The organism is Levilactobacillus fuyuanensis (assembly GCF_003946395.1).
Taxonomy (GTDB): Bacteria; Bacillota; Bacilli; order Lactobacillales; family Lactobacillaceae; genus Levilactobacillus; species Levilactobacillus fuyuanensis.
Map to the genome: position 1 here is coordinate 1 of NZ_RHNZ01000003.1, position 115,343 is coordinate 115,343.

Here is a 115,343-nt window from a genome sequence, read left to right on the forward strand (position 1 = left end):
TGCTAACTATCATAAGGGAGAGGCTTTCCCTTTTCAATTGCTTATTTTTCTATTTACACATAATTATTTAAACACTCAAAACGCTCTTTAAATACGGCTGTTTATTTATCGTACAGATGTTAGCCTCTGGGTTCTTTACTGATTTACTCACAACGCTCTTACCCGCCACTAATGGTCAGTTTATGCCGACCCTGGCCAAGGTAATTGTTGATTTCGTACTCTTTATGATCAGTTATCAAATCCAACGTGACTTCATTTTTAAAGAAGGTCCTCAACATGTCTAATCGCCGCCGGGCACTCTATTTCTTGGCAATTCTCCTCTCCGTTATTTATTTGTTATGGCGAATATTCTTCACTATCCCTTGGCATGCAAATTTATTTACGCTCATTTTTGCTCTCTTGCTGGTCCTTAGTGAAATCCTATCAAATATGACTGGATTTATCTTAATCTTCTTTAGAATGCTTTCCACCAAGAAAAAATGGCGACTAGAAATGCCAGACTATAGCACAACACAGCCCCTACCCGATGTGGATATTATTATCGTGACACACAATGAAGAAGTAGATTTATTGCGAAAAACCGTGAACGCCGCGACCTACATTGACTATCCAGATAAGAGTAAAGTTCACGTTGTTATTGCAGATGATGGTAATCGACCCGAGGTTAAAGCCCTAGCCGCACACTACCACATCGGTTACTCGGGAATGGAAGGTAATAAACAAGCAAAGTCTGGAAACATCAATCACACTTTAGAAAAACTGGACTCACCACTATTTGTCATTTTCGACACGGACATGATTCCTTTTTCCGGTTTCCTGCGAAATACGGTACCGCTATTTACCGAAAACTTCCAACAGCTCATCGATGATCCCGATCATACAGAACCGCTGGGCTTTGTGCAGACACCGCAAAGCTTTTACAACGCCGACATCTTTCAGTTCAATCTCTTCTCAGAAAAAATCATTCCCAATGAACAAGATTTCTTCTCCAGAGACATTAACGTGCTGAATGGCGGAAATAAACGCGCCTTATTTACCGGTTCTAATGCGGTATTCTTACGCAAAGCCGTTGATGAAGTCGGTGGCTTTCCAACCGATACCATCACCGAAGATTTTGAGTTGGGAACAATGTTGAACATGGCGGGTTATATCAGTCTAGCGACCAAAGTTCCGCAGTCCAGTGGCATGACACCTATTGATATGAAAGGGGTCATTAAGCAACGAACGCGGTGGGCCCGTGGCGTTATGCAAAGCTGCCGTAACCTGCATATTTTCACCAACCCACACCTGTCACTAATGAACCGAATCATTTTAATTAACACCTACTTTTACTGGTGGGCCTTCTTTCGCCGAATGATTTATATGATTGCCCCAATTCTATACGCCCTATTTAAAATTCAAGTCGTCAACGCAAACTTTTGGATTCTAATGGTGGTGTGGGCGCCGGGATACTTTCTCCTACACTACGTTATGGGAGATACTTCTGGGATGGGCGACACTGCCAAGATTCGTAATGAACGTTGGGGGGAAGTCCAGGAAACATTCTTCGCACCCTATCTGTTCATCCCTGTTATCCTCGAGACTCTGGGACTCAAAGCTAAAAAGTTTAAGGTAACCTCTAAGAATGTCACTTACTCACTCAAGGATAAGCTGTACATCTTGCCATACCTCATTCTGTGGACCATCACCGTAGTTTCGATCATCAAATTCAATTATGGCAAATACGGTTCTGAAATTTTGGTAGGGAGTGTCATCACTTTCTGGCTATTAATGCATTTCATCAACTTAAGCATGTGTCTATTTATTTCAATGGGGCGTCCAGTCTACCGAAAGAACGAGCGCTTTATCCGTCAAGTTCCCGGTAGCGTTCAAGGAAACGACGGTAAATGGCATTCGATGACCACTGAGGATGTTTCTGAAGGTGGCGTGGCTTTCACCACTACCGAAGATTCTGTTGACGACATTGCGGAGGGTGATGACCTCAAACTGACCGTTAAACATCAAGACTTCGATGTACAACTACACGGCAAGGTTGCCCGTATTAGCAACCGCAACGATACATCTATCTACAGTCTACAGGTCCATGTTGCGCCAGATGAGAATCGTGATCACTACCTACAGTTGATTTACGATGGTGCTAATAAGACATTACCAAGTGTCCAAGATACTTGGGTCACACCATTTGATGAGCTTTATATGAACTTGATTGTGCGCGCACGTACTTATGAACGAAAACTAAGTCGGCGCTTTAATCGATTTTAAAAGGAGTCGCTATCATGAGCGCTTGGATTGGATTACTTGTCTACGTATTAGGATTATTGGGATACAACGGCACACTGCGGCGTCTAGGGGTCAGTCCCTACTTGGCTTGGATTACGGCCATGCTCGTTCAAATCCTAATGCTGTACGTTTTTGCTATGGTTGGCATGCTTAACTTGGGCATCCAAATCGTCACCTATTTCGGGATAGCTTTGTTGGTCCTATGGTTCTTATTAAGTTTCTGGCATAAGGGCCAACTGAAGTTTGAAGGAATTCACCTCTTTGACTTCTGGATGATTGGTTTAGGTTTGGCTATGGGGCAAACGCTACTGAAGAGCCCCCTCGTCCACTACGATAATTTTTCCCACTGGGCCGTCATGGTCAAGTTCATGACATTTACTGGCCATCTTCCTGGGGCAACGGATAAATTAATTTCGTTCACCTCGTATCCGCCTGCTACCGCTCTATATATCACGCAATTTGTCCATTGGACTGGGTTTAGCGATGGCACGATGTTAGTCGCCCAATTTATCCTGATCTGGGCTGCTGGTTACGCCATCTTCGCCGGGCTTCGTGACCGTTCGCGTGCCCTAACTGGTTTTATCCTCTGCTTTACATTAGCCATTTCATTTGTCTTCAATGTCGCCATTCGACTAAATAACTTGTTAGTGGATTACGTGTTACCAATTATTGCTGTCGCAGGATTGATTGGCATTTTCGCTTACAGGAAAAAACCAGCGTTACTTTGCATGCACACCGCCATTTTTATTGGGGCGCTCATGTTGGTTAAAAATTCAGCGACTTTCTTTGTTGTCATGATTGGTGTGTACTTCCTGTATACGCTGATTGCCAACGGGCATGGTCATTGGTACCGTCGACTAGCCATGATTCCACTGCAATTTGCGGGAACCATCGGCGTTGGCATCATGCCCTTTCTGTGGTGGGAATGGCACGTTAAACATACGTTTACACTCTCTAAACATCAAATTAGTACCCAGGCCTACTCCAAACAGTTGAATGGCGAAAGTCATCAAGAATTACTTAAAATTGCTCACAAATTTATCGGGCAGATTTTAAGTACCAACTCCCTTTCAACTAAAGGCATTATCCTCATTAACGTCGTGTTAATTGGCATGTGGATTTATATTCGGTTGCGCGCGCATCGCCGGAATAATCTTTTCGGCATGGCGTTTCTTTTGGATATCGTGTTCATTGCCTATTACGGTAGTCTGTTTGGCATGTATATTCTCTCAATGCCTTACGCGGAAGCAATTGTTTTGGATGGTTTTGAACGCTACATGGGAAGTATGGTCATCCTCAACTTGCTCATCGGTTCAGTTCCCCTCGTGCGTGCGCTGGATCGCATACAGTTCGAGCAGAACTTTCAAAAGCGAAACACACAGTCCTTTAAGAGTGCAGCCACCAAAAATGCTTACCAAATCTCTACACTGGTTGTCGGATTTTTCGCTATCACAATGATGTATTCAGAAATTACGGGAACTAATTTTACAAATAAAATGAATCACAACACCTTGCCACTTCAAATGAGTCGTATTGCTAAACCGTGGACCCATTTGAATCACAAAAAGGTCCTAATCGTGGACCCGGAAAAAGTTGACGTCGACGACTACTATGCTGGGTATGTTGGGCGCTACTACTTCTTTACTGATCAGGCAGTCGGTCAAGAAAACTTCATGATGACCCCCAAGGCTTTCAAAGTCGCTGTGGAACACTTTGACTATGTTGCGATACCCGAAACCCACCGAACCTTCACCGTTCTCACTGAAAAAGTCTATCACCAGCATGTAGTGACGGGATTCTTTAAAGTGACGAATCACGGACTAGAACGCATTCATTAATTTACCAAAATGGAGGGACCCTCTTGGCATTCATTGGATTTATTTTCTTCGCTTTGGCTTTGATCGGCTACAGTAGTACGATGCGTTGGCTTCACGTTAATCCTTATTTAACGTGGATTACCGGTATCTTAGTACAAATTTTGTTGCTGTATATCTTTGCCATGCTGGGATGGCTCAGACCTGGCATCTGGATTGTAACCAGCTTGGGTGTTGGCCTATTGCTAGTCAGACTAATTTTAGGTTACTACGGAAAAGTTGCCTTTCATTATGAAGGCTTACACCTCTTTGATGCCTGGATGATTTTTCTAGGCTTCGTGATGGCACTGGTCCTTTTGCGCAGCCCCTTAATTCATTACGACAATTTTTCACATTGGGCAACGATCGTTAAGTTTATGACCTACACCGGGCATTTACCTGGTGCCAGTGATACCATCATTTCTTTTACATCCTATCCCCCTGCAACTGCCCTTTTTATTACGCAATTTGTTACTTTTACAGGATTCGCCTCTGGCACCATGTTGGTCGCTCAATTCATCTTGATTTGGGCCGCTAGTTACGCCATCTTTGCGACCTTACGCGATCGAACACGTGGCCTAAACTCGATGTTGTTATGCCTGACAATTGCCATTTCTTACGTTTTCAATATCAACATTCGGTTAAATAATTTATTAGTCGATTACGTTCTGGCTATCCTCACAATGGCTGCGTTAGTTGGTATATTCATCTATCAACAGCACCCGCGTATGCAGATGGCGCACGTCGCCCTGTTTAGTGGAACACTATTGTTAGTAAAGAATTCGGCGGCATTCTTTGTCGCAATCATCGCCACGTACTACCTGTACATGCTGATCCAACGGTCTTCAACCGCCCATTGGTTCAAGCGCACCGTAAGTACCCTAGGCATTTGGCTTGGGACACTGCTAGTCGGTGCCTTACCCTTCATCGTGTGGGAAATTCATGTCAAAATGACATTTATTACTTCCAAACACGAAATTAGTGCGCAAGCATACTCCAGCCAATTGTCCCATGATGGCTTACAAGGCTTCATTAGCATTGGCCAACAATTCCTCAAACAAATTTTTAACTTAGGGTCCCTATCTACTCAAGGGTTTTTACTCCTAAATATCCTACTGATCAGTAGTTGGGCAATTATTAAATATGCTTGCCATCACCCCAATAACTTATTCAAGCTCCTAGGCTGGTTAGATCTGATTTCACTTCTCTATTACTTCAGTCTACTCGGCATGTATGTTCTATCTATGCCTTACGACGAAGCGATTACCCTAGATGGTTTTGAACGATACATGTCAACAATCGTGGTGCTTAATCTATTTATCGGGGCTATCGTTTTAGTTCGCGTCATTGATGAAACTTTCTATGAGCAGAATTTTGTTGAACGTAGTCCCCGTAATTTCCAATCCATTTGGACCAAGAACGGGTATCAACTGGCCTCATTCTTAGTTATGTTTTTTTCCGTTATCATGATGTACTCCGAAATCAATGGTACCAACTTCACAAATAATTATAATCGGCACACCCTCCCGGTAATGTTAACGAAAATAGCGCGTCCCTGGACCAAACTAAATAACACTAAAATACTGATAGTCGATCCGCAAAAAGTTGAAGTAACCACCTACTATACTGGCTACTTAGCCAACTACTACTTTTTCACCAACAACGCTACCGGTCAGGCCACCTTTAGTAAAAACCGGATAGCCTTCCGCAAAGGCTTAGCCCAGTATGATTATGTCGCCGTTCCAGAATACGACAAAACCTTCACACGCGGGATGAAGAAGAGCTATCACCAACACATTCGTACAGGCTTCTACCGGGTCGCCAATGGTCATCTGTTCCGGGTACCCCTAGCCAAGACAAAATGATTGGCGAACTAAATTGTACAGTAAAGGCCCGGCATGCCGGGCCTTTACTGTACAGAAATAAAAATAAGTCGCGTCCTACCCTAACTAAACTATGCGTCCCAAACACTATCCGAGATCCGCTTGACTAGCTTCAACTTGGCCCACTGCTGGTCCTCCGTCAACTGATTTCCTTCCTCAGTCGAGGCAAAGCCACACTGCGTGGAGAGCGCCAGGTTGGCTAATGGCACTTGTTTGGCGGCGTCCGCGATCCGCGCCTTCACGACAGCCTCATCCTCTAGCTCAGGGAACTTAGACGTGATCAATCCCAAGACTAACCGCTTACCAGCATCGCCATTCCAGATTTTCTTCAATGGCGCAAAGCTTCCGGCTCGATCGCTGTCGTATTCCAGAAACAGCCCGTCATAGTGCAGTGCACCCAGGTAGTCCGCCACGTCATCGTAACCGCCAGAGAACAGGTAAGTCGACTTAAAGTTCCCCCGGCAAATGTGCGTGGTGACCGTCAGATCATCGGGTAACCCTGCCAGCAAGCTGTTGATGACATGAACGGCATCCTCGGCCAGACCAACGTACTTTTGGTGGGCGGTGGCATCGTCAGCCGTCTCATTGAGCTTACTGATCAGAAAGGCCCACGTCGTATCGTCCAGCTGTAAGTACCGGCAACCTAAGTCATAGAAATGCAGAATCGTTTCATGATAAGCCTTGGCCAGGTCATCTAAGTAAGCGTCCCAGGTTTCATAGAATTGGTGCCAGTTGTCACTCCGGTTGTCCCGGAATAACATCGTTGGTGACGGGATGGTCTGCTTCACGACCACACCATCTGGCACCAAACTCTGTAAGTATGTAAAGCTCTCAAAGAAGGGATGGTCCGGGTTAAAGGCAATCTTGCCGACCAAATCCGCATTGTCTGTCCGCGTCTTGCTCCCATGGAATTTATAACTTTGCTGATAGTCGTAGTGTCCCACACCCGCCAGACCCCAGAGAAAGTCCAGATGCCACCAACTGCGGTTGAATTCGCCATCGGTGACCGCCTTCAGGCCGAGGTTGACCTGCTCAGCCACGACACGCTTCGTTTCAGTCCGCTGAACCGTCTTCAATTCGTCCGCCGTAATCTCACCAGCCGCAAATTTTGCCCGAGCGTCCTTCAAGTTCGCTGGCCGTAAGAGACTACCTACAACGTCATACCGGTAAGGAAATGCTTTTAAAGTCGTTGTCGTCATGATAAATTCCTCCTATATTTTGTGATCTGTCATGGGACATAAAAAACGCATGCGTCCCCGAACTAATTGCTTAGCTCAAGGGACGAATGCGTCGTTTTACCACCCTAGTTTACGAGGCCTTCACAGCCCTTGCCTCAACGGTACCTATTGATACCCGGAAAGTTAACGGTTCCTACCGATCAAGTAGCGTGAACCGCTTGATAGCTATCAGGAGCTCATCTTCACGGCTAGTCGTTGACCCATTCTCACCTACCGGGCTCACTGAACAACGACGTCACCACTACTCTTCTCCTAGCTTTTATGACAAATCGATTAGAAATTAATGGTAGTTTAGTCCTCTCAGCGACCACTGTCAAGCAACTTTTTAGGAAAGCACCACGACTTTACCAAAACTATGGTGACTTGCCAAATATTCATGAGCCGCTCGCATGTCGCTCAGTAGAAAGGTTTTAACGGGTGTGACATCAATATCATGGCTGGCGATTAACTGCAAGAGATCTTGAATCCGCGTCACCTGCACATCCCCAGAATAAAATGACGTCAGGTAACAGTCATTGGGAATTCTCATAATCGGATCGAAATCCGTCAGCGTCCATTGCCCACCTAACTGTCCGGTCGAACTCACAATCCCCCCGGAATTCAGGTGAGTTAGGGAATCGGCAACCGTTGCGGGTCCAATCAGATCCAACACGCGATCAAATTTCGCCGAAGTCAGCAATTGACCATCGCGTTCTTCAACGACCGCATCAAAACCGGCCGCCTTCAGCTGATCCGTCTTACCAAGTTGACGGGTAGTTGCCGTCACGGTCACGTCCGCCATCGCGTGCGCTAACTTGGCTGTCGCAACACCGACACCACTGGTTCCGCCACGAACTAACAGCTGATCACCGGCCCGCAATCGCAACCCAAGCAGCGCCCCGTAAGCCGTGTAGTATGTCTCGGGCACCGCTGCCAACGAGGCCCACGGCAACTCAGTGGTTACCGGGAAGATCTGTGCGTTGGGAACGAGCACGTACTCCGCATAACTCCCATCGTAGGCCCGCCCCATTTCACCCATAAAGGTGATCACCGTCTGCCCCACGGATAGCCGTGTTTCTTCAGTCGATTCGGCGACCGTGCCGACTGCCTCAATTCCTAGGATTCGTGGAAACGCGACGCTGGGTGACTTCCCCTCACGCGTAAAGACCTCCGAATGGTTGACCCCACGACCCTTGACTTGAATCAACGACCAGCCTGGCTTGACCTTGGGCGTGGGAACCGTCACATTTTCCAATACCGCCGGTTCTCCCGGATGACGCACGATAACTGCTTGCATCCTGCTAACTTCCCTTCGATTAATCTAATAACCCATGACTCTTCAAATATTCCCGGGCCACCGTTGCTGCCTTCTCGTGCTTAACGGTCACCTTATAGTTCATCTTCTGCATATCGGTCGTCGACACCTTGCCAGCCAGTTTATTCAGCGTGGTCCGTAATTCAGGATGGTCCGTCAACAACTTTTCAGTCATCAGTGGCGCCCCCTGATAGGGTGGGAAGAATCCCTTGTCATCCTTCAGCACAACTAAATGATACTCCTGAATTTCGGGGTCGGTCGTATAGCCATCGACCAGGTTGACCTTGCCGTTCGCAATCGCCTTGTAACGAATTGACGGCTCCATGGTCTTAGCACTCGCAAACTTCAGGCCATAAGTCTTGCTCAGCCCAGGATAGCCATCCTTGAGTTGATAAAAGTCCGGATCAAAACCTGCGTGGATCTGGCCTTCAACTGCCGTCAAATCGGAAATCGTCTTTAACTTATATTTCTTGGCAAATTGCTTGGTGACCGCCAAATCGTATCCGTTTTGATACTGCATTGGCTTCAGGTAAGCCATCTGATCCTGCGACTTCAGGGCACGCTTGGCGACCTGATAAGTCGTCTGAGGATTATGACTCGCCGACTTCTGCCCAGTGACCAGCGATTCCAGCACCGTCCCCGTAAACTCGGGATAAATATCAATGGAACCCGACTTCAACGCCTTGAATAAGAAGGAAGTTCCCCCAAAGTTGGCCTTGGTCGTCACCTGCATATTCGGATGGTCGTGCTCAATTAGATCCTTATACATGTTGATCAGGATCTCCGGTTCGCTCCCCATCTTCCCGGCAATGGTAATGTCGGTCGTCGGACTGGCAATCTTACGGTAGCCCGCAAAGCCTCCAATCAAGACGATCAAGGTAAGTACCACGAGGCCGGCCTTCTTAAACGACAGCTTACCCAGCCAATCGATACCAGCACCAAAGACCAGCGCCAGAATGGCTGACAGGACGGCCCCGATGATCAGGAGAGCATTGTTGTTGGTTTCGATTCCCAACAGGATGTATGTCCCCAGCCCACCGGCACCGATCAAGGCGGCCAGCGTGGCGGTCCCAATGATCAGGACCATCGCGATTCGAATCCCCGAAACAATCATGGGCATCGCCAAGGGTAACTCAATTCGAAATAACTTCATCCGGCGGGACAGGCCAAATGCCGTCGCGGCTTCTTCTAGGTTGGGATCAATCGTCGTCAGTCCAGCATAAGTATTTTGAAAGATCGGCATCACCGCGTAAATCACCAACGCAATGATTGAGGGTACGGTCCCAATCCCCACAATGGGAATGAGAATCCCTAACAGTGCCAGACTGGGAATCGTCTGGAGGACACTGGTAATCTGCAGCATCACGTTGGCCGAACGCTTGTGGTTCATCAGCAGGATCGCCAACGGAATGGCAATCACCGCCGCAATCAACAGCGAAATCAGGGACAGGCCAATGTGTTGCCCAATGGAGCGGACAATGTCGTCACCCTGCGTCTTTAAAATATGAATAATCGCTTGCAACTTAGTCCGCCTCCTTCGCTGCTAAATAGTCCAACAGGTCCGGCGTGCTGAGTGCACGTGGCCCCTGCGGTGTCGTCACAACCACCGGCGTTGCCTGTTTCAAGGCTGCCGCTAATTCACTGATTGGCGCGTCGGCGGCCAAGGTTGCGGTGGCCGTCGTTGCCTGGCCATAACCCGCATCCAGTAGCGTCTGAATCGTTGCGGGTTGTGGCGTGTATTCGTTTTGGAAAAAGCCGCGCACAAAATCATTGGCCGGATGCTGCATGATTTCCTCGCCCGTCCCAATCTGTTGAATATGGCCCAACCGCATCACTGCGATGTGCTGCCCGAGGCGCAAGGCTTCGTGCATGTCATGGGTTACAAAAATAAAGGTCATGTCGAGCTCGCGATGTAGACGCAAGACCAGGTCCTGCAACTGTTTCCGCGAGATTGGGTCCAGCGCGCTAAACGGCTCGTCCATCAACACGACTTTAGGCTTGATGGCTAACGCCCGAATAATACCAACTCGTTGCTGTTCTCCACCAGATAGTTCGCTAGGCATCCGCGTCGCATACTGGTCCGGGTCGAGATCGACCTGAGACAACAGATGCCGGGCCCGCGCAATCCGGTCCTTACGTGGCCACCCCAGAGACTCCGCCTGAATGGCAATATTTTCCTGAATGTTTAGATTGGGAAAGAGGGCAATGTTTTGCAGCACGTAGCCCATCTGTAACCGCAATTGTTTTAAGTCATAATCAATAATCCGTTTATCATCAAAGTAGATGTTGCCATCGGTCGGTTCGATCAGCCGGTTCAGCATCTTGAGGGTGGTCGTCTTTCCACTCCCACTCGGTCCCACCAGCACGAAGAAATCCTGGGTCGGAATCGTTAAATTTAACTTGTCCAACGCCAGGTTGTTCTCATACTGCTTGCTCACATTTTTAAATTCTATCATGCTGTCCTCCATGCCCTGCTTTGTTAGTGGTTAAAAATTATCGCCTGCGGCTGCCAGGGATTCTGCCTGCTGTGGGGACCGCCTACAGCCAAAGTGCGGGCTTCCGGCTCGGTTTGAAACCTCGCAAAGTTCATGCGAGTTTCCAAACGCATCCCGCGGTGTAAGGCCGGGAAGGTTCATCCCGGTCTAACACCGCCGTCACGGCCGGCGCCATCCCTGGCCTCCTCCGGCTAAGCTAGTTTTTAAACACAACCACCAATCAGAATTTCAATTCTCTTTAAAATCATCGTCTGATTCCAACACTCAAATTTCACTAATGTCCAACTAGCTTTCCCGCCAAATCAAAAGCTCGCCCATGCCAGTCCTAGCCATCACCCATTCAGGCGATGTTTTGACCGGCACCAAGCAAGCCCTATAGTGCCTAATTATACTAATCTTCTTAAAATTACCTAGGAAAACGCCTCACGAATTTCGCGATACAGTAGAGTCTACTTTACAGCTTTTTGACGCGACTGTTAATATTAGAAATAAAGAGTTTTGTCCCAAAATACTTATAAAGTAAGGTGTTGTCCTGTGCTCGATCAAACTGACGCTCAAATCTTAAAGGAACTGACGAAAAATTGCCGTATCAAGGTGAACCATCTCGCCCAACGCGTACATTTAACCGCGCCGGCCGTGACTGCGCGCATCAACCGTCTCGAGGATACCGGCGTCATCAAACGGTACACCATTGAGGTCGATACCGAAAAATTAGGCTACGATCGGCAGATTTTTATCCGGGCAGCGATGAAGGACGCCCAGCAACGCACTGAATACAGTGACCTAATCAAGCGTCATCGCAACGCTATTCGCCACCACTACCGTGTGACCGGCGACATGCCGTACCTTATCGAAGGTGCCTTTCATTCACGCACAGAGCTCAACGACTTCCTGTTAGAACTAGGAGAAGTCGCAACCTACAAGGTCATCGGCGTCATCGACCAGTTGATCTAGTCGTTGTCCACGATGACCTGGCCCATGTCCCGACTCGCCATCACGTAGTCGTGAGCATCGCGAATATCGGCGAGCGTGAAGACCTTGGCAATCGGAATTTCTAAATGGTGCTTGGCAATCAGACTAAACATTTCGTCCACCAAGTCTTGTTGCACATTGGTCGAATCGAAGAACGTCAGATACTTATCCGACAGCGTGAATGGACTGAATTCCTTAGCGACCCATTCGCCCGCCAGCAAACCGATCAACGTGACCACGCCGCCCTTGCTGAGGTGCGCAATCGAATCGGCCATCGTGACCGTCCCGACCATGTCGATGATACCGTCGTACGTTTCTGTCGTTACCAACGAATTGTCACGATCGAGGATAGCCTTGTCGGCACCATTCTTGACCAACTCTGGCAACATCTCTTCACGTCTACTCGTGGCCGTCACGGTCAGGCCCATCACCTTGGCCAGCTTAATAGCCGATAACCCCACGGCACTCGTCCCACCGCGTACCAGTAACGACTGGCCAGCTTTGAGCGACAGTGATTTGAGGGATCCCAGTGCCGTGTAGAAGTTTTCGGGATACTGTGCCAGCGTTACCCAGTCACCAGCATAGTCGACGGGGAACAGGTTGGTATCGTCGATCAGTGCGTATTCCTCATAGCTGCCGTCGACTTCGCGTCCCAGGCCACCCATCATGGTGATGACCTTTTGCCCCACTTTAAATTTGCCGTCCGCAGCCGCCTCGTGAATTTCACCCACGGCTTCAACACCGATTACTCGAGGAAACTTCACGTCGGGTGACCCACCGGCACGGGTCAACACTTCGTAGCGGTGCACGCCAAAGGCATGAATCCGCATGACCGATTGCGTCTTCGTGGCCTTTTGGATGGGCCGTTCAACAATATTCATGACGCTGGTATCCCCTGGTTCGTTAATGACAACTGCTCGCATAATTAATTACTCCATTCTATTTTTGAGTTTGCTTATTCAATGAGTTTAGTATAAGGTGTACCGTAACGTTACAGTCAAGCAAACGAACTGGAGATGTCCCATGTTAACCATTCAGAAATTCGCCAAGCTAGCCGGTACGACTCGTCGGACGCTGATTTTCTACGATGAAAAAGATTTATTCAAGCCGAAGGAAGTCGCCACCAATGGCTACCGCTACTACGACTATGATCAGCTTTATGAAGCCACCTTTATCTTAGAATTGCGCCAGTTAGGCCTCTCGATTTCAGAAATCAAGACGCTAAATTCTGCAGTGGACTCGCACACGTTAAACGAGAACCTCAAGGACGTTCTGGCAAAGATCAATACCCAGATGGATAATTTAAATATTCTACGGGCAACGCTCAATACCCGCTTCAATCAGCCGGCCGAAGTCACGGACAGTGTTCGCAACCAGCCGTTCGTCGAGACGGCCCCGGCCGCTCTGTTCTGTCGTTCACGACAGTCCGTGGCCTGTACCGAAGAAGAAATCGCCGAAATCTACGCAGACTTCTACGAGCGTCTTGGCAAGCTCAAGCTGGTCAACAAGCAGGACTCCGGCTTCCGCACGCAATTGCCGAATAGCGATGCTAACCGCTACCCTGACGCCTCTTTCTGTATTCTGAAGGCCGTCACGGCAACGACGGATACCGGTGACCTGCCCCGTTTGGAAAAACCAGCCGGCGACTACGTCTCAATCAACACCACTAACGATACTAAACATATCTGCATTGGTCTGCGAATTCTAGCCGAATATATCGCCAAAAACCATATTCAGATTAACGACCACCTGTGGCAAATGAACCTGGACGAAAACTTCACGAGCAAGGGTGCCTCCAATCTGGTGCGGTTACAGTATCAGATTCAAGCGCAATAATAGTTCGCCTGCGGCTGCCAGGGATTCTGCCTGCTGTGGGGACCGCCTGCAGCCAAAGGACGGGCTTCCGGCTCGGTTTGAAGCCTCGCAAAGTTCATGCGAGTTTCCAAACACGTCCCACGCTGTAAGTACGGGAAAAATTCATCCCGGTCTAACACCGCCGTCACAGCCGGCGCCATCCCTGGCCTCCTCCGGCTAAACTAACTTTTACTATTAACACTAACTAGATACTTTAGCTCATCCTTGCGCCAACTATGCCGTGAAACTATCATTAACATATACCCATCTGTAATATTCAAAATAGCTTACCTCTCTAGAGTCTGGGACAAAACCCCAGGCTCTTTTTCTACGCCACTTTATATAGTCGAGACGTGCGCCAGAAGACAGCCAGTTCCGCTTAAACCTGATAACCAAACAATCCAGGCCCGGGATTATTCGGTTATCAGCCTTAATACTCGCTGGCTAATCGCCTTTTGTCCCACTCTGTTTACTATCAATTCCCCCAGACAGTCGCGTGTTTCTTGACCACCCCTGCAAAAAGTGCTGTAATCAAGTTAGTTATCACCCTAATTTCGTTAAAACCGGGTGGCCATATTTAAAATGAGGTGGAAGAACATGGATGAAGTTGTTCAAGCGCTGAGCGATATTGTGAAGATGAATACCGTTAATGGTGCTGAGAAGCAAGTAGCAGATTACATTGCTACACTCCTGGCAAAGCATAATATTGAAAGTAAATTAGTTGAATACGCTCCTGGACGGGCTAGCTTAGTTGCCGAAATTGGTGACGGTAACGGTCCCGTTGTCGGATTCGATGGTCACGCCGACGTCGTTGCCTTAGGTGACGCGGACAAGTGGAAGGTCGACGCCCTCTCCGCCACCATCAAGGATAACCTGATGATTGGCCGGGGAACTTCCGACATGAAGTCTGGCTTGATGGCCGGGGTCTGGGCCATGATTCATTTACAAGACAGTAAGGTACCCTTACACGGAACGTTGCGCTTGATGGCCACGGTCGGTGAAGAATACGGCCAATACGGGGCCAAACAACTCGCCGAAACCGGTTACGCCAAGGATCTCGATACGCTGATCGTCGGTGAACCTAGCGGAGTCGCCAAGCAACTATTGATGCAAAAACAAATTCAATACATGTTGCAGGCCGACCAAGCCGCCGCGCAGAAGTTATCCGACGCCAACCACACCGGTGAACAACACTTCATCGAGCTGGCCCACAAGGGGTCCCTGACCTACACGGTACACTCTAACGGGGTCGCTGCACACAGTTCCATGCCTGAAATTGGCAAAAACGCCATCACACCCTTGATGGCTTTCTACCAAAAGGAAGAGGAATACTTCGCTTCCATCAAGAATTACCGCAACCCAGTTCTGGGACCGGTAACCCCCGTCGTCACGATGGTTCGTGGTGGGGAACAGATCAACACGGTGCCTGCCAGCGCTGACTTGTCCGTTAAGATTCGGACGATTCCAGAATTGCCTAACGCTGACATGACGGTCGCTATCAAGGAAATCATTGCCGACTTAAACGCCGCCGGTGCCGACCTGACCTTGGATATTCTGAGTGACTTGCGGCCCATGCACACCATGGAAGACGCGCAATTAGTCACGGTTGCCCGTGAAGTTGGGGAAGACAATTTGGACCAGAAGTTGCCATTGATTGGTGTCCCCGGTGGCACCGACGCCTCATCCTTCCTGGCCGCCAACCCTGATATTGACGTGGTCATCTTTGGACCGGGTAACATCACGGCGCACCAGGTTAACGAATACGTCGACTTGGACATGTACCACCGCTTCATCACGATTTACGAGCAAATGGTCACTAAGTTATTGAAATAAGCATTTTCTGTAAGACTGCATCAACTCGTTTTAAAAGAGCTGGATGCAGTCTTTTTTGTTACCTTGAACGCACACTACCACCTTCGGCTGCCAGAATTCCGCCTGCTATGGGGACCGGAGAAAGCCTGAGGAACTGTCTTTCTCCTCGGTTTGAAGCCTCGCAAACCCCGCGAAGCTCCAAACACGTCCCACGGTGTAAATTGGCAAGACCAGCCAATTAACGCCGTCGACACAGCTGGCTCCATTCTGGCTTCCTACGGCTACAATACAGTATTCAGTCTACAACCAGTTCCAATCTAATTATTTCCTCAAAAACTATTTCTCCCTCTACTTACTACTAATGTAATTTTTGCTGAATCTGTCTCACAAATCTGGTTGATGCATTCATTATGAATCACGCACATCCAACAAATGCTGATACAACAACTGATATTAATTGTTAGTTCAACTAACTTATCGCACCAACCTGACAGGTAAACCATATCGTTATTCTGCCAATGGCTTATGGTCAACAGTTGCCGTAGCTGGCGGAGGTCGGAGATGGAGACAGCCGTGACAATGATGTTAGTCCGGGCGATTGCTCTTCCCCGGAGTTACATCATGGGACGCGTTTGGAAACTCACATGTACTTCGTGAGGTTTCAAACCGAGTCGGAAGCCCGTCCTTCGGCTACAGACGTTCCCCACAGCAGACGGAATCTCCGACAGCCGTAAGCGACAACTCTTGACCATAATTCCATATACAAAATGGCGCCCGGGCTTTAGGCCTGGACGCCATTTCGTGGCTTTGATGAAACTTGGTTAATCTGTTAGCGATAAAATCGTTGCATATCAGCTTTCTGTGGTAGGGTGATTCGTCTGTGATCTCCCAAATTGATTGACAGCTTGACCTGCACACCTAACGACTGAATGCCGTCCAGCTTCGGTTAGACTGGCATCCCCGGTGAGCGAGTTTGGTTTTGGATACTTGAGCGTAAGTGACTCACTTGCTTGAACAACACTGTCCCGAAAAGCACAGCTCCAATCGGATATCCCGGTTCTGGCGGCTTCCGAAACGTGCTACCCAAGGCAGGTTCCTGCGCTTAGCAACCTAAGTGACTCACTTGCTTGAACAACACTGTTCCGAAAAGCACAGCTCCAATCGGATATCCCAATCCTGGCGGCTTCCGAAACGTGCTCGGTTGGGCTGACCCCTCCGCTTAACCCGGATAAGCACCGGCTCGGCTCCGCCAAGCTGGCACTTATCCACGTTAATGCTCAGGGTCAAGCGCCCGCCCTCGCACTCTTATCATTGTGGTGCGTCCTCCAGCGTCCAGGTAATGCTCCCGGAATAATTTCCAGGTGTCGTCCCCGAATCTACTGCAAGTAGAACACCGGACTTCTTTTCCCAATGCGCTGCGACGTTGAATTTACCGTCGAGGTTGGCATCGGTCATCGTGTGCGTCAGCACTGGCGTTGGGTTGGCGCCAATCGGCGTTACCCCACGCTTGCTGACATACACGGGACCGCCGCCTAGCTTGACACCGGTTTCGCTAACGAACGGCGATGCCTGTGCCATCAGCGTCCATTGAGATCCCGTCCCGCGGGTATCCTGAACCACCAATTGCCAATCACCATCCCGGTGCACCAACTGATTTTTATCCGTCAGTGTACTGTTCTGAAAACTTTCATTTGGCGAAATATAACTAAACTTTAATTCACCAGTCACCGTGATGGTCACGGTAACCAGATTGGACTTATCACCATCCGCCGTGACGGCCTTGAGCGTCAAGGTATTCTTCCCCTGACGTAGCATCTCATTGGTCACCGGCAGGGTAAACGTCCCGTCGGCGTTGAGTGCCACATCTGGTAATTTTGCCTTGTTCAAGGTCGCCACGAGTTTGGCAATCGGTCCGTTGGTGGTATTAGTCGCCATATCGACTCTCCCAGCCACGGTGGTCCCCTCTTGTGCCTTCAAGTTTACCGTCTGCCCACTGGTAACGGTCAAGTTCAAATCGACGCTCGGATTAATCGTGAACGCCGGCGTCTCAACCGTTCTAATCAAGGCGTTAGACGAGAAAGTACTTGATGTGCGTGCCACCTTTGTTGTCTTGGACACCGGTGCCACCCGCCCAGTCAGGCTGATGGTTGCGGAGGGGTATGCGCTATCCATCGCGTAACCCAACTCGGTAAGCAACTGGTTGTCCTTGATGTTGCTGACGTCCAAGGTTTCAGGAACACGGTCACCACTATAGGTGATCTTGGCTTCCTCGAAATTAATGGACTCGGGAAGTTTCAAATTAGCGATAATGCTCGACCAGGGTTGCCGGCCAGAACGATAGTCCAAGTGGTAGTCGAGACGAACTTGGTCGTTAGCGACCGTCGTCCCACGATCCTGAATCTCCCGTTCACGCGTCAGATCGGTCAAGGTCGTTCTTGTATCTGCCTTGACGTTTCCCGGCGTGTCTTCGAAGACGACTAGGTTGTTACTCCACCTGGACCCCGTGGCGCCGGTAATTCCCCAGCGGACCCGATTCGAGCCAGTGGGATCAATGACCTTCTGATTCAGCCGAACCGTTCGACTGACTCCCGGCTGTCGTTCCCCAGTTTGTGGATTCTTGTCATTGAACGTGTAGGTCATCGTTTCCGCCAAATCATTCCAATGAATGGTGACGTGATGCCACTGCCCGTTCGCCAAGAACCCTGGATTCTTAGAGTTGGTAATCAGTCCGTTGTGTTGGAGGGAATAGTAATAATTGGTTTTCGTAATGCCCCACGTGCCAGGATCCACGTACTGATGATACGTCGTGGCTAGACCTGGATACGATGACGCGATGTGGGCCGTTGGGTAGCCGACATCGAACGAATTTCCCTGACCGGCAGCGTGTCCACCGGTTTGGTTGTTAAAGGCCGTATCGAATTCTACTGCCCAACTATTCTGAATTGCCGTATTCGCAATTCCCGCACTGGCACTTTGGACGGGGTTCTTATCGATTCCAAAGACACCCAGCGTTTCCCCAATCACGCCGAATCGGCCAAATTTGGGACTCGCGTCAATGCCATTCGAATCATTCTGTAAAACGAAAGCCATGCCATCGGCCGCTTTCGTTCCCTTGTCACCAAAGTACATCCACATTGAGACTGTTTCGTCCTCTTTTAAATTAAAGTAGTTATCGTTCGTCGACCAAACTGCGCCAAATTGATTTGAGCCGTTAGTCAGGCGTGCTGCTTGCGTATTCGGAGCGGCCGGATTCGTTGTATCAACCACAGCAGCAGAGCTCATGCTAGCTGTCCCTAAGGTCATAATAGCATCCGTCTTGTCCAATAGAATTCCTTGCGGCGCCGTTGCCAGCGCATTCGAGTAATCACTATCGGCATGGGCCGTTAGCCCATTGCTTAGGGTCACTGCTAGTAGAATCAAGCCGGCGCTCAACCACCGTTTGTGCAACGTAATTCCTCCTTACTTCGTGTCGGGTGTGTGTCGGTTGCGATAGATGAGATAGCCAATGATGGCTAACAGGATGATGATCAAGAGTACCAGTAACAGGTACAACAGGTAATTTGGTTGGGTCGGGGTCAAAGCGTGCCGGTTCAGTCGCTTGATGGTTGGGCCGTTGATCGCGAAGTTGCGGACGAACCGCCACTGTTGATCGCCGGATTTTGCCGTCAAATACAACGTATAATTACCGGCAACTAAGGCCTCGTTGCCCCAAGGAATCCCGAAGTTGAAGTTACTGTTCGGTGCCATCCCCATCTGTCCTTGCTTCTGCGACAGTAGGGTCTGGTTACTCCCCGCCTTGGTCACCCGGGCGTTGACGGATAATTTCTGAAGAATTCCGGGTTGAAAATTCTGGAGATTAGCCGTCACGTAATTCCGGGCGTTGATCTGCGCAGTGGCCACCCGATCTAACCGGAGGTCGGGCTTCACGGTCGCCCCTTCTTGCAGGGACAAGCCAATAGCATACGCAAAGGCGTTCTTAATCATGATTTGACCGTCAGACTTTGCGTTCTCAGGATTCAATTGGGCCACATAAATGCCACCCAAAATAATGCCACGAATCTTCTTGGCGGGCATCGTATAGCTCAGACTGACCTGCTTTTGTCCGTTTGCCGGAATGGTCACCGTTTGGGTGGCATCCTTGGTAAAGATATCGGCAGTGCCGACCTTCAGGGACGAATCCCGCTTCGGGTTGGACTGACTATAATCGATGACCCCGTTATTATTAGTGACTGCCTGATTCACGCTGATGCGGAATTTTTGGGTCCGGTTACTGGTGTTGGCGACCACAACTTGTAGCTGTTGCGTTTGACCCGGCTTGACCCGTAAATCAAAGTACGACACCTTTTTCGTAATCTGATTCGCCGGTAATACCGGTCGGACCGTGTAACCCACGTTGTTCTCCGCCGTCTTAGCGGCGCGCGCCGTGGGCAAACTCCAAACCATCGCAATTAACGCGAGACTGACTGCCAATAAGATCTTCCATCCACGTTTCATCACATGCGCCCCCCTCATCACACAATGACGCCCCAACGACACAAATCAACGACTAACTCATTGTGGCGTATCGTTCAGCTGCCAGGTCATCGTTGACGTGTAAGTCCCACCAAGTTGCCCTGATGGTACCGCCAATGAAATTTCAGCCAAACCGTAGTTAGCATCCCAGATGCCCAAACCACCTTTAGCAACAGCGTTGTAGACAACCGCATTGGTGCCAGTACCGTCAAGCTTAAACGCTGAAGCCGTTGGTGCCGTGGAAGGGTTGCCCGTGTTGGCAGCCGCGATGTCAGGTTCACCCAATGAAAGGACGGCGCCCTTCAGAGTGTCCCCAGCAGCGTCCGTAAACGGCGTATTCTTCACTTGAACGTTCCAGCCACTTGGTAGCCCAGGGTTGGAAACTTCAACTGGATTGTCCGCCGTCGTTGCGTTATACGTCATATCAAGCTTGCCGTTTGGGGTGGCGTTGGCGCCGAACCCGATATTAGGTGCCGAGTCCAGTGCAATTGTTGCGTTGGGACTCGTATCGAATTCAGCCGTGGTCGTAGTCGTCTGTGAGGTTGGCCCACTACTACTGCTATCACTAGCGCTACTGGACGTATCGGTCGTTGCCGCAAAGGCAGGCACCGCACCGATTCCCAGTGCTAAGGCTGCGACACCACTTAGCAGTGCAGCCTTCTTCATTAACTTTCGAGTCATGTTACTCACTCCTCATATTTGCTAAATTTATACCTCCCGATTACCCGTTTTAGCAAACATGGATGGCCCCGGTAATGGCTAAGCCACCCGTGACGTTACAGACTAAATTATTCCGTGCTGGCCACCTTGTTCACCAGCCGTCTGTCCGAAGCCGTGTCTTACTTGTCTCTACATGCTTGATTCACTAGATGATGATACCCGGTGGTAAATAAAAAGGCCAGCTTTTCGCTGACCTTTCGTAACTAGTCATTTAGTGATGGAAATCGTCCACCGTTAATCCCCTTAAATCATTAATCCACTGGGTAGTTTCTTGATCCGTACCCGAGGTTACCTGGAAACCTAGCGGCGTGAATAACGCTGCTACGGCGGCCCATTGAAGCTTGCTATCAACTAAAAAACTACCTGCCAATTGCCGGCGCTGTTTGACGGTCACGGGGACCGCGCTGACCGTTAATAAGTTCACCGCCAATTGGTCGGCCAAAAGCTGTTGCCATGCCGGTTCACTGAGGGGTGAAATGACCTGGCGCGGTGTTGCCAACGGCACGACTGGCCCTTCACGTAAGAGCAACTTTTGCCAGCGCATCGCCTGTCCGGCCAACACGCCGTAGAACTGCCACGGCACTTGATTGCCGATCCGCTGAAGCGTTGTCGCCGTTAGGGTTGCGACGTCCCACTGAACCTGGTCTTCACCTTGCGCCAGCGCCGTTTGAAGCCATTCGCTAAAGAAGCGTTGTATGGTGGCGTCGACGATTGGGGACAACTTGCTCCCCTGCACCAAGTGATACCGACCAAGCAAGAAGTCCTCGACCTGGTCCCAGCCAATGGTGCGACTGGCTTGTTGCTGTTTACGTCGCCGAATTTGCCGCAACTGTTTGAGACGACTCGACTTACCATAATTCCCTGGACGACTCATATTTTGCCCCTTTTCCTTCGTATTTTGAGTGTAAATTTTGTTGAATTCGCTTAAAATAGCACCAAAAATCGATGCAGATTTGGACGCTCTACCAATGAAAACTGACTGTTCATTTTGGGTAAGCATCCGACTGACCCTAGAATTGATTGAAACGTGCTAAAAGTATTATAGTCATTTTCATCTAAAAATAGCCAGCTAATCCAACACAAATTGTGTCATGACTAGCTGACTATTGATGATTTACGATTATTAAGAGCGAAGCCCCCGGCGATGACAGACAATTACCTGACTAACGACTACCCCGCCGGAGGAGGACAGGATGGCGCCGGCCGTGACGATGACCTTAGCTGGCGTTTTAGGCCAGGTTAGGTCATGGGACGAGCTTGAAGACGGCTGAATTTTGACGGCTTCAAGTCGAGGTTCAAGACCGCCCTTTGGCTTGGACCGGTCCCCACAGCAGGCAGAATTCTGGCAGCCGCAAGCGACAATCGTTAGCCAGTTACAGGGTCTTTTCTTCCTTTTCGCGCGGCTGGTACTTTCTGAAGTAGATGAGGGTCATGATGGCCAAGAAGACGACCCCAACCAGGATCGATACCCGCGTCTCAGGATTCAGGAACATAAAGATCAGCGTAATCGCCAGGAAGACCAGCGTCACGTAGTTCGACCATGGCGCGAATGGCATCTTGAACGGATGAGTGGCCATTTCTTTTGGATTCTGTTTGCGGAATTCAATTTCACTGATCAGAATCACGAACCACGGTACCATACCGGGCAGGACACTGGAGCTGTAAACCATGACGAAGATCTGGCTGGCATCCTTGAAGAACATCGGTAAGACCACGTTCAACACGACCCCGATACCAATCCCGATAGAAATCGCGATAACGGCGTATACGGGCACCCCATGACGATTCAGCAGCGTCACTTTTCGTGGTAACTGTTTCTTTTCTGCCAGGGTAAAGGCCATCCGACTGGCACTGTAGATTCCAGAGTTCGACCCGGACAGTGCGGCCGTGATCACCACGAAGTTGATGATTGAGGCAGCAGCGGTAATCCCGATCTTAGCAAACGTCTGCACGAATGGTGACCCAATCTGATTCAGCTGGTCCCATGGGTAGATGCTGACGATAACGAAGATGGCCCCCACGTAAAAAATCAGAATCCGGGCAACGGTCGACCGAATCGCCGTCACCAGCGTGTGTTGGGGATTCTCGGCTTCACCGGCCGTGACCCCGATTAACTCAATTCCTTGATACGACGCCAGCACAATAGCTAACGCGAAGATAAACCCTTTGGCACCACCGGTGAAGAACCCACCGTGCGTCCACAGGTTACTGATTCCGACGGCGTGACCGCCATTCCCAAACCCGAAGAGAATGACCCCCAGGCCGGCAATAATCATCAAGACAATCGTGACAACTTTGATCAGGGCAAACCAGAATTCTAGCTCCCCGAACATCTTAACCGAAATCAGGTTGGCAATACATAGGAAGGTAATCGCCACCAACCCAGGAATCCAGTCCGGCAAGTTCGGCCACCAGAAACGGAAGTAGCCGCCCAACGCAATCATTTCACTCATCCCCACGACGATGAATTGGAAGATATTACTCCAAGCCGTGAGATACCCAAAGACGGGGTGCATGTATTCGGAAGCAAATGTCGCAAAGGACCCGGTTGTGGGGTGAACGTAGAGCATTTCCCCTAAGGCCCGCATAATTAAGTATAGAAAAACACCAGAAATAATATAGGCGATGAGGACGGAAGGTCCCGTCCACTTGATTGTGGAACCAGACCCCATAAATAATCCAACGCCGATCGTCCCGCCCAACGCAATCATCTGCATTTGGCGTGCGCTTAGTCTTCTTTGCAATCTAATTCCTTCTTTCTATCCCCTATTAAAAGGATTATTCGTTTTAAAGATTAAAAGTATATGAGAATATGCTACCTGGTTCTGGGCAATTAAGCAACTGCTTTTTAAATAACCGGGTGAATATTCATAAATGCCAACCCCAATTATGCCGCAACAGCGGCGTTTATTCAAACTCAGTGCATAAAAAAAGAAGCCACCGCCGGCACTAGACCGGTAACGGCTTCCGTTAAAATTATTTTTTTCGCATAAACATTTCGTTAGGCTCGGTTCGTTTGGTGACTAACGGTTGCCGCCAGCCCAGCCTAGATAAGCTTTTCGTAAACGAAGCAGACATCGTCGGGATGGTAAACGCCGTCGATCTGGCCGACCTTTTTGAAGCCAAACTTTTCGATCAGGTGTTGCATCTTCAAGTTGTCCCGGTGGGTATCGATCCGGATACTCTGAGCTTCCGGATGATGTTCATCGATGTAGTCGAACAAATCCCGGAACAGTTGGGATGCGTAGCCCTTGCCCTGATGATGGGAGAAGATAGCGACCCGGTGAACCGTCACGTACTTCGTCGCGTCGGAAAGCCATTCCCCCTTCATCGTATCGTAGGCGTGGTCTGGCGCTTCAATCACGGCAGCGACCCCTAACGTTTCGTGGTCATCACTGTTGTAGATAACGGCCCGGCCATCCTCAATGTCGCCTTCGATAACAGCGCGGTTGGGATAGTTGTTCTGCCATTGGTCGATACCGGCATCGGCAAGTTGCTTCTTACCATCTTCAATAATGTCACAAACTAAGTCAATTTCTTCTGCTTTTGCTTTACGTAAATACATTCTGGTTTCACCTCGTTAAATTTTCCGATTAATCTTCAAAACTCTTTAAGACGCGTTGGGCGAGTTGGTCAACCCGGGCCAAATCGTCGGCGTCTGGATCTTGGTCAATTTTGACGGAATCCGCCACCTGTTCACCGTTGCTAGAATTCAACTGAATCGTTAAATAATCCACGGCCCGACCAAAATGCAGGTGCTTTTTAGAGCTAGAGCCTAAAACGGCAAACTTCGTCCGATTCAGGTCGACTTCTTTCAAATCCTCAAAGAAGTCTTGGGCCTCATCCGGCAATTCACCATCATGATAGGTATAACTGATCACGATAACGGCGTCGGCTTTCGGCAACTCGAAGGCATCCGCCTGTGAGATCTCCGTAATCACCGTTTGAGCTCTGGACGCCAACTGGGCTTGTAAATGGCCAGCGAGTGCGCGATTACGACCAGACATACTGGCAAAAATGATTTGAATACTTGGGGTCATAGTTGTGTGGGTTCTCCTTAATCGTCAGCATTGGATTGTGGCGCGTCTGGTAATCAGGTCAGCGGTTAGGTCACGCCAACCGATGGATCAACGGCCAAATGATGTTGCGACCCCACCACATTGGCGGCAAGGGTCGCTATAGACTGCTGAGTATTATAGACCTTTTTTCACCGATTCCCTAGCAAAAAGCAACGACTCTCAGAAAATTGTAATTTGGCTTCGCTTACATAAGGATAGTGCTAAAAAGGCATTATGGCGGGCTTATAATCTAGTAAATTAAGCTAAGAACTATGCTCAAGTATCCATTTGAAGCAAAACTAAGTAATTCTTAAAGCAAAAAATAATACTTACGGTTTTTTATAAATATTATAATTAATTAACACTAAGCATATTGCATGACTTTTTTCTTATTTCGGCGTATCATCAACTTCATCTAGAAGAAAAGGAGTAACCTAAATTGCCAAAAAAACAGATAACCGATGAAAATGGAAAAAAATTTACAGTTGTTGAACAGCTTCCCTGGTATAAACGAAAGGTGGTCTGGATTTCAATAGCAGGCGCGCTAATTCTAATTTTCACACTAATCAATGTATACTCAACACACACAACTGGAGAAGCTAGCAATCAAGATTCATCTGCAACTGCTAGCTCCACCTCATCTTCAGACGAAAGCCAAGCATCCTCTAGCGCTAAGGAACAAGATAGCAAATCTTCAATAACCACTGGTAAGCTTTCCGATGACACTACTTATACGTTAGTCGATAGCAAAAAATATTTACCAAAGATTACCGATACCTCATGGAAATCAGGTAGCCTCTCAATTAAAAATGTCTACATAACCAAAACTAAGCCATTCAAGTACAGTGATGGCGGAGGTAGTAAGACCATTAATGGCATGGTAGTATTATCTTACTCATACAAATCTGGTGAAGATGTGCAACTTTTTGACAGTCAATCAAAGTTAAGTACAAGTGATGGGCAGCAAGTCGATATAGATTCTTTCGACAGTAAGAACATTAGTGATATTGATAAAGGTGTGACCAAGCAAGGGGAAGCAGTATTTCTGCTCGAAAACATGTCAGACGTCAAGAAAATTAACAATATTCGATGGCGTTTCGATGCATCACCGCAAAATGATGATGATGACGATATTCTCCACTCATTTGATTTCCAAATTCCTTTAAAATCATAAAGCTTTAAAGGCAATGACAGGAAGGGAAACGCAATTAATTTTTGCGTTTCCTTTTTTATATAATAGACAATGCAGATTTCAAATGCTAATTTAGTAAACCAGACCATTTAACTCGGCCCTATCAAAGTCGACGGACACTCCCGGAACATCAAAACCACTCAGTTGGCGGAATTCCCGTCGATACTGCTGGTAGCCTGGTAGATCCGACGTAAAGGTCGCTGGCGTGATTTTTGGTAGCAGCTGGGCCACTTGGCTCTGTGTCGCCGCCGAAAGTTCCCACGTATCCGGTCGCAACCGCCCCAAGTCGTCAACCTGCCGCTGCCGACCATAGACCATGTCGCGGAACAACCGATCTTGGTGTTCCACGGTTGTTTCATGCGTGCCACTGACCTGTTCCGCCTGCAACAACGCCAAACAGTACCGCGAGAATCCGGGAATAACGGCCGATGCCTTGGTCGTAGCCGACCGGTTCACGCTAATCAGAGCTTCACCACCATTTGGAGATAGCAACGCCTGTAATCGCCGGGCACTGGCCTCGGCTGCCCGCTTCGCCTGCCCCAACGTGCCATCGTGATAAATAACCGCAGTCGCCACGGGCCCCTCATAGGAGAACAGAATCGTTTTACAATTAGGCGCGAGAACGCCGGCCGCTTTGAGGGCTCGCACCCACAGCTCCCAGTCCTCGCCACCCATAACGTGGGTCGTCGCCGCAACCTCTTCCGGGGTCGCGGGCGCTAGTGTTTGCGTTACTAATTTTTCATGTTCCAAATCCACTGAATAATCGGTGACCGGCGCCCCAATTGGCTTGATTACTGAACGCCAGACCTCATCGGGATCTTCTGGATTGACGCGTTTGGGTGCCGCAACCGAATACACCAATAGGTCGATTGGCCCATCCAAGCGTTGCCGAATATAGTCGATTACGAGTTGTTTCGTACTACTCAGAAAGGCATTGGCATTAAAATTCTGCGCAACGAGTCCAGCCCGTTCCGCAGCCTGCTTGAAGTATACCTGGTTCCACCAGCCAGCTGCCCCGAGGAAGTCGCCTTGTGGCGGCCGCGCATACCCAACCGAAATAGTGGTAGCACCTTGTCCAAATGCCGCCGTTAATCGACTCCCCAATCCATAGCTGGCCGAGCCGCCAAGAATCAACGCCCGTTTGGCCCCGACATAGGTTCCCCGTTGCCGGACGGTTTCAATCTGTTGGGCCATCATGCGTTTCAAACCATGTGGATTGACTGCGCGGGCAACGTTGCCCGTGATTTTTTCCGATAACTGCATGCTGTTCACCGAGCTTTCTATTTTTTCTCTAATTTATCACTTTTTAATTGGAAGCGATACCTTCATTTTCACCGCAACGTTTGCCGCTAATCGCCCGTCAGACCGGCGAAAAATACTAGTTGCGCAGACCAACTAACTTACGGTATGATGGTTGAGCTGCTCATCAGAGTTCAGCGGAAATCAGGCATAAGTAAAGGGGAATTTTCAATATGTTTAAGAGTAAACTCGCAAAATCTATTATTGCTTTAGTCGCAGTGGTCATCGTTGCCATTGCCATTCCAGCCGCTGTCGGCAACAACAACGTCGAAGCTTCCGGCGACTACACGTTCAACGGCAAGACTTACAAGTCTGAAGACGCCAAGAACGCCGCCGTTCGCAAGTGGAACAACAGCCGCCTTACCGACACGCAAAAGAAGCTGGTCCAAGCTGCCAACGACGAAGCCGCTGCCTCAACTGGCTTCACTAGCAGTATCTACAAGGCACGTTAATAACTATTTAATTAAGTTAAGATGAACGATTGAAGGCGTTAGTTCGACATGAGCTAGTGCCTTTTTAATGTGGTCTTTTCATCATCACCTTATCTAAAAATAACCGGTACGCTTCCAATAAACCTCACTTTTAAGATTGCCGACCAATCTTGTTCCAATATTACTGACTTTTTGCAAAAACGACACTCTACGGTGCATAGTTACCAATAAATACATTACTAGCAATACAAATTAAGTAACATAATTCTATAAATTTTAAGAATGATCTCTTAATTATCTCGTTGCTTACAACCCTGTCACATAGAAAAAAGCATTTACATATCCAACCAGTTAAGTGTTAAAATTATACCGTAATAAAATAGTTACTCATTAGGAGGTATTCGTATGAAAACTGTCCTACATAGATTAACAATTGCTGGACTAGCACTAATTTTATTTACCGGTGTAACGGTTCCTACCGTTGTTCAAGCCGATAGTTCCACTGATACAACGATTTCCAGTTCCACTGACGATGTCAAAGCCACTGTTGGCATCGTTGACCTACCTTACAGCGTCATTCAGGAAAGTGATGGCTCAATTAGCCATGAGCCATGGTACCCTGGTTCGCAAACACTCACAACGGAACAAATGAACAGTGGTACTAATTTTACAAATGATTTTCCAAATAAGTATCCTGGTATCACTAGTGCGCCAGTGGACGCTGGAACTATAGCTTCCCTAACTTTCACCCCCATTACCCTTACCTCCAACAAAAAGCTTGTTGATTATCTGATTAACTCAAATTTTTTCGCTGATAGTTCGATAGATGCCCAAACCGCAACAACAGAATTTTCAGATTACACTGCCCTCATTGCTTGGATTTTTAAAGTATCAGCAGAGTATAAGATAGGTACTCCCTTTCCAACCATTAAAGCGGACTACGAGACAAATATGCAGGATAAGGCAATGAATGCCACTAAATTCATGCAACTTAATGCAACGGATAATTTATATGACGGTTTCTTTGATACACTAGCGCACTTCCAAGAACTTCTGGATGATCTACCTGACATGAAAACATCCTACCACGTTAACCCCAGCTATACCGATTCACAATTGGCAACATTAAATCCCGATGCTAGTGCAGACCTAGCAAGGAAGGCCTTAAACACCCCGTTATCTCAACTCGTTACGAAAAATGGTGATACTTATGAAACTAATGGGCTACTCGTTGCCCTTAGAGATACCCCGGCGTTCTATTCCTTTAAGCCCGAAACCGACACAACTACAACGCCTAGCGTAACCAGCCACCCCGTCACCATCCACTACGTTGATGACCAAGGAAACACACTGAAGCCAGACAAAACTTTAACTGGCTCACTCGGCGATTCTTATAAGGCGGAGCCCCTAACCATCAACGGTTACAAATTAATCAAGACGACCGGTCAGGAATCCGGTACATTTACAAGTTCTGATCAGACTATCACCTATACTTACGGTAAAATGGCGGCCGACACAGTGTTTAAAAACAGTGTCATCTATGCTACTAAGAAAATTAGCCTCTACTCATCCCCAACCTTCACAAACAGTGCCCGAAAGACCTGGTACGCTAACAAGTCGCGGATGAACCGGCCAATGTTCAAGGTCACTGGTACCGCAATTTCCCAAAATGGCGTTAAGCGCTATAAAGTCCAGGACCTCAACGGTAAAGGTACAACTGGCTACGTAACAGCTAACGCCAATTATGTTGCACCACTTTACTACGCGACTAAGCAAAACAAGATTACTGTGATTAACCCCAAAGGTCTGAATGCCTATGCCAATAAAGCTCTGACCGGCAAGCGGACCAACTACAAGCAAGGCCAGGTTCTCAAGGTGACAAAAATTGTTAACTATGACCTCACTACTCGTTTTGTGCTAAGTAATGGTAAATACATCTCTGCCAATAAGAAGTTGGTCACCGCTGGTAAGGTAGTGATGCCTAAGCGTGTTCAAGCCAAGACGGCCATCAACCGCTACGACACAGCTAACTTAACCAAGAAGAACAAGCACATCGCTAAGGGTACCGCGCTCAAAGTTACCGGCTGGGCCTACTCCAATGCCAACAATTTCCGTAAAGGCGACATACTCCGTTACAAAGTCGCTGGCGGCTACATAACCGCAAATTCAAAGTTCATTAATGACATAAATTAATTTATAAAATTGTGATTAAAGCAAGTCAGGGCGCCGTTGTCCTGGCTTTTTTTGATTATTATAGGCAAGATTTTCCTCCCATTTCATGATAGACTAATACCATCTAAATAAGCAAAAGACGAGGTGAAACCATGATGACACTCATTCAACGACTCACCCTAATTAGCCTATCGCTAATCTTGATTGGTGGGGGCCTAATGCCTACCATCGTTCAAGCCGCCACTCGCCAACCAACTGAGACTGCACCCACTCGTTCCAATAGTCAACAGACCTACACCTTCGATTCCGCCGAACTCCCGTATAATTTCATTACGGATGCCCAAGGAAAGACTAGCAAAATGTTCTGGTTTCCCAACGCCACCGCTCATGAATTTACGACAGCGGAAATCACTGGATCAGATTTTGCCCAAAAACTGACCGGTAATCATCAGGTCGACATCAACGCTTCCAATGTAGCCAATGCCATGAACAACTTAGCCGTGTCCGGCCTCACCATCGACCCTAACGAACCGCTAGCCCAATACTTATTTGATAAAAATATCGTTCCAACTGCCACCAACCTCGAGGATTTTTCCAAGGCCTATAAAGCTTCAGCTTATATGTATGCTTGGATCTATCAGGCCGCTGCGGATAAAGTGATAAACAAGGTTGACTTCAACACCGCCAAGGCACACTATGAAACGACCTTAAAGAAAAAGCTCGTGTCCCTTAGTAACCTGATAGGCCCAGAAATGCTCAACGCTTTGAACACCATATTTTCCGACGAAACCCAGTATGATGACAATTTTGCTGGTCTCTTGTTTCTCGCGACTGCTAATTATTTAACAACGCCTCCGGAAGAGTTGGTGAACTTAGACCCTTCCGCGTCAGAAGCAAAAGCAGGTCAACTCATCAAAGAACCAATTAAAGCATTCATTCACACAAGTAATGGCAAAGTCATGGCCGATGGTGTATTGACATCCTATGCGGTGCTGATTCCGATTACCTATGCGTTCAAGAATCCGAGTGCCCCGGGACCAGGCCCCACTCCGCCCCCCAATCCCAATAGTCAGCCTGTTACTATTCACTACCTCGATGAACGGGAAAAGGTCCTCAAGCCGGCTAAGACTCTGATCGGTGCCCTCGGCGACCACTACCAGACCGCCCCTCTCACCATTCCCGGCTACCACTTGGTGAAGACAATTGGTCAGGAGACCGGTATTTTTACAACTAGCCAACAATCCGTCACCTACACGTATGCTAAAAATACCGTGGCGCCAGTCATTAAAAACAGTGTCATCTACGCAACTAAAGGATTAAACCTATATGCCAAACCAACTCTTACTCGGTCCGCAAAGCAAGCACACTATGCCAAGAAGTCACGGATGAACCGACCAATGTTTAAAGTCATTGGCTTCGCGACCTCCAAAAACGGTGTTAAACGCTATCGGGTAAAGGATCTCAATGGTCGCAGGGTGACTGGCTACATCACCACTAGAACCGATTACGTTGCACCCGTCTACTACGCTGGCAAACCAAAACAGCTTATGGTCATCAATCCCCAAGGTCTGAACGGTTACGCAAAGAAGAACTTAACCGGTAAACGTGTTCACTACCGGCAGGGACAAGTCCTTCGCGTCAAACAGATTGTCAGTCACAACCTAACCACTCGTTTTATCCTCAGCAACGGTCAATACGTTTCTGGCAATAAGAAGCTGGTCATTGCTGGCAAACACGCGCTGCCTAAGCGTATACGCACAAAAACGGCCATCAACCGCTACGGTACGGCGAACTTATCCAAGAAGAACAAGCATATCGCTAAGGGTACCATACTCAAAGTTACCGGCTGGGCTTACTCCAATGCCAATAATTTCCGTAAAGGCGACACACTCCGTTACAAGGTCGCTGGCGGCTACATCACCGCCAATTCACGATTCATTCAGGCGATAAAATAACTGCAAAAAAGGACCTGAGGAAAAATTCCTCAGGTCCTTTTGCTAAATACTCTTATTTCGTAAATTCCGAATCCGCCAGCAACTGCCGTACTTCATCGGTCGTATGGGTCTCCATCATTGCATTCCGCAAGCTAGCGGCGTTGGGTTCACTCCGCACGTAAATCTTGAAGAACCGCTTGAGGGAGGCAAACCGCGATGTATCGAACCGTTGCTCGAATTCATCGTAGAGATCGAGTTGGTAATCCAACAGCCCGAGTAGTTCCTTGACGTCATGGTGTTGCGGCGTCTGCTCAAAGGCGAACGGACTCGTGAAGATGCCACGACCAATCATGATGCCGTCTACACCAGGATGTGCCTTGGCTAAAGCCACGCCATCTTGGTAGTTTTCAATATCCCCATTTAATTGTAGCAAGGTATGTGGGGCTACCTCATCACGCAACTTCACGATGTCATCGATCAGTTCGTAATGGGCAGGCACCCGACTCATTTCCTTCTTCGTCCGCAGGTGAATCGTCAGTAACGGAATGTCCTGTTTGAACAGGAAGGTCAGCCAGTCGCGCCATTCATCCAGGCGACTGTAGCCCAACCGCGTCTTCACACTCACGGGCAAACCGGCCGTCTTGGCACCGGCAATCACAGCCGCCGCGCTATCGAAGTTACGAATCAGGTCACTCCCTCCGTGATTCTTGATGACAGTTGAATCCGGGCAACCCATATTGATATCGATGGCCTCGTAACCCCGTTCCTTCACGTTCTCTGCCGCGCGGGCAAAGGCTTCCCCATCGTTGCCCCACAACTGGGCAACCGGCATGTGGGCCTCTTCAGGCGCCACGTAGAGCCGGCCAGCAACGGTGAATTTAGCCTTGGGATGGGTCACACTGATGGCATTGGTGAATTCCGTAAAGAAAACGTCGGGTGCGGCTGCCCGTGCCACGACGCGCCGAAAGATGGCGTTCGTGACAGCTTCCATTGGCGCCAAACTGAAGAAGGGCCGGTCTTCGGCCTTGGCGTGATCCGCGATGTTTTGCCAGTAAGATGATGAATCAGACACGATAAAATCTCCTCTAGTACTTGTATTTGATGTTTAATCCGGTATAAAGCAGTCATTACATTCTACCACGTTTCGCCCCAGAAGCCAGAAAAAAGAGTGGGACAAAAAGTGGTTAGCCGGTGAGCATTAAGGCTGATAACCGAATAATCCTGGTTTTGGATTGTTTGGTTATCAGTTTTAAGCGGAACCGGCTGCCTTTTGGCGCACGTTTCGACCATATAAAATGGCACAACAAAAGAGTCTGGGGATTTGTCCCAGACTCTTCCATACGCTGCTTAATCTGTTTGATTTGAGACCCGCACATCGCCGTCACCCGCCGTTAATTGGTACTGCGACTTGGCTTCCCGCCGCAGCCAGTAACCGCTGTGTCGGTGTCTGCCGAGGACTGTGATATCGCTCATGTCGGCATCCTGTGAGAAGACTTTAGCGCCCGCCGACTTGGCGATATCCGCGTGAATATCCCCATCATTCGTGCTTACCTTAAGTTTCCGCGTGATTCGGTTACCTTGGAGGTTGACGTCCCCATCGTTCGAATCGATACGGCCACCGCCCAGCCGACTGGTCGACACCCGCACGTCGCCGTCGGTCGAGGTAAACTGATTATCGTTTGCTGTTAACTGACTATTCGAGATCCCCATATCCCCGTCATCGGCGTTGACCCGCAGCTGCTGGGCCCGCACATGGTCCGCGTAAATATCGCCATCGGTTGAATTGACCGTGACGTTCCGATCAACCCGCAATGCGTAGAGGTTGACGTCATCCGTGTTTTCAATGGCCACTTGCTTGGCCTGCAATTGGCGCAGTGAAAGACTGCCGCTGCCCTTCTTCACGACAATACTGTCTAACTTTTTATCTCGCGGCACGGTGATCAGCACGCCGCCGTTAGTCGTCGACCGATCCGATAAGCTAAAGATCGAGACGTTTAGATGCCGCGCTGAATTGCCACCCTTGATGGTCAGCGTCCCCTTATCCACACTGGCCTTAGGCAAGCTGGCATCCCCATCCATGTAGCTGACAGTCACGCGGTTGGTATCGCCATCCTTAATGGTAACCGGCGCCTTCGAATCCACCACGATCCGCTGATAATCACCCGGATGATAGCTGCGTTTGACTTCCTGAATCGTTTTAAATCCCCGCGTTGACTTATTCCAAACGACAGCCTTGTCGCCATGATTCATCCAGCCAATACCGAACAAGACGGCCCCCAAGACCATCAAAGTTATCCCAATCTTTAAGCTCCGTTTCATAGCTTACGCCCCCGTTCTGCTCGACTCCGTGGAATGAAGCGACGATAGATTGCCTTTGCCGCCCATGACAGTGCCCAAACCACTTTACTCCCGAACCATTTCAAGATTAACCACCCGATGATGCAGGCGCCCAGAGAAAATAACCCGATCCCCAGGTAAAAGAGTCCCGTCCATGGCGTCTGCCAGATGACGAAGAGTCCCGCAACAATGCCCACTACTCCGAGGGCCATCACACTAAACACAATTGCGATTACAGCGACGACCAGGCTCCCCAGCACGGCCACCATCGCAAATAATAAAGCTGCCACCACAATCAAGATGGGAATCGTGACTGGCGTCGACAACAGTGCCAGCACAATCAGCCAGACCGTCCGCACGTTATTCTTAGTCGCCTGCACGCTAGACCGTGACTGTCCCGTTGACGCATTTTCCTTAGTCTCGCGTTCACTCATCCGAATCGAGTAATCCGCTAAGACCTTGCGCGCCAACGACCGAGGTGTCCCCAACTCGTCGACGGCCTGCTGATACGTTTCGATTCCGGCATCCAGTAAGTATTCGCGGTAATATTCCACCACGTCTTGTTGCTCCGCCGTTGTCAGCTGACCCAACAACTTTTCAATGGCCTGAATGTAATCATTCATGCGTGTTTCCCTCCAATAACTGTGAAATTGCCTGGCTAAAGTCCAGCCAGTCCCCTTGAATTTCTGCTAAACGCTCTCGACCACTGTCCGTCAACCGGTAGTACCGGCGATTTCGCCCCTGGAAGGGTTCGTCGTAGGTGTCCAGCCAGCCATTTTTCTTCAGCCGCCGCAACACGGGATACAGGGTCGATTCCGAGATTGGCAAGAGTTGCCGTACTTCTTGCGTCAGCGTGTATCCGTAGTGGTCCTGCTGCGTCAGCAAGCCCAGCACGCTACCGTCGAGAAGCTCGGTCGGTACCTGAATGGCCATATGCTTTCCTCCTCACAATATTATACGCGATATAATATGAATTCATCAATAGTATACGAAACTCCGTGGTGCCTGTCAATGTTTCCTGCTAGTTATTTTATAAATAATGACCTGCCCGGCAAGACTGTTATCATCTAGCCGACAACGACTCATTATTAATGAATTCGCCGTAGTTATTAATCTGCTAATAGCCAGCCCCATTGACAACGACCTGCTTACTCGGCATACTAGTCCAAATAAGGTAAGGAGACGATCAGATATGACCAATCATCAAGCATTGTTAATTATCGACTACACCAATGATTTCGTGGCGGATAAGGGTGCCTTGACCTGCGGCGAGCCCGGGCAAAAACTGGCCCCGGCAATCGTTACGTTGGCAGATCAGATGCATCAGGCCGGCGACTGGGTCCTTCTACCTACAGACGTCCACACGCCTAACGACCCCTACCATCCTGAGACCAAGCTTTTCCCACCCCACAACGTTCGTAACACTTGGGGCCGCGAACTCTTCGGTCCGGTCAAGGATTGGTTTGATCAACATATCGCGGACGATAATGTCTGGCTGTTCGACAAGACCCGCTACAGCGCTTTTGCCGGAACCGATCTCGACCTGCGACTACGCGAACGCCACGTGGACACCCTCCATTTAACCGGCGTCTGCACGGACATTTGCGTGCTCCACACGGCAGTTGATGCCTACAATCTGGGCTATCAGTTGGTGATTCACCGCAATGCCGTGGCCAGCTTCAATCAGGTCGGTCACGACTGGGCGTTGAGCCACTTTGAGACGGCGCTGGGCGCGACGATTGTGGATTAATAATCATTAACGACAAGGCTGTATTCTCTCTCCAAAGAGTGGATATAGTCTTTTATGACGTTACGACAAAGTTTTAACACCCTTCAACAATTGTCTTTTTTAAGCTAAAGCATGAAAAAATCTCAATGTTAGCAGGTATCATTGCTTACATTTAGTTACTGAATCGTGAAAGCACAATATTATTCCCGCTTTATTTTAAAAATAGCAATTCTTCTTTGCAGTCCTGAATCCCTTATAAAATAAGGCTTTAGCACCATACACAATTTCATTCATTACAAAACAATCTAATTTAAAATTTTTTTCATATGATTAAAATCTATGTTTTATATATATAATGTCGTCCCTCAAAACAGTTTTGATGTATAATCAAGACTGTGACAAACATACATATAGGAGGAACCACAATGGTTAAAATTAGTCTAAGCAAAAGACTACTCCGCAATGGGGCAGCCCTACTCGCTATCATTACGGTTGGTAGTACCGTCAACATCCCGCTGACAGCACCCGCATCAGTTACCGCCAACGCCGCAACGAAAGCGGTTCCAGAGCAAACCAGTAAGTCCTGGAAGTCATATAAGCACGAAATCCACTTTGTTAAGAAGGGCTACAAGGTCTATCAAAACAAGTGGCACGCCGTCTCATCTTCAAACAAGCTTTTCCACAAGGCTTACAAAGCAAATGGCAAGTACAAGTTGAGTAATGGTCGGACTTACTACCGGCTCTACAACTCAAAGAAGACTTACTTAGGCTACGTTAACGCTCATGCTGTAGCCACTAGCACGGCAAGCAAGGTTTTGAAGGTTCCTTATGTCAGTCAATACAAACCCGTCTTTGCGCCTTGGGGCTGTGCCTCAGCTGCGATGACCATGTTACTTCGCTACCGTGGTGTGAAAGTTAACTTACGTTACGCACAAGATCATTTACCAATGGTTCCAACCAAGGGTGGTCAAAAGGGTAATGTTTACACAGGTGTCGGCTTCGGCCACGTCATTACCGCTGCCGCATTAACCAAGTACTCTCACCACTGGACGAAGCGAACCGCAAACATTTCCAAGGCCAACGCCAACACCATCAAGATGTACGTTCAAGGTGGCTACCCTGTCTTGTTCTACGGTTACTCTTCTTACCAAAAGAACGGTGATAAGAAGCGGAATCATTGCAAGGTTATCGTTGGTTACAAGAATGGTAAATTCAAGGTTAACGATCCCCTTTACTACAGTTCAACTGCTAAGGCTGGTACCGGTGGTAAGAACATGAAGTACGACCACGGTGCTATTAGCTGGGAAACTGTTTCTCACTTCAACAAGGAATACGGTAAGCAAGCTATCACAATCTATTAATTAGGTGTGATTAACTGAAAACAGTCTATTAGCCGCTATACATCAGATGACTGATGCGTAGCGGCTTTTTTGTGCTGCCATTTTCTTCCTTAACTGTAGTGTCGCGACTTTTCTACTCATTCAAAGATTATCTCTCTAATTTCACGTTGCCGAAACGTGCTCCACAAGGCAGGCCCCTGCGCTTAACCCCAATAAGGAAAAATCCAGGCCCAGGATTTTGCCCTTATTGACGTTAATGCTCAGGACCTAACCGCCTTGTTCCGCACTCTTTTACCAATCTAAGAATTTCTTACCTAACACTTATCGTAGCACCGTAGTTTCTCCTGAGGATTACTTGTAAACTAAGCTCTGTTGAATGGCATTGGCCATCAGTTTGGTACTCCCCTCACCAAACACAAACAATTCAGATTCTCCTCCCCCTTTGTTTTGAAAGCACCACTCCTCCTCTAAATGCGAAATATCCTGGCCAGTTTCCCCGCTGACCAGGATATTTCATTTCACTAACCTAAATTATTGTGAACTTACTGCTGCTTCATCCGCCCCAGTACCTCCACACAATAATTAGTCTTCCCGCAAACTGGACAGGTCAGCTTCCGCGTCTTGGGTGTATGCCCCGACCAGAAGGCCTCCTTAAACTGCGGCCGGAACTGGCTGGAACAGGCCGGACAGATATAATCGACCGCCCTGAAGTAATGACGGACGGTCAGTGCCGCGAAAATCACAGCTATCACCATCGCTGCCCCAAAGATCCACCAGTTACCGACGACAATGCTGTAAACCAGAGCAGCTACTTCAATCGCATCCATCACCAATCCACTAACTACCATGTTCACGTGAATCCGACGTAATCCCTTCTTGTTTGCCATAATTAAGTCCATGTCTTCAATCGATTTGATGGGCACCGTGGCAAAGTCAGCGAGTCCGGCACGTACCTGCATGACCGTCTTTAGCTTCTCGGCATTTGCTGCTTGTTCGTCTCGCAATCGTTGTTCCTGCTGATCCAACACGAGTCCTAACACGCGAGATGCCTGGTCACTGTCTATGATTTCCTGAATAGCCGCCAAGGACAGGTCCATTCCCTTAAGCAAAAGAATCAGCTTTAATCGTTGCAGATCCGCCGCGGTATACAGACGCCGACCCCCTTCACTGATTTCGGTTGGTCGCAGGAGCCCACGTTTGTCGTAATATTGCAAGGTTCGCACCGACACGTGAGCCTGCTTGGCCAGTTCACCCGTTGTAAATTTAGACATGGCTTTCACCTCCTACCTTAGGTATACCCGATGACGTGGCGTAACGTGCAAGGGCCAAACGTCTCATTTTAGAATTAACCGTTTATTTCCCGGGGAATATTTCAAAATCGTCGTATTTCCCGGGTTATTATTCTCCATTATACCGTAACCAAGGCCATAGTCAGATTGCTACTGGCTAGTGAAATTCCGTTCACAAAGTTCACTGTTGTCCATCGTCACACGCCCCTGCTATTCCAGGCAATTATCGTGATTTCCGTCTAAACCAACAGTTTGAATTCACAAGATGATCACATTTTCTTCCCTGAAGTCTCAATCTTTGGTAATATGCCTGTTTTATACCAGTGATATATTAGATGTGTTACATATAAGGGGCGAACTGATCTTACGGATCAGTGGCCCCTTTTTTGCATATTTTACGAAGGAGATGTTTCACTTGCACTTTAAATACCCCCGACTAACTGCCTTTGCAGCCACATTCCTAGTCATTCTGATAGTTGGCATCGCCGGCTGCTCAGCGACTAAGAGTAGATCAAACTACGCCATCAAGAACAACCAGGTTGCGTTGAGTGATTCGCAGATCAAGAAGAATCTGGATACGAAGATCATCACTACCCGCCAAGACTCGCAAAAAACCGCAACTGCTAAATACAAGGCCGCCGCGGAGAGTTCTAAATACACGTTGGCCAGTCCCTACGTGAAGGTCAATCCATATGGTACTTCGCCGCTGTCCGCCCTGGTCACGTTTAAGACTAGCAACGCTGTGAAAGTCACCTACACCGTCGTCGGTAAGACCGACAAGACGTCGATCACCAACACGGTCAAGGGTGGCTACACTACCAGCCATCAGGTTCCAGTAGTTGGCCTTTACGCGGACACCACCAATACCGTGAAGATCACCGCCACGACAAAGGCTGGGAAAATCCAGACCAAGACGTTAAAACTAAAAACCAGTGCGCTCCCTAAATATATTAAGAATGCGACGATTACCACTAAGAATGTCGACAAAACCAAGATGGCTATTGGCAAGAATAAGCTGACCGTCATCAACCGGACGACCAAGCAGCCCTTCGCCATCGACGCGGACGGCGCTGTGCGGTGGTACGATACCAACTATTCCCAACACACCATCGAACAGTGGTCTAACGGCCACATCATGATTCTTTCCAAGAAGAATCAGAACTCCGACGTTTATAACGACTTGATTGAAACCGACTATCTCGGGAGAGTTTACAAGGAATACGGCTTTGCCAACAAGACCAGTAGTACCGATGGCGGCGTCGAAACGACCGTCATCCACCATGACTTGGTCGAGCTGCCCAACCACAACTTTTTAGCCACCGTTTCCGATGGATCGAAGTATAAGGAAGACACCTTGATTGAGGTTTCCCACAAGACCGGGAAGATCGTTAAGGTCATCGACTTGAAAAAGATTCTGCCGAAGTCCATGTGGGCCAACTACAAGAAGGGTTCCGATGGCAAGATCGACTGGTTGCATAACAACGCCGTCGACTACAATAAGAATGACAAATCCATCGTGCTCTCCAGTCGGAATCAAGATTTAATCATGAAGCTCGATTACAAGACGGGCCATATTAAATGGCTGTACAGTGGCAAGAAGAAGTCCAGTTGGCCTAAGGCTTACCGGAAGTACGTTCTGACTCCCACCAAAGGGACGATTACGACTGGTGGCCAACACGGGTTATACCTCCTGAATAATGGTGGCAAGAACTCGGCCAACAGCGAAAACTTCATGTTGTACGACAACAACATTAACGTGACGAACGGAAACAAGCGTACTTCTGGCAAGTACTCGCAAGCCGTTCAGTACCACGTCAACGCCAAGAAGATGACCATCACCTCGACCTGGTCCTACGGCAAGACGTTGGGTAAGACCAACTTTACCAGTGTGATTGGCTACGCCGAAAAGGAAAATAATGGCAACGTCCTGATTGACTTCGGTTACAAGGCCGGTGGCCAACAGAGTAATATCATCGAAGTCACGAAGAGTGGTGAACAGGTCTTCAATGCCACAATGAAGAACGCCTCATCCAAGGCTTACGCTTATCGGGCTTACCGCGTGCAATTCTACAACAGCGCTTACGCTTTCGATGCAACAAAGTAAGGGTTAGAATACCGTCTCGTGCTGCTAGTGATGCCGGCGGTTGTGAAAAAGCAGTCTTGCATTTTAACTTGAAACTGGCTGAATGGGACAAGTACTTTGCTTCAACGATAGTTATATTAAAAAATGCGGTTCCCTAATGGAATCGCATTTTTACATTGTTAAGAAACGACGATGATGGTGACATCAATTTAAGCCGGAGGAGGCCAGGGATACAGGTAGCTGTGTCGGCAATGTTTGGAAGCTTGCCTGAATTTGGCGAGGTTTCAAACCGAGTCGTAAGCCCGTACTTCGGCTGGAGACGGTCCCCATAGCAACCGGAATCCTTGGCAGCCACAAGGCGAAGCGCCTTTATTCCCAATTAATGTTTCCATCGGCGGCGGTTCTGCTGGTACAGCCAAACTAGTAGCGCAACAACCAGCACTGCCGGCAAGAGCACCGCGTAAGCCGCCATAAACGATGTGAAGGCGGCTACCAGCAATGCGCCACCGATGAAGCTCACCATGAGGGCACCGGTATCCAACGCCTTGGCACGAGCATCACGATTGCGATAGCGCAATCCATCGTACAGAGACTCCGAAATATTCCGCACATTGCCGGTCATCATGAGCGGCGTAAACGGTGCTCCCTTGATTTGCCGAAATTCCTGCAGTTCCGCCGCGGCCGCTAATGATAATAATGCCGCTAGCACCATACTCGGCAGATGATTATTTAATAATAGTACAATCATTAATAATACCAGCATATAACTCAACACGCTCATTTGGGAACTCACACGAGATTTTTCTAGAAAATGCTGAAGCATCCGCACAATGACCGTTCCCACAACGAATGCGAGGAGTGATGTCAGGTAGCGGCCCACTACGGCCAGTTGGAAGTGCCCCAGGCTAATACCCAATAGAATCAGGTTCCCCGTCTGGAGACCAGCAAAAACGGCGCCGTGTTCCAGATAGGAATAGGCGTCTAGCGCCCCCGCAACCATGGTTAAGCCACAGCCGAACAGCAATTGTTCGTGGGCGGGAAATGTTATTTGTCTCAATTCAACTCACCTCTCTGAACTTTCTGCGTTCAAATAGTGTAGCTGAAATTATTTGATTTTTGATTAAGACCCACAAAAAGCCACAGCAACACTCCGCTCGGTTGTTGCTGTGGCTTACTTTAACGCGTTATTTAAAAGTCTTTAAAGAATCCGTGATCAGCTGAATAAAGGCCGGACGGTCAATATCCAACAGCACGTCCGTATTCTTTGGCTTGCCGGTCAATTCGTAGTAATCACAAACCGTTTCGCCACGAACCAGTTCGCCCTGCGTTTCAACATCCACGTTCATCAGCTCACTCTTAAACATTTCTGGATGAAGGAGCCAAGCAATCGTGCACGGATCGTGGAGCGGTGCCCCCTTGAATCCCCATTTAGGATTCTCATGGTAGACCTCAAAGAAGTTCAGCAGGCCCTGAAAGGCATGAGCCACGGGATTATTGATCTCCCCAATGGCGGCAATTTCAGGTTTGAGGATCTGGGCCTTATGCGTCACGTTCAACGGTGCCATAGTTAGCGGAATCCCAGCATTAAGGACAATTTTGGCCGCCTCGGGGTCGACGTAGATATTGAATTCAACGGAAGGTGTCCAGTTGCCAAGACCCATCGCACCACCCATGAAGACAATCCGTTCGATCTTTTGCTTGAGTTCCGGATAGACCCGTAGGAATAGGGCAATGTTAGTCATCGGCCCCGTCACCACCAGTGTCACGGAATCACTACTCTCCCGCAAGGTCTTGGCAATCAGTTCGATAGCGGTCATATCCTGCACGGCAAAGTCGGGATCGGGCAGATCAGCCCCATCCAACCCAGACTTGCCATGGACGTTCCCGGCCGTTTCCAGTGGCTGCATCAACGGTGTCCGATTACCACCAGCAACGGGAATCTCCTGATGGTGCATCAGCGTCAATAGCCGCATAGCGTTGTTTAAGGTCTTCTCCGGCGTCTGGTTGCCGGCAGAGGCAGTTACCGCCAACAGATCAATCTCGGGGCTTGCCAGCGCCAGCATCATGGCTAACGCGTCGTCGTGACCGGGGTCACAGTCCATAATTATTTTTTTCATAAGGAAATCGCTCCTATCTGTTCATTTCGATTAATTTCCATTCTATGCTAAGATGATTGCGCTTACAAGTTTCTGTAAAAAACAAAAAAGTTCCGTCGAACTTAATCGACGAAACTCCTGTAAACCTCTGATTGGGCTAGCTGGATTCGAACCAGCGCATGACAGGATCAAAACCTGTTGCCTTACCACTTGGCTATAGCCCAATGAATTGGATAAATTACTTACCCCAACAGAGAATAATTCTATCATCTTACCCTAGGTAAATGCAACCCTTTTTTTCGAGATTTTTGTCCAATAAGCAGAAATAGTTGACGACACCCCCATGAAACCGCTACGATAAACTATAAAATACTTGATAATGACAGCCATCAATAGGGTGACTGATCTCGCGGCTGTCTAATTATCGTTTTTGTGCTTTGATAATACAATTATTAATAATAAAGAAGTGAACTGTATGTCAACTAATATCACAATCAAAGACGTCGCCAAACAGGCCGGGGTATCGGAAGCCACCGTTTCGCGGGCACTCAATGATAGCCCTCAGGTCAAACGCGATACCCGCCAAAAAATCCAAAATATTGCCCGTAACCTCGGCTATCGGCCCAACGGCCTTGCCCGTAGTATTCGGGTCCAAAAGAGCCACACGTTGGGAATGATCATCCCCGATATTCTAAATGGTTTCTTCACACAGCTCAGCCGAGCCATTGAAGACACGGCTAGTCAAGCCGGCTACGATGTCCTTATCGTTAACACCGATGAACACCTCAATAAGGAAGCCAAAGCTATTAATCTGATGCTTGAGAAGCAGGTCGATGGTCTCATTATTACCAGCGCTGGTAACAGCACCGACTACCCGAAGATGCTGGGCAACACGCCCGCCGTCTTCGTGGATCGGATGCCCCCCGCCGATGTCGTCTCGCAGTATGACCGCGTGCTCGTGGACAACGCACAGGGCACCCAGGCCATCATTAACTGCCTGATTAGCCGCGGTGCTCAGCGCATCGGCATCATTAACAGTTCCGTCTCCGCAACTGCCAGAGAGCGACTACAGGGATACCATCAGGCATTGGCAGAAGCCGGACTACCCACCGACCCTGCCATTGAAGCCACAGCGCGAACCGATGGCAGTAACGTGCCCCAGATGACCCGCCAACTCCTGGTCAACCAGAAGTGTGACGCGCTCTTTGCGGCGGACAATACCATCATGACTGGCGTACTGACCAAACTTCCTGATCTTCAGCTCCCTGCCTTTCAGCTCGGCGCCTTCGATGACAACGACTGGTTTGACTTTCTCCCCCAGCCCATCGTCACGGCCAAGCAACCCATTTCTGAATTGGGCCGCATCGCCGTTGAGCGAGTTCTCGCCAGAGCAGCCGACCATCAGCTCCCAACGCAAGAATTCCGGCTACCAGCTGAGATTATTCCGCGGTCGGATAATGCCCGGTAACCTTGCCAAATCAGGCTTATAGCGGATCACACATTCCCACAACCATTGTGTGTTACCACCCATCTCTGCTAGGTTTCCGATTGAAACTCAGGTATACTCAAGACATCAAGCAATCACTATATTTCTGAATAATCCAAGCAAAAATCCTCGCCGTTATCGACGAGGATTTCTTAGTCACTGATTGTGTTTACCCAAGCTATAGGTCAAAAATTGTCGCCTACGGTTGCCAGGGATTCTGCCGCTGTGGGGACCGCCTGCAGCCAAAGAACGGGCTTTCAGCTCGGTTTGAAACCTCTCCAAAAGCCGGCGAGTTTCCAAACACGTCCCACGCTGTAAGACCGGGAAAAACCATCGCCCGGTCTAACACCGTTGCCACGGCTGGCGCCATCCCTGGCCCCCTCCGGCTTAGCTAATTTTTCACCTGAGCATTAGCTAAATGAATCGTTTCATTCATTGCCTAATTTTAGAGTATAACGAACATTTTTCTTAACTTCTGTCGTTAACCCCATTTTGGAATCTTATATCATTAACTGTATACCATCTAATATGCTACTCTCATGATTAGTCAACTATCTTTCAGGAATGTAGCCGGCCGTGACAATGGCTTTAGCTGGCGTCTTTCAGCCAGGTTAGACCATGGGACGAGCTTGGCGCCTTACCGTAATTTGGTAAGGCGTCAAGTCGAGGCGAGAGACCGCTTCACAGGCTCTCGCCGGTCCCCACAGCAGACGGAATTTCTGACAGCCGCAGGCGACACTTTATAGTTTATTTATCGTTAATCTAAGATCTGGCAGAACTCGATGGTTTCCTGGTTAGGACCCAGAATGTTAAAGAACCGAATGCCATGATCCCAGAACGATGGAATCGACTGGACTTCATCGTTGACGAGGGTCAAGCCCTGTTCCTTAGCTGCAGCAAACGCCTGATCGACATCCGTCGTGTTCAACGAAATGTGATTGATGGCGCCGGCTGTCGGATTAGTCGGGTCGCCTTCCCAGGTTTCAATCGTCAAATTTCCGAGTCGCATGAAGGCACAACGGTTCTCGCCGTTAGGAAAGAGCCCGGCCTGCGTGAAGCCCAGAGACTTGTAGAAAGCAATGGTGGCATCCAAATCAATTGACGGAATTCCCACGTGCTGAATCCCAGTAATATACGAACTAACTGACATATCTAACGCTCCTTTGAAGTTTCCCGTGACCGCTACTTACCAACATCGACCTGTTGGTGCTTCAGCTTCGGGAAGATTACCCGATCGGCAATCCCCGTAATTCCGCCTTGTGCAAGGAAGGCGAAGACCGTTCCCAGACCAAAGTTCACGAATGAGTGGGTGATCAACAAGGCAATGATGGCCATAATGGTCGGCGGAATGTACGATGCCCACATCGCTCTGGCCGCGTTCCCCTTGAAGTAACGGAACCGCAGAATCTGCATCAAATCATCGGCGGGATGTAAAACCAAGTTGACCCGCTGATAGATCGAGATGGCAATGGCGATCAATGCCACCCCTAGGAAGTTCAGGGCAATGTAGCCGGCAACCATCCCGGCACTATGCGCAACGGGGAGTCCCGCAAACATGGAAGTTTTCCCGTTGAAGAAGTCCGCAAAGACCTGAATCAACGCGGAAAATGGCACCATGAAGGCCATATTTCCAGCAATGCGTTTCCAGTCCCAATGATGAATCAAGACGGCGTTTAGCGCGGCGGTCAGGAACCCTAGGATCAGGAATGCCCAGAAGAGATTCCAGTGAAAGGCCGCCCCTAGATTAGCCTCGGCAGCTGACCAGTAAGCCGCTCCCAAAAATGACGGGTGAATCTTGGCGCTGGTGACTAACGTGAGGACGTTCCCGGCCGAGTTAATCACGATCGACAGGGCGAAGAAGGCTAACGACTTTGACATCGAAAGGGTTCGACCACTGTCGACGTCACGACTCTGCGCGCCATCGTTGAATTGACTTACTGCTTCAGCTCTCATAATTATCCCTTACCTTTACTGGTTGTTGCCAACCTTGACGACTGCCTTGCTGACACCCTTGATTTTACCGTTAAGGACATCTTCGACTTGTTCCAAACTAACTTCGTGACTGATCAGGGAATCGACATCCACTTCGCCACTGGCCATTAAGGCAATGGCATCTTCAAAGGCGTATGGGTTGATGAAGGCCCCTTGGATCTTCAATTGCTTTTGGTAAACTTCGTACGTGTTCATGGAGAAGGTTTGATCTGGCTTGCCGACCCCAAACATCAGGACTTGGGCACCCTTTCTGGTAGCGGCAACAGCTTGTTCCTGCGTCTGTGGTAACCCAACGGCTTCGATAACAACATCGTAGTCGGCAGGAATGCTGTCACGCTTGGTGTTGTAAGTGTTGGTAACGCCAAATTTTTCCTTGTTGAAGGCTAATTTTTCATCAATGATTCCGGCAAAGTCTACTTGGTGAACACCGTAAGCTTGCAATAACTGAACGAATAACTGGCCCATGAACCCATCACCGATGACTAAGGCCTTTTGATAAGGCTTAACGTCGATCAGGCTCATCCCGTGAACGGCACAGGACAGTGGTTCCGTCGTTGCGGCGTCCTTTAAGGAAACGCTTTCAGGAATCGGGTAAACAACGGATGCTGGTGCGGTGAAGGATTCCTCCAGGCCACCATCACGGGTAACCCCGACGGCTGACAGATTATCACAGAGTTCTGGGCGATCCGTCCGGCAATACTTACACTGGCCACAGTAGATGTTAGGGTCAACGGTGACTCGGTCACCAACCTTGACGTTGGTGACGTCGCTACCAACAGCGGCGACAATCCCGGAGTTTTCGTGTCCCAAGACGATTGGTGGCACGGCATTGGCAGAGCCAGGAAGACCCGCATACAGCGCACGGTCGGTCCCACAAATACCAGCGTAAGCGGTGTTGACCAAGACCTCATTCGATTTAACTTCTGGCTTCTTCAAATCTTGAATTTCCATTTGTTTCGTTCCAGTTAAGACTAAGGCTTTCATAATTGAAATCTCCCTTTCTATTTTTTGTATTCTTTAAGTGCGAGGGCAAAATCACCCAACGTTGCAGAACCATTATTTTTAACCGCCGGCATCACGATGTAATCCTCGAGTTTGCCAACGTCGACGTAATCATTTAATAATTTGGCAAATTCGGCGCGAACCTTGACCAAGAAGCCTTCGCTAACGACACCGCCACCGAAAACAATCTTGTCGGGCCGAAGCATCAGCGTTTCCTGCAAGGCGGCTTGGGCCACGTAGTACGCGAGGATATCCCAGACGTGATCCGTCAACGGCACGTCCTTGCCAGGTTTTCCCAGCCGCGCATCGAAGGTTGGGCCACTGACCAAGCCTTCCAAGCAATCGCCATGAAACGGGCAAATACCTGGGAAATCCAAATCATCAGGGTGGCGCTTCAAGCGGACGTGCCCCATTTCAGGATGGCCAAGACTCCCAATGAAGTTACCGTTGACGATAGCCCCGGCTCCCACGCCAGTCCCAATGGTGAAGTAGACCAACGAGTTAATTTTCTCATTGAAGAGCGTCGACATGATGTATTCGCCATAAGCCGAGCCATTCACATCGGTCGTCCAGAACATGGGGATGTCGAGGTCTTGTTTGAGCCGGCCCACGAAGTCCGTATCGGCCCAACCCTTCTTAGGCGTATTTGTAATGTACCCGTACTTCGGTGAATTATGCCGGAGCTCAATAGGACCAAACGACGAAATTGCGATGGCCTTAACATCCGGGAACTGCTTGAAGTAGGCGATAGTTTTACTTAACGTTTCTTCAGGGGTCGTCGTCGGAATCCGCACCTTGTCCAGTACCCGGTAATCTTCATTACCGACGGCACACACGAATTTCGTTCCCCCAGCTTCAATACTGCCTAGTTGCATAAATATTGCCTCCATCTTTCGTCGGGGGTCATCACCCACGACACATAATTAATAGGCTATGAATCACTAGCCCATTCACCTTTAAAGCGCTTTCAGTATAACATCAGAAATACCCTGAATAAGCCCCTTTCACCAACCTAAAATTTTCAGAAAGCCCAAATGCAGCACGCTGTGGCCCGGATGTAATCGATTACATTTTTCGTACATCTCGAGCCACATTCCTATAAACGATGGTGAATAGAAAATAGTACGGACTTGCTTGCAGGCCACGTATAGGCAATGAAACCGTTTTCGCGGCTTTGTTTTTTGCCGACATCGTTGAAGGTAATTAATCATCTAGGACCAGTTACTGCCATGGCTGAAGATCAGTTCAGCCGGAGGAGGCTAGGGTGGCGCCAGCTGTGACGACGGTGTTAGGTCGGGCGCTTGCTTCTCCCCGGCCTTACAGCGTGGGGCGTGTTTGGAAACTCGCACGATCCTGGCGAGGTTTCAAACCGAGCCGGAAGCCCGGTCTTTGGCTGAAGGCGGTCCCCATAGCAGGCAGAACCCTAGCAGCCGCAGGCGACATTTCTCAGTCATGACGCAAAAAATCCTCGCCGCAATCGACGAGGATTCTCTGTCTCTAATGCAATTCTCTTAAATGCTCTAGCCGGATGTTAATTAATCCAGAATCTGGCAAAATTCAATCGTTTCGTGGTTCGGGCCGAGGATGTTAAAGAAACGAATCCCGTTGCTCCAGAACGTTGGAATAGATTGGATTTCATCGTTGACCAGATCTAACCCTTGTTCCTTAGCGGCAGCGAAGGCTTGATCGATGTTGGTCGTGTTCAATGAAATATGATTGATGGCGCCGGCTTGGGGATTGGTTGGATCGCCCTCCCAGGTTTCAATCGTCAGGTTGCCTAATCGCATGAAGGCACACCGGTTGTCGCCGTTAGGGAATAACCCGGCTTGTTCGAATCCGATGGACTTGTAAAAGGCAATCGTCTTGTCTAAATCACTTGATGGAATCCCGACATGTTGGATGCCGGTAATGAAATCTTGTACTGCCATAAGTTAATTTGCTCCTTTAATCGTCAATTTTACCTACGTCAACTGCTTGGTGTTTCAGCTTTGGGAAGATCGTCTTGTCGGCAATCCCCGTAATCCCACCTTGGGCCAGGAAGGCAAAGACCGTTCCCAGACCAAAGTTTACAAATGTATGGGTGATGATTACCGCAATGATGGCCATGATGGTCGGTGGAATGTAGGAAGCCCACATCGCTTTGGCGGCGTTCCCCTTAAAGTAGCGGAACCGCAGAATCTGCATCAAGTCATCGGCTGGATGGAGTACCAAGTTGACCCGTTGATAGATGGAAATAGCAACGGCAATGAAGGCGACCCCTAAGAAGTTCAGCCCAATATAAAGGATGACCATCCCCATGCTGCGTGCCTCCGGTAGGCCGGCAAACAAGCCCGGATACTTTCCAGTGAAGAAGTCTTCAAACACTTGGATCAACGCGGAGAATGGCACCATGAAGACCATGTTTCCGGCAATTCGTTTCCAATCCCAGTGGTGAATCAAGATGGCATTTAGCACCGCCGTCAAGAAACCCATGACCAGAAACGCCCAGAATAGATTCCAGTGAAACGCGGTCCCCAAGTTGGCTTCGGCCGCTGACCAATAGGCCGCCCCTAAGAAGGACGGGTGAATCTTGGCGCTAGTAACCAGCGTTAGCACGTTCCCAGCCGAGTTGATCACTAGTGATAATGCGAAGTAGGCAATGGCTTTCCCCATCGAGATTGTCCGCCCATTACTGGTGACATCCATTGTTTCAGCCCCTTCGTTCAAATCAGTTGCTGCTTCAACTTTCACAATTATCCCTTACCTTTACTAGTCGCTGACTTTAACAACAGCCTTGCTGACACCGGCAACCTTGCCGTTCAGAACGTCTTCAACTTGTTCCAAGCTAACTTCGTGGCTGATCAAGGATTCAACATCCAATTGGCCGCTAGCTAACAGTGCAATAGCGTCTTCGAAGGCGTATGGGTTGATGAAGGCCCCTTGGATCTTCAATTGCTTTTGGTAAACTTCATAAGTGTTCATGGAGAAGGTTTGATCTGGCTTCCCAACACCAAACATCAAGACTTGCGCACCCTTCTTGGTTGCTTCAACGGCTTCTTCTTGGGTTTGTGGTAAACCAACGGCTTCGATAACCACGTCGTAGTCGGCAGGAATGCTGTCGTGCTTCGTGTTGTAAGTGTTGGTAACGCCAAACTTTTCCTTGTTGAAGGCTAACTTCTTGTCGTTTAAGCCGGCAAAGTCCACTTGGTGAACACCGTAAGCTTGTAATAATTGAACAAATAATTGCCCCATGAAACCATCACCGATGACCAAAGCCTTTTGATATGGCGTTAAGTCCAATAATTTCACCCCGTGGACTGCGCAAGAGATTGGTTCTGTCGTAGCAGCAGCCTTCAATGAAACACTGTCAGGCAGTGGGTAAACAACGGATGCTGGTGCAGTGAATGACTTTTCCAAGCCACCATCGCGGGTAACCCCAACGGCTGACAAGTTGTCACACAGTTCTGGACGGTCAGTCCGGCAGTATTCGCATTCGCCACAGTAGATGTTAGGGTCAACGGTCACACGGTCGCCAACCTTGACGTTGGTAACTTCGCTACCGATAGCAGCAACGACACCGGAGTTTTCATGACCTAAGACGATTGGTGGTACAGCATCGGCTGAACCAGGAAGACCAGCGTACAATGCGCGGTCGGTCCCACAGATACCAGCGTAGGCGGTGTTGACCAGTACTTCATTAGGTTTTACTTCTGGGGTAGGTAAATCTTGGATCTCCATTTTTTTCGTTCCAGTTAAGACTAAGGCTTTCATAAGGTAATTCTTCCTCTCTTATTTGTTGTATTCTTTGAGTGCTAAGGCAAAGTCGCCTAGCGTAGCTGAGCCATTTTCCTTGACGGACGGCATCACAATGTAATCTTCAATGTTGCCCACATCAACGTAACCGTTGAGGAGCTTCGTGAATTCGGCGCGAACCTTAACCAGGAAGGCTTCGCTAACAACGCCACCGCCAAAGATGATCTTGTCGGGACGTAACATCAACGTTTCCTGTAAGGCTGCCTGAGCCACGTAGTAAGCCATGATATCCCAGACGTGATCGGTCATCGGGACTTCATGGCCGTGCTTACCGATCCGGGCTTCAAACGTTGGCCCACTGACCAAGCCTTCCAGGCAATCGCCATGGAATGGGCAGATGCCTTTGAAGTCAAGGTCATCAGGGTGCCGCTTCAAGCGGACGTGACCCATTTCGGGGTGGCCCATCGAGCCGACAAACTTACCGTTCACGATAGCTCCAGCACCAACGCCGGTTCCAATCGTGAAGTAGACCAGTGAGTTGATCTTTTCATTGAACAGCGTGGAAACCACATACTCACCGTAAGCAGACCCGTTCACATCAGTCGTCCAGGCCATTGGCACGTCCAAGTCCTGCTTAAGCCGACCTAAGAAGTCGGTATTGGACCAGTGGGCCTTAGGTGTGTCCGTCACGTACCCATATTTGGGGGCGTTACGCCGGAGTTCGATGGGACCAAATGAAGAAATCCCGATAGCTTTTAAATCTGGGTACTGTTTAAAGTAAGCGATACATTGACTTAACGTTTCTTCTGGAGTGGTGGTGGGAATAATCACCCGGTTGTCCGTGCGATAGTCTTCGTTACCGATTGCACAAACAAACTTTGTTCCACCAGCTTCAATACTTCCGAGTTGCATAGTCGCTACCTCCATGTGTGGCTGCGGGGTCGTGACCCACAGCGCCTAATTACTAAGTGATGAATGACCGTACAGCCATTTTTAAATCGTTTTCAGTATAGCATCGCGATCAGCCCTTTTAAGGCCTTTTTTTGCCCGGTAATTTTCAGAAAATACCGAAAAAGTGAAGAATGACGCAAATGTAATCAATTTCATTTTTTAGTGAAATAGGTCACTTAATCACCAAATCGGCCACTCAGTGAAAGGGTTTACCTACTATTTTCATACAACCGGTTGCCTCAAATCATCATCCGTGCTAAGCTATTGCTACCGAATCAATCATATATTCTGTTCTCTAGGGTTCCGCTGCACGTGCAGGCCTGGTCCGAGAGGGAACCTACGGGTGGTCCCGTAGACACGGAAGGGAAAAAGCCTGGGAGATGTCGTCGTTAAGACAACATTTCTCAGGCTTTTTTCACGTCTATTTAGGAGGAACAATCATGCTAAAACACTGGTCACGCATCGTTTACGGCGCGATCTTCGAGGTTGGCTGGGTCGTGGGCTTCAAGCACGCCGCCACTCTCTGGGAATGGGGGTTGACCGCCCTCGCCGTCTATCTGAGTTTCTACTTTCTGATCAAGGCTGGTGAAGTATTGCCGGCTGGCACGGCCTACGCAGTCTTCGTGGGATTGGGCACGCTCGGCACCACGGTCACGGGAATCTTGGCTTTCGGAGAACCGGTCAGTCCGGCCAAGGTTGCTCTTATTTTCCTACTACTCATTGGCATTGGCGGGCTCCAGGTAGTTACCGCTAGAGAGGAGCACTGACATGGCATGGATTTTTTTAATCATCGCGGGCCTCTGTGAAATGCTCGGCGTGACCTTTATGAACTGGGCGCTGCAACGCCGCACCTGGCCGCTTTGGCTGGCAATGGTGGTGGGCTATGGTCTCAGTTTTGGCTTTCTCGACCTTGCCCTGCAGACGTTGCCGATGGGCACGGCTTATGCCATCTGGACGGGAATCGGTGCGGCCGGTGGTGTCCTGACGGGGATGCTTTTCTTCGGCGAATCCCGGAACTGGCGCAAGCTGATCTGGGTCGGCGTTATCCTAATTGCCGTGATGGGCCTCAAGCTAATCAGTTAGTGGCAGTACCAGATTGTACCAAGTTTCCCCAGCATGGGTGGAAGCAGAAACGCCCTCGTTGACGTATCCGTTAGCTTCATAGAATGGCACCAATCGTTTGAGGCAGGTCAGTGTGATGGCCCGGCGGCGTTGCTGACGCGCCACGGTGGCGAGTGCCGTCAGTAACTGACTGGCAATGCCGGACCCGCGATGGTCGGGACTAACGGCGAGACTCAACACGGTCTGGTACGCATCCCCAGCCGCATTGGGCGTGGATTTTTCGAAGAGTGCATCGGTCAAATAGCGCTGATCAAAGGCTGGCCCGACCACGTAGCCAACGACCGTCGCCCCCTGCTTGGCAACGAGAAAGGTATCGGGAATCAAAGCGATTCGTTCGGCCATACTGACAGAAGTTGCCGCCTCGGCTGGTGAAAATCCGGCGTGCTCGATGATCATGATTTGATCTAGATCTGCGGCTTGCACAGGATTAATGGTAAGGGACATATGTTGAAAACCTCCTGAATTTCTATCTGCGCTTAGTATATGCGTGATTGGCCATTGGCTCAACTCAGTTGACTACGGCTGCCAGAATTCCGCCTGCTGTGGGGACCGCCTGCAACCGAAAAACTGGCTTTCGGCTCGGCCAGCTACATTCTGGCCGCCTCCGGCTAAGATTGGTGGAACCTTTACCGAAGTTGCGCCAATCGGACTGTGTTGGCTTTTCTAATGCCAAAGCTATCATAATTAAACCTAAAAAATGTCATCCTAAAATTGGATGACATTTTTAAACTCTCTATTTAATGATGAAATTGCTAGCTGCTAAACCTCTACAAATCCAACTAATGTCAGCGTAGCCGGAGGCAGCCGGGGGTGTAGCCAGCCGTGACAATGCCGTTAGTGCGGGCGTTCGATTCTTCCCGTACTTACGGCATGGGACGACCTTGAAGACTCACGGATTTAGTGAGGCTTCAAGTCGAGGTGAAATACCGCTTCACAGGATTTCACCGGTCCCCACAGCAGGCGGAATCCTGGCAGCCGCAGGCGACCCCATTACCCACAATTGTTAGCTAGCGGCTCTTGCTAGCTAACCTTTACTAAAGAAATCAGTTCACCGTTAACGCTGACGCCGTAAGTTGGAATCGGCCCGCTGATAACCGTCACATCCAGGTTATCCGCCGTCAGGTCAATCTCCAAGACACTCTCGGCAATCTTCATCCGATAGGTTAACCGACTCAATTCCGTTGGCAAGTGGTTGGCGAAGTGAACGACCTCGTCCTGCACGTAGAAACCGGAGAATCCGGCAACCAGTGCCAACCAACTTCCGCCAAGGTTAGCCAAATGCAGGCCATCCGCAGTGTTCTTTTGCAGGTTGACCAGGTCCATCCGCGCCGTATCCATGAAGTACCGGTAGGCCTTTTCAGAATCGCCCATCCGTGCCGCTAAGATACTGAAGATCGACCGCGACAATGAAGAATCGTGGGTCGTCACCCCTTCGTAGTAGCGGTATTCGCGCTTCAGTTGGTCCGCCGACAAGTCCTCTGGGAACAGGTAGTCCGCCAGCAGCGTATCGGCCTGCTTGGCCACCTGGTAGCGATAGATGGTCAGTGGGTGGTAGTGCAATAACAGTGGAAAATTATCCGGTGTGGACTTCTCCGCTGGCCAGCGAGGCTTATCCAGGAAGCTGTCGTCCTGCTCGTTAATTTCCAGTTCCTCGCTATATGGCAGGTAAACGTGATCAGCTAAGTTTTGATAAACATCCAAATCCGTCTCGCTCATGCCAAACTTCGATAACAATTGTGGCGAGCGTTTCATCATCTGATGGGCCAATTCAACGACTAATTCAAAGTTATGCTTTGCCAATCGGTTGGTGTAGTAATTATTGTTGACTAACGCGGTATATTCGTCGGGACCCGTAACCGTGTGGAATTCAAAGCGACAGTCATCCCCGACTTGTCGCCAGGACCCGAAGTTTTCCCAGAAGCGTGCCGTCTCCAGCACCATTTCAAACCCACACTGGATGACGAAGTCTAAGTCCCGTGTGATTTCAAAGTACTTGCCGACCGCATAGGCAATATCGGCGTCGATATGGTACTGCGCCGTGCCCGCTGGGAAGTAGGCCGAGGCCTCTTCACCGTTGATTGTCCGCCAAGCAAACAGCGCCCCTTGGTCAACGCCCAAGGCCCGTGCGCGGTCCCGTGCTTTTGGCAACGTTTGGTAGCGATAGACCAGTAACTGCCGGGCCATCTGTTGATTGGTGTAGGTGAAGTATGGCAGCATATACATCTCGGTATCCCAGAAGTAGTGCCCCTCATATCCGGCACCACTCAACCCCTTGGCGGAAATGTTAGTCCGGCCATCACGCCCAGCCGCTTGATTCAATTGGAAGATATTATAGTGAATCGCGAGATCCAACTCATCGTTGCCACCGACGCTCACTTCACTTCTGGTCCACACGCCTTGCCAAAATGTCCGACTGTCATCCGTCAGCGACGCTAGTGAGCTCGCCATAAACATGGCGGCGGGATCAATCGTATTATGCTTGCCCACCGTTCCTACGTACACCGCGTATTCCAGGCTGTGTGGTTGCTCATCGCTCAAGTCGAGTGGCTGTTGCAGCAGTTGCCCATGAGGGAGTAAGATCCCCAGATACATGGTCACCGCCTGCTTCGTCAACCGGGTCTTCACGTGGTAGCGTTGCAGGTCCTGCGTCACGAATTCCGTTTCACAAATGGGCAGGCCCGCCATCCGAGTCTTCCGGGGGTCGGCCGACATGATGGCTTCGGCTTCGGCAGGCACTGCGATTGATTTACTGACCAGCAACCCACCGGCATAGTTGCCCGCCGTGAAGGTATATTGTGCACTCCACATGCTGGTCTGTTCCTGGCCGATTACTGACTTCACACCCATCATGATGGTCTCACCCTGGTCGGTACTGATCTGATAGTGCTCCATCAACTCCCCAGTCCCGAGGTCGAGATCAGCGGCCGTCCGCTTACTATGGGTGAATTGGTGTCCAGAACTCGTCGACACGTGAATATGCCGCAGATCTGGCAGGTTCAAAATCGTCTGATGTTGTTTGGCGTAGCCGATACCTGCCTCCCCATAAGTAATGGGGGCGGTTTCATAAAAACCGTTGATTAAAGTTCCCGCAATCGGATTTCCACTGATAGGATCGTTGGCCCGGACGCCAAAGTGCCCGTTACCCAGCGAAAATACCGTCTCTAAATATTCCGGTTGCTGGTCCGAAACGTCGCGTAAAGTTAAATGATAATCGCGTAAAGCCACAATAATCTCCCCCAATTAAATTCTAGACTCAGATTAATTTTGCTGCGGAACGTAGAGCGTCTTGGACTGCCGGCACGTTCCCCGTAAAGTTCAGGAATGCGTGGCTGATCCCGCCATAACGCAGGTAGTTGGCATCACCATTGGCCCGGCCAGCCTGATCGATGAAGGCTTCACCTTGCAGGCGGAATGGGTCGTACTCACCCACCAGTAGCGTGGTCTTCTTGAACGTCTGTGGATCAGCTAAGATCGGCGATAGCAGTGGTGCCGTCAGATCCAATGGCTGACCTGCCACGTAATAACCACTCATGATCTCATCGAGCTGCTCAAACAACTGGTAGCTTCTGTGTAAAGCATCCCGCTGTTCGGGAACGATGTCAATACTATCATCATTCCACAGTTGCCCACCCAGGTCGGAGCCCTGAATCACGGTCGGGTAGAAGAGCAGATGTGAGTCAATTGTGCAGATGCCCATGGACTTGCAGAGTTGACTAACGCCTAAGGCAATCGAGCCCCCGGCGGAGTCCCCGCCCAGTGAAATATGGTGGTAGTCCTTAGTCATGGCGGCAACTACAGCCAAACCATCGAGAATGCCGGCCGGATAAGGTTGTTCTGGTGCCAACGCGTAATCCACGTTGTAGACCACGCAGTTCGCCTGTTCCGCCACGTATTTCAGCGCCAGTAAAACATCTTCTGGCGTCCCACCATAGTAGGCCCCACCGTGGAAATAAATCAAGGCTTTGTCTGCAGTTAGGTGATCCATCCGCGCAATCCGAATGACCCGGACCCGCCGATTCATGGCCACAATCTGTTGCATCTCAATCTTCATGTCAACACTGGTCAAATCCTTCTGACCGGTCGTTTCGGTCCCTTGCCGCAGGCTGAATAGGTCGGTCGGCAACTGCGGGTTCTCTTCGATCTCGGCTACCGTTTCCCATACCAATGGCTCGTAAGTGTGGGCTGGATCTCGCTCCTTGATCCACTTGGTGACCCCGTCTTCTACACCGGTTGCCCGCATCTTTGCCAGTCGTTTTAGCTCGTCCGCATACCCCAAGGACTGCTTCGTTGTCGTATCATTCAACATGTCGATTACCCCTCTCGTTAGCTACGTTATTGCTGAAGCCAAAATTTCGTGAGGTTCCACCTTGCCGCCAACCAATTCAGGTGACGGGGGAACCAACCCGCGACGTCTGGCCGAATAAAGTGCTCCCCAAAGGCCAGGTCACGAGGATCAAAACTTCTTGGAAATGCCGTCACTGCCCGGGCAAGACTCAAGCCATGCGGGCCGTGCGGATAAATAATCTCGGTGACGGGCACGTGCTGCTCACGCAACGCCGTCACGTAATGCTGGGTGTTGGTAACTGGCACGAGCTCATCTTCACGTGTGGCCCAGATGAAAGTCGCCGGATTCTGTGGCGTTACCAGCAGATCGGCCTCGTGTTGCGACCAGTCGGCCGTGATTTCTTGTAACTCAGCCTCACTAGCCGGCCAGCCTAACCGTAACCCAATCACCGGGTAGGCCAACATCAAGGCACTGACTGCCAAATCGTCTGAATCAGCAGCCACCGCTACCCCCAGCGTCGGCCACAAGTCGGCGTACAGTGCTGCCAGATGCCCACCGGCCGAAAATCCCGCCAGGAGAATCTTATCGGCATCAATCCCATAAGTCGCGGCGTTCCGGTGAAAGTCACCGACGACATTTGCCAGTTGATACAGCGCCGTGGGCAATACCGGTGGCTCGTCGCGCAGACGATACGCCACCACGGCGACCGCAAATCCCTGTGCCAGGTACTGCAACGCCATGATCTCATTCTCCCTATCCGAGTAGAATTGATAGCCCCCACCCGGTAGAAGAATGACCAAGGGCCGCCGCGGCTGATTGTGAAAGTCAGCAATGGCGGCCGGTTGGTAGTACGTGACGGTCACCGGGTAGGCGGTGCCGCACGTTAGTTTACGCGTTTTCATTAGCTTTATCGTTTGCGACTTCCTTATCCTTGATGGCTTTGGCAGAAGTGATTTCGTCTTCATCCAACTTGTAGAAGATGTACAGGATACCAATGATAATCACAGCCAAGATAATCGGCAACCAGATGAAGCTGGTACTAATCGCCGTGACCGCTTTGGCACCTTGCACCTTAGCAGTCGCTTGGAAACCACCCCAGGAAAGTAACCAACCGGAGACCAATCCACCAAAGCCCATCCCCAACTTAGCCCCAACCATTGGGACTGAAGATAAGATGCCGGGTTCATCGATACGGAGTTCGGAACGTGAGTATTCCACTGTGTCGGCAATCATGACGAAGGAGATGGAGAACGCTGCCCCCATGGCAACCAACGCGATAACGTTTCCGGCAAATAACATTGGGATACTGTTGAAGTGCATGATGGCTTCACCAATACCGAAGGTGACCAACGATAGAATCATAACGTTTCTGTGTTTCATGAATTTACTTAAGAATGGTACCGAAACGTTCCCGATAACTGCGACAATTACCAAACCGTTGAAGGCCCCAACTAAATCTGCCCGCCGGTAAACGTAGGTCAGGTAGTAGACGGCCGTTTGCATCCGGATTACCCAGAAGGTCTGTAACAGAATGAAGCTGATACTCAGGGCAACCCATGGCTTGTTCTTAACGGCACCTTTTAAGGATTCCTTCACGGACAGATGCCCCTTGATTTCCGGTGCGTTCGTGGTGTCCTCAACAATGTCATCTTTTTCGCGTAAGTTTGCGAAGGAACTCAGGAAGAGAACAATGATGGCTAACCCAATGAAGATCCCCCAGATCATCCATCCCTTTTCAGCGTTCTTACCCCCTAATTTCGCAACCATTGGCAGAGAAATCGCCCCGATAACGGCCGTCCCGATGTTAGTCATCACCATCCGGGCACTGGCTAAGTTCGTCCGTTCGTCGGGATCCTTGGTTAAACTTGGCAGGATCGCCGTGATTGGCGTGTTGGCCCCAGAATAAACTAAACTAAACAGCGTGTAGACCACGGAGATCCAGGCCAGTTGGAAGGCCTTATTTCCACCAAACGATGGGTTAAAGAACAGCAGCATGGTCAAGATCCCCAGTGGAATCCCGAACCATAAGAAGTATGGCCGTGCTTTCCCATATTTCGAATGGGTGTGGTCAATCAAAAATCCATACACAACACCATCAAAGGCATCAATGATCCGAACAACGAAGAACAAAGTCCCCACAAATGCTGGCGAAATCCCCATAACCGTCGTGTAGTAGAACAGCAGGTAGAGCCCAACAATTTGCCAAATCAGGTTTCCGGCCATATCGGTGGCCCCATAGAAGAATCTCTGTTTCCATAATTGCACTTTACTCATGATGAAACCCTCCCCCATAGAATTTATGTGCTTGACTTGTAACCGCTTACATGTATAGCATACCGGTCTATTCGTCTGCTGGTAATCCAGCTTTTTGGCTAAGAGCTTACCTTTTCTAACCAACTCGTCCCCCAAAGTAGATTCGTTGGGTAAAATTGACAAACAAACCTAGTTACCGCCACTATCATAACCGATTTTAGGGGATGAAGAGTGGTTGAAGGCCTTCATTAGTTTTCCTTGCTAACTCACTGGTTCAGCCCTTAAATACTACTAGGGAATTGGCCAAAGTATGCCCGCCTGCGGCTGCCAGGATTCCGCCTGCTGTGGGGACCGGTGAAATCCTGAGGATCGGTATTTCACCTCGACTTGAAACCTCGCTGAGAATCACGAGTTTCCAAGCTCGTCCCATGCTGTAAACCCGGGAAGGACCTAGCGCCCGGGCTAACGGCATCGTCACGGCCGGCTCCATCCTGGCCTCCTCCGGCTACGAAACATTTCTGACTCTATCATGTGATGGAGCTGAACCCGTGAGTTTCTGCAATCACGTCGCGTTAAACCTGATCTACGGTGGCGCTGTCCCAACCAATCTAATACATCGCTTCAAATATTCAAAAGGTTCCACCTTGCCATTAACTCTCGGCAAAATAGAACCTATCTGTATCTCTTCTACAAAGTGAACAATTTGACTGAACTCGGGCATGCAATGACGCTAAATTCTGGTCCCGCCAGCCACAATCTATAGCCCTTAGCTATTGCGTTGAAGACTGTCGCGCTCCACCAGCTTGATTGGCGTAATCTTCTGGGGTAATTCTCCCGGTGCGCAGAGTTGTTGGACGCCCGCGACACCCATCTCGTAGAAATTCTGCGAGATGCTGGACAGTGCCGGTTGCACCAATTCACAGATCTCCGTGCCGTCAATTGCGAGGATCGAGAGGTCGGTCGGTACGCGGTAGCCCAGGTTACGGGCCGCATTGAGTACACCCACTGCCGCCATGTCACTGCCGCCGATAATGGCGGTCAGTCCCGAGTCGGCACCGTACGCTTGCATGGCCGTTTGACCCGCGTCGTAGCTATAGTTGCCGAGCTGAATCCACTTGGGCTGAATCGTAATCCCAGCCTCCTGCATGGCCTGCCGGTAACCGGCCACACGTTGACGTCCGGTGTGAAAATCACTATCAACACCGGCGAGACCGATATTTTGGTGACCCAATTTCAGTAGCGTCTGGGTGGCTTGATACCCCACCTGCCAGTCATCCGAAGTGATGTAGGGCACCTGAATCTCATCGAAGGAAATCGATAGGAAACAGAAAGGAATCCGTGAATTTTGGAGCAGTGCCAAATTTTCTGCCGCTAGATCGACTGACAATAGAAGAATCGAGCGGACCGGCCGTTCAATCACCGTCGTCAACGCCCGGCGCTGTTGCTCCGAATCGTCGTCCCCAGCGTATAAAATAATCACGTTCAGATCATGGCGATGGGCCTCGGCCTGAATGCCCTCAATGATGGGACTGGCGAAGTTGGTCTTCGTTGAATTCACGATTGCTGCCACCACATTACTCTGCTGCGTGACGAGCTCTGCCGCTGCCGTATTCTTCTGGTAGCCGAGCTCTGCAGCAGCTGCCCGTACCTTTTCTCCGGTGGGTTCACTAAAGAATCCCGTCTTATTGGCGAGCACCCGTGAAACTGTTCCGGGCGAGACCCCCGCTAGCTTCGCAATGTCCTTGATTGTTGCAGCCATCCCGGCCACCTCACTTTCACCGTTTTTCTTGTTAAGTCCCATTTTACCGTTAATGGTCTGAAATAACAAAGTCATTTGCCGCCAAAATGACTATTTTTACACAAACGTTTGCTTTTATTGTTTAGAGGCATTGCAAACGTTTGTGTAAAGTGCTAAGATTCATTTTGAAAGCGGTTACTTTAATCACTTGAAAATTGTGAGCATCTGCTATTATTCCATTTATTTAGGAGGAATTATTATGTCTCAAAACGCAGCCTTAGAACGCGAGCAAGCTGTCCCGGATAAGCCGGTCAGCGATAACTCACTCCCCAAACTACCCTTGAAGACGATTTTCGCCATGACTTTCGGTTTCTTCGGAGTCAACATGGCCTTTTCGCTTCAGTCATCTCAGATGGGCCGGATCTTCCAGACCATCGGTGCCGATCCAACCAAACTAGGCTTCTTCTTCCTGTTACCCCCATTAGCCGGGATGATCGTTCAACCGTTGATTGGGAAATACTCCGATGTCACCTGGAACCGCTTTGGTCGGCGGATGCCTTACTTGATTATCGGGGCACCTATCGCAGCGCTGGTCATGATTCTCTTGCCAAATGCCGGGTCGTTTGGCTTCGGTTACGCCTCGCTTGCCGCCCTGTTATTTGGGGCCATCGCCATTCTCTTCATGGACCTGTCCTCTAACGTCTGCATGCAACCGTTCAAGATGATTATTGGCGATATGGTCAACGAAGACCAAAAGGACCTCGCGTGGTCTTGGCAACAATCCTACTCCAATTTGGGTGGGGTATTAGCCACGATCTTCCCCTTCCTGTTAACCTGGTTCGGGGTGTCTAACGTTGCTGCTAAAGGGACCGTGCCCTTATCCGTGCGATTAGCCTTCTACATTGGTGCTGGCATCTTACTTCTGACTTCCATTTACACGATTGTTTCCGTCAAAGAATACGATCCTGAAACTTACAACCGTTACCACCACGTCAAGGCGGAAACGAAGCAGGAGACCGCCAGCCTCTGGCATTTAGTCAAGACAGCCCCCCGCGCCTTCTGGGAAATTTCCTTCGTCCAACTCTTCGACTGGTTTGCCATTCAATACCTGTGGACTTACGGGACCGGTGCCATTGCCGATAACGTTTGGCACACCGCTAACGCCGCTTCCGCTGGCTACCAAGCAGCCGGCAACTGGTTCGGGATTCTCTCCTGCATTCAGTCATTGGCCGCCGTTGTCTGGGGCTTCGCCGTTCTCTCGCACACCAAGCCTAGCCAACGGAAATTCTGGTTCCGCGTCAGCCTGGTTCTCGGTGGTGCTGGGATGATCTGGATCTACTTCATTCACTCACAGTGGCTATTGATCCTGCCATTCTGCCTGATTGGGATCTGCTACCTGACGATGCAGACGCAAGCGATGTCCCTCTTCACCGAATCCCTCAACGGTCAAAATGAAGGTGCCTACCTGGGCCTCTTCAACTGTGGGATTTGCCTACCACAAATCATCGCATCCATCGCCAGTTTCGCCATCTTCCCTGCTATCGGCAAGTCCATGCCCGGCATGTTAGTCATCGCCGGAATCGCCTTGTTATTAGGGGCCGTATCCGTCAGCGTCATTCATCCCAAATTATCCGCAAATTCAGCTAATTAATTTTTAACGGTTAAGCATTGGACTTTGTCGCCTGCGGATGGCTGCTTCCCTGGCCTCCTTCGGCTAAGCTAATTTTTAACCTAAATTATTAACTGAATAGCGAGATCATTAGACTCATACACGACATCTGACTGATAACTTTGGAATTAACAAGTAAGCTTTAACACTTAAATCACTCATCTAAAATTCAGGAGGTTTTATTTATGGCAACAACACAATGGTGGAAAAACGCCGTCGTTTATCAAGTTTACCCACGTAGTTTTCAAGACAGCAATAATGATGGTATCGGCGATCTGCCCGGCCTCACCCAACGCTTACCTTATATTAAGAAGTTGGGCGCCGATGTGATCTGGCTCAATCCAATTTACAAATCCCCCGACAAGGACAACGGCTACGATATCAGCGACTACCGCCACATTCAGGATGCTTACGGCACCATGGCCGAGTTCGACCACATGCTGGCATCCGCACACCAACAGGGGTTAAAGATCCTGATGGACTTGGTCGTCAACCACACCTCGGACAAACACGATTGGTTCCAACAAAGCCGTCAATCCAAGGACAACCCGTACGCCGACTACTACATCTGGCGCGACCCGGTCGATGGCCACGAACCGAACAACTGGGGTTCCTACTTCAGCGGCTCAGCTTGGACCTTTGAACCCAAGCGCCAACAGTATTACCTACACCTCTTTGCACCGGGCCAACCCGACCTCAACTGGGAAAATCCTAAGGTCCGCCAAGAAGTCTACAGCCTCATGAAGTTCTGGCTGGACAAGGGCGTCGATGGCTTCCGAATGGACGTCATCAACCTGATCTCCAAGCCAGCCGGCTTGCCCGACGCGCCGCAAGCACCGGGCGCCCTGTACGGTAACGTGGAACCAATCGTTGCCGACGGACCTAAGCTCAACGACTACCTTAAGGAAATGAATGAACAAGTCCTGTCCCACTACGATGTGATGACAGTGGGTGAAATGCCAAGTTCAACGCCGGAAGACGCGATCAACTACACCGGTTTTGATGCCCACGAACTCAACATGGTCTTTCAATTCCAGCACGTTTCGTTGGCGCCAAATCCTGACAAACGACTGGGCAAGTGGAATGATGCGCCAGTCAAGCTGACCGAATTAAAGGCCGCCCTCTCCCGGTGGCAAAAGGCCTTGGATGGTCGCGGCTGGAACAGTCTTTACTGGAACAATCACGATCAACCCCGGACGATTTCACGCTTCGGTAACGACGCTCCGGAATATCGCGAACTCTCGGCTAAAATGTTGGGAACAACGCTACACATGCTCCAAGGAACGCCCTACGTTTACGAAGGTGAGGAGCTTGGAGAAACCAACGTCCACTACACGCGTCTCGACCAATACGAAGACCTGGAAAGTATCAACGCCTACCACCAACTCGTCGAACAGGAAAAAGCCGTTGACGGACCAACCATGCTGAAGTATTTGGCCAACATGTCTCGCGACAATGCCCGGACGCCAATGCAATGGGACGACTCAACCAATGCTGGCTTCTCTCAGTCCAAACCATGGTTCGCTTTAAATCCAAACTACACCAAGATTAATGCCGCGGCCGAAGTGGGCCAACCGGACTCCGTCTTCAGCTACTATCAACGACTGATTGCCTTGCGCCACAACAACGCACTCATCGTTCACGGCTCTTACGAAGAGATCGACCCAGACGACGACCAAGTCTTTGCTTACCACCGGCACTACCAGGGCCAGACGCTCTTGGTCATCAGTAACTTTACCGACCAGACCGTCACCAGAGACTACCACCAAGACCAAGCGGACCAGAAGTTAATCGGCAACTACGCCGATGACCTGGGAGCCACGCTACGGCCTTACGAAACTAAGGTTTACCGATTCAATTAACTGATTCTTCTTCGTGGACGTGACTGCGAGCCCGTTCACGCTGAGATCTAACACTGATGACACACGTCTTGCGTTGAGCCGTCACAAAAAGCACCGTCTCACCCGGGTAATTCCCTGGATGAGGCGGTGCTTTTACGATGCTTTAGATGCTATTTCTCTCTGCCAATCGGCATGACTTCCATACGCTCTGGATTGTGTGCCAATTCATTTTTATAATCGTAGTTTTGCCAATCCAATGAATCAAAAATATTTTTCTTCTTCAATTGATAAAGTACAGATTCATCAACTAATTGTGTCACTTTATATTTTGCATTAATACTAAAAGTGCTTCTTTTGACAGCCTCCCCTATTCTTCGCAAAATATTAACCTCCATAATTCAAAACCAGCTAGCTCCTACAGACAAAGCTTATTTTTCCAAATACTGCGCCAGCCACTCCACGTAATGGCTCTCGCGCTCAATCGCGTGGTCCAGAATCAGATAGTGCCCATAGGCCTGATCAATTGCCTTCTGATTGGGAAAGACTGTCTCCTGGCGCTGCTGCAAGTGGTGCAACTGCGACTGATGGAGTTGGTACTGTTCCCGCAACATTGGTTGAATTCGCGGATCGTTAGCCGTCTTGATGAAGTAGAGTTTCAGAATAAATTCGTCCTTGCTGGGCGTCAGCTCCGGCGAGGGTTGGCTGACCCAGGTCACCAACTTTTCCCGGCCTGCCGACGTCAGCGTGTACTTCTTCTTAGCCAGTTTTTCGCCGGTCACCGTATCTTCATGGCTGATCTCACCGGCCGCTTCCAACCGCTTCAGCATGGGATAGATCTGACTGTGCTGGGCCTGCCAGAATTCACCGATTTCATTTTCAAAAGCCTTAGCCAAGTCATACCCCGTCTGTGGGTGCTGGTTCAGCAAGCCTAAAATAATATATTGTAGCCGATTACGTTGTCCGATAGTTGGCATCCCCCTTGATTTCACGCGGTTATTTACCTTTATTGAAACAGTTTAAACCCAAAACTGCAAGAAAAATTGTTGACAAAGACGTGAATTCTGACTACACTAATCAAGTAAATCAAAGCATGTAATTAATTACATGTTCGTTTAGGCAGAATAGAAGGAGCACACAACTTATGACTAAAGAATTTAAAACCTTAGATGACTTTTTAGGCACCCATTTTATCTACACTTACGACAACGGCTGGGAATATGAATGGTACGCGAAGAACGACCACACCGTTGACTACCGGATTCACGGCGGCATGGTCGCTGGCCGTTGGGTGACGGATCAAGAAGCCAACATCGTTATGCTGGTTCCTGGCATCTACAAGATTGCCTGGACGGAACCAACCGGGACCGACGTGGCCTTGGACTTTGTTCCCAACGAAGGCAAGCTGAACGGGACCATCTTCTTCCCTAAGTGGGTTCAAGATCATCCTGAAATCACGGTGACTTACCAAAACGAACATATTGACGTGATGGAAGCTGCTCGGGAAAAGTACGATACTTACCCTAAGCTGGTCGTTCCAGAATTTGCCAAGATCACCTACATGGGCGATGCCGGTCAAAACAACGAGGACGTCATCAGCGAAGCCCCTTACGCTAGCCTGCCAGACGACATCCGTGCCGGCAAGTACTTCGATGCAAACTACAAGCGGATTAACAAGTAATTGAAAATAACATCGTCGCCTACAAATGTGAAGTAATCTCATACAAGCGACCTTTAAAAGCGATGATATTCAGTTTAAGTTAAACTGTGTATCACCGCTTTTTTCATCCTGTAAAACACCCCGCCGTATTTTGTGGCATACTAGGACTTAATCCGATAGAAAGTAGGTCATCCACTCATGGCAAATTATATTCAAGAAATCCGTGGCCTTGTTGGTCACCGACCGTTAATTCTCAACGCTGCCGGTGCTATTTTGGTTAATGATCAGCAGGAAGTACTGCTCAACTTGCGAACTGATACCCACAATTGGAGTCTGCCCGGCGGCTACCTCGAATACGGCGAAACCTTCGATCAGGCCTGTGTTCGCGAGTATAAGGAAGATGCCGGTATTGACGTCGAAATCGTTCAACCACTAGGACTGTTCGATCAAGGCTTTACGACCTATCCCAATGGTGACGAAACGCAAGTGATCTCGCGCCTTTACCTCGTTAAACAGGTCGGCGGGCACACGCTGCGTGAAGAAACCGACGAGACACTGGATTTGCAGTATTTTCCTTTCGACAACCTGCCACCCCTGTTAAATCAGCAAACAGCAGATATGTTAGCTACGGGACGGGACTACTTTGCCAAGGATTAAAAACTGTCGCCTGCGGTTGCCAGGGATTCTGCCACTGTGGGGATCGTCTGCAGCCAAAGAACGGGCTTCCGACTCGGTTTGAACCCTCACGAAATACACGTGAGTTTCCAAGCACGTCCCACGCTGTAAGGCCGGGAAAAATCGAGCGCCCGGTCTAACACCGTTTTCACGGTTGGCGCCATCCCTTTGGCAGAGCATTACAAATAGAGCTTGGGACTTTGTCTCAAGCTCTATTTGTATGCAACCCTATCCGATTTTATATGGCTGAAACGTGCGCCAAAAGGCAGCTAGTTCCGCTTAAAACTGCTAACCACCTTTTGTCCCACTCTCTTATTTATGCTCTTTCGTATCCCAACCCAGACTCACCAAGATTAGAAAAGCCCCCGTCCCGAAGCCCACTGAACGCGTGGTGGCCGTGTCAAAATGCCAGATGCTGATCTCGGCCAGTACACAGAGAATCCCTAACCAAAACGAAACGGTCCGGTAGAATTGTCGATTGAAGTGAAACCACATGCCTCCCCGCCTCCCTTGAAATTGATTAGCCATAAGCTACCATATTTCAAGCGGCAGGGGTGACCGGACACTGGGTTTGGTTCGGCGAAAGTCCCTACTTCTCTAAATATAAGACGGCGTTGGATACTTTCTGGGGTAACTGCCGCCTACCACTTGTTCACGCTCTGACGACGTAACAGGGTTTGTTTCTTTGACACACGCTTCTTGTCGCCGCTGACCACCACATTTTCTCTTAACGCTGGCTAAAAATTAGCCAGCGTTTTTTGTTTACACTACACTGTCAATATTTAAGTGGTATCCTAGAACTTAGGAATTTTTACTGAGGAGGCATCACAATGAGTTTAATTTTCATCAAACGGGCCAAACTACGTGACTTACCAGCCATCATGGCAATTATCGATCACGCTAAGGCCCAATTAAAGGCCGCTGGGAGTCCGCAATGGCAGGATGGCTATCCGGATGCTGCGGCACTGAAGAAGGACGTAGACGGCCAACAATGCTGGTTACTGGTGGTTGATGGTCAGGTGGCTGGGACGGCAACTATGATTATTGGCGACGAGCCCAGTTACGTCGACATCGAAGACGGTCAGTGGCAGAATAACCAAGACCCTTACGCAACTATCCACCGAATCGCCATTGGCGCTGGCTTTGGCGGACAGCACCTGAGCCACTACTTTTTCTCCAATCTGATCAGCGAGGCCTACCACGAAGGCGTCCGCAATTTCCGCATGGATACTCACGCGCAGAATCAGCAAATGCAGGCGATTGCCAGAAGCTTTGGCTATAAGCATCGTGGTACCATCTACGTGACGGAACAGACCAGCGATGCCTCTCGGTTGGCGTTTGAATTGAACTTAGACTAAACGTTGATTATTAACCATATACAAAGAAATCGCAGGACATTGTCAGCCAACCAGCTAACCATATTCTGCGATTTTTCATATTCATTTTTAAATTAATGATTTACTGAAAAAACCTCAATCCGCCTTCGAAATCGGCACCCGAATGGCATTGCTGGTCGTTCCGGTCGTGAAGAAGTCGTGAAAATTGTCATAGCTAATACGAATCATATCGACGAGGGCTGGTTCCGTGTACGACCCGACGTGCGGCGTGACTAGCACTTGGGGGTACGCCGCCAGTAACTGGCGGGCCTCTGGATTGGGCACCTCATCCAGACTGGCAAATTGCTTGCCCAACAGTGCCACCTCATCACGAAAGACATCGGTGCCGTAGCCGCTGAGTTGACCGCTGTCTAAGGCACTCAGAATAGCCGGCACATCTGCCAACTCGCCTCGTGCAGTATTGACGAGAACGGCGCCAGACTTCATTTGTGCGAGAAATTCTGCATCAAGCAGATTGTCATTTTCACCGGGGAAGTATGGCACATGAACTGAAACAATATCGCTTTGCGCGAGTAATTCCGGAAGCGATACCACCGTCACGGCTGCCTGCACTGCCGCAGACGGCCGCGGATCATACGCCAATACTTGGGCGCCCAGTCCCTGATATAACTTCGCCTCGGCTAGGCCAATCCGCCCAGCGCCGAGAATCCCGACTGTGGCGGTGTGAATCTCTCGGCTAAAGAGATTGTCACTGATTGTAAAGTTGGCTTGGCGGGTCTGTTCCGCGGCCAGATTAACGTGGCGAAACTGCGTCATTCCTAGCGTCAATGCTAATTCAGCGACAGCCGCTGGCGAATAGCCGGGTACCCGGGCCAGCGTGATGCCGAGGTCGGCTGCGGCCTGCAAATCCAGGTGATTATAGCCAACCGAACGGGTGAAGACTGCTCGAATCCCCCAGTCGGCGAACTGTTGGAGGTTCTGTCGATCAACCACGCAATTGCCTCGAACCAGGACAGCGTCAGCCCCCTTGGCAGCGGCCACATTGTCGTGAGTCAAGAGTTCCCGGACGTAGTTACAGGTAAACTGGTACTGATTCAGGCGGTCAAAGTACGGCTCTTCCAGGGCACGGACGCCGTAAGCAGTAATTTTCACCAATTCGAACACACTCCTTCTCCCTAAACTCTAGCAAAATTCAGCGGGAAAGTCGCCCGAACTGATGAAAAAATTAAATATTTCGTTCGACCACAGAAAGTGGTATTCTTGTCTTTAAATTTAAAGTGAACAATTGGAGGACGACTGATGAGTTTAGTTTATTTACGACACGCCACCAAGACGGACGTGCCAGCCATTATGGCAATTATTGACGATGCAAAAGCGCTGTTGAAAGCAGATGGCAGTCCGCAGTGGCAAGATGGCTATCCCGATGAGACGGCCATTCGCGAAGACATTATGGCGCAACGCAGTTGGGTCTTGATGGTCGATGACCGAATCGCCGGAACCGCGGCACAAGTGGTGGGCGACGATCCAAATTACCACGAAATCAGTGGCGACGGCTGGCAAAATAACACGGACCCTTACGCCACGATTCATCGGATCGCGCTAAGCAAGGACTTCGCTGGCCAACACCTTAGCCACACCTTTTTCTCCAATTTAATCAGCCAAGCCTATCAGAACGGCGTCCGCAATTTTCGAATCGATACGCACCGCATGAACCAACGGATGCAGGCCATCGTAACCAGCTTGGGTTACCAGTTTCGTGGTATCGTCCACGTGGCTGAACCCGGGGATAATGCCCGCCGAGCATATGAATTGAATTTGCCACGGTAAAGCGGTAACATAATCAGTTAGCGGACGACACCCGAAAAGTGGGGTCAAAATTCGCTAAAGTCCTGCATCATTATGGCTGTAAATTAATTAAGTGATGATGTATAATAGGCTCTATTGTTTGAGTCCACGTTTCAACAGAAAGGGGATTTTCTTTTAAAATGTATCGATTCTTCGTCCAACCGCAGATCAACGCGGTTACGCAAAAATTAGCGGGTTATGAATTGTTATTACGCTCATATTGCCATGACTACTGGGTAACGCCAACTGATTTCACTGCGCTACCAATGGACCAGCAGGTTTCACTGTCCTATCAAGAGATCACGAACATTTTAAAGGATCATCAAGATAACCCCGAAATTTCACTCAACTTAAACCGCGAACAATTCACGGATCGGCGGACCATTGGCCACCTGATTCACCTGAAGAAGTCCGTTCAAAATTTAAATTTAATCGTCGAGCTGACGGAAGCCCCTTCGTTGGAGGAACTTCACCGCTATGTCGCTATCTACCAGGCTTACGATATCAAGCTGAGCCTAGATGATGTTGGCACGGACAACCCGTGGTGTGAAGCCATTCAGGATGTCTTACCTTTTATGGACAGCATTAAATTTGCGATGCAGAACTACCGGTTCCAACATCGGCAAAAAGAGATGATGACCAGCCTCAACTTCTGGCGTAATGTTGCCGATACATATCATCTCAAGTTCACCCTCGAAGGTATTGAGGACAAGGGCGACGTCGACTTGGCCAAGCGTTACAATGTTGGCATGACTCAGGGGTATTACTACAGTAAACCGGTGCCTTATGCGGCTGGGTAAAGCGTTTTAAAATTACATGACTAAAACAAGAGTCACCGTTCAACCTACCCCCTGGTAGATTGAATGGTGATTCTTTTTTAGCTACTATCATTCAGTTTAAAGAGACCGTCTCATTCGCTTTTCTAAAGTGTGAGAACAATGATAAATATTTTTATATTTTAGTTTTTTTTGACGAGTTCTTTCTATAAATGGCCGTCAATCCTTGCTACAAAGCCTTTTAATTTTCTAAAGTCTTCCTGTTGACATCTCCCCAACCAACGACTATTATTAGAGCCAAGTTAGAAATACATGAACGCATCACCAGGAAGAGTAGTTGTTCCCGCTAAGTCTAGAGACCACCGGTAGCTGAAAAGGTGGCTTACAACGGAACCGCGAAGATGAGCCTGGTAGCTAACAATTGGTGAAAGCTGATTGTTCGATTTGAAGCCCGTTACCGCTTCCGACTTTTGGCAACAGAAGTTACGGAGATGGTGGGTGTGAGCCCCCCATGAAACAAGGTGGTACCGCGAGTGAAATCGTCCTTATGTAAATTACATAAGGACGATTTTATTTTTTTAGGAGATGTTTTGGGATGAAGAAAAAAGGAACGATTTTAACCATTGCCGCACTGAGCCTCTTAACGTTAGCAGGTTGTGGGAGTCAAACCAGCAGTAGTAACAGCAGTCACAAGTACGCCGCCAAACAGGAATTGAACTGGACCGAATCTTCAGAGTTAGCCAGTTCCGATCTCGCACAGGCCACAGATACGCTGAGCTTTACCGTCCTGCAGAACACACAGGAAGGTCTCTACCGCCTCAACAGCAAGGGCACACCAGCCAACGCCCTCGCCACCAGCACCAAGGTCACCAACGGCGGCAAGACTTACACCTTCAATCTTCGTAAAGATGCCAAGTGGTCCAACGGCGATCCCGTAACGGCCAAAGACTTCGTTTACTCCTGGCAACGGACGCTGAATCCGAAGACGGCTTCACAAGACGCCTTCTACCTCTACCAAGTCAAGAACGCCGAGGCCGTCAACAAGGGTAAGAAGTCTCTGAGCGCCCTGGGCATCAAGGCCGATGGCAAATACAAGCTGACCGTGCAACTCACCAAACCCGTTTCCTATTTCAAGAAACTCCTCGCTTGGCCCCTCTTCTACCCGGTTAACCAAAACGCCGTCAACAAATACGGTAAGAAGTATGGGACTAGTTCCGCCACGACAGTCTACAACGGACCCTTCCGTCTGACCAAGTGGAACGGGACTGGCAAGACCTGGACGCTGGCCAAGAACAAGACCTACTGGGATAAGAAGGCTGTTCACCTGACCAAGATCAACGAGCAGGTCACCGAATCCACCACGACCAGCTACAACCTCTACAACGCCAAGAAGACCGACGAGACGCTGCTGAGTGGCCAACAAATCAAGAACAACAAGAACAGCAAGGACTTCGTTAAGCGCCTCCCAACCGGTTCCGAACGACTCGATCTGAACCAAAAGAAGGTCGCCGCCTTCAAGAACGCCAACGTCCGCAAAGCCTTCTCCTTAGCCATCGACCGTAGCCAACTGGTCAACGATGTCTTGCAAGACGGCTCAGTTGCCTCTAAGGGCTTTGTTCCTGGTGGCATGGGCAACAACCCTAAGACGGGCGAGGCCTTCAACAAGGAAGCCTACGTCAAGTCCGGCGTTTCCTACGACCTCAAACAAGCCAAGAGCTTACTGGCCAAGGGCCTGAAGCAGACCGGTGATAAGCAACTCAACGTCACCCTCTCCGTTTCCGATACCGACACCAACAAGCAGACCGCAGAATTCCTGCAAAGCTCCTTGGAGAAGTTGCCAAACGTTAAGGTGACCATCAAGACGGTACCTTACGTGCAACTGATTACCCAGCAAAACAACGGTAACTACGAGTTAACGTTAGCCGGCTGGCAATCCGTCTTCGCCGACCCAATCAACTTCCTGGATGTCTTCGAAGCCGACTCCAGCTACAACACGACCGGCTGGAAGAACACACAGTTTGACAAGCTCCTCGACGAAGCTGAAAACCAAGACGGCAACAAACCAACCACTCGGTGGAACAAGCTGGTCAAGGCCGAAAAGATCTTAATCAACGACCAAGGCACGATTCCACTGTACCAGGCTGCAAAGTCACAACTGTTACGGAGCAACGTCAAGAGCATCGTTTACAACGGCGCCGGGGTCCCTTACGACTTCAAGACGACTTACATTGCCAAGTAACTAGCGACTGCCAAACGACTTAAGCTGTTTCATTAAAAACATTATATATAGAAGAAACCAGGTTCCAACCAGCGTTTGAAGTGCGCGCGGTTGGAACCTGGTTTTCGTTTACGATTTATTTAAACTTCTGGGAATGACCGTACCTAAAGGGCCGACCCTCACTATTCATCCGTTGGAATGTAGTCCTGAAAATCCCAACCCCAGGCATGCGCCCGGACCGGTTGGCGGAAGGCATAGACGGCATCCGCCTCGCCCCAGACGTTCAGCGCCTGCGTCCGTTTACCATTGACCTTGACCGTCGTCAATTGCAACGCATTCAAGTCGTCCATGAAGGCTTCGGAATTCAATTCGTAGTAAGCCCGATGATGCTTATCGGTCCGCTGTTTGTAGGTCACAAGGGACTTCTCACCCCACTGCCAGTCGAGCTGGCTGAGGTTGGACTTGGTCGTCTGTAAGTAATTATAATCCATCCGATTGCTGGTGAACCGTAGTTTGACGGCGTAATAGGTTCTCACGTGACCGTCCTTTTCCGAGCAAACGTAGCCGTACCAGTTGCCCCGATAACTCTCCGGAAGCTTACTCTTGGCCTGAACCGTCACGCTACCGGCGAGAATCGCCACGACCAATCCCGCCAGTCCCAGCATTAATTGTTGTGTCCTTTTCATAGCCAACTATCTCCCCGTCTAATCGTAAAGCTCCAATGAATCCTCATAACCGATGCCCCACGGATGACTACGCAAGGGTTGGCGGAAGAGGTAGAGATTCTCGTAACCTTCATTTAAAATCAACACCTGCTTGCTGGCGCCCGTTCCGGTGACCGTTCCCAGTCGAATCTTAGCGACCGCATCGTCTTCCTCGACGGGCAAATAAATCTTGTAGATCTGGCGATTCTTCTTGTCTTTCTTAGCCTTGTATGTGGCCAATGAAGACGCGCCCCAGGTCCACTTGAGATTCTTGAAGCGGGCATTCGTCGTTGACAGATAATCAAACGAAATTCGCTTTGACTTGACCGTAATTTTACTGAAATCGTAATGGCGCACGTGATGGCTCTTTTCCGAACTTATGTAGCCGTACCACGTCCCCTGATACTGGCTTGGCAGTGCATCCGCTTGGGCTGGCACCGTCAGTAGTGCCCCACCCAACAAGATACCCGCTAAACCAAAGACAAATTCTTTCCCTCGCATCGGCATCCCTTGCTTTCCGAAATAATTGTTACCGCAACTAACTATCTTAAATATAGGTCAACCCGGTAAATTAAACAAGCTATTTTTAATATGATTAGTTTGACCATTTGCTATTCTGACACGATTTATACCATTTAATTTGTCCAGCTTGTCTAAAGTGTCTCTCAGAACAAAAATGGATGTCAACCGTAACTACAGCTAACACCCACATCTTTTTTTAGTTCTATGGTAAAGGCTGACCAACCGTCCAATTTACCAACAATTTTAATTATCCGTATAGTCCCAGAAGTGCAGCTTCATCCCGGTCAGCCCCAGCACAGTATGGCTGGTCAGCGCCGCCCCGCCCAACAGGGTCGCCAACTGGATATTCGGAATCAGCTTCACCGGAATATCGTAGCCCGACAACCGCTTAAAGTAGTTACGGACCTGGGGAATGGCACTGGGCATCTGATGAAGGAGTGGTGAGTTCAGGTAGAAAACATCGGGATCGAGCATCCCCACCACATTGTTCAGAATGCCGGCAATGCCATTGGCAAATTGCGAGAGCACCGTGATCACCTCGGCGTTGTGGTCGGCATATAGTTTAGAAATTTCATCTAACGACATATCCGCTTTACCCAGCAAATCGCTGATCTGATGAATAACGGCGTACTCGGAGTAGACATCCTGGTACGTCACCTGGCTTCGGCTGTTATTGATGGAGAACGCCGGCATGACAATGTTGTGTCCGAGATTACCAACTCGGCCCTGTGACCCCCGGTAAAGTTTGTTTTCCAAAATAAAACCGGCCGCAATTCCCTGGTGAATGCTCAGCGTCACTGTGTTCTCCAGTCCCAGCTCTTCCACAAAGTCACGGGAGTAGATAGCAGAAAGGTTCGCCTCATTTTCCAACAAGATTGGCACGCCGTATTTCGCGAAATAAGCTTTGAGGTCCAAGTCGCCGAGATCCAGAAAGGACTCCTGAACCTGCGTGCCATTGGTAATGCCGTGGATGGCAAAACAGATGCCCACCAAGCCGCGAGTCGTGCCGAGAATCGCCGTGAACTGACCGATCAGCTGGTCCAACGTTGTCGCGAGATCCGTGATGCCCGCAGTCGTGACCTGCTGGAACTGTAGCGTCTCACCATCTAGGTAACAGGCTAGTGCCCGAATCACCTGGGAATCTAGCTCAACCGTCAACGTATACCCATAGTGCCGATTAATCTCAATCAACGTAGGCTTTCGGCCACCATTTGAGGACGCCGACCCGGAACCGATCTCGGAGACGACCCCTCGATCCTGCATCTCACTACACAGTAGCGACACGGTGGCCTTGTTCAGCCCCAGATCACGGGCAATCGCCGACCGCGACGTTGCACGGTGATTAAAAATATACGCAACAATTCTTTGATAGTTATAATCATGTGAATTACTTCGACTCGCTGATTCCGCCACAACGTCCACTCCCGACTGATTTTTTCACAAATTCACGTGTGTACCAAAAGTTTAACACACTCTGCTAGTAGCACTAAACGATTCTTTCTTTTCATTTGACAGTGCGCCGCCCCGTCCCAGTGACGACTATTGCCAGCGGCGAAAAATGATCTAACCTCTGTGCGAGATTAGACCATTTTCTCCCCGCGCTTACCGCGTCACATCGTACGTGAAGTCAGTAAACGTTGCCTGGGTACTGTTACGTTTGTACATATCAATAACGTCTAAGCCAATGAAGTTCCCGGTATACCCACCGGACAGGAAACTGACATCCATCGCCCCCAGTGAGGTCTGCTTGACCCCATCGTTGACGATAAATTCGGCTTGCGATTCGTTGATCTGAATGCTGAAGTTATACGTGCCGTCACCACTGACCGGAATCTTGGTGATCTGTTCAAACTCCCCGGCAATTGAGCGGTGGAGAATGACACATGGCTTGTCATTTTCATCCAGCGTGACCATTAATAGCACGTAGTTGTCCAGATCAAGGTACAGCGTCATCCCGGCCATCTGCAGGTAGCTTTCAGGCTTGTACTGCATCTGAACGGCGGCTCGGCAGTAAAAGTCCACTTGCCGCGTAGCAATCAGGTGTTGGTCAAACGCCGACTGGGGCGACTGGCCACCAGCAAGTGTTAACCCGGACTTACTTGGCTGTAGCCACGTCTTGTTCGGGAACTGCCGCAACGTGTTCCAGTACTCCGTGTTCAGGTGGTCGCCAGTCAGGCTATCGCTAAAACTGTGACTCTGAATCGGCGTACTGTCCACGCCAGCGGGTGCTGGGGCTTCTAGGCTAGGATGATTGCCACCGCTTGCTAACCGCAGCCAACCATCATCGGTCCAAACGACCTTTTGAATAGCGGTTTCACGGCCCAAAACGGGGTCATCACCCTTGAGTGGCCGGGTGCACAAGTGCGCCATGTACCACTCATGATTGGGTGTTTCGGTGATGCTGGCATGACCGGCACACTGCAATGGCAGGATGGGGTCGTTGGCCGACGTCAACATTGGGTTCTGTGGATCGACCTCGTAAGGCCCCCAAACGTTGCGACTCCGAGCCACCGTTTCTTGGTGACCGGCTTCCGTCCCACCTTCGGCACATAATAGGTAGTAATAGCCGTCGTGCTTGTAAATCTGTGGGGCTTCTGTCTTTCGAGCAGCCGTTCCCTTGAAGATCACGCGTGGCTTACCTTGAAGTTCCAAGGTATCGGCATCGATCTTTTGGGCCACGATACCCGCAGACTTATTGTGCGTCGACAGCCGGTAATCCCAAATTTCATTCAGGAAGTAAGCTTGCCCATCGTCATCGAAGAAGATCGAAGGGTCGAAGCCTGAACTGTTGATGTAAACGGGTTCGCTCCACGGGCCATGGATGTCATCGGCCGTGACAATGTAGTTGTCAGCGTCCTTGTATGGCACCTTAGTCGCGTTAACGTTGGTGTAAACAATGTAGTATTTGCCATTGTGGTAACTGGCGAATGGCCCCCAGATGGAGCAGCCAGTCGGATTCCCTTGCAGATTGATGTTATTGTCTGGTTGGAGCACCGACGTTTCGTAGGTCCAGTTGACCAAGTTATCCGAGGAGTAGACCCGAATACCGGGCAACCACTCGAAGGTCGAGACTACAATGTAGTATTTATCTTTGACTCGAAAGAGTACGGGATCGGGATTGAACCCGGTCAGGACAGGATTTTGAATATTTCTCATATGGCAACTAGCTCCTATTTTTCTTCGTTGGCAGCGGCTTCTTCAGCTAATTCCTTAGCGTTCCGTTCCTTCAATTCAGCAGAAATCCGCTTGTAGGTTTCCTTATCCAAATTGTAGAACTTCATGGAGAAGATAGCGATGAAGTAAATGATAATAGGCACAATTGTCGTGGCGATAACGATCCCGTGTAAGGCACCAGCAGTTTGATGCTGCGTCGTTGCCACGTAACCGGTAGCGGAAAGAACCAGGCCAGGAATCATCCCACCTAAGGCGTTCCCACATTTGAACACGAAGCCGATGATGGCGTAGATGACACCACCCATCCGTTTGTTCGTCTTGTATTCACCATATTCAACAGTTTCTGGAATCAAGGCCCACATGTAAGCGGAAATCATCCCGTTACCAACTGAGGCGATTCCACGAGAAATAAAGATCCAGACGATCCATTCTGGCTTAGCGAAGAACAGACCAATCATCCCAATGATGTCGGCAGCCACGGAGACGATGATCAATTGGAACTTGGTCATATGGTTGGCTAACCAAGGAATGGCTGGAATGAAGGCTAAGGCTGGTAAGGTCCCAGCTAAGGAGTACCACTTAACCAAGTCGGCACGGCCAACATAGTAAGTGACGTAGTAGATCCCAGTTGAACTAACGATGGACTTAACCCCGTAAATAACAAAGAAGAAGATACACAAGATGACCAAGGGACGGTTATGTAATAATTGTTCGAAGACATCTTTAACTTTGATCTTCGTATGTGAAGCTGGTACCTTAACCCGTTCGTTAGTGGAGAAGAAACAACCCCAGAGTAACAGGCCACCCATGACACCCATGATGACCATGGTCAGTTGCCAGCCTTTGGCAGCGCCCATACTCTTCGTAAAGAGATCGGCTAAGAATGGCACGAAGAACGCCACGATAACTTGACCAACGTTGGCCAAGAAGGTCCGGTACGTCGTTAAACTAACAGATTCTTGTTGGTCGTTGGTCATGGCGGACGTTAAGCTCCCATAAGGAACGTTGACGAACGTGTAGCAAACGGACAACAGAATGTAAGTGACGTAGGCGTAAGCTAATTTACCCACACCACCGAAACTTGGTACCGTGAAACAGAGAACAGCTAAGATGGCAAATGGAATCGCGCCATATAGCAGGAATGGCCGGTACTTCCCCCAGCGGGTATTCGACTTATCAACGAAGAATCCAATGATAGGATCACTGAATGCATCGATAAACCGAACCACTAAGAACAGTAATGAAGCGGCACCAGCCGACAATCCAAAGACATCGGTGTAAAAGAAGAGTAAGTAACTCGACAAACTTGCGTAAATTAAATTACAGGCAAAATCACCAAGCCCAAACCCAACCTTTTCACCCACACCAATCTGACCAATGGGCCTAATGGTGCGTTTTGGTTGTGCATTTTCCATGAATGAGGCATCTCCTTCGACTATAAATTTAAAATATTAAACTAACCACCTCGAAGTATATCAGGAAGCGATTTCAATTCAAGAGGCCGAAGGAGTTGGACATGCTGGTTTCAGATGGAATATTTAATTATGAAAGCACTTTCCAAAAGACATTACTACTTATTTTACGAATTTGTATGTTTTGTGAAAAATATTTTATGAAAGTTTTAAAAGTCATGATTTTAAATGTTATTTTAAGAAAATAAACTAATCGGGGGATATGAACGATTTGCTAACTGATATTGGTGATAATCCCTATTGTAACGGGGGTTATCGCGATAATACTTTGCCCTTAGTAAATGAAAACAACTAACTTATCGGGTGAATACCGCTCCTAAATAACTGCCGACGTACCGGCAATTCTACAACATCTTCCAACAAGTTCGCTTACATTAACGACAATGACCGGTGCCCATTCAACTTTCTCGGCACCGGTCATTGTCGTTTATCAGGTTTGTTTAATTTTTAGATCAAGGCGTATTTACCGCGGAAACAAAGGCAGTTCCGCCAAAAATTCAATGTCCGGTCGGTCAACCGCGTCACCTTCGGCCAGGATAGCCAGCTGCCCCACGACTGTCGCGCCAGCCTTCTCGATCAAGGCTTGGGCCGCCGCGAGTGAGCCGCCACTACTGATGACGTCATCGACAATGACAACCTTCTTAGCGACCAGTTTGTCCGCATCGGTTCCGTCTAGGACCAATTGCTGTGGCGCACTGGTTGTGATGGCCTTTACCGGCACCGTCAGCGGCGCTACCATGTAGTCCTTCACGTTCTTCCGCAAGACCACGAACTGGGGGTGATTCGTGACGCGACTCAATTCTTGCGCCAGTGGAATTCCCTTACTCTCTAAGGTGACGAAATAATCGAAATCTGCCGGCACGCGCTTCGCTAAGGCCTGAGCCGCATAATCCGTCAGTTCAGCATCGCCCAGCAATACGAAGGACGCAATCGATGTCGTGTCACTGATTGGCATGATCGGCAGGCGCCGGGTTAACGGCCCAATCTTAATCTCAAAAGTTTTCAACGCTTAAACCCCCAGTCCCAAAAGTGGCAAACAGAATTTCAGAATTGCTCCGGCCAATAATCCGGCGAAGGGATCGGCCACCGCCGTAATCACCAGCGTAATCGCCGCAATAGTTGCCGTAGGTCCTTGTAGGGCCACACCGGCGTTGACCGGGAAAATAACGACTGTCCCCAGGATAAACAAGAAACCAGCAATCGAAGCGCTCGGCACGTATTTACCCAGCTTGGGCAACCACCCGACGGCCAGAATCGCCGCCATAATCAGCATCATCATGATCCCGGCAACGACTGGCTCAGGCGCGCTGGCCGTTGCCGAGATAATGGCCTCGACCGGGGCCCCACCCAACAGACTGGTCCCCATGTCGGCGATGGATTGTGTAATCGTCAGTAAGTTTAAATCAACCGGATTCGGCTTCTTACCCGTCATCTGACCGGTAATCAGGCCGTAAGAAATATTGGCACCGATGTTCAAACATGCCAGACTCAGCGCTCCACGGACCACGCGCACGTTAACTGTCGGCTTGGTAAAGACAAACCGCCGGGCCGTCACGTGCTCGGGTAGCTCCGCGCGGTAGTGTTGAACAAAGACCGCAGCAAGGCTGGACCCGACTACCGAAACGACGATAGTCCACACCAAATCCTTGGTAATCAGGTAGGTCGCGGCGGCCAACGCCACCGATAGCCACCCAGTCAGACGTTCAGTCTTCGCCATCCCCAGGGCAATTTTGGCCAGCATGATGCCCACCCCGGCCATCATTCCCGCCATGATGCCGTTACCGAGGATGTCGACAATCTTGGTAAGGGTTCCGGTGACCCCGATCAGCAACATCACGATGGACCCGCCCAAGATAATCGAGGTCCGTTCGCGTAAGTCCCGACCCAACTTACCGGTTAGGGCCAGCGACTCTGCCTGAAACGATAATGGTGCGACAGAACTAAAGGCACCGTTGATCGCTGACGCAAAAATAAAAGAAAACATCGTTGGAAAAATTGCAAAACCGAGCGACATCGCCATAATTCCCTGCGGGATGCCGTTTAATACTACCCCGATGGCCGCTAACAAATCGGCTACCCAGTGCATAATCATTTCCTCCCCACTAGAAACGGTTTATTCGTATTTCTTCACCATCATACGGTATATACCGATTTAAGTCTACATTTATTTTCATTTTTACGAATAATAAATATAAAAGTCGTTATTAAATTCGTATATAGTTAAAACTCACGACTACTTGTCGCACGATCGGTCACGCCCCACAACCACTCTCAGGCCTAAATACTTGCGATTATCGCCACTTTCCCGTATGCTAATGAACAATTGCTTCGAGTAACTCGAAGGTCAATCTCGTCGGGAGGAATTCAAAATGTCTTATACCATTCACGAAGTCGCCGAAAAAATGGGAATCTCCACTTACAGCATCCGTTACTACCATGAACATGGCATGTTGCCATTTGTCCAGCGTGACGCCAATAACAACCGGGTATTTGAGGACAGTGACCTCGAATGGCTCAACATCATCGTTTGCTTACGGGCAACTGGGATGTCAGTCGAACGGATCAAGCATTACCTCGACCTCGCACAAGACGGCGATGACACCGTCCCAGAACGCTACGAGATGATGAAGGAACAGCAAGCCCGAACCTTGCAAGAGATTCAAGATCTTCAACAGCATCTCGCCACGATTAACTTCAAGGTTGACCATTATGCCCAATTAATGGAGAATCATGAACCCGATAGTTTCCTGCCATCGAACTTACAACAGAGAACTGCGGTTAACCAATAAGCGTGTCATCCTAGGCTTGAAGTCAATTCAAGCCTTTTTTCTTGGCAAACCAAGATCAGTGCCGAACGCTATCAAATCGAATCGGCAAGGCACCTGTTCTTACGCTAACAGTACCAGTAAAATTCGGAAAATTAACAGTCAACCAGCCTAACCATCACGTAGACTGGCAACCATCCATCGACCATTAAAAGCGGTTTGGAACAAGTTAATATAGCGACTAACTCCTAAAAAAAGGGTGCTGAGACGATTGGTCTCGGCACCCTTCTGTCATAGTTTAGCTAGTTGCGACGAACGCCGCCAACTCTTTACATCTTCTTTTCAAACCCTTCCATCGGTGCCGCCTGATTCTGATAATCGGCTGCGACCTCGGGATCCGTGGTAAAGTGCATCACGGAATAGAAGGCCCCGTTCAGGTAGTCCTGCATGGCACGTGGAATCTTCAACTCATCCATTTCGGACGGAGAAAGTTGGTAGCGAATGCTGGCTTCATCCCCATCCACAACTTTTTCCACCCACTGGGGCTCGCGAATCATTTCACGTCCCATGGCAACTAGGTCGGTGCCCATGGCCAGAACGGCATCGGCATCCGCTGGTGTTTCCACGGAACCCACCCCGATCAATGGCTTACGGCCAGCCAATTGTGCCACTAGCTTTGCAATAATTGGCTCGTGATCGGACTTGTCGTTCAGCGACGTCCGTTGGGCAGAGCCCATCGACGTATGAACGTAATCCACTGCGGAATCTCCCAGCATATCCACGAAAGCCAAGGTATCGGCTAAGCGGATACCGGGCGTTTCGATCTCTTCTGGTGAAATCCGGTAACCCAGCAGGAATGGCTGATCTGCGTACTGGTCAATGGCGGCATGTGCACTGGCGATGACGGCCTTGGCAAACGCCATCCGGTCATCGCGGTCGCCGCCCCACTTGTCGGTCCGCTGGTTGGAATTAGGAGAGAAGAACTGTTGCAGCAAATAGGTGTTGGCGCCGTGGAGTTCGACCCCGTCAAAACCAGCAGTAATCGCCCGGCGCGTGGCCTCACCAAAGGCCGTGATGATGTCATCAATCTCATCGGCAGTCAGCTCCCGTGGCGTCTGAGAATCGGCTGGATAAGCGGCCTTAATCGCACTGGCACTGACGGGCTGGTTGCCCCGCAGAATCTGGTCGTTAGACTTACGCCCAGCGTGAAAAATCTGAAGCACGGCCTTGGTCCCATTACGCTTCATGGCGTGGGCCAGTTCGCTCAGCCCAGCGATATCGCTGTCATTAGCAATCGATAGCTCGCCTTCAAAGCCCTTGCCACTTGCAATCACGTTGGCCACTTCGCCAATGATCATGCCCAGACCACCGGAACGAGCGCCATAAAAGGCAATTTCATCGTTTGTCACGTGGCCGTCATAGAAACTGGACATCGTGGTCGTTGGTGACATGACCATCCGATTCTCCAGTGTGATGCCGTTCTTAAAGGTATAGGGTGCCATAAACTTATGTGTCATTAGATTTTCCACCTTTCTGAGTTGCGTTACAGGTTTGAATTGCGTTTAAAATGGGCCGGAGCGTTTCCCCCGCGGTGGTCAACGACCAGCACCATTGTTTCATGTGAAACATCACGAGTTGGTGGCGCTGGAGCCGCAGTAGGCCACGCCAACACCGCCAATGCTGCCAAATCGGAATCTGACGGGACAACATCCCCGGCGATTGGGGCGCTTCGGCCAGGAGCAACAGAACCTGCCACTGCATGGGCTGGGTCACGATTGCCCGCGTGGCTTCGAGGCCACGAATTGTGGGTTCCATGGAACCACCTCCTCAACATCACCTAGCATAAAGGCTCGCTGGCCATAAAAAAAGAAGGCACTTTGAAGTGCCTCCCACTAATTCTGTAATAATTTAGCAAATCCATCATGGTCATTTTGAATTTCCATATCCGGCACCTGACTGGCCCGTTGCTCGCCCCACAGCGACATCTGCACCAGAATTTGGCCCAGCGAGCGACCCAAGTCTGTCAACTCGTAGACCACCTTGAAAGGTGCCCGGTCGCCGTATACCAACCGTTTGATGATGCCATCGTCTTCAAGTTCCCGCAGCTGTTGCGTCAGAACCTTTTGCGAAATGGCCGGTAACTTTTGGCGGAGATCACACGTCCGTTGTGGTCGATTGCCCAAATGGCAGAGAAGTTGGGGCTTCCATTTGCCACTAATAACGCCCAAAGTGGCTTCAACACCATTGTTATATGACTTTTTCACGTGATGACCTCCCGGTGTTTTTTCCTATTCTACCGCGTTAGGCGCCTTTTGGGGAGTAGGCACCTTTTGGTAACCATGGAAATTCCCCTCTAAAAGGCGTAGAATAACGATAATTTTATTCGTATAGGAGGTCTGTTCATGCTTAAACCTTATCCGTTAACCGTTGGCGATAACGTCGCCATCGTCAGTCTTTCCAGTGGTGTTCTAGGTGAGGACTTCGCCGCCCACGAGCTCACTCGCGGCCAACAACGCCTGCAAGAATTGGGCCTCACATCTGTCACCATGCCCAACGCGCTCAAGGGACTCGACTATCTTGAGGCGCACCCAGAAGCCCGTGCGGCCGACCTGAAGACGGCCTTCACCGATCCCCAAATCAAGGGCATCATCTGTGCCATTGGCGGGATTGATACCTACCGTCTGGCTCCCTACTTATTGGACGACCCGGAATTTATTGCGGCCGTTCAGGCGCATCCCAAATTATTCACGGGCTTTTCCGACACCACAGTCGACCATTTGATGTTGTATCGATTAGGCCTTACAACTTATTATGGCCCGAATCTGTTGAATGACTTGGCCGAACTTGGCCCAGACTTGCTGCCTTATACGCGGCAGACGTTAACCCATTATTTTCAAAACCCAGCCACCACGGCAATTACCAGTAGTCCCGTTTGGTACGAGGAACGCACGGACTTTTCTCCAGCCGCACTGGACACGCCACGGCGTAGCCATCCCGAGACTCGTGGCTACGAAGTCCTTCGCGGAACGGGCCGCGTCACGGGTCGCCTCCTGGGTGGCTGTATCGACAGTCTCAACAGCCTGCTGACGGACACCCGCTACCCTGACGAACCCAAGATTGCTCAGAAATATGACTTGTTACCGGCACCGGAGACGTGGCGTGACAAGATTCTTTTCCTAGAAACCAGCGAAGAGCAGCCGACACCGGCCGCCTACCAAACGATGCTACAGAATCTCAAACATGCTGGTATCCTCGGTAACGTCCGCGCCATCATCACCGGCAAACCGCAGAACGAGCGCTACTACTACGACTATTGTCAGGCACTATTGACCACGACTAGCGACCTAAACACACCCATCATGACCAACTTTAACTTTGGCCACGCCTATCCTCGAACCGCCTTGCCCTATGGTCTGTCGGCGGAATTGGACTGCACGGCAAAGACGTTAACGGTGACGGAGCCGTTCTTTGCGGGAGCTGTTACAAAATAAGCAGTTGCTGACCATATTATCCCACACTATTATTTGCCTTAATTATTAATAATTAAATATTGATTATTAGCTTGCAACTAACCAGATATTAATTACTAGTCACAACCATTACTTAGAACATCCAAATAAGTCTAAAAAGAACCCTAGCATACAACGTCTTCAAAATAGTCTCAAAAAAGGGCACTCAGTCAAATTGACCGAGTGCCTTTCCTCATATACGATCTAACTTGCCGGTACCGCCATCACGTCGGTATCCACAATCCCAAACTGCAAGCGCATTGCTGCCTCAATTTCTTCCCCTAAACGATAGCTCTCCTGAACTTCCATGTGGGGGTCAACCGCAATCACCAGCTCCAACGTCACCACGTTCCCATTGTAGTGGGCTTTCAGCTCTGTGACGCGTTCGACTTCTGGGAAATTCTCTGCCGTTTGGCGAAACTGATCCTCCACTTTCGGATCAAAGTAGTCCGCCAAATTCAGACTGCTCTCGCGGAAGATTTTAACCCCCGCCGCGAGCAGAAAGAACCCGACCAAGATACTGGCCACGCCATCCAGCCAACTCAGCTTGAAAAATAGCGCGCCACCGATAGCCACCATCGTGCCCAGACTGGTTACGGCGTCGCTCAGACTATCTTGGGCAGCGGCCGTCAACGCGGCATTCTGAAGCTTTCGACCCGCTCGCCGGTTCAGCCACCAGACCCCCAGCATGATAACCGTTGCAATCCCAGCCCCGACCAACGTGATTGCCCGAGGGATCTCCTGCGTATCCGGATGCATCAGGCTCTTGATTCCGGAAAAAATAACGCTGGCGGCAATGACGATCATTACCAGCCCCGTAATCAGGGTGAAGACGGTCTCGTAGTGAAACCGTGTCAGTTGCAAGCGCTGACCGCTGTTCTCAAAATCTTCGGGTAATGGCTGGCCCATCAGGTCATCGTCGTGAATATCCCGGGCAATGTAGAGCCCGACCATCAGAAGGACGGACGCAATGATCCCCGATAAATTATTAAATGCATCCGCTCGCAACGTCTGCGAGTGACCAACGATGGCAAGGTAAAATTCAATCACTGAAATTGCTAGGTAGGCCCCAACGTTTAACACCAAATGTCGCTGGGCACCCTTTAGCTTCGCCAGCTCGGTCTGTTGCCGAGCCTGCCACACGGCCTGCTCACTGCGGCGGTGCGCATCCATATCCTTCATACCCATTCCTTCTCACATGCTAAGATACTTTCATTATAACCATATTGATGAAAGAAACGTGTACCTAGAGAATTTGTTTTGCCAAATTACCCACTAATTGGGCGTCATTGTTGTGTTGACTAGTCAACTTGTTAGCTTTTTCATTATTTCAAAAATCCAATTTTATACCAAAAATTCATTTTTCTTAGCATCTACTACATCCCCTTCACATCAGCATTTCATCCGGTTGCACGCTCCCCAAAATTCACAAATTGAACGAAACCTATTGCAAACTGTAATCACCTAAGTTATAATTACTTTGTGAAATTGGTACTAAGGATTTTCAAAACTTCTGAAAGAGGGAAAATTGAATTATGGCTGAACGTAGTTATGACTTTCTTATGCCCAGTGTCAACTTTTTTGGCCCTGGCGTAATTAGCAAGATTGGTGAACGTGCAAAGATGTTAGGGATGAAGAAGCCCGTCATCGTGACTGGGAAGATTCTCGAAAGCATGGAAAATGGTGCCGTTCAACAAACCATTGCTTCTCTTGAAGCGGCTGGTGTGGACTACGTGATTTACGATAACGTTGAACCCAACCCAAAGATCCGGAATATCAAAGAAGTTAAGAAACTTTATGAAGAAGCTGAAGCCGACTCCATCATCACCATTGGTGGGGGATCCGCTCACGATACTGGTAAGGGTGCTGGTGACATTTTGACCAACGGCGATGACATTACCAAGTTAGCCGGGATCGAAACGCTCGACCACGCCTTACCACCACTGATTGCCGTTAACACGACTGCCGGGACTGGTTCCGAATTGACCCGTCACGCCGTTATCACTAACGAAAAAACCCACTTGAAGTTCGTTGTCGTTTCATGGCGGAACATTCCATTAGTTTCCTTCAACGACCCTACTTTGATGCTCGACATTCCTAAGAACTTGACTGCCGCAACTGGGATGGATGCCTTCGTCCAAGCCATCGAACCATACGTGTCCGTTGACCACAACCCAATCACCGACTCACAATGTATCGAAGCCATCAAGTTAATTGAAGGTTCCTTACGTGAATCCGTTGCTAACGGTCACAACTTGGATGCTCGGACCAAGATGGTCGAAGCTGAAATGTTAGCCGGGATGGCCTTCAACAACGCCAACTTAGGTTACGTTCACGCCATGGCTCACCAACTCGGTGGCCAATATGACGCCCCACATGGTGTCTGCTGTGCATTGCTTCTCCCTTACGTTGAACAATACAATATCATCGCTTGCCCAGAACGTTTCGCCCAATTAGCTGAAATCATGGGTGAAGACACTACTGGTTTGTCAACACGTGACGCCGCTGAATTATCCATCAAGGCCATGAAGCAAATGTCACAAGACGTTGGTATCCCAACTTCCATCAAGGAAATCGGTGCTAAGCCAGAAGACTTCGAACTGATGGCTGAAAACGCCTTGAAAGACGGGAACGCCTTCTCTAACCCTCGTAAGGGTACCAAGGAAGACATCATCAAGATCTTCCAAGCTGCTTACGACGCTGAATAAAGAATAAGCATTGATTGTGGGAAGCCGCCACTTCCTGCAGTCAGTTAAAAATATTAGTTAACACTACGAAAAGAGCCATCTCACTGAGATGGCCCTTTTTGATGTCACTAAATTATTGTGGCGCGACCCGATACCGGAGCACCGTCTTTGCCTTCTCTAGTGCCGTCCGACGAGCATCAGTCAGGTAGATTTCGCGATGCCAGTAGTCGCCCATCGTGGGAACCACCTTGAGTTTCTGGTCAACCAACACCTCCTGGAGTTGCACGAACGTAGCCGGTTCATCGTCAAACGGCCCGTGATGAATCGTCTGGAGGACCTGGCCCTCTTCATATGTCTCCCATTTCAGCGCTGACAACCAGGGGTTCTGCTTCTTCGCCTGAACCCGGGCCAAGCTCGCCTGAAAGTCGGTTGCCGTCAGCCGATCCGGTTGCCGGAGCATGATCTTATAGCGTAGCGCAGCCTTGTTCAGGTCAGTTCCACGGGACCCATCGTCGGTCGTCCAGACACCTTCCAATGGATATACGGTGTACTCGTAGGGGTCTCCTAGATCACCGCGTTTCAAGGCCATCCGCAAATCGTAAGCCACGGGATAGAGCGCGCCAACCTGCTCGCTGAACTGCGGTTGGTTGGGATCACCGGTCCCCGCCAACGTGATAAAGTTTAACTTAGGTAACGTCAATAACGTCGGCTTCTTAGGGAGATACCAGTCTTTCTCGGCCTTTCGCCATTCATGTTTCACGTGAAACAACCTCCTTCGCTAAAAAGAGCTTGGGATAAAATCCCAGGCCCTAGCGTTGTTCAATTTTATATCGCCGAAACGTGGACAAAAAGGCAGTCGGTTCCGCTTAAAACTGATAACCAAACAATCCAAGCCCAGGATTATTCAGTTATCAGCCTTAATGCTCACCGGCTAACCGCCTTTTGGCCCACTCTCACATCACTTTTCAACCAACGGTACGAGCATCTCGCCGTGGACGCCGTCAGCGTCAGAGCCCGTCATGTAAGACGTGTTGGGGCCACCAACGTAGGCGTAATCGGTCAGTTGCGGCAGAATTTCACCGAAGGCAGGTCCTTCCAGGGCATTGTACAGGCCCATCTGGTCCGCCGCCGCGCCCTTGATTACCAAATACTTGCCAGCTGGGAATGCAATCAGGCGTTGGCCATCCGCAACCGGCGTGTCAGCCGTAACTTCGCGGCCAGCGTAGTAACAGAACTTACCATTGACGGCTTCATTGACGGCAAAGGGATAGTCGTTCACCCCAGTCAAACTGTCGAGGGCGTGATTGGCATTGATCTTCTGCCAAAAGTCCGTCTTCTGTTGACCCATTTCTGGAAAACCACCAGTAAGAACCGTGCCAATCCCTAATACCGTGAATGCTGATTTCGTTTCAATTGTATAATTTGCCATGTTGTTGTGGCCTCCTTAAGATGATAGACTCAGTATACGGTCTAATAGTTTCAAAAACTGACACTGTTAGGAGAAAAACTACTCATGCATAAAACTGATCGTATCAATACCATGATGCGCTACATCAATAACCGCCAATACTTTACGATTCGAGAACTGATGACGCAATTTAATGTTTCGCGCAGTACCGTCATCCGCGATCTCAATACCATCCAGGAATTGGGTATGCCGCTGACAGCAAGTGTCGGGCGAGACGGCGGCTACGCGGTCTTACAGAACCAATTACTCCCGGCCGTCCAGTTCAACAGCGAGGAGCTCAAGGCCCTGTTTGTCAGCTTTCTGGCGACCCTCAACACCCAGCTACCCTACCTGCAGAACCGCAATACCCTAACGGAAAAACTGGTGGCGATTGCTTCGCAGACCCAGCAGGACGACCTGCTCACGCTGCAGGAACTGCTGGTCTTTGACCATACCAATCCCCGCAATCCCAAGTTGACCGAGTTGACCGATTACGCGCCGGCCCTGTTAAAGCCCCTGCTGAATGCCTGTCTGACAACGCGACAACTCGTCCTGACCACCGCGACCGCCACCCAGACCGTCTGGATTCGTCATGTCTTCAGTCGCCAGGCCAACTGGTACGTAGATGCCTGGGATCTGACTAGTCACCGCTTGGTTCAAATTGCCATCGACCAGCTGACGGCAGTGGCGCCCGTCGCCCAGGAGAAAATCCTCCAACCTGCAGCCATCGAGGCCGCCATCAAACGAGCTCAGCCACGACCCAACGTGAAACTAAAATTAAATGCCGATGCCATTCAACAGTGGCACAATCATCCCCACCCAACCGCGGCACTGCAGTATCAGGACGCCTTTCAACAGACGGCGATTCTGGAATGCACACTGGATTCGACCGATCAGCAACAACTCACTGATTTTAGCCGGTGGTACCTATACTTAGGCGCCGGTGCTCGTATAGTCCAAGCCCCGACGCCTTTAATAACTATTTTAAAACAAGCCGCACAGCGTTTACTCGCACAATTACCGCAGTAAGTACCCGCCATCGACTGGTACCATGACTCCAGTCACGTAGTCTGAAGCGTGACTGGCCAAGAAAATCATGGGACCCATCAGGTCGGCTGGGACACCCCAGTCGCCGCTTGGAATATGGGCGGCAATTTCTGGGCCCCGAACGGGATCTTCTTGCAGTGCCTTCGTCATGTCGGTACTAATATAACCAGGGGCTAACCCGTTCACTTGAACGTTATCTTTGGCTAAGGCGTCGGCATACGCCCGCGTCAAGCCTAAGACGGCGTGCTTGCTGGCGGTGTAAGGGAAGATATACTTCCCAGCCCGGTAAGACAGCATGGAACCGATGTTGATGATCTTCCCGTGCTTCTGCTTGGTCAAGACCTTGGCAGCGGCGTGAGACAGGTAATAGGTGGCATTCAGGTTAATATCGATGACCTTCTGCCAATCCTCATCCTTGTAGTCGAGCACATCGTTTCTGATGATGACCCCGGCATTGTTGACCAGAATATCAAAGTGGTCAAATTCCTTCAAGGTAGCGGCGATGATCTGGTCGGCCGCGCCCGGTGCGGTCACGTCTTGCTGGAAGAAGCCCACGCGCTGACCGTTCTTCTCAACGACCTGGCGGATCTCATCCCAACCATTCTGCGTGCGGCTTACAACCATCACGTCGGCCCCATACAGGGACAATGCCGTGGTGTAGAACTTACCGAGTCCCCGGGCACCACCAGTAACAATGGCAACCTGACCCTTTAATGAAAAACTATCACGATTAAAATCTGACATGCAATTCACTCCTTAGTAATGCGCTTTCATTTTTAATTTTATCACCGTTTCCTGAAAACAGGAAAGGATTGGTCAGACCTTTCGTCTGTCACCAATCCTTTCTTTGAAATTAGATTAATTTTCTGACTTTTGCTTATCTTGGTGCCGCAATTCCATTTCGATTTCTTCCAGTGACTTGCCCCGCGTTTCGGGAACCAGGTAGTGGACGAAGAACATGGAGAGGACGGCAAAGACAGCGAAGACGGCAAATGGTCCCCCCACGTTGTTGTGGAAGTAGGCCAGCATGACCAGGAAGAATTGTGACACTAAGAAGTTTCCGATCCAGTTAGCCGCTGACCCAATGGATGACCCAATCCCCCGAACGCTCAACGGGAAGATTTCACCAATCGTTACCCAGGCGATAGGGCCCCAGGAAATGGCGAACCCGAAGATGTAAACGGCGATGAGAATCATAGTTGGGATAGCCGTCGTGTGAATATCCATGGTGAAGTTCATCACGGCTAAGATTCCCAGTGAGACCGCCATGACGATCGACCCGAACATCAGGAACGTCCGCCGGTTGAATTTATCCATAATGAAGGTGGCGAGGACCGTCACAACAAAGTTCACGATCCCAATCCCTACGGAAATCCAGATGGCACTGCCTTCCGCAAAACCGAAGCCCTTGATAAAGACTTGCGGAAGGAAGTAAATAACGGAGTTGATCCCAACTAATTGCTGCAGCAGCATGATGCCGACCGCCACAATAACGGCGGGCCGGGCGACCGTAAAGAGTTCCTTCAGACCACCCTTGGGCTGATTGGCAACAACCTTAATTTCTTCCAATTCGGCCGAGGGGTCATCCGTCGTATTCTTCCGCAACATTTTTAAGACGCTGAGCGCTTGGTCATTCTTACCTTGTTCGGCCAAGAACCGTGGCGATTCTGGTAAGAGCAAGCCCCCAATTAACAGTAGCGCCGCTGGAATCAATGCGGACCCCAGCATCCACCGCCAATCTCGGATACCCAACAAGTTGTGGTCGAGGAAGCCCAGGTTAGAAACGTAGGCCAACAGAATTCCCAAGGTAATCATCAGCTGGAACAACGTCCCCAATGATCCCCGCCGCTCTGCGGGTGCCAATTCGGCCAGGTAGGCTGGCGTCAACGCTGACGCCGATCCAACAGCCAGCCCCAAGATGATTCGGGCAACGACCATTGACCAGAAGCCAATGGCAACCATCGATAGCGATGACCCGAGTAAGAAGAGGATTGCCGCCAGAATCAGCAGGCGTTTCCGCCCATACCGATCAGCCAGTGGCCCAACACCCAACGCCCCGACTGACGAACCAATCAGGACGGAAGACGTAATGAATCCCGTCTGAGCGATGTTCAAGCTAAAGTTATTTTCAATCAGTGGTGACGCTCCAGAAATAATCCCCGTATCAAATCCAAACAATAATCCACCAAGTGCGCCGAAAGTAAAAATAAAGAAGGTACTTAAGTGTCGATTCATCTTATTGTCATCCTCCACTGTTCCTTAGAATTCCGATCAGGCTGTTTATGTAACCGCTTCCATAAAACATTTTACCCGTTCTTAGGGTGAGGTGCAATTGTCTAGACCATCATTTCTATATAAACTAGCAGATTAGCCATTAAAAGCACCGATAGATCCCACAATATAAGGATTTATCGATGCTAAATTTTCAAGTCATGTTCTTTTATATAATGTCTCCACACAGTACCTAAGCCACCGTCATCTTCCCATCCATAATCGCGTAGGTCTTATCCGCAAACTCCTTGAGACGCAGGTCGTGGGTAACCACGACGATAGCTTTGTTGTGTTCCTTCGCGAGGTCGTGGAGAAGCTGACCCACCACCTTGACTCGTTCGCTATCCAATGCCGCCGTAGGTTCGTCGGCGAGGATGATGTCGGGATTCTGGTAGAGGGCCCGGGCGATGGCGACGCGCTGTGTTTGTCCACCGGAAAGCTCGGCCGGATACTGGTTGATCAACTGACTAATCCCCAACTTTTCCAAGAGATGGCGGAGGTCGGTTGCGCTCAGGTTACCCTTTGACTTGACCCGGTCGACCAGCGCGAACTGGTCCTTCACCGTCAGATAGGGCACCAGGTTGTAGGCCTGTAAAATAAACCCGATGTGGTTGAGCCGCAACGCATCCCGTGCCTTGCCCGAAAGCTGAGCGAGACCGTTGCCTTGGACCACGACATCCCCGTCAGTCGGCGTCTGAATCCCACCGGCAATCGTCAGGAAGGTACTCTTCCCCGACCCGGACGGTCCAATCACCAGACTGACCTCGCCAGCGGCCGCCGTAAAGTTAACGTCCGTGAGCACCGTAACTTCATTAGTATTATGGCCAAACGTTTTGGTCACATGCTTTACTTCAAGAACTGACATGGTCTAACCTCCCATAACGCTGACGGGGTCAACGTTTAAAATGACTTTGACGGGGATCAAGGCACCGATGACCCCAGTCAATAAGATTCCCCCGGTGACGCCCGCCAAAAGTGGCACGTTAAAACTCATCGGCACTCCCGCCGGCAACGCCAGTACGGTCGCCAACGTCAGTGTCGCCCCAATCGCCAGGCCACCGATAACGAGGACCAACGCCTGACTCACGGTCGTGGTGACCAACACCTTGGCGGGAATTCCCTGGGCACGCAGGACCGCGTAGTTTGGCAACTTTTGCATGGTTAAAATGTACAGGAAAACGGCAATCACGACCATGGCAATAATCATCAGAAAACCAATCATGAAGGTAAAAGTCGTATTCTGGGCTGAATAACCGGGTAATTTGTTAATGAATTTACCCATCGTCAGCGTACTCAGGCCACTGGTCTTGGTCTTGAAACTATCACGGTTGGTGATGATGCCACTCGCCTGAAAGTCTGAAGTCACGTGACTTAGTGTCCGCCACGTCCCGAGCGTCCCGTAGATGACTGGGGCCACGCTGAGCTTGGCATTGTGTGTAAATCCAACGATCTTATACTGCGTGTCAGTCGAGTTCAGCGTGACCTTATCGCCCAGTCGATAGCCATTATCCTTAAAGCTATCGTCGACCATAATCTGGTGATTGGTTGTGGGCTTATGGCCGGCCGTCACTTTGACCCGTTTATAAATAAACTGACTCTGATTGATGCCCAGAAATTGGGCGGATAACTTTGCCTGACCCTTGGCCTTCGCCACTACCCCCGCCTGGCCGATGTAGGCTTCGTGGGCGGTCAGCTTGACCTTATCCGCCGTCTGCTTGGTGATCAGCGACTGCGACAGGCTATCATTGGCGTCCGAATTCAGAACGACCTTGCTGGCATTCCAGGACGAAATGGCCTGGGTATTCTGCTGGGCGAGGCCGTATGCCAGCTCGCTCAGGACAAACACAAGGTAACTGACCAGCACGATCATGCCGATAATCAGGCCGTACCGCAACTTCTCGTGGCGAATCTCCTTTAAAGCTAGAAACATGGTCTGTCCTCCTTTGGCTGAAGCAAGGCTAACGTGGTCCGCAAACGTTCGCGAACGGTGGCCTCGCTATCAGGATCTAATAGAATTTCTTTGATAGCCGCGTGACTCAACACCATGGCGGCCCAGGCAATAGCAGGCAGCCGCGGTGAGACGGGCGCGCTAGGGAGTAGGCTTTCATTCTCCGCATAGTGGCGACGAATGAAGGCGTAGTACTGGCTGTCGTTGATCTGATCGACGAAGTCCACGACCCCCTGATAGATGCGGTCGGCGTCAAACGTGGTCCGTTCATCCCCACCGGCATCGCGGTGAATCTCGTGTAACGCCACGTGATAAAGGTATTGGTAAGCATCCGTCAAGTTATCGAAGTACTTGTAAAAGGCACCGCGGGCAATATCGGCGCTCGCCACGATCCGCGCCACTTGGGCATCGGCTAGGCTGTGTGCGGAGAACTCAGTGAGTAACGCCGCGGTCACGCGGTCTCGTTTAGCTATTGGTAAATGATCAAAGGTCGTTGAAGGCACTAGAAAAACTCCTCTCTTTTTTACGAAAGTGACATCGTGTCACTGATAGGCAGTTTAGCATGACGATGACACGGTGTCAACTTTGATGCAAAATAGTTTGCTGCTTTACTTTCAGGATGTCAGCAAATGCTTATGCAGCAAAATAATCATCCCACGAACTTAACACTGGACATTACCAATTAGTAAGCGTTATTTCAACCCATTAAACGAATTGGGTGGTAAGCTAACCGTAAACAAGCAGATATAAAAGGATAGGAGTGATTTGAATGTCGCATATAACTCGAAAATTATTACTCGCTGGCCTTTCCCTGGTTCTCTTCGGTGGCACAATTAGTCCGGTACTAGTTCAGGCAGATAGCGCCGAAACACCTAGCGTAACAGCTAACAGTAGTCGGACAGAACCCATTAAGATTAGTTCTGAACAAATGCCGTATATCAACTACGTAAATGGTAAAGAAGTACAACAACACTACTTGTTCTCCGGCTTACACGATTCTTACACGTCCGATGAGATTCTTGGTAAAGATAATGGCGCTGCCTGGGGGACAAATTTCCTTGCATCTATTGCCCCCTCTATAGGAGGGGCCGACTCAGCAAAAATGGCCGAGAGCTTCATTAAAAATATGGTCAGTGATGGTGGTACCTTCGTTGGCAAATCACTGGAAGAACCCTTAAGCGAATTCATTTTCGGTTCTACTTCTACCTCTGTTCTCGATGCGTCAAAAGCACAGTTATATTACGAGCTCTGGTTCATTAAAGAAGGCGCTGCGTATCAATTAGATAAAAATTCATTTAACCTCGAAGAAGCAAAAGAAGATTACGTACAAAATGTGTCACCTAAGATTATATCTGACTTCGGTATCGATGTATTTAAAGACACGTTTGACAGCCGAGCCAACTTTGAAAAATTTGTAATTCCCACAGCGGAATCCTTCTGCCAAATACTTTACATAAACTATAATGATCCAGACTTTGTCAAAGAGTTCTCTCAACTAAATCCAGAAGCAACCGCCAACAATTCCTATAAGTTGTGGACAACCACGTATCTAAAAGACTACCTAACACCACAACTTGACGCTAACGGCAACGTTCTATCCTATTCTGCAGATGGTCTGCTAGTTGCTAGTCAGGTGATAGCTAATGGACCTGGCGACCTCATCTTTGGAAATGAAAGCCCTTCAACACCAGCACCTTCTTCTCCAGCACCTACCAGCCAGCCCGTCACCGTCCACTACGTCGATGACCAAGGTAACGCGCTGAAACCTGATAAATCCTTAACGGGTTCCCTAGGTGGCACTTACAAGGCTGAACCACTCACCATCACTGGCTATACACTTGCCAAGACGGCCGGAACGGAATCGGGAACGTTCGGTGACACCGCACAAACCGTCACCTACACTTATACAAAGAACGCCGTCAAAGCAACCGTTCTGTCCGCAACCAAGAAGATTGGCCTCTACAGTTCTCCTGACTTTAGCAGTAAGACACTCAAGCAGTGGTACGCCAAAAAGTCCCGGCTGAACCGGCCCATGTTTGAAGTGATCGGCACCGCTACTTCCAAGACCGGTGTCAAACGCTACCAGGTCAAAGACGTTAATTCTGAAAGTGACACCTTCGGACAAACTGGCTACATCACGGCCAATACTGATTACATGACCTCTGCCTACGACACACCGACCGACAAACAGATTACGGTAATTGGTCCCGAGGGCGTTAATGCTTATAGCCAGAAAGATCTCACGCATCAAAAGGCCCACTACCAGCAGGGCCAAGTCCTGACGATTAAAAAAGTTGTGACTCAAAATATGACGACTCGTTTCTTACTTACTAATGGCACTTACATCACCGCCAACAAGCAGCTTGTCACCACTGGTAAGCAGACGATGCCCAAACGCGTTCAAGCCAAAACAGCGTTGAACCGTTATGGTACAGCTAACCTGACCAAGCGCAATCATCACTATACCAAGAAAGCTCACGCCACCTTTAAGGTTACAGGTTGGGCCTACTCAAATGCCAATGACTTTAGTAAGGGCGATACCTTACGTTACAAGGTTGCCGGCGGGTACATTACGGCAAATAAACATCTCGTTCGCGCGATCGACTAGCGACCAATTCAAAAGTCACCTTATCCGAGACAATGGATAAGGTGACTTTTGACGTTATTTTAGCCGAAATCGACTGTTTCAAAATTCGCTAGTTCTCTGTCGCCAGCTTTTCCGGCTCCCCAATTAGCAAGTGGCCCAGGTCACCAGTAAACCCAGGGCCACGTTGCAATCGAACCACCTAAAAAGCAGTTAAACATGAACCGGTCTCAATTATTAATTTCACATATAGAAATGACTTGTTAAAAAAAACGTTGCCCCCATTTCTGGAGCAACATTTTTTCCGCTTACTTCGTCACATAGCTCTTCAAAATCCAAGCTGTATGACCGCTATGATCCCTCACCTGATAGTACGTCTTCATTTTCCCTTTGATTTTGACCTTCTCAGACTTTAGCAGCCGCCACTTCTTGTGTGAATGCTTTGCCGTATAACCATGCGCATGTTTGAGATGAGCATCTTTAAACCACTTTTTGTGAGCTTTTAAATGGTAAACATACTTGGTATGTAGCTTTTTGGTTTTGACGATTTTAACCTTAGTTGCTTTTTTCTTAGGCTTAACACCTTTATCCGCCGCCCCATTTTCTACCGGCTGTGGTTCTGGTGTTGGTTTAGGATCAGGTGTGGGCTGGCTAGGGACAACCGGCGTTGGATTTGGTCGACTAGGCACATATGGTGCTGGATATGGCGTTTCTTTACCATCAGTTGAGACTAAGTACTTAGCCCGTAACCGCGCCTGAGTTGCTGGTGAAATTTCCAAACTCGTGGTGATGTAGTTCTGCAAAGAACCGTAATTTTTCTCAACATCATAATAATACTTGGATATCCAGTCAATCTTCACGGTTCGACCCGTGTATTGCGACAACATGAAGTCATTCACAATGGTCTGCTTATCCATACCTAAAATGGTCATAATGAGTACGGTGGCAATTCCAGTACGATCTTTCCCGGAAGAACAGTGATAAAGCGTCGCCCCATTAGTAGTTGCTAGCATTTTTAAGAACTGCCGATAACCGGTAACTGCTGGGTAGCCAAAATCCAATCGCTGATTATAGAAATCACCATCCCCGCCACCATCGCTGAATGCGTGCGGACCCAAAATGGAAATGTAAGTTTCACTTGCGCCAGGAATATTTTTATCTGGCTTATCTGCCACCTGCCCCGGCGTTCGAAAATCTACAATTGATTTTACGCGATACTTATCAGTTAAGGTCTTAATATCGTCCGTATCTAGCGTACTAAGATTATCGGATCGTAATAACTGATAGGGTTTAATCTGCCACTTCCCATCGGCCGTCTGGTAGCCACCCAAGTCCCTGGTGTTTTGGGTATTGTGCATCGCGACCAAGGTCTTCTTCAAATCCTCTTGCTTAGAACCATCAACCAATAGACTTGTTTTGGTAGCCTTAGCAACTGTTTGCTTCGCCGTCGACGCTACTGCTGCAGTAGTCGCTGCTGAGGCAGTTGGCCCGCTTACGCCTGCCAATGCTAGCAAAACACCAAATAGTCCCAATGACTTAATCAATTTATGCTTCAAATTGTTTCCCTCCCACTCTCTCATTTCCAAACATCATTTACAGGGATTAGGATATCAGGCGCACATATTATTTATGCAAAGTTAATGTATATTCTTTGTAAAGCAACATTCTTATAATGACTTTATCGTCTAATTATTATCGCAATCAGACTACGCAATACCTACTTCCCGCCGAGGCACGTCACCTAGCCTACCAACGCAACTTTACTGCCCCAACAGACATGGATTCCCATGAAGTAAGCGTTCTTTTCATTTATTTTCAAAATAATCCTTACGAAATGAAAATATCTATGGTACGCTAGCATCTCGTGGGAAATTCAAACGAGGAGCAACACAATGCCTAAAAACTTTAAAGAAGAACTTTTATTTACTGCCGTGATGGCCGGACTGATGGTCTTGGTCATGGCTGGCTACAACATCGCCTTAGCTGACGGTTTCTCTCATCACTTCATCCGTGAAGTCTTGACGGGTTACCCGTTGGCGCTCATGGTCGCCGCAATCTGCGACTTGGGGATCATCGGTCCCACCGTTAAGAGCATCTTTTTCAAATTTATCTTAAATGATTACATGAAGAAAAAGCAGATTCGAATTGCACTGACCATCTCATGCATGATGGTCGTGGGTATGGTTACGCTGATGTCACTATTTGGGATGATCGTGACGCAAAACTTTGGCGGTAACTTCTTCCTTACCTACCTGCACACTTGGATCTTCAACGTGTTCATGGCCCTACCACTCCAATTAATCGTGGTCGGTCCCATCGCGCGGGCAATCCTGGGTGCTGTTCAGAAGCGAACGGCTCCCGCTACCGAAAACTTAGAACCAGAATCAGTCGAAGATTAACCTAACTAAACGTCACCGCTACCAATCAGTAGTGGTGACGTTTTTCAATTTTATGGTCGTTGTCCCCACGACAACGACCAACGGACGGCCATCGCTGATGATGACCGTCCGTTTTTTAATTGTTGGGTCGGCACTTCCCCTCTAAAAAAGCGCTCGGTCAAGCCCAAGCGCTCTCACATTCACCAATCAATTTTACTTTTCCTCTTGTTCCCGATTCTTCTGAATAATCTGCCGAATCCAGCGCTGCGAGTACTCATACTCCCGGGTCAATTGCGCCAAGTTATGCCCATCGTATTCCTCGACAATCTGTTCAGCCACCTTATCACGGTTATAGAGCCGCATCGGAAATGAAATTTGCCGGCCACGATACATGTCATAAATCTTTGCCGTTAAGTCTTCACCCAATAACTCGTATAACTGGGCGTATGATTCCTGCAACAAATCCACCCGCATTGCCATTACCAATTCCTCCTCATAGTACAGTTGTTTGCCATCAATAGCGTATCAAAGGGTTAAGGCGTGGGAAAATGCGGATTACCTTGGACTGTCCGTGCACACTACCTTGTATTGTGCCCGACAAAATTACAGGAATAATAGCATCCGGTTATTTTTCCGTAATCACTAGTTTAGGCCAACGCTGCTGCCACTGCTTCGTCGCCATACGCTGACGAAATATTTTCAGATGGCGGTCATCCTGTTGATAGAACGAGATTGGCCGACAGTGCAACTGCAATAGATCCGTCACGCCATGGGGGGCAATCAACTTGACCTCATCATGCGCATCGAGATAGGCGCCCACACAGGTCGGCACCTCCACAAAGTGGCCGATGGCATCCGCCACCGACGTAAAGTCCGGTGCATCCGCAAAATTATAGTGCGCCATGTAAACCTCGTTCTTCACCTGCCATTGGAACTGGGGGGCACGTGCCGTTAGCGCCGCATAAATTTTCAAGTCATCGCTTGCCGGCCGTTCCGGGTCAAAATAGACCACGTCGATGTCGCTGGTCAAGACCACCGGTTGATCACTCAACACTTGCCAAACTGTGTTGCGAATGCTGCCAGCAGCCAGGGCACCTTGCTTGAGATGACAATCCCGAATCAATTTAAGAATCAGCATCAGCTCCGGTGTTGTCCGAATAATCTCTAGAACACGTTCTTCTTCAGTCGCCATTTGTCATCACTCCTATTAGAGTTGATTATACGCGACTGCCCACCTATCCGCTGCATTTTCCCAATTGCCTGCCATTACCCCTCACCAATTTCTGTCTAAGACTTTTCTTCTCGTTTCTTGACTTTCGCCAATATGCGACGAACACTCCGCTCGGCATAATTATGGTGCCGCGCCAACTGCATGACACTACTCCCCCTGCAGTATTCCTGATACATGAGGTCTGCTTCCCGGCGTGGATCCAAGAGCCGCTGCGGAAAGTTCACCTGCATCCCTTGGAAATAATGATAGAGTTTTAGCGTTGCTGACTGCCCAATCACCTGCGAAAGCTCGCGGTATAGGGCCTGCCAATTCTGTGGATCATCCATATTGATTCCCCCATTGCTAACTGATTGGCCTCAGTTTACACTGGTAGGTAGAACGTATACGTCTATCTACGAAAAGAGGAACCGCTATGAATGCCGCCTACCGTCAACTCTATATCTTTCAATCCCTTTTAACGGGGCACGTTGCCATCAAAGCCGAGCTCGCCAGTCGCTTCAACGTCACGCCCCGGGTGATCCAGCGTGATTTCAGCCAGTTGCGTGACTTCCTAACAGCCGAGAACCTTGACTATCAGTTAACCTACTCGCGTCACCTAAAGGGCTACCGGCTACAGGGAACGCAATCTGCAGTTACTAAACAATCAATTTTATTATTAATAAAAGTATTATTAGCGAGTCGTTCCTTGGCCACTGATGAAATGCACCAAACTGTCACCAATTTACTCAGTCTGACCACGGCCGAGGATCAACATGAAATTCAACCAATTATTAAAAATGAATCGTTCTATTATCAACCATTAAAACATCAACAGCCGTTGCTGGACCGCCTATGGCAATTCAGCCAATTCATCACGCAGAAACAACCCGTGACCATCATCTATCAGAAACAGCACCGCGAAGTCGTGACGCGCACGATTCTGCCGGAGGCCGTTATCTTTTCTGAATATTACTTCTACGTCGTCGCCTATAACGCCAAATACAGAAGTAACCTCTTCTATCGGCTCGATCGGATTCGCCACTACCAAACCAGTAGTCAGGCCATCACACGCACCCGGGCCGAGCGCTTTGAAGATGGCGAGCTACGACAACTCATCCACTACATGACCCCGGGCAAGAAAATCACGCTCCGCTTTAAGTTCTGGGGAATTGTGGAGGCCGCGCTTGACCGTTTTCCAACGGCCAAAGTCACCGTCCGTCACTCAGATTACGTCGTCATTGAGGCGACCGTCTTCGACCTCGGTGCCAAGATGTGGCTACTTAGCCAAGGCAGTAATGTCGAGGCCATTGCACCACTTGATTTCGTCACCGAGATGAAAACTACCCTCGCAGAGATGGCGGCACGCTACCACTAATCTTATTTTCACCGTGTTTCTCTCGCAATACCTTATTTTTTTGTAAACGACACTACCTTATTTCGTGCCTTTGGCGTATGATTAAAGGCGTTAACAAGAATACATAAGGAGTCGATCAGGAATGAAACATAACTGGAAAATGGGCCTCGTTGCCGGCATCATGCTACTCTTACCACTAGCACTTGCCACCACGACGGTCACCACTGCCAATGCCGCTAGTCAGACGACCACGTCTAAAACGGCCAAGAAACACTACTTAATCGTCATGGGCCACGGCGCCGGCGATCCCGGTGCCCGTGGTAACGGGACGACGGAAGCGACCTTCTTGCGGAAACACATGTTGCCACAATTACGAAAGTACGCGAAGGAAGTCAAGGGCAGTACGATTACCTTCTATAATCCTAAGAAGAACTTAGTCAGCGATACCCTGTACCACCACAAGGGGTCTTACAAGCTCAACAAAAAGACTACGGTCATCATGTTCCACTTGGATGCCCCCGCTGGTCACGGTGGCCACGTGATCATTCACAAGAAGCACCCCACGAAGCGTGACAGACGCTTAGCTAAGGTCATTAAGAAATATGTCGGTTTGAACCGAGCTTACAACGGCTTCAGTTACCGGACGAACCTACGCAACTGCAACGTCTTACGCCATCGTGGTATCGACTACAGCTTGGTCGAATCTGGCTTCATCACCAACAAGAATGATGTTAAGCATCTCAAGAAGCATATGGCTAAGATTGCCAAAGCTGATATCGAAGCCATTACCAACGAAAAAATTAAGTAACGCGTTTAGCACGCCTCCAAGGAGCTAATCGTTAAAGTCCAAGACGCAACTGTCTTGGACTTTTTTTACGTCACAATAATACGTCTAAACACCACAACACTAGCTACAATCTGCTCTCGTCCGGCGTCACTAGTGAAATTGTTAATGGTTAACTTGATTCGGTTATTCAACAAATGTTCGGGTTTATGGCCCCATTCTTTGCACCAATCCGCTTAAGCTGGTATGGTACCTTCAGGCGGGTATGTTTCACGTGAAACAGCTCGTATCCATCGAATATCGGAGGCAAAACTCATGACAAAGACAGTTATTGTCCTTGGTGCCGGTTCTGGCTTTGGACTCGCAATTACGCGAGCCTTCAGCGAGGCCGGCCACCACCCTGTCCTGGTCGCCCGTAACGCGCAGAACTTACAGACCATGACGGAACAACTTCATACGGAAGGCTTGGCGGCCGACTGGATTGCTGCGGACGCAACTGATCCGCAGCAAACGGCTCACTTGTTCATGCAGGTGACCCGACAATTCGGCCATCCCCAGACTCTCGTCTACAACGTTGCGAATACCGCACTGGACGGCCCCTTAACCACGCCCACTAGTGAGATTAGCCAACGCTTCGATACCAACGTTCTCGGTGCCATTACCACCAGTCGGCAATTCTTGGAACTGGCCCCAACTGACACCCCTCGCAACATCCTATTCACGGGTGGTGGCGCTGCCCACCATCCTGACAAAACGACGACAACCCTCTCACTCACCAAGGCAGCCCTCCGTAGCTATGTCCTTTCCTTAGCTGCCGAAATGGCTGGTACCAACACCTACGTGGGCTTGCTGACGATTCAGGGAATCTCTGGCACCAGTGAGGCCATGCTTCCCGCGAATGTTGCCCAGATCTACGTCAAGGCCGTGAAAGACCGCAGCACAACGGAAATATTTTATCCAGGCACCACCGCAAACTCCCCCTCTGAATTTGAACAATTGCGGAAACTCACTGCCGATCCGGTTAAGCGCCACGACTTTTTAGCAAGTCATCCTAGTGCTGCGGCCTTTCTTCAGAACCATCCCGAATTTTTGGAATCTAGCGGTCCCTCCCGCTGACCTGTAGTTTAGAAAGTTTCCGACAAATCTTCCAAAATTTATGAACCTCTAGTCGCTCTTGACGTTTGCCAAATTTCAAGGGCGACTTCGGCCACAAATTATTGTGAATCAATTTGCAATCAAACACAAAAGGGACTATAACGATGTCGAGTAATCAAATAAATACGCGCGTTTAGTTTTGATTATGTTTTGCTCACGTTGTAACAATCTGTGACGTTTTTTCGTTTACTACCCAGATATATTCGATGTTATCGCATCTACCGATTTGGATAATTGGGAAAGGAAGTATTTCGCATTATGACACAGAACTCTGTCGCACTGAAACATTATCAAATGTACATTAACGGTGAATTCAAGGACTCCACTTCTGGTAACTTGATCACCGTGATCAACCCAGCTACCGGGGAACCCATTTCCACTGTTCCTAGCGCAACCCTCGATGAAACTCGTGAAGCCATCGACGCTGCCTATGAAGCTCAGAAATCCTGGAAGAAGGTTCCTGCCGCAACCCGTGGGCAATACCTCCACGACGTTGCCACCGAAGTTCGTAAAGACTCCGCTCACTTGATTGCCATGCTGCAAGAGGAACAAGGCAAGATCAAGTCATTAGCCACCACGGAAATTATGTTCTCTGCCGACTACTTTGACTACATGGCCAGTGCTTCGCGGACTTATGAAGGAGAAATTCTCCAATCCGATAACCCTAACGAAAGCATCATGATCGACAAGCAACCAATCGGGGTCGCTGCCGGGATCTTGCCTTGGAACTTCCCATTCTTCTTAATTGCCCGGAAGATGGGTCCAGCCTTGGTTACCGGGAACACAATCGTCATGAAACCAAGTACCGATACGCCTAACTTAGGCCTTGAATTTGGGAAGATTTGTGAAAAGGTTGGCATTCCTAAGGGTGTCGTCAACATCGTTACGGGACCTGGTGCCGTCATCGGGGACGAACTTTCCAAGAACAAGAAGATCGGGATTATCAGCCTGACCGGTTCCGTTAACTCCGGGAAGCGGGTCATGGCTGCCGCTGCCACCCACATGGCCAAGGTATCTTTGGAACTTGGTGGGAAAGCACCTGCCATTGTTTGCAAGGATGCCGACATCGATTTGGCCGTCCAATCCATCATCGATTCACGGGTCGACAACAACGGGCAACTCTGCAACAACTGTGAACGGGTCTACGTTCAAGAAGACGTTGCGGATGAATTCACGAAGAAGTTGGCAACCAAGATGGGCGAAGTTACCGTCGGCGATCCAATGGCTCACGAAGACATTGGCATGGGCCCACTGATTAACCAAGCCGCTTTGGACAAGGTATCTGGCATGGTCGACCGCGCTGTTAAGGCCGGTGGCAAGCTGGAAACCGGTGGCCACGTCGTTAAGATCGCTAGAGGCTTCTTCTTCGAACCAACCGTCATTAGCAACGTCAAGCAAGATTCCGAAATCGTGCAAGACGAAATCTTTGGTCCAGTCCTCCCTGTCTTGACCTTTAAGACGTTGGATGACGCCATTGAAATGGCTAACGACAGCGACTTCGGGTTGACCTCTTCCATCTTTACCGAGAATCTCGACAACGCCATGCGTGCTTCCAAGGAACTTGAAGATGGTGAAACTTACATCAACCGGTTCAACTTTGAAGCCATGAACGGGTCTCACTCCGGCTGGAAGGAATCTGGTATCGGTGGTGACGATGGGAAGCATGGGATTGAAGAATTCCTGAACACTCACGTTATCTACCTGCAAGGCCATCCTGAAAAGGCCAACGGCTAGTCATAGCGTCGAAAAAAGGTAATTCGTCAGGAATTATCTTTTTTCCTGTGAATGTGAAAAAAGTGATTAATTCCGTCAGTTTCGATGTTTTGACGCCAGTATCATAAACACCGGTATGACGGTGATTAGAAGGACATAGGTAGCAACTGGCTTTTATGAAAGCGCTTGCTTTTCTCGCTACATGTGTGATAATTATCAATGTAAACATAAATTTAAAACCGAGGTGCCAATTATGAAGATTAAAGCTGCAGTTGTTGATAAGCAAAATGCTGATTTTGAAATTCGTGATGACGTTGAACTGGCCAAGATGGGCCCAGATGACATTCAAGTCCACATGGTTGCCAGTGGGATCTGTCACTCCGACGAAGCGCTCCGTACCGGAGTCGCCGTCATTGACTACCCTATCGTATTGGGGCATGAAGGCTCTGGGATCGTTGAAAAAGTCGGCCCCGAAGTTACCCAATTCAAGCCAGGCGATCACGTTGTCCTGAGTTTCTACGGCTGTGGGAACTGTAAGAGCTGCCTGAAGGGGATTCCAACGCAGTGTGAAAACTACGCTGCCAACAACCTTTCCGGGGTTCGGCCAGATGGGACCGCGCACTTTACCGAAAACGGTCATGACGTTGCCGACATGTTCGACCAAAGTTCCTTCACATCAACCACGGTCGTTCGGGAACGGAACGCCGTTAAAGTCGACAAGGACTTGGATTTGCGGGGCTTAGGTCCTCTGGGCTGTGGCTACGTAACTGGTTCTGGGACTGTCCTGAACACCTTGAAGCCAAAGCCTGGTGACACCATCGCCGTCTTTGGGACTGGAGCCGTTGGGTTGGCTGCTATGATGGCCGGCCGGATCTCTGGTTGCACCAAGGTTATCGCCATTGATATCGTGGATTCTCGGCTGAAGTTAGCCAAGGAACTCGGTGCCACTGACACCATCAACAGTAATGACGTAGACGACGTGGTCAAGGCTGTGCAAGACTTGACCGGTGGCTACGGGGTCAACTACGCGGTCGACACGACTGGGGTTGCCAGTGTCATTTCCAACTCCATCAACGCCTTGGCACAAGGTGGGACTTCTGCTGCGATTGCCGTAACGAACCACCACATTGACCTGGATACTTGGAACGACCTCTGTGTCAACGATAAGAGTGTCATCGGGGTCAACATGGGGGACTCCATTCCTCAAGTTGATATTCCGCGGTTGATTGAATTCAACAAGTTAGGCATGTTCGACTATCAAAAGACTGAAAAGTTCTACAAGTTCAGCCAAATCAACGAAGCCAATGCCGACTCCGTTTCCGGGAAGACCATCAAGCCAGTCTTGGTCATCGATGAAGACTACGTTCCTGGTAAATAAACGCTAATATTTAGGTAAAGGAAAGTGAGATGTCCTGTGAGGCATCTCACTTTTTGTGTGCTCTGCCAAATTTGACAGAGAGGGCCTCCTGTAGCTTTCACCCAGTATGCCTGAAACGAACGGCAATAGCGAGAACTATCGTTTTACCCACTTAGCTAACAAGTTACTGGGCTAATCCATAGCGCATTCATCTCTGCATTTATCAGTTGTCCGCCCAAACATTCCCGTTCATTGACCCAGCCCCTGATACCGCATACACTAAAATTAGTTCCTAAATGATTAGGAGGTTTTCGCCCATGGCAACTCGTCAAAATATCTTCGATTACATCGCAAATAATTACGCCACTAAACCCGTCTACACATTCAAAAGTTTCCCCCACTATGCCGTACTCAAGACACCGCAAGACAAGTGGTTCGCGCTGGTCATGAACGTACCTCAGAAAAAATTAGGCCTCTCCGGCACCGATGAGCTCGACGTCATCGACCTCAAAGTCGACCCCGACCTCGCTGGTATTCTACGCCAGAAGCCCGGCTATCTCCCGGCCTATCACATGAATAAGGAACACTGGCTCACCATCGTTCTGAACGATCAGACCGATACCAAGACCCTCTATCAGCTCATCGATGATAGTTATAACTTAGTCGGCTAAGCTGAATAATTAATTATTAATAATAAATAAGCCAACCAAAATAAATTCCAATCCCCGGGTTGACACCAACTTTTTTCCGGGGTACACTAGCCTCAATTCAATAAATCGTCCGAAACAAACCATTGAAGTGGAGATCAAGATTATCGTGCACGTAAAGAGAGCCGTCGTTGCTGAGAGTACGGCCGAACGCAGGTAGTTAAATGGACCACCGAGGGCTTCCCCGAAACATTCGTAGTACGGGAAGACGTGCGACATACGTCAGTTGTCAGGGAAATGTTAGTTTCCTGTGGAGAGGGATGGGGTCCGTCTATTTGACGACGACCCATCTAATTAAGGTGGCACCGCGGTTAAAACCGTCCTTAACACATTGGCTGTTGAGGACGGTTTTTTGCATACATTTTTAACCTAACCGAGGAGGAACCCTAATGCTCAAACGATGGCAAAGCTCAATGTTATTTCTAACCCAGACAATCACACAATTTGGAGGAATACATCATGAGTTTATTAGATCACAAGAAAGCTTTACTATTATGCGCCGGAATCGTTGTTCTCGGCGGCGGAATCTTCGCCGTCACTGCGCACTCGAAGTCCACTAAGACCGCGGCTGCCCAGCACTTAAACCTGTACCAGACCGCCACGATTTCCAGCCTAGACGTTTCCAAGATCACCGACAATATCTCCAGTAACACGCTCAGCCAAGTTGGCGAAGGCCTTTACCGCCTGAATGCCAACAGTCAGGCCGAAAACGCCTTGGCTACTAAGACCACCGTTTCCGACAACGGCCATCAATACACCATCAACCTGCGTCACGATGGCAAATGGAGCAACGGCGATCCCGTGACTGCCCAAAACTTCGTCTACTCATGGGAACGGACGCTGAATCCGAAGTCCAAGTCGGAATTCACCTATCAATTTGCCAATATCAAAAATGCTAACGCCATTGCCGCCGGGAAGAAGTCGCCATCGACCCTCGGCGTCAAGGCTGTCGGCAAGTACCAACTGAAGATCACACTGAGCCAACCCGCTTCCTACTTCAAGAAGATGCTGGCCAGCACGACCTACTACCCACTGAATGAAAAGGCCGTCAACAAGTACGGCAGCAAGTACGGTTCCTCTGCCAAGACGACCGTCTACAACGGGCCATTCACCCTCGCCAACTGGAGCGGAACCAGCGACAACTGGACGTTAAAGAAGAACGCCAGCTACGCCGAAGCCAAGTCCGTCAAGCTGCAATCCATCGACTACAAGGTCATCAAGGACAGCACCACGGCCTACAACCTCTACCAGTCCAAGAAGCTTGACCAAGTCACGTTGAGCGGCGAACAAACGACGCAAAACAAGAATAACGCCAACCTGAAGTCACTATCCGCCGGCCGGATCGGCTTCATTCAATACAACGAAAACAACAAGGTCGCTGCTAACCAGGACTTACGGATGGCCATTTCCCTGACTGTTAACCGGCAACAATTGGCGACGAAAGTCTTGAAGAACGGCTCCGTGCCAGCCAAGACGTTCGGTGTCCACGATATGATGAAGAACCCCAAGACCGGTGCTGATTTCACCAGCGACGCCTACACCAAGGGCACCGTAGATTACGCACCAGCACAAGCGAAGAAGCTCTACCAGAGTGCCTTGAAGCAACTCGGGAAGAAGTCCGTCACGCTGACCATTACCTGTGGTAACGACGACGCCAGCCAAAACATCGCTGAATTTGTTCAAAGTGCTATCACCAGCAAGTTAGGTGCCAAGGTCGAAGTCCGGGCAATGCCATTCCCGTCCATGCTCAGCAACGTTTCCAAGGGCAACTTCCAACTGAACCTGACCAGCTGGGGCATGGATTACGCCGACCCAATTCAATCCCTACAGATTCTACAATCGGCGAACAATTCTAACATGGGCCACTACGACAGCAAGGCTTACGATGGTGCACTGAAAGCCGCTGAAGGAACGGACGCGCTCAACAAGACCGCCCGTTACCAAGACCTGGTCGCTGCTGCACAGACCGCACTGAAGGACCAAGCCGTCACCCCACTCTACGAAAGCCGAACCAGCAGTCTGATCAACCCTAAGATCAAGGGTGTCGTCTACAACAAGTTCAACGGTGACGCGGATTACCGCACCGCTTACGTTGCCAATTAACACCTGTTCCACAAATTTACAGTAGCCCCTCGCAACGCGCTCATGAAATCTATGGGCGCGTTGTTTTTTGCAAAACTAATTAGATAATCTTGACTCTCATATAAAGCCACCAATACTGTCACGTTAATTACAAGCTTATTACCACATCCTCTTACTAATGTTTAAACACTATCTAAGCCGAAGGCAACCAAGGATGTAGCCAGCCGTGACGATGACGTTAGGACGGGCGCTTGCTTCTTCCCGTGCTTACGTCATGGGACGACCTTGGAAACTCGCGGTTTTTGCGAGGTTTCAAGTCGAGGTTCAAGACCGCACTTTGGCTTGGACCGGTCCCCACAGCAGGCGGAATCCTTGGCTGCCATAGGCGAACCATATTGGTTAAACCCTTAGTAAGTTTCAAATTAAAGGTGGTGTTGCGTTGCAGTGACGGTTAAAAACGGTATAATTAAATTAGCAACTTAATTACACGTTTTCATAACTCAGGTTGACCGCTGAAAACTCTCGTAACGGTATGCCTCAGGGTTAGAACGTCACAGAAAGGTCTCAGAAGTTATGGAGAGCGAACCAGAAGACAAAACGCCATTACGGCACGACCATTACCCTACTACTGAAGCAGAGTATGAAGCGGAGTTAACTGAAACGGAAGCAGAATTCGAAGAACAACTAGAAGAAGTCGAAGACAAGGTTCACGGCCAAGTCCAACGTTACCTGTTATTCGGGGCGTTGACCGTCGTCGTCAACATCGCCCTCTTCTACTTCCTATCCCACACCCTGGGCATCGAATACCAACTGGCCAACTTTATTGACTGGATTCTGGTCGTCCAAGGGTCATTCTGGTTGGACCGGACGTTTGTCTTCAAGCACAAGTCCAACACCCCATTTCGTGAAATGGGGACCTTCTACAGCACGCGGATTGCCACGTACTTGATTGAATTCGTCATGCTGTGGTTAGGGATCTCCGTCATGGGCGCCAACGGGACCATCACCAAGATTATCGGTCACGCGGTTGCCGTCACGGTCAACTACTTCCTATCCATGAAGGTCGTCTTCAAGCACAAGCCTGAAGCCAAAGAAGAAGCTAAGTAACTAGACAAATGAAGCGGTCATCTCGCTGGAGACGGCCGCTTTTTCATTTCAACATAAAGGTTGGGTCTGTTCATGTCACTGTCACTACTGCTCACCAGCATCGGCATCTTCTTCGTCACGGATACCGATGATCTCATCGTGCTCCTGCTCCTCTGGCTGGCCGCCAAGAATCGCCGGCAGGCCCGAGCCATCATCATTGGCCAATACCTGGGCATCATCACATTGATTCTCGCCTCGTGGCTGATCAGTCGGGGAATGCTCCACTTCAACGTGGCTCACTGGACCCACTGGCTGGGTTTGGTGCCATTCATTCTGGGGGTGACGGGCCTCGTCAACTGGTGGCCAGCACGGCATAACCAAACGTTGCCGCCCCAACTGGCCCGTGTTGTCAGTCTGCCGTTGATGTGGTCGCTAACGCTAGGCAACGGCGGGGATAACCTCAGCATCTACATCCCCTTTTTCACCGGTCTAACAGTCACCGATTTCGGTGGGGTCTTCCTCATCTTCATGGTGCTGGTCGCCCTGTGGCTGTTTGTTAGCCACCGTCTTGCCCGGTCAACGGTAGCGACTGCCTTCTTCGCCCGGTTTGGCGCGTGGTTGTCACCGCTCCTCTTCATCCTCGTAGGATTGATCATTCTTTTCTAAAATGTTTCATGTGAAACAAAAGCAGCGCGTTCAGACAATTCTGCCCGAACGTGCCGCTTTTTTGACGCATAGTTCTGAATTTTACCAAAAGAGTTGGCCGGCTTGCCAGAGCAGGTAGGCCCCATAAAACATGACGACGATTCCAGAAAGAATGTTGACCCAGAGCATCAGCTTCTGTGGCAACCGTTCCTTCAGCAGTCCCAGAATCAAAGTGATGCTGGCAAACCAGATAGCGGTCGCCGTGATGACTCCAGTGATAAAAGGAAAGACTTCTCCGTCGGCCAGCGTACTCCGCAGAGCCCCGAACATCAGACTCGTATCGATAATGGCTTGGGGATTGGCCCAGGTCACGACCCACGCATTGACCAGCGATTTACCCATGGGCATGGTCTGACTGGAACTCGCCAACCGGAAACTACTGGCGGACCGCAGAATCCCGAATCCAATCCAGAGGACCAGGATTCCCCCGAGGAGCATAATAATTAATTTAACCGTTTCGTGGGCGCCAATCAGTGCCCCCATCCCAAAGAAGGCGGCTAAGGTCAGTGCCGTATCGGCAATCCAGACCATCACGGCGACGATGCCGGCCCGCGGTAGGCGTTGATTAATGGCGTTATTAAAGACAAATAAATTTTGCATCCCGATTGACGAGACCAACGCGATGCTCAGTAACAGCCCGCGGAAAAACATCGACATAGAAATTCTATCCTCTCATTTTGCACTATCTAATGATGATACACCACCTGAACGAAAAAAACAGCCCCCAGGCGAGCTGTCAGTGTAACACGGATCTCTGTCAATTGATAATTTCTAGCCTATCAGCCTAATTTCAAACGAAGTCTTGCCCGACAAATCCGGTCTTGTCCGCTGCCGTGATTGGCCGCAACACGTGACAAGGATTCCCCGCAGCAATCACGTTAGCCGGAATATCATGCGTCACGACACTGTTGGCGCCAATAATGGTGTTCTCGCCAATCGTAACGCCCGGCATCACCGACACATTGGCCGCCAGCCAGCACTGATCGCCAATCGTAATGGGCTTGGCAATGCACCCACCCAGCTGACGTTCAGTCGGATCAAACAGGTGATTACTGGTATACAGACCCACCTTGGGGCCAAACAAAACACGATTTCCAATTGTAATCCGACCACCATCGAGCATGACCACATCATAATTGGCGTAGAAGTCCTGACCAACGTGAATATTCATGCCAAATTCGCAGCGAAAGTTGGGATTGACCACTGGATCAGCGCCGGTGCTCCCCACCAATGCCGTAAATAACTGCGTCCGTTCCGCCGGATCATCCGCGGCATTGAGCGCATTGGTCTTTGCCGTGGCCTGATCTCGTGCGGCAATCAACACGGGATCGAGGTCGCTGTAAGGTTTACCAGTCGCCATGTAGGCAAATTTTTCTTGTAAGTTCATGGGGAAACCTCCTTTTAAAATTAATCATACAAGTTCTGAAAATCAGTCGCAACTCCGCCAATCCCAGGTATAATGGGGGCAAGACAAACTTTACAGGAGGATTACTATGAGCCACGACCACATCATTTATCAAGCCAGCCTCACCCCACAGGGCGACCCGCAGATCACATTTACCCCGGAGACCCCCGACTACGCCAACATCGACGTTTTCCGTAATCTACTCATGCTCTCCATGCAGGCATCCCAGGATGTCTTGCACCTGTCCGACGATCAATTCGAAAAGCTGGTGACTGATGCCTTGGCCGAAGCTCAAGAACGGCGGCAAGACAACCTGTTGACGCCACAGGATACTCTCAAATTAATCACGAAAAATCTCATGACCAACAAGCGGGAAGAATTTACCATCCCCCTCAGTGACCTTCAGGATCTCAGTAACGACGACGATACGTTGACCGTGACGACGTCTAAATTTTCATTTTCCTTCATTGATAACGAAGCCTACAAACAGATTAAAAAGAATGTGCCGGCCGATGCCATCGATCAGATTCCAGACGCACTGGGCATCGATCACGTGCTCTACGCCTACAAGTCCAACCGCGAGGGCGTGGGCCAGCTGATCCAGTACGCACAGGCCCATAACCTCTATACCGAAGTGACCACGGATGATGACGATGACGAAGTTCCTGATACGCCAGAAGAATTCGACAAATTCATGGAACAGGAATTTGGCTACCTACGAGATGACAATAACAATCAGTCCGGTAAGCCCTCAAATATTATTCCCTTTCCCAAACGATAGACCAAAACTGCCAGCGCCTTTTTAGGGTGCTGGCAGTTTTATTTAGCCAATCGAAATGGACAGCGACTGATTTAGAGCTTGCGCAATCCGTACTAGCGTTTTAACTGAAGGATTGCCTGTGCCACTCTCTATCTGACTGATCGTGTTTAAGTCAATGTTTGCCCCTCCGGCTAGTTCCTTTTGTGACATCCCAGCAGCCTCACGCGCTTGGAAGACAGTTACTGCCAGCTCAAGCTGAACTGTTGCCTATTCAAAACCAGCCTTGAACTTCAGATCCTTCATCATGCGTTGGATCAAATCATCTACTGCCTCAGTTCGCATTGTTCTTGCTCCTCCGTTAACGCAACCGTCTAGAACTTACCACACATACTCTAGAACAAAGCGCCTCCAATAGAAAGAGATAGCTCTCGGTCCTACGCTTTTTCTTCCAGTGTCCCTCGCAGCACCGCCAACACCTGCTTCTGCGCCGGCGTCAGCACGTGTGACGAGCGGTAGACAATACTGGAAATAAACGCCGGTTGCTCGTCATCCAACAGTTCCAGCCGGACCACGTCATCGCGGTGCTGATCGACCAGGGCCGTCAGATAGGTGACGCCCACATTTTCTGCGACCAGATTCATGATGATATGGGTATCGCGGGCCCGGTAGACCACGTCCGGCCGGAAATGGTTGCGTCGCGCTAGCTGATTGAACGCCGTGTTATGGATAAAACTACTATTAAATAACACAAACTTTTCTCGGCGTAGCTCACTGAAGTAAATTCGCTTGCGCGATGCCAAGGGGTGTTGACGCGAGACAAAAATATTGAACGGCTTGCGGTCGAACTCCTCGGCCACTAGCGTCTCGTACGCGAGGGGGGCCGTCGACCCTAGCAGAGCCAGATCCACTTGCCCGTCACGCAGGGCGTTACGCAGCCAGACCGACCCACCTTCCAGCGTCTCGATATTCTCCAGCATGCCCAGTTCCTGCAAATGCGCCGCTACCCGTGGAAAATAGTGGTTCTCAATGATTGGCGGCAGTCCCAGCACCGTTCGCTGCTGCGTC

104 protein-coding genes, 1 tRNA gene, 1 riboswitch and 1 other annotated feature (1 of these 107 running past the window's edge) are annotated in these 115,343 nt (G+C 49.6%); of the genes, 40 read left to right on the plus strand and 65 right to left on the minus strand.

The window, feature by feature from the left end; all coding sequences use genetic code 11:
* Positions 1 to 492 precede the first annotated feature (492 nt).
* The 3 genes from EKM73_RS01130 to EKM73_RS01140 are packed head-to-tail and all read left to right on the plus strand — an operon-like array spanning position 493 to position 5,998.
* Positions 493 to 2,262: a glycosyltransferase family 2 protein gene (locus EKM73_RS01130; RefSeq protein WP_225421240.1), complete on the plus strand. Its 1,770-nt coding sequence runs from the start codon at positions 493 to 495 to the stop codon at positions 2,260 to 2,262.
* Positions 2,263 to 2,276: 14 nt separating this feature from the next.
* On the plus strand, positions 2,277 to 4,118 hold the full coding sequence (locus EKM73_RS01135) for an ABC transporter permease (protein WP_125700158.1): 1,842 nt from the start codon (positions 2,277 to 2,279) through the stop codon (positions 4,116 to 4,118).
* Between the two features lie 23 nt (positions 4,119 to 4,141).
* The gene (locus tag EKM73_RS01140) at positions 4,142 to 5,998 is read left to right on the plus strand and encodes an ABC transporter permease (protein ID WP_125700159.1); all 1,857 of its coding nucleotides are present in this window, start codon (positions 4,142 to 4,144) and stop codon (positions 5,996 to 5,998) included.
* A gap of 89 nt (positions 5,999 to 6,087) precedes the next feature.
* Here EKM73_RS01140 and EKM73_RS01145 read toward each other — a convergent pair whose 3' ends face one another.
* The 4 genes from EKM73_RS01145 to EKM73_RS01160 all read right to left on the minus strand — a co-directional run bounded on the left by EKM73_RS01145 (position 6,088) and on the right by EKM73_RS01160 (position 11,004).
* A complete protein-coding gene (locus EKM73_RS01145) occupies positions 6,088 to 7,215 on the minus strand; it encodes a vitamin B12 independent methionine synthase (protein ID WP_125700160.1) in 1,128 nt (375 codons plus the stop codon).
* Between the two features lie 364 nt (positions 7,216 to 7,579).
* A complete protein-coding gene (locus EKM73_RS01150) occupies positions 7,580 to 8,530 on the minus strand; it encodes a zinc-binding dehydrogenase (protein ID WP_125700161.1) in 951 nt (316 codons plus the stop codon).
* A gap of 19 nt (positions 8,531 to 8,549) precedes the next feature.
* On the minus strand, positions 8,550 to 10,070 hold the full coding sequence (locus EKM73_RS01155; protein ID WP_125700162.1) for an ABC transporter permease/substrate-binding protein: 1,521 nt from the start codon (positions 10,068 to 10,070) through the stop codon (positions 8,550 to 8,552).
* A gap of 1 nt (position 10,071) precedes the next feature.
* On the minus strand, positions 10,072 to 11,004 hold the full coding sequence (locus EKM73_RS01160) for an ABC transporter ATP-binding protein (RefSeq protein WP_125700163.1): 933 nt from the start codon (positions 11,002 to 11,004) through the stop codon (positions 10,072 to 10,074).
* 573 nt (positions 11,005 to 11,577) lie between these two features.
* On the opposite strand from EKM73_RS01160, the gene EKM73_RS01165 reads away from it, so the two are divergent.
* The gene (locus tag EKM73_RS01165; RefSeq protein ID WP_125700164.1) at positions 11,578 to 11,997 is read left to right on the plus strand and encodes an Lrp/AsnC family transcriptional regulator; all 420 of its coding nucleotides are present in this window, start codon (positions 11,578 to 11,580) and stop codon (positions 11,995 to 11,997) included.
* Here EKM73_RS01165 and EKM73_RS01170 read toward each other — a convergent pair.
* Positions 11,994 to 12,938, minus strand: coding sequence for a zinc-binding dehydrogenase (locus EKM73_RS01170; protein WP_125700165.1), 945 nt, complete (start codon positions 12,936 to 12,938; stop codon positions 11,994 to 11,996). The two genes, EKM73_RS01165 and EKM73_RS01170, sit on opposite strands and share 4 nt — an antisense overlap.
* 100 nt (positions 12,939 to 13,038) lie before the next feature.
* On the opposite strand from EKM73_RS01170, the gene EKM73_RS01175 reads away from it, so the two are divergent.
* Positions 13,039 to 13,851: a MerR family transcriptional regulator gene (locus EKM73_RS01175; protein WP_125700166.1), complete on the plus strand. Its 813-nt coding sequence runs from the start codon at positions 13,039 to 13,041 to the stop codon at positions 13,849 to 13,851.
* A gap of 615 nt (positions 13,852 to 14,466) precedes the next feature.
* Entirely contained in the window at positions 14,467 to 15,702 is a 1,236-nt protein-coding gene (locus EKM73_RS01180; RefSeq protein WP_125700167.1) for an ArgE/DapE family deacylase, read from the plus strand.
* A gap of 1,287 nt (positions 15,703 to 16,989) precedes the next feature.
* Here EKM73_RS01180 and EKM73_RS01185 read toward each other — a convergent pair.
* The 7 genes from EKM73_RS01185 to EKM73_RS01215 form a co-directional block, all read right to left on the minus strand.
* Positions 16,990 to 19,128, minus strand: coding sequence for a WxL domain-containing protein (locus tag EKM73_RS01185; protein WP_125700168.1), 2,139 nt, complete (start codon positions 19,126 to 19,128; stop codon positions 16,990 to 16,992).
* A gap of 12 nt (positions 19,129 to 19,140) precedes the next feature.
* Complete coding sequence (locus EKM73_RS01190) at positions 19,141 to 20,175, minus strand: DUF916 and DUF3324 domain-containing protein (RefSeq protein ID WP_225421241.1); 1,035 nt, start codon at positions 20,173 to 20,175, stop codon at positions 19,141 to 19,143.
* 57 nt (positions 20,176 to 20,232) lie between these two features.
* Positions 20,233 to 20,874, minus strand: coding sequence for a WxL domain-containing protein (locus tag EKM73_RS01195; RefSeq protein ID WP_125700169.1), 642 nt, complete (start codon positions 20,872 to 20,874; stop codon positions 20,233 to 20,235).
* A gap of 250 nt (positions 20,875 to 21,124) precedes the next feature.
* Entirely contained in the window at positions 21,125 to 21,787 is a 663-nt protein-coding gene (locus tag EKM73_RS01200; protein WP_125700170.1) for a hypothetical protein, read from the minus strand.
* A gap of 499 nt (positions 21,788 to 22,286) precedes the next feature.
* Positions 22,287 to 23,657: an amino acid permease gene (locus EKM73_RS01205; RefSeq protein WP_125700171.1), complete on the minus strand. Its 1,371-nt coding sequence runs from the start codon at positions 23,655 to 23,657 to the stop codon at positions 22,287 to 22,289.
* A 302-nt stretch (positions 23,658 to 23,959) separates the two neighbouring features.
* Positions 23,960 to 24,478 carry a GNAT family N-acetyltransferase gene (locus EKM73_RS01210; protein ID WP_125700172.1) on the minus strand — a complete coding sequence of 173 codons (519 nt, stop codon included), beginning with the start codon at positions 24,476 to 24,478 and terminating at the stop codon, positions 23,960 to 23,962.
* Between the two features lie 28 nt (positions 24,479 to 24,506).
* Positions 24,507 to 24,953 (minus strand): flavodoxin domain-containing protein, encoded by a 447-nt coding sequence (locus EKM73_RS01215; RefSeq protein ID WP_125700173.1) that lies wholly within the window; start codon positions 24,951 to 24,953, stop codon positions 24,507 to 24,509.
* 457 nt (positions 24,954 to 25,410) lie between these two features.
* Here EKM73_RS01215 and EKM73_RS01220 point away from each other — a divergent pair, with 457 nt between their 5' ends.
* Positions 25,411 to 26,145, plus strand: a complete 735-nt coding sequence (locus tag EKM73_RS01220; protein ID WP_125700174.1) for a hypothetical protein — start codon at positions 25,411 to 25,413, stop codon at positions 26,143 to 26,145.
* Between the two features lie 90 nt (positions 26,146 to 26,235).
* On the opposite strand, the gene fabV is transcribed toward EKM73_RS01220, so the two are convergent.
* Positions 26,236 to 27,426, minus strand: a complete 1,191-nt coding sequence (gene fabV, locus EKM73_RS01225) for an enoyl-[acyl-carrier-protein] reductase FabV (RefSeq protein ID WP_125700175.1) — start codon at positions 27,424 to 27,426, stop codon at positions 26,236 to 26,238.
* A 209-nt stretch (positions 27,427 to 27,635) separates the two neighbouring features.
* On the opposite strand from fabV, the gene EKM73_RS01230 reads away from it, so the two are divergent.
* The 3 genes from EKM73_RS01230 (at position 27,636) to EKM73_RS01240 (ending at position 32,020) form a co-directional block, all read left to right on the plus strand.
* Positions 27,636 to 27,914, plus strand: coding sequence for a hypothetical protein (locus tag EKM73_RS01230; RefSeq protein WP_125700176.1), 279 nt, complete (start codon positions 27,636 to 27,638; stop codon positions 27,912 to 27,914).
* Positions 27,915 to 28,298: 384 nt separating this feature from the next.
* Positions 28,299 to 30,086, plus strand: coding sequence for a DUF5776 domain-containing protein (locus tag EKM73_RS01235; protein WP_125700177.1), 1,788 nt, complete (start codon positions 28,299 to 28,301; stop codon positions 30,084 to 30,086).
* A 131-nt stretch (positions 30,087 to 30,217) separates the two neighbouring features.
* The gene (locus EKM73_RS01240; RefSeq protein WP_125700178.1) at positions 30,218 to 32,020 is read left to right on the plus strand and encodes a DUF5776 domain-containing protein; all 1,803 of its coding nucleotides are present in this window, start codon (positions 30,218 to 30,220) and stop codon (positions 32,018 to 32,020) included.
* Between the two features lie 52 nt (positions 32,021 to 32,072).
* Here the strand turns inward: EKM73_RS01240 and EKM73_RS01245 are convergent, their stop codons facing one another.
* From EKM73_RS01245 to EKM73_RS01260, 4 genes are all read right to left on the minus strand, one after another.
* Positions 32,073 to 33,071, minus strand: coding sequence for a tRNA dihydrouridine synthase (locus tag EKM73_RS01245; protein ID WP_125700179.1), 999 nt, complete (start codon positions 33,069 to 33,071; stop codon positions 32,073 to 32,075).
* Between the two features lie 275 nt (positions 33,072 to 33,346).
* Complete coding sequence (locus EKM73_RS01250) at positions 33,347 to 34,318, minus strand: DUF4097 family beta strand repeat-containing protein (protein ID WP_125700180.1); 972 nt, start codon at positions 34,316 to 34,318, stop codon at positions 33,347 to 33,349.
* On the minus strand, positions 34,315 to 34,959 hold the full coding sequence (locus tag EKM73_RS01255) for a DUF1700 domain-containing protein (protein WP_125700181.1): 645 nt from the start codon (positions 34,957 to 34,959) through the stop codon (positions 34,315 to 34,317). The genes EKM73_RS01250 and EKM73_RS01255 overlap by 4 nt, the downstream gene beginning before the upstream one ends.
* A complete protein-coding gene (locus EKM73_RS01260; protein WP_125700182.1) occupies positions 34,952 to 35,269 on the minus strand; it encodes a PadR family transcriptional regulator in 318 nt (105 codons plus the stop codon). Before EKM73_RS01260 ends, EKM73_RS01255 begins: the two co-directional genes overlap by 8 nt.
* A 259-nt stretch (positions 35,270 to 35,528) precedes the next feature.
* Between EKM73_RS01260 and EKM73_RS01265 the strand changes: the two genes are divergently transcribed.
* Positions 35,529 to 36,086: a cysteine hydrolase family protein gene (locus EKM73_RS01265; protein WP_125700183.1), complete on the plus strand. Its 558-nt coding sequence runs from the start codon at positions 35,529 to 35,531 to the stop codon at positions 36,084 to 36,086.
* A 404-nt stretch (positions 36,087 to 36,490) separates the two neighbouring features.
* Positions 36,491 to 37,426: a C39 family peptidase gene (locus EKM73_RS01270; protein WP_125700184.1), complete on the plus strand. Its 936-nt coding sequence runs from the start codon at positions 36,491 to 36,493 to the stop codon at positions 37,424 to 37,426.
* A gap of 521 nt (positions 37,427 to 37,947) precedes the next feature.
* Here the strand turns inward: EKM73_RS01270 and EKM73_RS01275 are convergent.
* The gene (locus tag EKM73_RS01275) at positions 37,948 to 38,676 is read right to left on the minus strand and encodes a MerR family transcriptional regulator (RefSeq protein ID WP_125700185.1); all 729 of its coding nucleotides are present in this window, start codon (positions 38,674 to 38,676) and stop codon (positions 37,948 to 37,950) included.
* 433 nt (positions 38,677 to 39,109) lie between these two features.
* Between EKM73_RS01275 and EKM73_RS01280 the strand changes: the two genes are divergently transcribed.
* Entirely contained in the window at positions 39,110 to 40,798 is a 1,689-nt protein-coding gene (locus EKM73_RS01280; RefSeq protein ID WP_382386986.1) for an aryl-sulfate sulfotransferase, read from the plus strand.
* A gap of 358 nt (positions 40,799 to 41,156) precedes the next feature.
* On the opposite strand, the gene EKM73_RS01285 is transcribed toward EKM73_RS01280, so the two are convergent.
* The 3 genes from EKM73_RS01285 to EKM73_RS01295 all read right to left on the minus strand — a co-directional run bounded on the left by EKM73_RS01285 (position 41,157) and on the right by EKM73_RS01295 (position 43,097).
* Positions 41,157 to 41,834: a YoaK family protein gene (locus EKM73_RS01285; RefSeq protein ID WP_125700186.1), complete on the minus strand. Its 678-nt coding sequence runs from the start codon at positions 41,832 to 41,834 to the stop codon at positions 41,157 to 41,159.
* Between the two features lie 127 nt (positions 41,835 to 41,961).
* Entirely contained in the window at positions 41,962 to 42,894 is a 933-nt protein-coding gene (rihA, locus tag EKM73_RS01290; RefSeq protein WP_125700187.1) for a pyrimidine-specific ribonucleoside hydrolase RihA, read from the minus strand.
* A 131-nt stretch (positions 42,895 to 43,025) separates the two neighbouring features.
* Positions 43,026 to 43,097, minus strand: a tRNA-Gln gene (locus EKM73_RS01295).
* A 251-nt stretch (positions 43,098 to 43,348) separates the two neighbouring features.
* Here EKM73_RS01295 and EKM73_RS01300 point away from each other — a divergent pair.
* Entirely contained in the window at positions 43,349 to 44,341 is a 993-nt protein-coding gene (locus EKM73_RS01300) for a LacI family DNA-binding transcriptional regulator (RefSeq protein WP_125700188.1), read from the plus strand.
* A 775-nt stretch (positions 44,342 to 45,116) separates the two neighbouring features.
* Here EKM73_RS01300 and EKM73_RS01305 read toward each other — a convergent pair.
* The 8 genes from EKM73_RS01305 to scrK (EKM73_RS01345) all read right to left on the minus strand — a co-directional run bounded on the left by EKM73_RS01305 (position 45,117) and on the right by scrK (EKM73_RS01345) (position 51,997).
* Positions 45,117 to 45,509 (minus strand): VOC family protein, encoded by a 393-nt coding sequence (locus EKM73_RS01305; protein ID WP_125700189.1) that lies wholly within the window; start codon positions 45,507 to 45,509, stop codon positions 45,117 to 45,119.
* Between the two features lie 32 nt (positions 45,510 to 45,541).
* The gene (locus EKM73_RS01310; protein ID WP_125700190.1) at positions 45,542 to 46,312 is read right to left on the minus strand and encodes a fructose permease; all 771 of its coding nucleotides are present in this window, start codon (positions 46,310 to 46,312) and stop codon (positions 45,542 to 45,544) included.
* A 15-nt stretch (positions 46,313 to 46,327) separates the two neighbouring features.
* Entirely contained in the window at positions 46,328 to 47,335 is a 1,008-nt protein-coding gene (locus tag EKM73_RS01315; protein ID WP_125700191.1) for a zinc-dependent alcohol dehydrogenase family protein, read from the minus strand.
* Positions 47,336 to 47,352: 17 nt separating this feature from the next.
* Entirely contained in the window at positions 47,353 to 48,228 is an 876-nt protein-coding gene (gene scrK / locus EKM73_RS01320; RefSeq protein ID WP_125700192.1) for a fructokinase ScrK, read from the minus strand.
* A 660-nt stretch (positions 48,229 to 48,888) separates the two neighbouring features.
* Positions 48,889 to 49,281 carry a VOC family protein gene (locus EKM73_RS01330; protein ID WP_125700194.1) on the minus strand — a complete coding sequence of 131 codons (393 nt, stop codon included), beginning with the start codon at positions 49,279 to 49,281 and terminating at the stop codon, positions 48,889 to 48,891.
* Positions 49,282 to 49,297: 16 nt separating this feature from the next.
* Positions 49,298 to 50,038 (minus strand): fructose permease, encoded by a 741-nt coding sequence (locus EKM73_RS01335; protein ID WP_125700344.1) that lies wholly within the window; start codon positions 50,036 to 50,038, stop codon positions 49,298 to 49,300.
* Positions 50,039 to 50,101: 63 nt separating this feature from the next.
* Positions 50,102 to 51,103, minus strand: a complete 1,002-nt coding sequence (locus EKM73_RS01340) for a zinc-dependent alcohol dehydrogenase family protein (protein WP_125700195.1) — start codon at positions 51,101 to 51,103, stop codon at positions 50,102 to 50,104.
* Between the two features lie 18 nt (positions 51,104 to 51,121).
* Positions 51,122 to 51,997 (minus strand): fructokinase ScrK, encoded by an 876-nt coding sequence (gene scrK / locus EKM73_RS01345; RefSeq protein WP_020089978.1) that lies wholly within the window; start codon positions 51,995 to 51,997, stop codon positions 51,122 to 51,124.
* A gap of 323 nt (positions 51,998 to 52,320) precedes the next feature.
* A riboswitch (guanidine-I (ykkC/yxkD leader) is annotated at positions 52,321 to 52,418 on the plus strand.
* A gap of 58 nt (positions 52,419 to 52,476) precedes the next feature.
* Between scrK (EKM73_RS01345) and EKM73_RS01350 the strand changes: the two genes are divergently transcribed.
* A complete protein-coding gene (locus tag EKM73_RS01350) occupies positions 52,477 to 52,803 on the plus strand; it encodes a DMT family transporter (RefSeq protein WP_125700196.1) in 327 nt (108 codons plus the stop codon).
* Between the two features lies 1 nt (position 52,804).
* Complete coding sequence (locus tag EKM73_RS01355; RefSeq protein ID WP_125700197.1) at positions 52,805 to 53,119, plus strand: DMT family transporter; 315 nt, start codon at positions 52,805 to 52,807, stop codon at positions 53,117 to 53,119.
* Here EKM73_RS01355 and EKM73_RS01360 read toward each other — a convergent pair.
* The 6 genes from EKM73_RS01360 to EKM73_RS01390 all read right to left on the minus strand — a co-directional run bounded on the left by EKM73_RS01360 (position 53,108) and on the right by EKM73_RS01390 (position 61,455).
* Positions 53,108 to 53,602 carry a GNAT family N-acetyltransferase gene (locus tag EKM73_RS01360; RefSeq protein ID WP_125700198.1) on the minus strand — a complete coding sequence of 165 codons (495 nt, stop codon included), beginning with the start codon at positions 53,600 to 53,602 and terminating at the stop codon, positions 53,108 to 53,110. The genes EKM73_RS01355 and EKM73_RS01360 overlap by 12 nt on opposite strands.
* Before the next feature lie 576 nt (positions 53,603 to 54,178).
* Positions 54,179 to 56,383, minus strand: a complete 2,205-nt coding sequence (locus EKM73_RS01365; RefSeq protein WP_125700199.1) for a glycoside hydrolase family 65 protein — start codon at positions 56,381 to 56,383, stop codon at positions 54,179 to 54,181.
* 28 nt (positions 56,384 to 56,411) lie between these two features.
* The gene (locus tag EKM73_RS01370) at positions 56,412 to 57,464 is read right to left on the minus strand and encodes an alpha/beta hydrolase fold domain-containing protein (protein ID WP_125700200.1); all 1,053 of its coding nucleotides are present in this window, start codon (positions 57,462 to 57,464) and stop codon (positions 56,412 to 56,414) included.
* A gap of 26 nt (positions 57,465 to 57,490) precedes the next feature.
* Positions 57,491 to 58,345 carry an alpha/beta hydrolase gene (locus tag EKM73_RS01375; RefSeq protein ID WP_164508813.1) on the minus strand — a complete coding sequence of 285 codons (855 nt, stop codon included), beginning with the start codon at positions 58,343 to 58,345 and terminating at the stop codon, positions 57,491 to 57,493.
* Positions 58,332 to 59,717, minus strand: a complete 1,386-nt coding sequence (locus EKM73_RS01380) for an MFS transporter (RefSeq protein WP_125700202.1) — start codon at positions 59,715 to 59,717, stop codon at positions 58,332 to 58,334. The genes EKM73_RS01375 and EKM73_RS01380 overlap by 14 nt, the downstream gene beginning before the upstream one ends.
* A gap of 745 nt (positions 59,718 to 60,462) precedes the next feature.
* Positions 60,463 to 61,455 carry a LacI family DNA-binding transcriptional regulator gene (locus tag EKM73_RS01390; RefSeq protein ID WP_125700345.1) on the minus strand — a complete coding sequence of 331 codons (993 nt, stop codon included), beginning with the start codon at positions 61,453 to 61,455 and terminating at the stop codon, positions 60,463 to 60,465.
* Between the two features lie 238 nt (positions 61,456 to 61,693).
* On the opposite strand from EKM73_RS01390, the gene EKM73_RS01395 reads away from it, so the two are divergent.
* The gene (locus tag EKM73_RS01395) at positions 61,694 to 63,085 is read left to right on the plus strand and encodes an SLC45 family MFS transporter (RefSeq protein ID WP_125700204.1); all 1,392 of its coding nucleotides are present in this window, start codon (positions 61,694 to 61,696) and stop codon (positions 63,083 to 63,085) included.
* A gap of 203 nt (positions 63,086 to 63,288) precedes the next feature.
* Positions 63,289 to 64,965: a glycoside hydrolase family 13 protein gene (locus EKM73_RS01400; protein WP_125700205.1), complete on the plus strand. Its 1,677-nt coding sequence runs from the start codon at positions 63,289 to 63,291 to the stop codon at positions 64,963 to 64,965.
* Positions 64,966 to 65,114: 149 nt separating this feature from the next.
* On the opposite strand, the gene EKM73_RS01405 is transcribed toward EKM73_RS01400, so the two are convergent.
* The gene (locus EKM73_RS01405; RefSeq protein ID WP_125700206.1) at positions 65,115 to 65,339 is read right to left on the minus strand and encodes a hypothetical protein; all 225 of its coding nucleotides are present in this window, start codon (positions 65,337 to 65,339) and stop codon (positions 65,115 to 65,117) included.
* A gap of 33 nt (positions 65,340 to 65,372) precedes the next feature.
* Positions 65,373 to 65,909 carry a PadR family transcriptional regulator gene (locus EKM73_RS01410; protein ID WP_164508824.1) on the minus strand — a complete coding sequence of 179 codons (537 nt, stop codon included), beginning with the start codon at positions 65,907 to 65,909 and terminating at the stop codon, positions 65,373 to 65,375.
* A 176-nt stretch (positions 65,910 to 66,085) separates the two neighbouring features.
* On the opposite strand from EKM73_RS01410, the gene EKM73_RS01415 reads away from it, so the two are divergent.
* Together EKM73_RS01415 and EKM73_RS01420 are read left to right on the plus strand one after the other, a co-directional pair.
* Positions 66,086 to 66,622, plus strand: a complete 537-nt coding sequence (locus EKM73_RS01415; RefSeq protein WP_125700207.1) for a phenolic acid decarboxylase — start codon at positions 66,086 to 66,088, stop codon at positions 66,620 to 66,622.
* Between the two features lie 177 nt (positions 66,623 to 66,799).
* On the plus strand, positions 66,800 to 67,258 hold the full coding sequence (locus EKM73_RS01420) for an NUDIX hydrolase (RefSeq protein ID WP_125700208.1): 459 nt from the start codon (positions 66,800 to 66,802) through the stop codon (positions 67,256 to 67,258).
* Between the two features lie 330 nt (positions 67,259 to 67,588).
* Here the strand turns inward: EKM73_RS01420 and EKM73_RS01430 are convergent, their stop codons facing one another.
* Complete coding sequence (locus EKM73_RS01430; protein WP_125700209.1) at positions 67,589 to 67,771, minus strand: hypothetical protein; 183 nt, start codon at positions 67,769 to 67,771, stop codon at positions 67,589 to 67,591.
* A gap of 335 nt (positions 67,772 to 68,106) precedes the next feature.
* Here EKM73_RS01430 and EKM73_RS01435 point away from each other — a divergent pair, with 335 nt between their 5' ends.
* The gene (locus tag EKM73_RS01435) at positions 68,107 to 68,634 is read left to right on the plus strand and encodes a GNAT family N-acetyltransferase (protein ID WP_125700210.1); all 528 of its coding nucleotides are present in this window, start codon (positions 68,107 to 68,109) and stop codon (positions 68,632 to 68,634) included.
* Between the two features lie 114 nt (positions 68,635 to 68,748).
* On the opposite strand, the gene EKM73_RS01440 is transcribed toward EKM73_RS01435, so the two are convergent.
* Positions 68,749 to 69,768, minus strand: coding sequence for an NAD(P)-dependent oxidoreductase (locus EKM73_RS01440; RefSeq protein WP_225421242.1), 1,020 nt, complete (start codon positions 69,766 to 69,768; stop codon positions 68,749 to 68,751).
* A gap of 144 nt (positions 69,769 to 69,912) precedes the next feature.
* Between EKM73_RS01440 and EKM73_RS01445 the strand changes: the two genes are divergently transcribed.
* The 3 genes from EKM73_RS01445 (at position 69,913) to EKM73_RS01455 (ending at position 73,473) form a co-directional block, all read left to right on the plus strand.
* A complete protein-coding gene (locus tag EKM73_RS01445) occupies positions 69,913 to 70,440 on the plus strand; it encodes a GNAT family N-acetyltransferase (RefSeq protein ID WP_125700211.1) in 528 nt (175 codons plus the stop codon).
* 158 nt (positions 70,441 to 70,598) lie between these two features.
* On the plus strand, positions 70,599 to 71,258 hold the full coding sequence (locus EKM73_RS01450; RefSeq protein WP_125700212.1) for an EAL domain-containing protein: 660 nt from the start codon (positions 70,599 to 70,601) through the stop codon (positions 71,256 to 71,258).
* 571 nt (positions 71,259 to 71,829) lie between these two features.
* Complete coding sequence (locus tag EKM73_RS01455) at positions 71,830 to 73,473, plus strand: peptide ABC transporter substrate-binding protein (protein WP_125700213.1); 1,644 nt, start codon at positions 71,830 to 71,832, stop codon at positions 73,471 to 73,473.
* A gap of 161 nt (positions 73,474 to 73,634) precedes the next feature.
* Here the strand turns inward: EKM73_RS01455 and EKM73_RS01460 are convergent, their stop codons facing one another.
* The 7 genes from EKM73_RS01460 to EKM73_RS01490 form a co-directional block, all read right to left on the minus strand.
* The gene (locus tag EKM73_RS01460; protein ID WP_125700214.1) at positions 73,635 to 74,138 is read right to left on the minus strand and encodes a hypothetical protein; all 504 of its coding nucleotides are present in this window, start codon (positions 74,136 to 74,138) and stop codon (positions 73,635 to 73,637) included.
* 18 nt (positions 74,139 to 74,156) lie between these two features.
* Positions 74,157 to 74,657, minus strand: coding sequence for a hypothetical protein (locus EKM73_RS01465; protein WP_125700215.1), 501 nt, complete (start codon positions 74,655 to 74,657; stop codon positions 74,157 to 74,159).
* Between the two features lie 264 nt (positions 74,658 to 74,921).
* Positions 74,922 to 76,091, minus strand: coding sequence for an ROK family protein (locus EKM73_RS01470; protein WP_125700216.1), 1,170 nt, complete (start codon positions 76,089 to 76,091; stop codon positions 74,922 to 74,924).
* A gap of 189 nt (positions 76,092 to 76,280) precedes the next feature.
* Positions 76,281 to 77,834, minus strand: a complete 1,554-nt coding sequence (locus EKM73_RS01475) for a glycoside hydrolase family 43 protein (protein ID WP_125700217.1) — start codon at positions 77,832 to 77,834, stop codon at positions 76,281 to 76,283.
* A gap of 14 nt (positions 77,835 to 77,848) precedes the next feature.
* Positions 77,849 to 79,267 (minus strand): MFS transporter, encoded by a 1,419-nt coding sequence (locus EKM73_RS01480; protein WP_125700218.1) that lies wholly within the window; start codon positions 79,265 to 79,267, stop codon positions 77,849 to 77,851.
* Between the two features lie 520 nt (positions 79,268 to 79,787).
* The gene (locus tag EKM73_RS01485) at positions 79,788 to 80,330 is read right to left on the minus strand and encodes a phosphoribosyltransferase family protein (RefSeq protein ID WP_125700219.1); all 543 of its coding nucleotides are present in this window, start codon (positions 80,328 to 80,330) and stop codon (positions 79,788 to 79,790) included.
* A gap of 3 nt (positions 80,331 to 80,333) precedes the next feature.
* On the minus strand, positions 80,334 to 81,410 hold the full coding sequence (locus EKM73_RS01490; RefSeq protein ID WP_125700220.1) for an NCS2 family permease: 1,077 nt from the start codon (positions 81,408 to 81,410) through the stop codon (positions 80,334 to 80,336).
* Positions 81,411 to 81,693: 283 nt separating this feature from the next.
* On the opposite strand from EKM73_RS01490, the gene EKM73_RS01495 reads away from it, so the two are divergent.
* Positions 81,694 to 82,113 carry a MerR family transcriptional regulator gene (locus tag EKM73_RS01495; protein WP_125700221.1) on the plus strand — a complete coding sequence of 140 codons (420 nt, stop codon included), beginning with the start codon at positions 81,694 to 81,696 and terminating at the stop codon, positions 82,111 to 82,113.
* A gap of 305 nt (positions 82,114 to 82,418) precedes the next feature.
* On the opposite strand, the gene EKM73_RS01500 is transcribed toward EKM73_RS01495, so the two are convergent.
* The 3 genes from EKM73_RS01500 to EKM73_RS01510 all read right to left on the minus strand — a co-directional run bounded on the left by EKM73_RS01500 (position 82,419) and on the right by EKM73_RS01510 (position 84,353).
* Positions 82,419 to 83,606, minus strand: coding sequence for an NADH-dependent flavin oxidoreductase (locus EKM73_RS01500; RefSeq protein WP_125700222.1), 1,188 nt, complete (start codon positions 83,604 to 83,606; stop codon positions 82,419 to 82,421).
* Positions 83,596 to 83,904, minus strand: coding sequence for a hypothetical protein (locus tag EKM73_RS01505; protein ID WP_125700223.1), 309 nt, complete (start codon positions 83,902 to 83,904; stop codon positions 83,596 to 83,598). The genes EKM73_RS01500 and EKM73_RS01505 overlap by 11 nt, the downstream gene beginning before the upstream one ends.
* Positions 83,905 to 83,981: 77 nt before the next feature.
* The gene (locus tag EKM73_RS01510) at positions 83,982 to 84,353 is read right to left on the minus strand and encodes a winged helix-turn-helix transcriptional regulator (protein WP_125700224.1); all 372 of its coding nucleotides are present in this window, start codon (positions 84,351 to 84,353) and stop codon (positions 83,982 to 83,984) included.
* 138 nt (positions 84,354 to 84,491) lie between these two features.
* Between EKM73_RS01510 and EKM73_RS01515 the strand changes: the two genes are divergently transcribed.
* Complete coding sequence (locus EKM73_RS01515; protein ID WP_125700225.1) at positions 84,492 to 85,580, plus strand: S66 family peptidase; 1,089 nt, start codon at positions 84,492 to 84,494, stop codon at positions 85,578 to 85,580.
* Between the two features lie 222 nt (positions 85,581 to 85,802).
* Here EKM73_RS01515 and EKM73_RS01520 read toward each other — a convergent pair whose 3' ends face one another.
* Positions 85,803 to 86,780, minus strand: coding sequence for a cation diffusion facilitator family transporter (locus EKM73_RS01520; RefSeq protein WP_125700226.1), 978 nt, complete (start codon positions 86,778 to 86,780; stop codon positions 85,803 to 85,805).
* Positions 86,781 to 87,133: 353 nt separating this feature from the next.
* On the opposite strand from EKM73_RS01520, the gene EKM73_RS01525 reads away from it, so the two are divergent.
* Entirely contained in the window at positions 87,134 to 88,306 is a 1,173-nt protein-coding gene (locus tag EKM73_RS01525; protein ID WP_125700227.1) for an iron-containing alcohol dehydrogenase, read from the plus strand.
* Between the two features lie 112 nt (positions 88,307 to 88,418).
* Here the strand turns inward: EKM73_RS01525 and EKM73_RS01530 are convergent, their stop codons facing one another.
* Both EKM73_RS01530 and EKM73_RS01535 read right to left on the minus strand, forming a co-directional pair.
* Complete coding sequence (locus EKM73_RS01530) at positions 88,419 to 89,045, minus strand: GyrI-like domain-containing protein (protein ID WP_125700228.1); 627 nt, start codon at positions 89,043 to 89,045, stop codon at positions 88,419 to 88,421.
* 198 nt (positions 89,046 to 89,243) lie between these two features.
* A complete protein-coding gene (locus EKM73_RS01535) occupies positions 89,244 to 89,714 on the minus strand; it encodes a GyrI-like domain-containing protein (protein ID WP_125700229.1) in 471 nt (156 codons plus the stop codon).
* 84 nt (positions 89,715 to 89,798) lie between these two features.
* On the opposite strand from EKM73_RS01535, the gene EKM73_RS01540 reads away from it, so the two are divergent.
* A complete protein-coding gene (locus EKM73_RS01540) occupies positions 89,799 to 90,761 on the plus strand; it encodes a helix-turn-helix transcriptional regulator (protein ID WP_125700230.1) in 963 nt (320 codons plus the stop codon).
* Here EKM73_RS01540 and EKM73_RS01545 read toward each other — a convergent pair.
* The 5 genes from EKM73_RS01545 to EKM73_RS01565 form a co-directional block, all read right to left on the minus strand.
* Positions 90,750 to 91,523: an SDR family oxidoreductase gene (locus EKM73_RS01545; RefSeq protein ID WP_020089884.1), complete on the minus strand. Its 774-nt coding sequence runs from the start codon at positions 91,521 to 91,523 to the stop codon at positions 90,750 to 90,752. The genes EKM73_RS01540 and EKM73_RS01545 overlap by 12 nt on opposite strands.
* A 114-nt stretch (positions 91,524 to 91,637) precedes the next feature.
* On the minus strand, positions 91,638 to 93,014 hold the full coding sequence (locus tag EKM73_RS01550; RefSeq protein ID WP_125700231.1) for a sugar porter family MFS transporter: 1,377 nt from the start codon (positions 93,012 to 93,014) through the stop codon (positions 91,638 to 91,640).
* A 229-nt stretch (positions 93,015 to 93,243) separates the two neighbouring features.
* A complete protein-coding gene (locus tag EKM73_RS01555) occupies positions 93,244 to 93,915 on the minus strand; it encodes an ABC transporter ATP-binding protein (protein ID WP_125700232.1) in 672 nt (223 codons plus the stop codon).
* Positions 93,916 to 93,918: 3 nt separating this feature from the next.
* Positions 93,919 to 94,980 carry an ABC transporter permease gene (locus tag EKM73_RS01560; RefSeq protein WP_125700233.1) on the minus strand — a complete coding sequence of 354 codons (1,062 nt, stop codon included), beginning with the start codon at positions 94,978 to 94,980 and terminating at the stop codon, positions 93,919 to 93,921.
* Positions 94,971 to 95,501 (minus strand): TetR/AcrR family transcriptional regulator, encoded by a 531-nt coding sequence (locus EKM73_RS01565; RefSeq protein ID WP_125700234.1) that lies wholly within the window; start codon positions 95,499 to 95,501, stop codon positions 94,971 to 94,973. Before EKM73_RS01565 ends, EKM73_RS01560 begins: the two co-directional genes overlap by 10 nt.
* A 266-nt stretch (positions 95,502 to 95,767) precedes the next feature.
* On the opposite strand from EKM73_RS01565, the gene EKM73_RS01570 reads away from it, so the two are divergent.
* A complete protein-coding gene (locus tag EKM73_RS01570; protein ID WP_125700235.1) occupies positions 95,768 to 97,606 on the plus strand; it encodes a DUF5776 domain-containing protein in 1,839 nt (612 codons plus the stop codon).
* A 284-nt stretch (positions 97,607 to 97,890) separates the two neighbouring features.
* On the opposite strand, the gene EKM73_RS01575 is transcribed toward EKM73_RS01570, so the two are convergent.
* Positions 97,891 to 99,138: a tyrosine-protein phosphatase gene (locus tag EKM73_RS01575; protein ID WP_164508815.1), complete on the minus strand. Its 1,248-nt coding sequence runs from the start codon at positions 99,136 to 99,138 to the stop codon at positions 97,891 to 97,893.
* 336 nt (positions 99,139 to 99,474) lie between these two features.
* Here EKM73_RS01575 and EKM73_RS01580 point away from each other — a divergent pair, with 336 nt between their 5' ends.
* A complete protein-coding gene (locus tag EKM73_RS01580) occupies positions 99,475 to 99,981 on the plus strand; it encodes a DUF2798 domain-containing protein (RefSeq protein WP_125700237.1) in 507 nt (168 codons plus the stop codon).
* A 192-nt stretch (positions 99,982 to 100,173) separates the two neighbouring features.
* Here the strand turns inward: EKM73_RS01580 and EKM73_RS01585 are convergent, their stop codons facing one another.
* The 3 genes from EKM73_RS01585 to EKM73_RS01595 all read right to left on the minus strand — a co-directional run bounded on the left by EKM73_RS01585 (position 100,174) and on the right by EKM73_RS01595 (position 101,517).
* Positions 100,174 to 100,440: a Mor transcription activator family protein gene (locus EKM73_RS01585; protein WP_125700238.1), complete on the minus strand. Its 267-nt coding sequence runs from the start codon at positions 100,438 to 100,440 to the stop codon at positions 100,174 to 100,176.
* Positions 100,441 to 100,585: 145 nt separating this feature from the next.
* Complete coding sequence (locus tag EKM73_RS01590; RefSeq protein ID WP_125700239.1) at positions 100,586 to 101,152, minus strand: nucleotidyltransferase family protein; 567 nt, start codon at positions 101,150 to 101,152, stop codon at positions 100,586 to 100,588.
* A 95-nt stretch (positions 101,153 to 101,247) separates the two neighbouring features.
* Entirely contained in the window at positions 101,248 to 101,517 is a 270-nt protein-coding gene (locus EKM73_RS01595) for a Mor transcription activator family protein (RefSeq protein ID WP_125700240.1), read from the minus strand.
* Positions 101,518 to 101,603: 86 nt separating this feature from the next.
* Here EKM73_RS01595 and EKM73_RS01600 point away from each other — a divergent pair, with 86 nt between their 5' ends.
* From EKM73_RS01600 to EKM73_RS01640, 9 genes are all read left to right on the plus strand, one after another.
* On the plus strand, positions 101,604 to 102,545 hold the full coding sequence (locus EKM73_RS01600) for a helix-turn-helix transcriptional regulator (protein WP_125700241.1): 942 nt from the start codon (positions 101,604 to 101,606) through the stop codon (positions 102,543 to 102,545).
* Positions 102,546 to 102,666: 121 nt separating this feature from the next.
* On the plus strand, positions 102,667 to 103,332 hold the full coding sequence (locus tag EKM73_RS01605; RefSeq protein ID WP_125700242.1) for an N-acetylmuramoyl-L-alanine amidase: 666 nt from the start codon (positions 102,667 to 102,669) through the stop codon (positions 103,330 to 103,332).
* Between the two features lie 291 nt (positions 103,333 to 103,623).
* A complete protein-coding gene (locus EKM73_RS01610; protein WP_164508816.1) occupies positions 103,624 to 104,424 on the plus strand; it encodes an SDR family NAD(P)-dependent oxidoreductase in 801 nt (266 codons plus the stop codon).
* Positions 104,425 to 104,721: 297 nt separating this feature from the next.
* Positions 104,722 to 106,197: an aldehyde dehydrogenase gene (aldA, locus tag EKM73_RS01615; RefSeq protein WP_125700244.1), complete on the plus strand. Its 1,476-nt coding sequence runs from the start codon at positions 104,722 to 104,724 to the stop codon at positions 106,195 to 106,197.
* A 232-nt stretch (positions 106,198 to 106,429) separates the two neighbouring features.
* A complete protein-coding gene (locus EKM73_RS01620; RefSeq protein WP_020089903.1) occupies positions 106,430 to 107,554 on the plus strand; it encodes an NAD(P)-dependent alcohol dehydrogenase in 1,125 nt (374 codons plus the stop codon).
* Between the two features lie 296 nt (positions 107,555 to 107,850).
* On the plus strand, positions 107,851 to 108,204 hold the full coding sequence (locus EKM73_RS01625; RefSeq protein WP_125700245.1) for an MmcQ/YjbR family DNA-binding protein: 354 nt from the start codon (positions 107,851 to 107,853) through the stop codon (positions 108,202 to 108,204).
* 113 nt (positions 108,205 to 108,317) lie between these two features.
* Positions 108,318 to 108,568 (plus strand) — a binding site (T-box leader).
* A 131-nt stretch (positions 108,569 to 108,699) separates the two neighbouring features.
* Complete coding sequence (locus EKM73_RS01630; protein WP_125700246.1) at positions 108,700 to 110,343, plus strand: peptide ABC transporter substrate-binding protein; 1,644 nt, start codon at positions 108,700 to 108,702, stop codon at positions 110,341 to 110,343.
* A gap of 552 nt (positions 110,344 to 110,895) precedes the next feature.
* Complete coding sequence (locus EKM73_RS01635) at positions 110,896 to 111,429, plus strand: GtrA family protein (RefSeq protein ID WP_125700247.1); 534 nt, start codon at positions 110,896 to 110,898, stop codon at positions 111,427 to 111,429.
* Positions 111,430 to 111,501: 72 nt separating this feature from the next.
* Positions 111,502 to 112,074: a cadmium resistance transporter gene (locus tag EKM73_RS01640; RefSeq protein ID WP_125700248.1), complete on the plus strand. Its 573-nt coding sequence runs from the start codon at positions 111,502 to 111,504 to the stop codon at positions 112,072 to 112,074.
* An 81-nt stretch (positions 112,075 to 112,155) separates the two neighbouring features.
* Here the strand turns inward: EKM73_RS01640 and EKM73_RS01645 are convergent, their stop codons facing one another.
* Positions 112,156 to 112,770 carry a LysE/ArgO family amino acid transporter gene (locus EKM73_RS01645; RefSeq protein ID WP_125700249.1) on the minus strand — a complete coding sequence of 205 codons (615 nt, stop codon included), beginning with the start codon at positions 112,768 to 112,770 and terminating at the stop codon, positions 112,156 to 112,158.
* Positions 112,771 to 112,903: 133 nt separating this feature from the next.
* Positions 112,904 to 113,500: a sugar O-acetyltransferase gene (locus tag EKM73_RS01650; protein WP_125700250.1), complete on the minus strand. Its 597-nt coding sequence runs from the start codon at positions 113,498 to 113,500 to the stop codon at positions 112,904 to 112,906.
* Positions 113,501 to 113,606: 106 nt separating this feature from the next.
* Between EKM73_RS01650 and EKM73_RS01655 the strand changes: the two genes are divergently transcribed.
* On the plus strand, positions 113,607 to 114,299 hold the full coding sequence (locus tag EKM73_RS01655; RefSeq protein WP_125700251.1) for a hypothetical protein: 693 nt from the start codon (positions 113,607 to 113,609) through the stop codon (positions 114,297 to 114,299).
* A gap of 42 nt (positions 114,300 to 114,341) precedes the next feature.
* On the opposite strand, the gene EKM73_RS13020 is transcribed toward EKM73_RS01655, so the two are convergent.
* On the minus strand, positions 114,342 to 114,527 hold the full coding sequence (locus tag EKM73_RS13020) for a helix-turn-helix domain-containing protein (RefSeq protein ID WP_225421249.1): 186 nt from the start codon (positions 114,525 to 114,527) through the stop codon (positions 114,342 to 114,344).
* Positions 114,528 to 114,712: 185 nt separating this feature from the next.
* Positions 114,713 to 115,343, minus strand: the 3' portion of a protein-coding gene (locus EKM73_RS01665; protein WP_125700253.1) for a LysR family transcriptional regulator. It continues 260 nt past the right edge of the window; only the last 631 of its 891 coding nucleotides appear in the window; the start codon falls outside the window, past its right edge; the stop codon is at positions 114,713 to 114,715.

Bases quoted from the DNA above. Each gene is read 5' to 3' on its own strand.
- EKM73_RS01415 (WP_125700207.1), top strand. From the start codon at position 66,086: ATGACTAAAGAATTTAAAACCTTAGATGACTTTTTAGGCACCCATTTT.
- EKM73_RS01490 (WP_125700220.1), bottom strand. From the start codon at position 81,410: ATGCACTGGGTAGCCGATTTGTTAGCGGCCATCGGGGTAGTATTAAAC.
- EKM73_RS01215 (WP_125700173.1), bottom strand. From the start codon at position 24,953: ATGACCCCAAGTATTCAAATCATTTTTGCCAGTATGTCTGGTCGTAAT.
- EKM73_RS01305 (WP_125700189.1), bottom strand. From the start codon at position 45,509: ATGTCAGTTAGTTCGTATATTACTGGGATTCAGCACGTGGGAATTCCG.
- rihA (WP_125700187.1), bottom strand. From the start codon at position 42,894: ATGAAAAAAATAATTATGGACTGTGACCCCGGTCACGACGACGCGTTA.
- scrK (WP_020089978.1), bottom strand. From the start codon at position 51,997: ATGCAACTCGGAAGTATTGAAGCTGGTGGAACAAAGTTTGTTTGTGCA.
- EKM73_RS01585 (WP_125700238.1), bottom strand. From the start codon at position 100,440: ATGGCAATGCGGGTGGATTTGTTGCAGGAATCATACGCCCAGTTATAC.
- EKM73_RS01255 (WP_125700181.1), bottom strand. From the start codon at position 34,959: ATGAATGATTACATTCAGGCCATTGAAAAGTTGTTGGGTCAGCTGACA.
- EKM73_RS01545 (WP_020089884.1), bottom strand. From the start codon at position 91,523: ATGTCAGATTTTAATCGTGATAGTTTTTCATTAAAGGGTCAGGTTGCC.
- EKM73_RS01580 (WP_125700237.1), top strand. From the start codon at position 99,475: ATGCCTAAAAACTTTAAAGAAGAACTTTTATTTACTGCCGTGATGGCC.
- EKM73_RS01535 (WP_125700229.1), bottom strand. From the start codon at position 89,714: ATGGCAAATTATACAATTGAAACGAAATCAGCATTCACGGTATTAGGG.
- EKM73_RS01190 (WP_225421241.1), bottom strand. From the start codon at position 20,175: ATGAAACGTGGATGGAAGATCTTATTGGCAGTCAGTCTCGCGTTAATT.
- EKM73_RS01655 (WP_125700251.1), top strand. From the start codon at position 113,607: ATGAGCCACGACCACATCATTTATCAAGCCAGCCTCACCCCACAGGGC.
- EKM73_RS01310 (WP_125700190.1), bottom strand. From the start codon at position 46,312: ATGAGAGCTGAAGCAGTAAGTCAATTCAACGATGGCGCGCAGAGTCGT.
- EKM73_RS01380 (WP_125700202.1), bottom strand. From the start codon at position 59,717: ATGAGTAAAGTGCAATTATGGAAACAGAGATTCTTCTATGGGGCCACC.
- EKM73_RS01550 (WP_125700231.1), bottom strand. From the start codon at position 93,014: ATGAATCGACACTTAAGTACCTTCTTTATTTTTACTTTCGGCGCACTT.
- EKM73_RS01540 (WP_125700230.1), top strand. From the start codon at position 89,799: ATGCATAAAACTGATCGTATCAATACCATGATGCGCTACATCAATAAC.
- EKM73_RS01195 (WP_125700169.1), bottom strand. From the start codon at position 20,874: ATGACTCGAAAGTTAATGAAGAAGGCTGCACTGCTAAGTGGTGTCGCA.
- EKM73_RS01235 (WP_125700177.1), top strand. From the start codon at position 28,299: ATGAAAACTGTCCTACATAGATTAACAATTGCTGGACTAGCACTAATT.
- EKM73_RS01355 (WP_125700197.1), top strand. From the start codon at position 52,805: ATGGCATGGATTTTTTTAATCATCGCGGGCCTCTGTGAAATGCTCGGC.
- EKM73_RS01400 (WP_125700205.1), top strand. From the start codon at position 63,289: ATGGCAACAACACAATGGTGGAAAAACGCCGTCGTTTATCAAGTTTAC.
- EKM73_RS01635 (WP_125700247.1), top strand. From the start codon at position 110,896: ATGGAGAGCGAACCAGAAGACAAAACGCCATTACGGCACGACCATTAC.
- EKM73_RS01170 (WP_125700165.1), bottom strand. From the start codon at position 12,938: ATGCGAGCAGTTGTCATTAACGAACCAGGGGATACCAGCGTCATGAAT.
- EKM73_RS01250 (WP_125700180.1), bottom strand. From the start codon at position 34,318: ATGAAACGGAGCTTAAAGATTGGGATAACTTTGATGGTCTTGGGGGCC.
- EKM73_RS01360 (WP_125700198.1), bottom strand. From the start codon at position 53,602: ATGTCCCTTACCATTAATCCTGTGCAAGCCGCAGATCTAGATCAAATC.
- EKM73_RS01450 (WP_125700212.1), top strand. From the start codon at position 70,599: ATGTATCGATTCTTCGTCCAACCGCAGATCAACGCGGTTACGCAAAAA.
- EKM73_RS01505 (WP_125700223.1), bottom strand. From the start codon at position 83,904: ATGGAACCCACAATTCGTGGCCTCGAAGCCACGCGGGCAATCGTGACC.
- EKM73_RS01180 (WP_125700167.1), top strand. From the start codon at position 14,467: ATGGATGAAGTTGTTCAAGCGCTGAGCGATATTGTGAAGATGAATACC.
- EKM73_RS01370 (WP_125700200.1), bottom strand. From the start codon at position 57,464: ATGTTGAATGATACGACAACGAAGCAGTCCTTGGGGTATGCGGACGAG.
- EKM73_RS01265 (WP_125700183.1), top strand. From the start codon at position 35,529: ATGACCAATCATCAAGCATTGTTAATTATCGACTACACCAATGATTTC.
- EKM73_RS01570 (WP_125700235.1), top strand. From the start codon at position 95,768: ATGTCGCATATAACTCGAAAATTATTACTCGCTGGCCTTTCCCTGGTT.
- EKM73_RS01175 (WP_125700166.1), top strand. From the start codon at position 13,039: ATGTTAACCATTCAGAAATTCGCCAAGCTAGCCGGTACGACTCGTCGG.
- fabV (WP_125700175.1), bottom strand. From the start codon at position 27,426: ATGCAGTTATCGGAAAAAATCACGGGCAACGTTGCCCGCGCAGTCAAT.
- EKM73_RS01210 (WP_125700172.1), bottom strand. From the start codon at position 24,478: ATGTATTTACGTAAAGCAAAAGCAGAAGAAATTGACTTAGTTTGTGAC.
- EKM73_RS01335 (WP_125700344.1), bottom strand. From the start codon at position 50,038: ATGGATGTCACCAGTAATGGGCGGACAATCTCGATGGGGAAAGCCATT.
- EKM73_RS01135 (WP_125700158.1), top strand. From the start codon at position 2,277: ATGAGCGCTTGGATTGGATTACTTGTCTACGTATTAGGATTATTGGGA.
- EKM73_RS01560 (WP_125700233.1), bottom strand. From the start codon at position 94,980: ATGTTTCTAGCTTTAAAGGAGATTCGCCACGAGAAGTTGCGGTACGGC.
- EKM73_RS01445 (WP_125700211.1), top strand. From the start codon at position 69,913: ATGAGTTTAGTTTATTTACGACACGCCACCAAGACGGACGTGCCAGCC.
- EKM73_RS01630 (WP_125700246.1), top strand. From the start codon at position 108,700: ATGAGTTTATTAGATCACAAGAAAGCTTTACTATTATGCGCCGGAATC.
- EKM73_RS01620 (WP_020089903.1), top strand. From the start codon at position 106,430: ATGAAGATTAAAGCTGCAGTTGTTGATAAGCAAAATGCTGATTTTGAA.
- EKM73_RS01340 (WP_125700195.1), bottom strand. From the start codon at position 51,103: ATGAAAGCCTTAGTCTTAACTGGAACGAAAAAAATGGAGATCCAAGAT.
- EKM73_RS01480 (WP_125700218.1), bottom strand. From the start codon at position 79,267: ATGGAAAATGCACAACCAAAACGCACCATTAGGCCCATTGGTCAGATT.
- EKM73_RS01230 (WP_125700176.1), top strand. From the start codon at position 27,636: ATGTTTAAGAGTAAACTCGCAAAATCTATTATTGCTTTAGTCGCAGTG.
- EKM73_RS01595 (WP_125700240.1), bottom strand. From the start codon at position 101,517: ATGGATGATCCACAGAATTGGCAGGCCCTATACCGCGAGCTTTCGCAG.
- EKM73_RS01610 (WP_164508816.1), top strand. From the start codon at position 103,624: ATGACAAAGACAGTTATTGTCCTTGGTGCCGGTTCTGGCTTTGGACTC.
- EKM73_RS01375 (WP_164508813.1), bottom strand. From the start codon at position 58,345: ATGAAAACGCGTAAACTAACGTGCGGCACCGCCTACCCGGTGACCGTC.
- EKM73_RS01430 (WP_125700209.1), bottom strand. From the start codon at position 67,771: ATGTGGTTTCACTTCAATCGACAATTCTACCGGACCGTTTCGTTTTGG.
- EKM73_RS01330 (WP_125700194.1), bottom strand. From the start codon at position 49,281: ATGGCAGTACAAGATTTCATTACCGGCATCCAACATGTCGGGATTCCA.
- EKM73_RS01525 (WP_125700227.1), top strand. From the start codon at position 87,134: ATGGCTGAACGTAGTTATGACTTTCTTATGCCCAGTGTCAACTTTTTT.
- EKM73_RS01160 (WP_125700163.1), bottom strand. From the start codon at position 11,004: ATGATAGAATTTAAAAATGTGAGCAAGCAGTATGAGAACAACCTGGCG.
- EKM73_RS01475 (WP_125700217.1), bottom strand. From the start codon at position 77,834: ATGAGAAATATTCAAAATCCTGTCCTGACCGGGTTCAATCCCGATCCC.
- EKM73_RS01455 (WP_125700213.1), top strand. From the start codon at position 71,830: ATGAAGAAAAAAGGAACGATTTTAACCATTGCCGCACTGAGCCTCTTA.
- EKM73_RS01495 (WP_125700221.1), top strand. From the start codon at position 81,694: ATGTCTTATACCATTCACGAAGTCGCCGAAAAAATGGGAATCTCCACT.
- EKM73_RS01435 (WP_125700210.1), top strand. From the start codon at position 68,107: ATGAGTTTAATTTTCATCAAACGGGCCAAACTACGTGACTTACCAGCC.
- EKM73_RS01390 (WP_125700345.1), bottom strand. From the start codon at position 61,455: ATGGCTGCAACAATCAAGGACATTGCGAAGCTAGCGGGGGTCTCGCCC.
- EKM73_RS01555 (WP_125700232.1), bottom strand. From the start codon at position 93,915: ATGTCAGTTCTTGAAGTAAAGCATGTGACCAAAACGTTTGGCCATAAT.
- EKM73_RS01260 (WP_125700182.1), bottom strand. From the start codon at position 35,269: ATGGCCATTCAGGTACCGACCGAGCTTCTCGACGGTAGCGTGCTGGGC.
- EKM73_RS01150 (WP_125700161.1), bottom strand. From the start codon at position 8,530: ATGCAAGCAGTTATCGTGCGTCATCCGGGAGAACCGGCGGTATTGGAA.
- EKM73_RS01520 (WP_125700226.1), bottom strand. From the start codon at position 86,780: ATGAAGGATATGGATGCGCACCGCCGCAGTGAGCAGGCCGTGTGGCAG.
- EKM73_RS01420 (WP_125700208.1), top strand. From the start codon at position 66,800: ATGGCAAATTATATTCAAGAAATCCGTGGCCTTGTTGGTCACCGACCG.
- EKM73_RS01465 (WP_125700215.1), bottom strand. From the start codon at position 74,657: ATGCGAGGGAAAGAATTTGTCTTTGGTTTAGCGGGTATCTTGTTGGGT.
- EKM73_RS01590 (WP_125700239.1), bottom strand. From the start codon at position 101,152: ATGGCGACTGAAGAAGAACGTGTTCTAGAGATTATTCGGACAACACCG.
- EKM73_RS01600 (WP_125700241.1), top strand. From the start codon at position 101,604: ATGAATGCCGCCTACCGTCAACTCTATATCTTTCAATCCCTTTTAACG.
- EKM73_RS01270 (WP_125700184.1), top strand. From the start codon at position 36,491: ATGGTTAAAATTAGTCTAAGCAAAAGACTACTCCGCAATGGGGCAGCC.
- EKM73_RS01275 (WP_125700185.1), bottom strand. From the start codon at position 38,676: ATGTCTAAATTTACAACGGGTGAACTGGCCAAGCAGGCTCACGTGTCG.
- EKM73_RS01515 (WP_125700225.1), top strand. From the start codon at position 84,492: ATGCTTAAACCTTATCCGTTAACCGTTGGCGATAACGTCGCCATCGTC.
- scrK (WP_125700192.1), bottom strand. From the start codon at position 48,228: ATGCAACTAGGCAGTATTGAAGCTGGGGGAACGAAATTCGTGTGTGCC.
- EKM73_RS01130 (WP_225421240.1), top strand. From the start codon at position 493: ATGCCAGACTATAGCACAACACAGCCCCTACCCGATGTGGATATTATT.
- EKM73_RS01315 (WP_125700191.1), bottom strand. From the start codon at position 47,335: ATGAAAGCCTTAGTCTTAACTGGAACGAAACAAATGGAAATTCAAGAT.
- EKM73_RS01640 (WP_125700248.1), top strand. From the start codon at position 111,502: ATGTCACTGTCACTACTGCTCACCAGCATCGGCATCTTCTTCGTCACG.
- EKM73_RS01625 (WP_125700245.1), top strand. From the start codon at position 107,851: ATGGCAACTCGTCAAAATATCTTCGATTACATCGCAAATAATTACGCC.
- EKM73_RS01395 (WP_125700204.1), top strand. From the start codon at position 61,694: ATGTCTCAAAACGCAGCCTTAGAACGCGAGCAAGCTGTCCCGGATAAG.
- EKM73_RS01200 (WP_125700170.1), bottom strand. From the start codon at position 21,787: ATGAGTCGTCCAGGGAATTATGGTAAGTCGAGTCGTCTCAAACAGTTG.
- EKM73_RS01300 (WP_125700188.1), top strand. From the start codon at position 43,349: ATGTCAACTAATATCACAATCAAAGACGTCGCCAAACAGGCCGGGGTA.
- EKM73_RS01650 (WP_125700250.1), bottom strand. From the start codon at position 113,500: ATGAACTTACAAGAAAAATTTGCCTACATGGCGACTGGTAAACCTTAC.
- EKM73_RS01405 (WP_125700206.1), bottom strand. From the start codon at position 65,339: ATGGAGGTTAATATTTTGCGAAGAATAGGGGAGGCTGTCAAAAGAAGC.
- EKM73_RS01145 (WP_125700160.1), bottom strand. From the start codon at position 7,215: ATGACGACAACGACTTTAAAAGCATTTCCTTACCGGTATGACGTTGTA.
- EKM73_RS01350 (WP_125700196.1), top strand. From the start codon at position 52,477: ATGCTAAAACACTGGTCACGCATCGTTTACGGCGCGATCTTCGAGGTT.
- aldA (WP_125700244.1), top strand. From the start codon at position 104,722: ATGACACAGAACTCTGTCGCACTGAAACATTATCAAATGTACATTAAC.
- EKM73_RS01500 (WP_125700222.1), bottom strand. From the start codon at position 83,606: ATGACACATAAGTTTATGGCACCCTATACCTTTAAGAACGGCATCACA.
- EKM73_RS01605 (WP_125700242.1), top strand. From the start codon at position 102,667: ATGAAACATAACTGGAAAATGGGCCTCGTTGCCGGCATCATGCTACTC.
- EKM73_RS01460 (WP_125700214.1), bottom strand. From the start codon at position 74,138: ATGAAAAGGACACAACAATTAATGCTGGGACTGGCGGGATTGGTCGTG.
- EKM73_RS01645 (WP_125700249.1), bottom strand. From the start codon at position 112,770: ATGTCGATGTTTTTCCGCGGGCTGTTACTGAGCATCGCGTTGGTCTCG.
- EKM73_RS01240 (WP_125700178.1), top strand. From the start codon at position 30,218: ATGATGACACTCATTCAACGACTCACCCTAATTAGCCTATCGCTAATC.